The organism is Rhodanobacter sp. UC4451_H18 (genome assembly GCF_052978225.1).
This window is the reverse complement of record NZ_CM129663.1, coordinates 1924401-2037233: the sequence shown is the minus strand read 5'-3', so window position 1 is coordinate 2037233 and position 112833 is coordinate 1924401. Positions and strand designations below refer to the sequence as shown.

Here is a 112833-nt window from a genome sequence, read left to right as displayed (position 1 = left end):
CGAGAGCAGGCGCCGGCCGCCACTGTTCAGCCACGGGCCGTCGGCGTGCTCGATCACGTGCAGGCGGCGGCGCAGATTGGCGCGTTCGCGTTCGGCCGTCTGGACGGCCAGTCGCTGGAGGAGGTCGGGGCGGGGCATGGCTCAGTGCACTGCGCAGGGCGAGGAGCACCCCCTCCCGATCTCGCCCTGCGATGCAGGGGGGGGAGGCAAACGTGTGCCGCACGCCTTGCTCCCTCCCCTGCTTGCCCCAAAGGGACTTCCTGCGGCCGCAGGGGAGGGCCGGGGTGGGGCGCTGCTATGCCGCCGCACTGCAGCCGCAGCCGTGCCCGCAGCTGGCGTTCTCGCCGATGTCCGCATGCACGGTCCCCGCATTCTCGACCACCTCCATCGGATGCAGGTCGAGCCGGCGGAACAGCGCGCGGTCGGCCTCCACGTCGGGGTTGCCGGTGGTCAGCAGTTTCTCGCCGTAGAAGATCGAGCCGGCGCCGGCGAAGAAGCACAGTGCCTGCACCGCATCGTCCATCTGCTGGCGGCCGGCGGACAGGCGCACGATCGACAGCGGCATCAGGATGCGCGCCACCGCGATCGTGCGCACGAACTCGAACGGGTCCAGCGGTTCGGCGTTGGCCAGCGGCGTGCCCGGCACCGGCACCAGCTGGTTGATCGGCACCGAGTGCGGGTGCTCGGGCAGGTTGGCCAGTGCCTGCAGCAGGCCGGCGCGCTGCTCGCGCGTCTCGCCCATGCCGACGATGCCGCCGCAGCAGGTTTTCAGGCCGGCGTCGCGTACCTGTTCCAGCGTGGTGAGGCGATCCTGGTATTCGCGGGTGTGGATGATCTCGCCGTAGAACTCCGGCGCGGTGTCGATGTTGTGGTTGTAGTAGTCCAGGCCGGCGTCCTTGAGCTGCTGCGCGTGGCCGTCGCCGAGCAGGCCCAGGGTGGCGCAGGTTTCCAGGCCCAGGTCCTTCACCGCGCGCACGATCGCGGCGACCTTGGGGATGTCGCGGTCCTTCGGCCCGCGCCACGCCGCGCCCATGCAGAAGCGGCTGGCGCCGGCGTCGCGGGCGGCCCTGGCGCGCGCCAGCACCTCGTCGACCTCAAGCAGTTTTTGCGGCAGCACGCCGGTGTCGTAACGCTGCGCCTGCGGGCAGTACGCGCAGTCCTCGGGACAACCGCCGGTCTTGATCGACAGCAGGGTCGACACCTGCACCGCGTTCGGATCGTGGTGTTCGCGATGCACGCCATGCGCGCGATGCAGCAGGTCGTTGAACGGCAGCGCGAACAGCGCGGCGACCTCGTCGCGGCTCCAGTCGTGGCGGATGGCAGCGGGCATGGCGGGCTCCTGGGTCAGAGGCCGCGCAGTGTGGGCGGCGTACGCCGCTTCGTCAACCTGGGTACCTGTGTTTCAGGTTGACGAAGCGGCGGGTGCCCGCGTTGCTACTTGCTGCCGTCGCGCACGGCCTTTACCTGCTCCGCGGTCACCGGCTTGGCCTGGTTGCCCCAGGAGGTGCGCTCGTGGTTGGCGATGTCGGCGATGTCCGCGTCGTTGAGGGTGGCGGCGAACGGCGGCATCGCGCTGGGGTAGCTGACGCCGTCGATGGCCACGCCCTGCAGGCCGTGCAGCATCACGTCCAGATGCTTGGTGGGGTCGGCATCCAGCACCGCCGGGTTGCCCTTGAGCGGCGGGAACGCACCGGGCAGGCCCAGCCCCGTGGGCTGGTGGCAGGCGGCGCAGTAGGTCGCGTAGAGCTGCGCGCCGTGCGCGGGATCGAACGTGTACGGGCCGGTGGCGGCCGGTGGCGGCGCGGCGTTCGCATCCACCGGTGCCTTGGTGATCTGCGGCTTGGCCAGCGCCTCGCCTGGCGTGGCGATCTCCAGGATGCCCTGCGCGCCGAGCACGGCGTGCGCCATCGAGTGATCCACGAACGGATAGTGGCCCGCCTCGTCCAGGGTGAGGTCGAACACTGCGCCCTCGCCCGGCCCCACCGAGTAGGTGGAGACACCGTCGATGGCCTGCGCCGGATTGCCGCCGGGATAGACCTTGTCGAAGATCGCGCCGATCACGTGGAACGCGCTCCACAGGTTCGGACCGGCGTTCACCACATACAGGCGAACCAGGTCGCCCGGTTTGGCGGTCAGTGGATGCTGTGCGTACTGGAACGCGGCGCCGTTGAACACGACTTCATCCGGGCGGATCTGCTGCATCTTCTCGTAGCTGCCCGCCATCAGCGTGCCGGAGACCTGCTGGGTGTACCACTCGCCCTGCACCAGCACGTAGCTCTCGGCCGCCGGCGGCAGCGGCTCGGCCGGGTCGACGATGATCGCGCCGTACATGCCGTTGCCGATGTGCAGCAGCACCGGCGGCGTGCCGCAGTGATAGAGGAAGGCGCCGGGCACCTTGGCCACGAACGAGAACTTGATCGACTCGCCCGGCATGATGTCCACGTAGTGCAGACTCGGTGGCGTGATCGCCGAGTGGAAGTCGATCGAGTGCTGCATGGTGCCCCGGTTGGTGAGGGTGACGTTCACCGTCTGCCCCTGGCGCACGTGGATCACCGGGCCGGGCACGGTCTTGCCGAAGGTCCAGGCCTGGTACTGCACGCCGCTGGCGATCTCCACCGTGTCGTCGCTGGAGGTGATGTTCACCTCCACGCTGTCGCCCGGTTGCAGCGGCGGCAGGCGCGCGTCGCGGGCCTGCTTGATCGGCTGGTTGGAGGCCAGCGACAGCGGCGTCACCGCGGCGGCGGCGGCGGCGGGGCTGGCGCTGCGCACGTTCAATGCGCTGTGCAGGCCGGCCAGCAGCAGCGCTACCAGCAGCAGCACGCCGGCCAGAGCCGGTCCCTGCACGCGCCACGACACCGGCCGCACCTGTTCCAGCGGAACCCGCGTGTTCCATTCGGAGAACCGCCGCCAGCGCGGCCAGCGGCTCTCGATCAGGTAGTCCAGGCTGTACGGGCTGGGGCCGGCGCGCAGGTTGATCACGATCAACGCGGCAAAGATCAGCACGAAGCTGATCGCCGCGCCGATGTTGTTGGCGCCCACCGAATACGGCCCGCCGAAACCCTCGGCCGTGCTCCAGATCAGCAGGCTGAACAGGATGCCGACGACGTAGGTGATCTTGCGCGCGAAACCCAGCAGCAGGGCCAGCGCCAGCAGCGTCTCGGCGATCCGCGTGGCCCACACGAACAAGCCCGCGTGCGGCGTGACCACCGCGATCCACATGTCGAACCACCACGCCGACCACGCCGGCTGGCCGGTGGCGGCATTGTGCAAGTAGCCGACGTAGTGGTCGGCGAAGCCGTCGGTCCAGGTCAGCGCGGCGCTCACCGCCCAGATCACGCCGAAGGCCACCCGCAGCGCGGTGCCGGCGATCGCGGGCCAGGTCGATGGAGCAGGGTGGTCGTCGTGGATCGAGCTCATGCGAATCTCCAGGTCTTCGATGGGCGAAGTGCAGGCGTGGCAGGGCGCGCCACGGTTGGTGATCGAGTGTAGACCGCAGGTGCACTGCGCGCGACCCGCGGTTGCCGCTACCATCGGTCGAGGCGGGGACGGGGGAGACCATGCACAAGACCAGTCTGCTGCAATCCTGGCCAGCGCTGCAGCGATGGCTGCTGCCGCTGCGCTGTCTGTTGTGCGGCGCGCCGGGCCACGGCGGCATGGACCTGTGCGCGGATTGCGCCGCCGAGATGCCGCGCAACCGCAACTGCTGCGCGCGCTGCGCCTTGCCGCTGGCGACCGCGGCGACGTTGTGCGGCGAATGCCAGCAGCACGCGCCGCCATGGGACGCGGCATGGGCGCCGTTCCGCTACGGCTGGCCGCTGGACCGGCTGGAATCGCGCTTCAAGTTCGGCCGCGACCTCGCCGCCGGCCGCGTGTTGTCCGGCCTGTGGCAGAACGAGCCACGGGTGATCGAGCGGCCTTCGCTGCTGATTACCGTACCGCTGCATCGCAGCCGGCTGCGCCAGCGCGGCTACAACCAGGCGCTGGAGCTGGCCCGGCCGCTGGCGCGTGCGCTGGGGGTGCCGCTGCGCCACGACGTGCTGCAGCGCTCGCGGCGCACCGAGGCGCAAACCGAGCTGGACGCGGTCGACCGTCGCCGCAACGTGCGCGACGCGTTCGTGCTGTGTCCCGGGCTGGCGCCGCCTGCGCACGTGGCGATCCTCGACGACGTGATGACCACCGGCGCCACGCTGGCCGAATGTGCCGGCGTGCTCAAGCGCGTCGGCGTGCCGCGGGTGGATGTCTGGGCGCTGGCGCGCGCGCCCTTGAGGCGGGAGTGAGTGGAGAGGAGTGAGAAGTGAGAGAAAGCATCGTCTCGCCACGCTCACTTCTCACTCCTCTCCACTCACTCCTCGCTATTTCACCGCCAGCGCCAACACGATGCCCACCCACAAGGTCAGGCCCAGCCAGTTGTTGTGGCGAAAGGCGGCCAGGCAGGCGTCGCGCCCGCGCTTGCGGATCAGCCACAGCTGGTAGCCGAACAGGCCGACGACGGCGAGCAGGGCCAGCCAGTACGGCCAGCCCAGGCCGGCACGCTGGCCGACGAACAGCAGGGCCAGCAGCAGGGTACCCATCAGCATGCCGAGGATCGGCACATCGGCATCGCCGAACAGGATCGCGGTGGATTTCACGCCGACCTTGAGGTCGTCGTCGCGGTCGACCATCGCGTACTCGGTGTCGTAGATCACCGACCACAGGATGTTGCCGAGGAACAGCAGCCAGCCCAGCGGCGGCACCGTGTGCGTCACTGCGGCGAACGCCATCGGGATCGACCAGCCGAACGCCGCGCCCAGCACCACCTGCGGCAGGTAGGTCCAGCGCTTGGTGAACGGGTAGATCGCCGCCAGCACGGCACCGGCGAAGGCCAGCTTGATCGTCAGCGCATTGGTGAACAGCACCAGCACGAAGGCGACCGCCAGCAGCACGGCGAACACCACCAGCGCCTCGCGCGGCGTCACCCGCCCGGCGGCGATCGGTCGCCCGGCCGTGCGCGCCACCTGCGGGTCGAGCTTGCGGTCGGCGTAGTCGTTGATCGCGCAGCCGGCCGCGCGCATCGCGAACACGCCCAGGGTGAAGATGATCAGCGGCTTCCACGGCGGGAAATCGCCGGCGGCCAGCCACAGCGCCCACCAGGTCGGCCACAGCAGCAGCAACGCGCCGATCGGCCGATCCATGCGGGTCAGCACCAGGTAGTCGCGTGCCTTTTCGCGGTGGCGTGCCGGCAGTTTCCGCAGCAGCCAGTCGAGCACGCGGGTGGCGCGGGTGGAGCTGTCCGCGGGGCGCGAGACGGCGGGCCTGGCGGCGGTCTTGGTTGCCGCCGGTCGCGCGCGCGGTCGCGCGACCGGCGCGGGTGCGCCGGTCTTGCGGGGCTTGCGTTTGCGCGGAGGCGTGGCCATCGCCCGGAAGTTTAGCGTGCGTCGCGCGGGCGCAGCGCCAAGCCCGTCACTTGGCGGACGGCTCCGGCGCGGGCGAGCGTTCGAAGCTGCCGGCGAAGCCGGGGAACACCACCGGGCTTTCGTAGCCGTCGGCCGAGACGGCCGACACCCCGAAGAACCAGTCGTCGATCACCACGTCGGCCAGCACGGCCTGGTCGACATCGCCGACCGCGCGCACGTACTGCCATTGCGACGCGGTGGTGTCGCGCCAGTGCACGCGGTAACCGGCGGCGCCGGGCACCTTGTGCCAGCTCACCGTGGTGTCGGTGGCCAGCGCGCCCTTGATCTCGACCTGCGTCGGCGGCGCCGGCGCGCGGCTCAGGCTGGCCATGGTGATGGCGTTGAGCGCGGTGACCCGTGCCAGGTAGCGGAAGTCGACGCCGTCGATGCTGTCGCCGTAATCGACGCCGCCTTCCTTGCGCAGGTCCTGGTGCTGGCGGGTGTAGTTCTCGTGCGCCTCGCTGACCCGCACGGCCGGATAGCCGGCCTGCAGGAACGGCACCTGGTCGCCGCCGCGGCCGAAGCGGTCGGTGCGGTAGATCATGCGCACGTCGAAATCGGGCAGGTACTGATCGGCAAGGCGGTCGATGTAGCGCGCCAGGTTGCGGGAGGGCGAATCCACCTCGCCGCCGTGGTAGCGGCGGTAGTCGGCCTGAGCCTGGCTTTCGTTGGTCTTGGTGCCCTCGGAGAACACCCGCACGGTGGTGTTGCCGATCACGCCGTTCTGGCCGTGGCTGTTGCCGACGATGTCGTTGTTGAGCTCGGCCTCCACCTTCCAGTCGTGCGCCACCGCGTAGTCGGCCAGCACCTTGCCGCCGTACAGGCCCTGCTCCTCGCCGGACAGCGCGGCGAACACCAGGGTGGCGCGGTTGTCCTGCCTGGACAGCAGCCGCGCGGCCTCGATCAGCGCCGCCACGCCGGAGGCGTCGTCGTTGGCGCCGGGGGCGTCGCTGGTGGTGTCCATCACGTCGGTGACGCGCGAGTCGAGGTGGCCGGTGATCACGATGACGCGCTGCGGGTCCGTGCTGCCGCGCTTGATCGCCACCACGTCCATCACCTCGGTCGGCGTGGGTGCGCGCTTGCCGGTGAACATCTGCGAGGGCGTGACGACCTCGATGCAGCCGCCGCAGTCCTTCGAGATCGCCTCGAAGCGCGACTTCACCCAGCGTCTCGCGGCACCGATGCCGCGGGTGTCGGACTTGGTGTCGGACAGGGTGTGGCGGGTGCCGAAGCCGACCAGGCGGGTGATCGTCATGCGCAGTTCGACCTGGCTCGGGGCATCGGCCAGCGCGTGCAGCGATGGTTGTTCGCGCGGCACCGCCGGCAGGCTGGTTGCCGCGACAGCGGGTACGCAGGCCATTGCGAACAGGGCACACGGCAGGATCAGGCGGCGCATCGGCGGGTTCCTCGGCGGGGAAAACTCCGACCATACAACCTCTGCGCCGATGCGCGCCGCAAAAAAAAGGCCCGTCCGTTGCCGGGCGGGCCCGAAGCGTCATCCGGTGCTTCCGTTGTGCGCTGCGCGTCCCTGCGCAACGGGTTGCCGTCGACCGCTTACGGCGTGTAGCTGCCGGTCAGCGTGACGCCGCTGTAGCTGCGGTAGGCGCGCACCATGATGTAGTAGGTGCCCGGGGTCGGTGCCGACGCAGTGCAGCTCTCGCTGTTGCCCGAAATGTAGGGGCGGCAGTCGTAGCTGCTGGTAGTCGGCGTGGAACCGAGCTTGACGTACAGGTCGGCGTCGCCGGTGCCGCCGGCGATCTTGATGTTGAGGTTGCTGGCCCCGCTCGGCACGACCATCGTGTAGTACACGGCGTTGCCCGTGCTCGCGCTGAGACCGGATACCGGCACGCCGTTCTGCAGCACGTTGCCGCCACCGCCACCGCCGCTGCTGGTGCTCCAGGTCGCCTTGACGCTGACGCCGGAGAACGCGGTGTAGCCGTTCAGCATGACGTAGTAGGTGCCGGCCTGCGGCGAGGCCACGGTGCAGCTCTCGTTGTTGCCGGTGATGTACGGACGGCAGTCGTAGCTGGACAGGGTCGGGGCGGAGCCGAACTTCGTGTACAGGTCCGCGTCGCCGGTGCCGCCGGACTCGGAGATCACCAGGTTGCTGGCGCCGGCCGGGATCACCACGGTGTAGAACAGCTGGGCACCCTGGGCGCCGGACTGGCCGGTGAGCGCCACGCCGTTCTGCAACTGGTTGCCGCCACCGCCGCTGGAGCTGACCGTCACCGATTGCGTCTTGGTGTTGGTCGCGCCGTCGTTGTCGGTCACCGTCAGCGACACGCTGTAGGTGCCGGCCGCCGCATAGGTGTGGCTGGGATTGGTCGCGGTGGAGGTGGCGCCGTCGCCGAAGTTCCACGAGCGCGAGGCGATCGAGCCGTCGCTGTCGGTGGAGCTGTCGGTGAAGTTCACGGTCAGGCCGCTGATCGAATCGCTGAAGTTGGCGACCGGCGGCACGTTGGCCGGCGGCGAACTGCCGCCGATGTCGCTGGCCGCGCCGCTGATGATCAGTTCGCCGCGACCGGTGGCCAGGTCATAGCCGGCGCTCGCCGTCTCGCCGCCGTTGTTGCCCGAGGTGATGTCGTGGAAGTCCGACGCGGGCAGCTGGTACAGCAGCGGCGCGGCAAAACCGACGCCGGAGCCCTTGATCGCGATGATCCGCGCCCACGCGCCGGCAAACAGCGGTGCCGACAGGCTGGTGCCGCCGTACTGCTGGGTAGCGCCGCTGACGATGATCTTCGCGCCCGAGTTCGGGTCGGCATCGTAGGCGATGTCCGGCAGGCCGCGCGTGCTGCCCGGGGCCACGCCGTTCTGCCAGCTCGGCTGCGGCTCGAAGGTGCTGGAGCTGCCGCCGCCGCTGGTCCACACGGTGGCGCTGTTCCAGGTGGTGGTCGACGCATTCAGCGTGGTGCCGCCCACCGCCACCACGTATTGCGAGGCGGCCGGCCAGCTCGGCGTGACGCCGCCGTCGCCGCACTCGTCGGCGCCGGAGTCGCCGGTGGAGATCGAGAAGGTCTGCCCCTGCGCCACGGCCTGCTGGAAGATCTGGTCCTGCGCCGCGGCCGAGCCGTCGCTCTGCGCGCTGGTTTCGCACTCACCCAGCGAGACGTTGATGATCTTGGTCGCGTTGGCATTGACGATGGTGTTGAAGTCCGCCGTCAGGTTGCTGTTGGACAGCGTGGGGATGTTGTAGAAGATCAGGCTGCCGACATGGCCGCCGGCCATGCCGACGATGTCCTGGCTGTCCAGGCTCCACTCGCCCAGGCCGCTGGTGTCGCTGCTGGTGCCGTTGGTGTTGACCGTCTGCGTGGTCACCGTCGGCAGGCCGTTCTGCGAGGTGAACGTGTTGAGGTCGGTAATCGTCTGGGTGATCTTGCCCTGGGTGACGATGCCCACCGGCACGCCGGCCGCCGTGGTCACGCCGCTGCCGCCGTAGATCGAGGCGAACTCGACCGGGTTGTGGCCGGTCACTGCCTGCGTGGTGTAACCCGATTGCATCGGCTTGGCGAAGGTGTGCGCCTGGTGCACGCTCTGCAGGCCGATCACCGACAGCACCACGTCCTGCAGCGAGGCAGGGATGTGCACGTCGTCGTTGTGCATGTACGCCATGCGGCCATCCTTGGTGCGCACCTGGGCAAACGTGGTCTTGAACGCGGCACCGGCGGTATCGGCGCGGCCATCGGCCGACACCAGCATCCGGTTTGGCGAGATCTGCACGTTGGTGAAGCCGGCTGCGCGCAGCCAGGCCGCCACCCTGTTCGCCTGCGTGGCGGTGGGCGAATAGCTGGTGACGAACTGCGGCGTCGTCATCGAGCGCTGCACCATCGACAGCGGCGAGCTCTTGGCGGTGGCGATGAAGCTGTGCAGCTGGGCCGGGTTGCGCAGTTTCAGCGCCACCTCGATGTGCATCGGCTGTGCGCTGGACAGCGCGCCGCTGACCACGTCGCCCTGACGCAGCACGGTGGCGTGCTGGTTCAGCGCGACGAAAGTGGTGCCGCTGGTGATGCTGGCTGGCGTGGCGCCCAGCGCACCGGCTGCCGCGAAACTGATCGCGGCGGCCAGCAACTTGAGACGATGATGACTTGGCATGGTGACTCCCGAAGTTTTTTGAGGCAAAGCGCTGCCCTGAGACTGCCCGCGCCTCATTGGTTGATTTGCCGCGCGTGCACGGCATCCGTGATTTTTTGAAGCGGACCGACGATCCCGTACCCGCTTCGGTCGGCCCTCCCCTGGTGAGTCCTTGAGGGCCAGCTGCGGGCATGTCGCATGCCATTGACTGCAGGCCATGCGTCATTGCATGGCTGCTTGACAGGATCATTCGCCAAACTCCCCGTTGGCGAACCGCACGACGGTATGGCGCTGCGATTAATCCGGTCAATAGGACTTTTTCCGGCTCGCAGTGATTTTCGTCACAACGGTTCGAGCGTCATCGGGCGGTCCCGGATGGCGTAATTATTTGCGGTATGTTGCGCTGCGTCCGCTTGCTCGGTAGCCCGGCTGAAACGGCGCCATGAAAGGCATGGGCGGTAGCGCTGGTGATGAAGGATTCCATCAGGCAAGGTCTCCCTTCCTGGATTATTCAGCGATTTCACGTGGCCCGCGAACATAATCGCATTGTCGAATGAAATTGCGTTTTCCGCAGCGCCGCGCGGCGAAAGAACTTGCCGAATGGAGTGTTGCCGGGAAGTGCGCCCTGCGCCCCCGAACAGCATGCCGCGGTCAGTTTCGATTCAGACTGCACCGACGCGCCGGCATGCGTCGTTTGGTGACGCGTGCGACCATGGCCGGATGTCTATCCCCGCAACGCCCCGACTCGCCGTCATCGGCGGTGGCCCCGCCGGCCTGATGGCGGCGGAGACCGCGCGCGCCGCGGGCGTCGAGGTGGACCTGTACGACGCGATGGGCTCGGTCGGGCGCAAGTTTCTCCTGGCCGGCAAGGGCGGCCTCAACCTCACCCACGGCGAGGCGCCGGATCGGTTCGTGGCCCGCTATGGCGCGCGCCAGGCGGAGGTCGGCCGCTGGCTGGCCGCGTTCGATGCGCCGGCATTGCGCGCGTGGGCGGCCGAGCTTGGCGTGGCGACCTTCGTCGGCAGTTCCGGTCGCGTGTTTCCGCAGGATCTGAAGGCGGCGCCGCTGCTGCGTCGCTGGGTTCGCCGCGTGCGCGACGCGGGCGTGGGTTTCCACATGCATCATCGCTGGCTCGGCTGGCAGGCGGATGGCGCGCTGCGTTTCGCCACGCCGCAAGGTGAGCGGATGATCCACGCCGGCGCGACGATCCTCGCGCTCGGCGGCGCCAGCTGGCCGCAACTGGGCTCCGACGGCGGCTGGGTGGCGCCGCTGCAACGCGCCGGCATCGACATCGCGCCGCTGCAGAGCGCGAACTGCGGTTTCGAGCTCGACTGGAGCGACCACCTGCGCAGTCGCTTCGCCGGCGCTCCGCTGAAACCGGTGGTGGCGCACTGGGTGGACCGCGACGGCACGGCCCGTTCGCGTCAGGGCGAATTCGTGCTCAGCGAATACGGCATCGAGGGCAGCCTGGTCTACGCGATCGGCGCCGAGCTGCGCGAGCAGATCGCCGCGCGCGGCGAGGCCGGCTTGATGCTGGACCTGGTGCCGGGCTACGCGCAGGCGGTGCTGGCCGAACGCCTCGCCGCACCGCGCGGCAAGCACAGCATCGGCGACTGGTTGCGCCGCCGCGCCGGGCTGGACGCGGCGAAGTGCGCGCTGGTGTTCGAGCTTGCCGACAAGGCCACGCTGGCCGATCCGCTCGCGCTGGCCGCGCAGCTGAAGGCCTTGCCGTTGCGGTTGCGCGGGCCGCGGCCGATCGCCGAGGCGATCAGCACCGCCGGCGGCGTGCGGCTCGAAGCGCTCGATGCCGGCCTGATGCTGCGCGCCCGTCCGGGCACGTTCTGCGCCGGCGAAATGCTGGACTGGGAGGCACCCACCGGCGGCTATCTGCTCACCGCCTGCTTCGCCGGCGGCCTGCTCGCCGGCCGCGCTGCCGCGCGCTGGCTGGGCCGCTGAGATCCCGCCGGCTCAACGCGCGGGCTGTATCACCAGCTCGATCTCGAACAGCTTCGGCCAGTGCTTGCCGGTGACGAACAGGCGCTTGCCGCGTGCGTCCCAGGCGATGCCGTTGAGTACGTCGTTCATCGGCACCGGCAAGCTGTTCACGTCGAACAGGCCGGTCAGGTCGATCCAGCCGACGACATGGCCGCTGGCCGGATCGATGCGCGCGATGCGGTTGGTCAGCCAGATGTTGGCGTAGATCTCGCCGTCCACCCATTCCAGCTCATTGAGGTTGGTCACCGGCGCGCCGTCGGCGGTGACGGTGATGCTGCCCACGCGGGCGAGCGTGGCCGGGTCGAGGATGCGCAGCACCGACGACCCGTCGCTCATGTAGATGCGGCGCTCGTCGCGGGTCAGCGCCCAGCCTTCGCCGGGATAGCTGAAGCTGCGGCGCAGCTTGAAGTCGCCCAGGCCGTAGACGAAACCGGTCCCGGCCTGCCAGGTAAGCTGGATCAGCTCGCCGTTCCACGCGACGATGCCTTCGCCGAAATACTGCGCGGGCAAGTCCAGTCGCTGCAGCACCTTGCCGGTTTCCAGCTGCACCTTGCGCACGCTTGAGGCACCTTTCTCGCCGGTGCTCTCGTACAGAAAGCCGTCCTTGTAGAACAGCCCCTCGGTGTAGGCCGAGGTGTCGTGCGGATAGGCACGCACCACGCGGTAGCCATAGGTCGGGATCGCCGCACCGCAGGCGGTAGTGGCAAGCAGCAGGGCAAGCAGGGTGAGCAGGCGTCGCATGCGGGCCTCCGTGGGGTCAGTTCAGCGCGCGCACGCGGAAGTTGCGGCCCTTGATCTTGCCGGCGCGCAGGCGCTCCAGCGCCTTGTTGGCCAGCGCGCGGCTGATCGCCACGTAGGCGCGGGTGGCGAACACGTCGATCTTGCCGATGTCCCCGGCGATGAGGCCCGCGTCGCCGGTGAGCGCGCCCAGGATGTCGCCGGGGCGCAGCTTGTCCTGGCGGCCGGCGTCGATCACCAGGGTCTTCATCGGCGCCAGGTGCAGGGCCTTGCCGCGTGGCGGCGCGATCTTCAGCGGGCGCCACGGCAGCGGCGTCCCGTTCAGCGCCTCGATGTTCGCCGCCTTCGGCTGCTCGCGCGGCGTGCACAAGGTGATCGCCAGGCCCGATTCGCCCGCGCGGCCGGTGCGACCGATGCGATGGGTATGGGTTTCCGGGTCGTGCGCGACGTTGTAGCTGACCACCAGCGGCAGCGCCACGATGTCCAGCCCGCGCGCGGCCACGTCGGTGGCCACCAGCACGGCGCAGCTGTGGTTGGCGAAGCGCACCAGCACCTCGTCGCGGTCGCGCTGTTCCATGTCGCCGTGCAGGGCCAGCGCGGAGTAGCCGCGGCGGTCGAGTTCCTGCGCCACCGCGTCGACGTCGCGGCGCATGTTGCAGAACACCAGTGCCTGCCCGCCCCGCTCGCCCGCCAGCAACTGCGCCAGCGCATCGGGCTTCTGCGCCGGCTCCACTTCGTGGAAGCGCTGCTCGATCGCGGGCCTCGCGTCGGCTGGCGCATCCACCGTCACTTCAACCGGATCGTTCTGCACGCGCTGGCTCACCGCGCGGATCTCGTCCGGGTACGTGGCCGAAAACAGCAGGGTCTGATGGTGCTTCGCGATGCGCGAGATGATGTCGTCGATCGCCTCGGCAAAACCCATGTCGAGCATGCGGTCGGCCTCGTCCAGCACCAGCACCTTGATGCCGCCGCCGTGCAGGCTCTGCCGCTTCAGGTGTTCCTGCACGCGGCCAGGCGTGCCCACCACGATGTGCGGGTCGTGCGTCAGCGAGGCGAGTTGCGGACCCAGCGGCATGCCGCCGCACAGGGTCAGCAGCTTCACGTTGGGGATGTTCGCGGCCAGCTTGCGGATCGCCTTGCTGACCTGGTCGGCCAGTTCGCGGGTGGGGCAGAGCACCAGCGCCTGCAGCCGGATCGTGTCCACGTCCAGTGCCTGCAGCAGGCTCAAGCCGAATGCCGCCGTCTTGCCGCTGCCGGTCTGCGCCTGCGCGATCACGTCGCGACCTTCGAGCATCGGCGGCAGGCTCTGCGCCTGCACCGGGGTCATGTCGGTGTAGCCAAGCGCGTCGACGCTGGCGAGCAGGGCGGGTTTGAGCGGGAGGGTGCTGAAGGCGGTCATGGGCGCATGATCGCATCTTGGGCGGGGGGTTCGCTGGGCGTGTGCCGTGGGGCACGCCGCCCGGGCTTGCATCCGCAAGCCGCGTACCCGACCCTGTACGGCCCCGCCACAGCAGTCACCGCCATGGATACCGTGTTCATCGAAGACCTGCGCATCGACGCCGTCATCGGCATCTACGACTGGGAGCGCCGCGTGCGGCAGACGCTGTCGTTCGACATCGAGATGGCTTTCGACAACACGGTGCCCGCGGCCAGCGACGACATTGCGCTGACGCTCAACTACAAGGACGTGTCCAAGCGGCTGATCGGTTACGTCGGCGCATCGAGCTTCGGCCTGGTCGAGACGCTGGCCGAGCGCTGCGCGGCGATCATTCGCGAGGAGTTCGGCGTGCGTTGGGTGCGCCTGAAACTGTCCAAGCCCGGTGCGGTGCGCGGCGCGAAGGCGGTGGGTGTGTGCATCGAGCGCGGCACGCGGTCGCCATAGCGCCTGCGTCGAAAGGCCCGCCGGGGTTGTTGCGGTGCCGCCTGGCCGCCATGCTTGTCAGGATTGGCCACGTGCCTTCCGCGGTCCATGCCGCCCCGTCCTGCCCGCTGACCATGGCGCGGGCTCCGAGCCGACAGGAACGAATTGATGCAGACCTTGCAGAACTTTCTCGACCTTCCCTGGATGCGCACCGCGCTGGGCGTCATCGCGCTGCTGGCGCTGGCCTGGCTTGCCGGTCAACTGGCGCAGCGACTGCTGCTGCGCGTGGTGCGCGGCATCGCCCGGCGCACGACATGGAAATGGGATGACGCCCTGTTCCGGCGCCACACCTTCCAGTGGCTGGCGCGGATGGTGCCGGCACTGGCGATCCAGTACGGCATCATGCTGGTGCCGGGCGTATCGCCTCGTATCGAGGTGCTGGTCGGCAACCTGATGACGGCGTTGCTGGTGTTCTTCGTGGTGATGGCGATCAGTGCCGCGCTGTCGGCGCTGGAGGATCTCTACCGGGAGACCCCGCGCGGGCAGCAGCGATCGATCAAGGGCCTGGTGCAACTGGTGAAGCTCGGCCTGTTCGTCGTCGCCGGATTGATCATCATCGCCGCGGTCACCGGCAAGCACATTGGCCTGCTGCTGTCCGGGCTGGGCGCGATGTCGGCGGTGCTGATGCTGATCTTCAAGGACACCATCCTGGGCTTCGTGGCCGGCGTGCAGTTGTCGTCGAACGACATGCTGCGGGTCGGCGACTGGATCGAGATGCCGCAGCTCAATGCCGATGGCGACGTGATCGACATCGCGCTGCACACGGTCAAGGTGCGCAACTGGGACAAGACCATCACCAGCATCCCCAGCTGGCGCCTGATCAGCGACTCGTACAAGAACTGGCGCGGCATGCAGGAGACGGGCGGGCGGCGGATCAAGCGTGCGCTGTATATCGATGCGGCCAGCGTGCGCTTTCTCGACGCGGACACGCTGGGGCGGCTGGCCGAGTTGCGCCTGCTGGCCGACTACCTGCCCTCCAGGCAGCAGGAAGTGGCGCGGTGGAACGCAGCACTCGGCGAGGCCGGCGAAGTGGCCGGCAATCGTCGCCGGCTCACCAATCTGGGCACCTTCCGCGCCTATGCGCAGGCCTACCTCGACACTCATCCGGAAATCCACCACGGGCTGTTCTGCCTGGTGCGCCAGCTCGCCAGCGGCCCGCAGGGCATTCCGCTGGAGCTGTATTGCTTCACCGCCAGCGTGGCCTGGGCGGACTACGAGAACACCCAGAGCGATATCTTCGACCACCTGTTTGCGCTCCTGCCCGAGTTCGGTCTGGCGCTGTACCAGCAGCCGTCGGGGCAGGACGTGCGCGCCGCGCTGGCGTACCGGCAAGAACAGTCGCTACGCCTGGCGGCGGGTGGTTGAGACGATGGCGCGTGTCTACCTGAGTCTGGGGTCCAACCTCGAACCGCGGAAACATCTCGTCGCGGCCATCGACGCCTTGCGCGAACGCTTCGGCGAAATCACGGTGTCGCCGGCGTACCGCAGCGCGTCGGTGGGTTTCGATGGTGCCGAGTTCGTGAACCTCGCGGTGGCGCTGGATACCGACCTGACCCCGCAGGCGCTGAACGACTGGCTGCACGCGCTGGAAGATCGCCACGGTCGGCGCCGCGACGTGCCGCGTTATTCGGACCGCACGCTGGACATCGACATCGTGTTCTACGACGCGCTGGTCATCGACGGCCCCGGCCATCTGCAGATTCCGCGCAACGAGTTGCGGCACGCCTTCGTGCTGCGTCCGATCGCCGATATCGCACCGGACTTTCGCCACCCGGTCAGCGGCTTGAGCATGGCCGAGTTGTGGGCGGCGTTTCCACGACAGCGCGAACCCTTGCAAGTGGAGTCGCTGGCGGATTGAACAGGTACACTGCAGCGCACGCGGTGTGGGTGCTGGCGGGGCGCATCACCGGCGCAGGGCGGGCACGGCCCGCCGGCTTTTTTCCCGGTGATGGCAAACAGCGGCGGACGGTGCGTGCCCTGCAAGACAAGTCGGATCCAGACACGAAGGGGAAACAATCATGGCCGGAAAATTCGCGCGCAGTTGGGCGTTGATGAAGGCGAGCGCGGCGGTGCTGCGCTCGGACAAGTCGCTGCTGGTATTCCCGCTGCTGTCGGGGTTGTGCACGCTGCTGGTGGCGGCCAGTTTCCTGGTGCCGGTCGCGGTCATGGCGATCGGCGGCGAGCATGCGGGGCAGGAGATCCAGGAGCGCCTGTCGGTGGGTGCCTACCTGCTGATGTTCGCGTTCTACCTGGTGCAGTACTTCGTGATCATCTTCTTCCAGACCGCGCTGACCGGCGTGGCGCTGATGCACCTGCGCGGCGAGCCGACCAGCGTGGGAGCGGGCTTCGCGCTGGCGCGCGCCAGGTTGCCGCAGATCCTCGGCTATGCCTTGATCGCCGCCACCGTCGGCCTGCTCCTGCGCATGGTGCAGGAGCGCCTGGGCCTGATCGGCCGCTTCGTGGTCGGCCTGATCGGCCTGGCCTGGACCGTGGCCACCTTCCTGGTGGTGCCGGTGCTGGCGAGCAGGGACGTCGGCCCGATCGACGCGGTCAAGCACAGCGTGGAACTGCTCAAGCGCAGCTGGGGCGAGAACCTGATCGGCCAAGGCGGCATCGGCGTGGTGTTCGGCCTGCTGATGTTGGTGGCGGTGCTGGTCGGCGCGCTGCTGGTCGGCGGCGCCATCGCCATGCATTCGATCGTGGCGGTGGTGGCGGCAGTGGTGATTGTGGTGCTCGGCTTCATCCTGCTCGGGCTGATCCAGTCCGCGCTGCAGGGCATCTACGCGGCCGCGCTCTATCGCTATGCCGAGGCGGGCGAGGCCAGCGCGGGCTTCGACCAGGCCCTGTTGCAGCAGGCCTTCGCGCCGAAGAAGAAATGACGCTGCCGATTCACTCCGCCGGCACCCCGCAGGAGCCCGCTCGCGGGCGATGCTTTTGATCGGGATTCGGGATTCCAGGGTCGGAAAAGTATCGCCCGCGGTTCCTACACCGACAGCGTGCGCCCGCCGTCCACCCGGATGATCTGGCCGGTGATGAACGGCGCGTCGCGCAGCAGCCACAGCACGGTGCCGGCCACGTCGTCGGGCGTGCCGGCGCGCTGCAGGGGCGTGCGCGCGAGCATCGCCTGCTGGTCGGCGTAGGGCTTGCCGTCGCTGGGCCACATCACCGCGCCGGGGGCCACGCCGTTGACCCGCACCGCGGGCGCGAGGTCGAGCGCCAGCGAGCGGGTCATTGCCGCCAGTGCAGCCTTGGCCATGCAGTACAGCGGGTGGTCGGCGAGCGGGCGTTCGGCATAGATGTCGACCAGGTTGACGATGCTGCCGTGCGCGTCGCGCAGCGCCGGCAGCGCGGCCTGGCTCAGGAAGAACGGCGCCTGCGCATTGGAGACGAACAGCGTGTTCCACTGCGCCGGCGTGACGCTGCCCATCGGCGTCGGAAAGAACGCGGAGGCGTTGTTGACCAGCGCGTCGAGTCGGCCGTAATGCGCCACGACGCTCTCGACGGGTGCCGGAAGCGCGGCCAGGTCGGCGAGGTCGGCCTGCACCAGCAGCACGCTGTCGGCGCGTGATGTCCGCAGCTCGTCGGCCAGCGCGTGTGCCTCGTCCGCCGAATGGCGATAGTGCAGCGCCAGGTCGTAGCCGGCCGTGTGCAGGGTGCGCGCGATCACCGCGCCGACGCGGCGCGCGGCGCCGGTGATCAGCGCGACGGGGCGATCAGGGCGTGGCGTCATCGCGGGCATCCGGCAGCAGGTTGGGGACCAGCTTGCCGCAAAGCGGCGCGGGCGTCATCCGCGCGGCGATTTGCGCGACAGCGTGGCGGCATCGTCGCGCGGGTCTTCATCGTCGCGCGCATCCCCGTCGAGCTGCTCCATCACGATGTCGCTTTCGAACAGCGCGATCGCGGTACCGGCCACCTGCCGGGTGTCGTAGTACGCGTAGGCGCCCACGCCGAGCGCGCCGATCGCCGGCAGCCAGCGCGAGGCGCCCTTGCCCAGCGTGCGCCGGGTCAGCTTGATGCCGATCTGCCGGGCGATGCGCTCGATCACGCCGTGCGACATGCGCCGGAACACCAGCCGATCGCCCATGCGCACCACCAGGTCGCGGAATGCCTGCGCCGCGGTGTGGCGGAACAGGCACCACAGCATCTGTTCGCGCCCCAGCGTGGCGTGGCGACCGTAGGCGGCGGCGATGTCGCTGACCATCTGCGCCTGGATCTTCCAGATCGCGATCAGTTCCGGCAGCAGGGTCAGCCAGCCCAGCGGCCCCGGCGGCAAGGCCAGCGAGCCGGCAGTGACTGCCGCGCGTCGGGCGGCGCGGTCGGCCAGCCGGCGGGCCTCGGTGGCTGGTTGCGGACTGTTGCCGACGGTGCTGTCGGGCACCTCGCTGACGAAATCCAGGATCGCGCCGGTGATCCGGCCGTGGGCGGTCGGCACGACGACGGCGGGTACCTGCTTGCCGGGTTGGGTCATGCGTGGCTCCGATGGCGGACGCCGGACGCGCCCCGCGCCTTCGCAGTCTAGAGGTCGCGCGTGAAGCGCGGGCCAACCGTGCTGTGACCGGCGTGACTTTCGGCCCGGGCGCCTCTTCTGCAGATACAGGAATGTTATAACATTACAAAAACTCCCCATCTCCGGTCTTCGATGAAAGCCTCCCCGATTGCCCTGGCCCTCGCCGCCGCCCTGCTGGCGAGCGGTATCCACGCCGCCGAGCCCACCCCGACCAGCACCGGCGCGCCGGTTACCGACGACGCCACCGTGGCCGCCGAAGGCAGCGGCGGCCAGCCCCCGCTGCCGGTGCGGGAACTGGGTGAAGTGTCGGTTTCCGCCGCGCTGGACCAGGCGCGCAACGCGCTGTCGCCGGATACCGGCTCCAGCCAGTACGTGATCGACCACAAGGCCATCGTGCAACTGCCGCTGGGCGCGTCCACGCCGATGAACCAGGTGCTGCTGCAGGCGCCGGGCGTGGTGCAGGATTCCTACGGCGGCCTGCACGTGCGCGGCGACCATGCGAACCTGCAGTACCGTATCAACGGCGTGATCATCCCCGAGTCGATCGGCGGCTTCGGCCAGAGCCTCGACGCGCACATGATCGACACCGTGACGCTGCTCGATGGCGCGCTGCCGGCGCAGTACGGACTGCGCACTGCGGCGGTGGTCGATATCACCACCCGCAACGGCCACGACCTGGGCAACGGCGGCAGCGTCGGCATCACCGGCGGCAGCAACGCCACGCTGAACCCGAACGCGTCGGTGTGGGGCAGCAAGGATCGCTGGAGCTGGTTCTTCACCGGCAACTACCTGGAGAGCGACGCCGGGATCGAGAACCCCACGTCGAGCAGGAAGCCGATCCACGACCACACCAATCAAGTGAAGGGCTTCGGCGACCTCAGCTATCTGATCGACAACGACACCCGCCTGAGCTTGCTGTTCGGCGTCGCCAACAACCGCTACCAGATTCCGAACAACCCCGGGCAGATACCGGCCTTCGGCTATCTCGACACGGTCGATTTCAATTCCGCCGACCTCGACCAGCGCCAGCGCGAGACCACCCGTTTCGGCGTGCTGGCACTGCAGGGCAAGCTGGGCGCGACCGACTACCAGCTGTCGCTGGGCCAGCGTTACAGCCGCCTCGCCTACACGCCGGACCGGATCGGCGAGCTGATGTTCAACGGCGTCGCCTCCAATGTCACCCGCAGCAACCGCGCCAGCACCTTGCAGGCGGATTTCTCCACGCCGCTGGGTGGGCGCCATACCCTGCGCTACGGCATCTGGGGCAGTTTCGAGCGCGCCGTCAGCGGCAACGACGCGTGGGTGTTCCCGGCCGATGCCGATGGCGAACAGGCCGGCACCACGCCGATCAACATCCTCGATGGCAGCCGCCTCGTCGCGAAAACCTGGTCGGCCTACGTCCAGGACGAATGGAGCCTCGCCGAGAACTGGACGCTGAACGTCGGCCTGCGCGGCGACCGCTACCAACTGGTGCGCAGCGAGAGCCAGCTGAGCCCGCGCCTGGGCCTGGTCTGGCAGGCCAGCGACGGCACCACCGTGCACGCCGGCTACTCGCGCTACTTCACCCCGCCGGCGACCGAGATGATCGCGAGCTTCAACATCGCGAAGTTCGACGGCACCACCAACGCGGTGGCGGACAGCGGCAACAACACACCGCTGGCCGAGCGTTCGGACTATTTCGACGTGGGCGTCCAGCAACGCCTCGGCGATGCCTTGACGCTGGGCGTGGATGCGTATTACCGCAAGGTGCGGCGCCTGCAGGACGAGGGCCAGTTCGGCTCCGCGCTGGTCTACTCCACCTTCAACTACGCCGAAGGACGGGTGAAGGGCGTGGAGTTCACCGCCAACTACGAACAGGGGCCGCTGTCGGCATACTTCAATGCGTCGCTCGGCAAGGCCATCGGCAAACGCATCATCAGCAGCCAGTACAACTTCGCGCCGGACGACCTGGCCTGGGTCAACCAGCATTGGATATTCCTCGACCACGACCAGAAACTCACCTCGTCCGGCGGCGTCAGCTATGCGCTGGATGACGCCACCCGCCTCGGCGCCAACTACTTGTACGGCAGCGGCCTGCGCAAGGACGGCGCGGTGCCGAACGGCGCCTCGTTGCCGGCATACTTCCAGCTCAACCTCAACGTCGCGCATGATTTCGTGATCGACGACTTCGGCCCGTTGCACGTGCAGCTGGCGCTGATCAACGCGCTGGATCGCACCTACGAGCTGCGCGACGGCAGCGGCATCGGTGTCGGCGCACCGCAGTTCGGCCCGCGCCGCGGCGTGTACCTGAGCCTGCAGAAGGATTTCTGAGGGACGGGGAACAGGGAATCGGGAACAGGGAATCGGAACGGCAAAAGCGGAGGCGGGCTGGCGGTTGCAGACCATCCGTTATGCTTGCCGCGTTTTCATCACCGGCAAGACCGATGCCTTCCCGCCTCCCCGAACCCGGCGCCGACGAACGCGCTCATTCCGACCGCCTGATGCAATTGCTGCGCGAGCAGATCGCCTCGCACGGGCCGATGCCGTTCTCGCAGTACATGGAGCGTTGCCTGTATGCGCCGGGGCTGGGCTATTACAGCGCCGGTCGCACCAAGTTCGGCGCGGCGGGAGACTTCGTCACGGCGCCGGAACTGGGCGAGCTGTTCGCACGTTGCGTGGTGAATGCGTTGCAGCCGGTGCTGGCGATGCTGGGCGGGGAGGCCGACTTCCTCGAACTCGGTGGCGGCAGCGGTGCGTTCGCCGAGGCGGCGTTGAAGACGCTGGCAGCGGGCGACACCTTGCCGCGGCGATACCTGATCCTGGAACCCAGCGCCGACCTGCGCGAGCGCCAGCGCGAACGCCTGCAGGCGAACCTGCCGGCTGAACTCAACGCGCGCGTGGCATGGCTGGATCGCCCGCCCGAGCAGGATTGGCGCGGCGTGCTGTTCGCCAACGAGGTGATCGACGCGCTGCCGGCGACCCGTTTCGCGATGCGCGATGGCGAGGTGTTCGAGGAATATGTGGCGCTGGACGGCGAGGGGCGATTGATGCGCGTCGATCGTCCGGCCGATGCGCTGGTCGCCGGCGCGGTGCGGCACGTCGAACGCGACCTCGGCGCCGAGTTCGCCGACGGCTACCGCTCCGAACTGCTGCCGCAGTTGGCGTACTGGATACAGGCCGTGGCCGGGGCGCTGGTCGCCGGCGTGATGCTGTTCGTCGATTACGGCTACGTGCGCCGCGAGTACTACCTGGCCGAGCGCGACGACGGCACCTTGATGGCGCACTACCGCCACCACGCGCACAACGATCCGCTGTACCTGCCCGGCTTGAACGACCTCACCGCATCGGTGGATTTCACCGCGCTGGCCGAGGCCGGCAACAGTGCCGGTTTCGGCGTGGCCGCGTACATGCCGCAGGCGCAATTCCTGATTGGCGCGGGCTTGCAGCAGGTGTTCGAGCAGCTGCAGCCGGCGGACGAACGCGGCCGCCTCCAGCTGGCGCAGCAGGTGAAGAAGCTGATGCTGCCCGAACAGATGGGCGAGCGCTTCCAGGCGATGCTGCTCGCGCGCGGCATGGAGGCGCTGCCGCTGCCGGCCGAGCTGCTGGCCGCCGACCAGGGCGGCCGGCTGTGAGCTAGCCCGCGACGGGTCCGGCGGTCGGCGGCGCAACGGCCGCCGACGTGGCCGGTGCCGGTGCCGATGCAGCTGGCGCGGGAACGGACGCGGCCGGCGCCGGCAAGGGCTCCACCTTCGTCGAATCCTCCGGCCGCCGCCGCATCGCGCCGCTGGCGAACTGCTCGCTGGCCACCTGGTAATACGCCACTGCGTCGTCGATCAGCGATTGCCGCAGTGGCTGCACCGGCGTGGCGTCGCCGGTGGCGTAGTCGGGCTTGAGCTGCTCCAGCCGGCGCCGCGGCTCCAGGATGGTGAGCACGTCGTCTTGCAGGTAGCCGAGCTTTTCGTAGGTGCCGGGGAAGGCGTGTTCGCGTTCCGGCGGCAGCGCGAACAGGTCGTGGCCGAAGAAGCGCGTGCGATAGCTGAAATTGAGCATGCCCAGCAGCGTCGGCGGGATGTCCAGCTGGCCCATCAGCCGGTGCACGCGTTCGGGCTTGAAGTGCGCCGGCGCGTAGATCCACAGCGGGATGTGGTAGCGGTTGATCGGCAGGCTGGTCTTGCCCGCGCTGGAGGCGCAGTGGTCGGCGGTGATCACGAACACGGTGTTGTCGAAGTACGGCTTCGCCCGCGCGCGCCTGATGAAGTCGCCGATCGCCCAGTCGGTGTACGCCACCGCGCCGGCGCGCGATTGGTTGGGAAACTTCACCCGGTTGTCGGGGAAGGTGTACGGCCGGTGGTTGGAGGTGGTCATCACGTGCAGGAAGAACGGCTTGCCCTCGGCGTGGATCTGGTCCATCTGGCCCAGCGCCAGGGTGTACAGATCCTCGTCTGCCACGCCCCACACGTTCTGGCCGTGGATGGTGGCGCCCTTGGGGATGTCGCGCCGGTCCACGTCGCGATAGCCGTTGTGGCCGAAGAAGTAGTTCATGTTGTCGAACTGGCCGTAACCGCCGTAGACGAAGTCCGACTGGTAGCCGCGGTCATTGAAGATGCCCGCCAGCGAGAACAGGTCCTCGTTGTCGTGCTCGCGGATCAGCGAGTCGCCCGGTGTCGGCGGCACCGACAAGGCCAGTGCCTCCAGCCCGCGCACCGTGCGCGTGCCGTTGGCGTAGAGGTTGTCGAAGAACACGCTGTGATCGACCAGCGAATCGAGATACGGGGTGAGCTGCTGCTGGTTGCCGAACGTGGCCAGGTAGTCGCCGGACAGGCTCTCCACGCTGATCAGCACCACGTTGAGATGCTTCTCCGGGCCGACGTGGCGGATTGCGCGGGTGAGGTCGCGCGGGTCGTCGCTGATGAAGGTGGCGTCCGGCGTCTGCAGCAGTTCGCGAAGTCGCGCATAGGCCTGGTCGTCGGGCAGGGTGCGGTAGAACTTGGCGTAGTCCAGGTGCGAGGAGCGGAACGCGGCGAAGAACTGGTAGATGCCGTTGCCGGCCAGCTCGTCGACATAGGTGTTTCCAGTGCGATCCTTCATGCCGCCGTTGACGGCGAACACCGAGACCACCGTCAGCACCAGCCACAGCAGCACCAGCTTGCCGCGCTGCCACAGCCGGCTGCCGCTGTCGCGCGCGCGCAGGCCGCGGCGGCCGATGAAGAAGATCACCAGCGCCAGCACCACCAGCAGCGCCAGCCAGCGCCAGATCGGGTAGGACTCCCGGATGTTGCCGATCACCTCGGTGGTGTAGACCAGATAATCCACCGCGATGAAGTTGAAGCGCACGCTGAATTCGTTCCAGAACACCAGTTCGGATGCAGCGATGAACAACAGGGCGTAGACCAGCAGCAGCCCGAAGCCGTACACCACCCACTGGCCGGCGCGCGAGGTGTAGGTGAACCCCGCCAGCGGCAGCACGAACAGGAACGGCAGGATCGCCGGCCAGGTCACCTTGAGGCTGGCGTGGTAGATCAGGTGCAAGGCGCCGACGCACAGCACGCCGGCCAGCGTCACCCCCACCGCGTACAACAGCCAGCGCAGCAGCGGCGGCGTGCGGCCCGAGCGGGTCGGCACCAGCCACAGCAGCAGCACCATCGGCCAGGCCAGGTAGATGAAGGTCACCAGGTCGTAGCCCAGCCCCACGCCGAACGCGTAAAGCAGGTTCAGCGGGGTATGCGGCACGTTGCTGCCGGACATCACCAGCAGCACCACGCGGGTGACGAAGCTGATCGCCAGGTAGGTGATGCCCAACCACCACAGCGGTCGGAAGCGCTGGCGCAGCGGCGAGGGCGCGGTGAACAGGTCGGACACGGACGACTCCAGCGGGTTGGCCGATCCCCCGATCGGCAATCCGCTCTTTATACCGCGGATCAGCTTTTCGGATGCTTTGTCTTCACCGCGGCGATCGCGTCGATGCGTGCCGCCGCCATCGCCTGGCCGATCGCCGGGCCGGTCAGGCCGGCGGCGACGAAGCCGGCCGCGTCGATCGCCGCGGCGGCATCGCGGCAGGCGCGCAGGTAGTCGGCCTGCGGATACGCGTCCAGCGCATGTCCCGTGCGACCGCGCTTGTCCGCCATGCAGGCAGCCAGGAACTTGTCAAGCCGTGCCGGGCGCCGCAGGGCGTCGAGCGCGGTCAACAACTTCAACACCGTCGCGGGCTTCAGCTCGAACGCCCGGTGGGCATTCAGGTGCTCGCGGCAAACCAGCTCGGCCAGCGCGGCATGTTCGGTGGGTACCTTCAGTCGTGCGGCCAGCGCGCGCAGCGGCTTCACGCCGTGCTGCTCGTGGCCGATGTGGCGCGGCAGTTCGTGCGCCGGGGTCAGCGCCTTGCCGAGGTCATGGGTCAGCGCGCAGAAGGCGACCAGGTCGTCGCCCGGCGCCAGTTGTGCCGACTGGTCCAGCACCAGTTCCAGGTGAACGCCGCTGTCGATCTCCGGGTGGAACTCGGCGCGCTGCGGCACGCCGTACAGCGCGTCGACCTCGGGAAACAGCACCGCCAGCGCGCCGCACTCGCGCAGCACGCGCAGGAACGCCGCGGGCTGCGCCTCGCCCAGTGCCTTGCGCGTCTCCGCCCAGACCCGCTCCGGCACCAGGTGATCGATCTCGCCATCGCGCACCATCTGCTGCATCAGCGTCATCGTCTCCGGCGCCACCGTGAAACCCAGCGGGGCGAAGCGCGCCGCGAAGCGTGCCGTGCGCAACACGCGCACCGGATCTTCGGCGAAGGCCGGCGACACATGCCGCAGCACCCGTACGGCGATGTCGCGCACGCCGCCGAACGGATCGGTCAGCACGCCTTGCGCATCCTCGGCGATCGCGTTGATGGTCAGGTCGCGCCGCGCCAGATCCTGCTCCAGCGTCACGTTCGCGTCGGCCTGGAACACGAAACCGTGATAGCCGCGCCCGCTCTTGCGCTCGGTGCGCGCCAGCGCGTACTCCTCGCCCGTCTCCGGGTGCAGGAACACCGGAAAATCCCTGCCCACCGGTCGATAGCCGCGCGCCAGCAGGTCCTCGGGCAGCGCGCCGACCACCACGTAGTCGCGGTCACCCGCCGCCCGCCCCAGCAACTTGTCGCGCACCGCGCCGCCGACCAGATAGGTTTGCATGCGGGCATGATGCCATGCGGGAAGCGTTACGCCGTGCGTTGACCGTCGCAGACGAGGGGTGGAACATGCGCTCGGCGACATGGTACGGACCGTGAGTCCTTCTTGTCCGCGCTTGACCGCGCCGCCGCCATGAATGGCCGCAACAAGGGGGGCATCATGCTGGGCAGCTTCATTTCCTCCCGTCATTACGCCGAACTGCTCGCCCGAGGTCGTCAAGCCGGGCCGCGCATGCTCGAGCTCGATCCCGCGCAACTGGCACGGCACTACAATCGGCAGCCGTTTGTGTTCGCCCATGCCTTGGCCGGCAACGAATACTTCGCGCTGCCTCGCCTGTTCGACCTGTGCCGGCGCATGGATTCGCGGAAGATCCGCTACCGGATCGGCGAGATTCCCGACGACGCACACTTCGACAGTTCGTTCGATCGGTACAAGGCGGGCCTGAGTCTCGAAGACGCGATCGATCGATTCGAAGAAGAGCGTGCCTACGTCGTCATCTACAACCCCGAGCTGGACCCGGAATACCGGGTGGTCATCGAAGGCGTGCTGGCCGAAATCGCCGCGGACACCGCGTCCCTCGATCCGGAAATGACCTGGTATTCGACCTACATCTTCATTTCCACGCGCGACGCCGTCACGCCCTATCACATGGACCGGGAGATGAACTTCCTGTGCCAGATCCGCGGTACCAAGCGCGTGCAGCTGTGGAATCCCGCCGACGAGGAGGTGATGACCGACGCGCAGAAGGATCTGCTGCTCGCTCACGTCGGCGAGCGGCCACCGTTCCGGGATGCGCTCCAGAGCAAAGCGAGCACGTTCGACCTCGGCCCGGGCATGGGCGTGCATCATCCGTTCATCGCCCCGCACCGCGTGTACACCGGACGGGACCTGTCGGTGTCCTTGGCCGTCACCTACCGCACGCGTCGTTCGGACGTCCGCACGGCTGCCCACGTCTTCAATGCGAAACTGCGTCGACTTGGCTGGCGACCTCTGCCGGTCGGCCGCTCCCGCGCGCTCGACCGCTGCAAGGCAGCGGGCTTGCGTCTGTTCCGGCGTGGACGCGGCCTGATCCGGGGCAGGGGCGACGGACGGGCGTGAACGCCGCGGCGCTCAGTACGCGAACTCGCGGAACACCGGGTCCACGCTGCCGCCCCACGCGCCGTGGAACAGTTCAAGTTTGCGCTCGGCCGGGGTCTGGTTGGTGGCGACGATCTCGAGCAGCGGTTCGAGGAAGATGCTTTCGTCGGCACCGTTCTTGTTGAGGCAGGCGCGGCGCTTGAGCCCGTGGGCGGCGATCTTCAGCGCCTCCTCGGCGAGGTCACGCACCGTGCCGCCACGGAACGGCAGTTTCAGCGCGTGCTTCGGCACGCCGTCGCGCAGGGCGTGGCGCTCGGCGGTGCTGAAATCCTTGACCAGGTCCCAGGCTGCGTCCAGCGCCTGCTGGTCGTACAGCAGGCCGACCCAGAACGCGGGCAGGGCGCACAGCCGGTTCCACGGGCCGCCGTCGGCGCCGCGCATCTCCAGGTACTGCTTCAGGCGCACCTCGGGGAAAGCGGTGGTGAGGTGGTCGGCGAAGTCCTTCATGGTGGCGCGCACGCCCGGCAGCGGGGGCAGTTCGCCGGCCATGAACTTCCTGAAGTCCTGCCCCGCCAGGTCGAGGTACTGGCCGTTCTGCAGGCTGAAGTACATCGGCACGCCGAGGATGTAGTCGACGTAGCGCTCGTAGCCGAAGCCGTCGGCGAAGACGAAGTCGAGCATGCCGGTGCGATCCGCATCGGTATCGGTCCAGATGTGCGAGCGATACGACAGATAGCCGTTTGGACGTCCCTCGGTGAACGGCGAGTCGGCGAACAGCGCGGTGGCGATCGGCTGCAGCGCGAGGCTGGTGCGGAATTTCTTCACCATGTCCGCTTCGGACGAGAAGTCCAGGTTCACCTGCACGGTGCAGGTGCGCGTCATCATGTCCAGGCCGAGCGAGCCGACCTTGGGCATGTACTCGCGCATGATCTTGTAGCGGCCCTTGGGCATCCACGGCATCTCGTCGCGGCGCCACTTCGGCTGGAAGCCCATGCCGAGGAAACCCACGCCCATGCTCTCGGCGACCGAGCGCACGTCCTTCAGGTGCGAGTTCACCTCGGCGCAGGTCTGGTGGATGGTCTCCAGCATGGCGCCGGACAATTCCAGTTGCCCGGCCGGCTCCAGCGTGATGGAGGCACCGTTGCGCGACAGCGCCACCGGGTTCTCGCCTTCGCGGGCGACGTCCCAGCCATAGCGGGAGGCCAGGGTCTCCAGCAACACCTTGATGCCGCGCTCGCCCTCGAAGGTGGGCGGACGCAGGTCGTCGGTGCGGAAGCCGAACTTCTCGTGCTCGGTGCCGATGCGCCACGCCTCGCGTGGCTTTTCGCCGGCCGCCAGGTAATCGGCGAGCTGCTGGCGCCCCGCGATCGGGGTGCTCTTGACGGCGCTGGGTATGGACACGGGGGAAGCCTCGCTGGGAGTGCGCACCATGTTGGGGCTGCGGCGCGGGCACAAAAGGGGGTGACGGAAAATAATTGTACGCGACGGTACAGATGAGCCGGGAATCGGGAATGGGGAATAGGGAATCGGAGGAGCGTCGCCTGGCCGGCATGTTTGTCCGGTGGAAGAATCCGGGGACCGGAAAACAACAGGGCCGGCATGAAGCCGGCCCCGTCGCGACGCTTTTCTATTCCCTATTCCCCATTCCCGATTCCCGGCTCTTTCACCGCTTCATCGAGTTGAAGAACTCGTCGTTGGACTTGGTGTTCTTCATCTTGTCGAGCATGAACTCCATCGCGGCCAGCTCGTCCATCGGGTGCAGCAGCTTGCGCAGGATCCAGATCTTGGCCAGCAGGTCCGGGTCGATCAGCAGGTCCTCGCGGCGGGTGCCGGAGCGGTTGATGTCGATGGCCGGGTAGACGCGCTTCTCGGAGATGCGCCGGCTCAGGTGCACTTCCATGTTGCCGGTGCCCTTGAACTCCTCGTAGATCACCTCGTCCATCTTGGAGCCGGTTTCGATCAGCGCGGTGGCGATGATGGTCAGCGAGCCGCCTTCCTCGACGTTGCGCGCGGCGCCGAAGAAGCGCTTCGGGCGCTGCAGCGCGTTGGCGTCCACGCCGCCGGTGAGCACCTTGCCGGAGCTGGGCACCACGGTGTTGTAGGCGCGGGCGAGGCGGGTGATCGAGTCGAGCAGGATCACCACATCCTTCTTGTGCTCGACCAGGCGCTTGGCGCGCTCGATCACCATCTCGGCGACCTGCACGTGGCGCACGGCCGGCTCGTCGAAGGTGGAGCTGATGACTTCGGCGCGCACGGTGCGGGCGATCTCGGTGACTTCCTCCGGCCGTTCGTCGACCAGCAGGATCATCACGTGCGCTTCGGGATGGTTGTAGGTGATCGCCTGGGCGACGTTCTGCAACATCATCGTCTTGCCGGACTTGGGCTGCGACACGATCAGGCCGCGCTGGCCCTTGCCGATCGGCGCGATCAGGTCGAGGATGCGGCCGGTGATGTCCTCGCTCGACCCGTTGCCGCGCTCCAGCTTGAACGCCTTGCGCGGGAACAGCGGGGTGAGGTTCTCGAACAGCATCTTGTTCTTCGATGCTTCCGGCGGGTCGCCGTTGATCGTCTCCACCCGCAGCATGGCGAAGTAGCGCTCGCCTTCCTTCGGATGCCGCACGCGGCCGGTGATGTAGTCGCCGGTGCGCAGGTTGAAGCGGCGGATCTGGCTGGGCGAGACGTAGATGTCGTCGGGGCCGGCCAGGTAGGACTCGTCGGCGGAACGCATGAAGCCGAAGCCGTCCTGCAGGATTTCCAGCACGCCTTCGGCCCAGATGCCGCCGCCGGAGCGGGCGTGCGCCTTGAGCACGTTGAAGATCACGTCCTGCTTGCGCGCGCGGGCAATGCCTTCGTGCAGGCCCAGCGATTCGGCGAACTCCAGCAGCTGCGGCGCCTTCATGCGCTTGAGCTCGGTGAGGTTGATCAGGCGGGTGTCGCTGCCCGGATCGGCGTTGTCGTCGTCCATCGGCAGGCCGTTCGGGTTCGGGCGCGGGTGGCGCTCGCCCTGCGGTCGCTGCTGGTTGTTGCGCTCGCCGCGCTCGTTGCGGCGGCGCCGGCCGCGACCGTCGCGACCTTCACGGGGGCCGTTCTGGCCCTGGTTGGAACCCTGGCCCTGGTTCTGGTTCTGGCCCTGGTTCTGGTTAGCATGGGGGTTGGCCGCGGCGGATTCCGTGTTCGCCGGGGCGTTGTTGCCCGTTGCGGTCCCGGCTTCCGTGGCGGCCGGGGCGGGTGCCGGAGTTGGAGCCGGTGCGGCGGGCGCGGGCTGTTCGCTGGCTGGCGCCTTGTCGGCTGCGCCTGCCTTGGCGCTGGTGCCGCCGTCGTCGGTGGTCGCGGCGGATTTCGCGGCGACCCGGCGCGGCGCGCGGGCGCGGGGCTCGGGCTTGCCTTCGGTCACGGTGCTGGCATCGGCGCCCCGGGTTTCGGGCGGAGTCTGGTTATCGGTATCGGACACGGGCAATCCTCGCGGGGCGCCGTTGAGTTGCAGGAGGGAGGGTGTGCGTCGCGCGGAGGCGCAAGGGGACAGGACTGTCCCGACGGACGCAGATCAATCTAGCACCCGTCGTGGGGCGGCGTAAAGCGGCGCAGGCCTGTCGGACCATGCCGGACAGGCTGCGACGGACGGGTGGCTTGCGGGAAAGTCAGATGGCCTTGTCGATCATCTGGGTCAGCTGGCCCTTGCTGACGGCGCCGATCTGGGTCGCCTCGACCTTGCCGTTCTTGAACACCATCAGGGTCGGGATGCCGCGCACGCCATAGGCTCGCGGGGTCTGCTGGTTCTGGTCGATGTTGACCTTGACCACGCGCAGCTTGCCTTCGTACTGCTGGGCCAGCTCGTCCAGCATCGGCGCGATGGCCTTGCACGGGCCGCACCATTCGGCCCAGAAATCCAGCAGCACGGGGGTTTCGGATTTGAGCACCTGCTGTTCGAAGGCGTCGTCGTTCACATGGGTAATCAGGTCGCTCACCGGGGATCTCCGTGGCTTGGGGTACGCAAAAACTGCAGGCAGGGAACAATGGGGTGGCCAGCGCCACAATACAAGGAGTGGCGTCATCGGCTACACTCGGGCGCCCATGAAGCATGGGTTGAGCTGAGAGGGAGGCGGGCCGGCACGGCCAGCGTCCATTCCAGCGCAACCCCGGGCACGATTCAAGAGCGGCCCTTGCAGGCCGCTTTCGGGCCGCCGTCAAAACCGGCGTCGCACGCCGCGGCGCGACCTTGCCGACCCCCGGGATTGCACGCTTCACTGCGCCACGCGCACCCGTCCTGCACCGTTTCGCGCCGGTTTTCGGCCGCCAAAGCGGGTGCAGCGCATTACGCCGCCCCAAGGCAAGGTTCCCAGTTACCCATATGTCACAAACCGTACTCACCGATACCTTTTTCACCAACTTCGATCTTCATCCGCTGCTGCAGCAGGGCCTGGACGACAGCGGTTTCACCCGCTGCACGCCGATCCAGGAAATGACCCTGGCGCCGGCGCTGGCCGGCCGCGATGTCGCCGGCCAGGCCCAGACCGGCACCGGCAAGACCTGCGCCTTCCTGGTCGCGCTGATGAATCGCCTGCTCACCACCCCCGCCGTGGCCGACCGCAAGGATTCGGACCCGCGTGCCCTGATCATCGCGCCGACCCGCGAGCTGGCGATCCAGATCGACAAGGACGCCCAGGCGATCGGCCGCCACACCGGGCTGAAGACCGCGTTGATCTACGGCGGCGTCGATTACGACAAGCAGCGCCAGCAGCTCAAGGACGGTTGCGACATCATCATCGCCACCCCGGGGCGCATGCTCGACTATCACAAGCAGGGCGTGTTCAGCCTCAACAGCGTCGAGGTGATGGTGATCGACGAGGCCGACCGCATGTTCGACCTCGGCTTCATCAAGGACGTGCGCTTCATCTTCCGCCGGTTGCCGCCACGCGAGCAGCGCCAGGTGCTGTTGTTCTCCGCCACGCTGAGCCACCGCGTGCTGGAGCTGGCCTACGAGCACATGCACGAGGCCGAGAAGCTGGTGGTGGAGAGTGACCACGTCACCGCCGACAAGGTGCGCCAGGTGGTCTACTTCCCGGCCAAGGAAGAGAAGATGCCGCTGCTGCTCAACCTGATCGACCAGCACAAGCCCACGCGCAGCATCATCTTCGTCAACACCAAGGCCGCCGCCGAGCGCGTCACCGAGCGCGTGAAACGCCATGGCTGCCGCGTCGGCGCGATCTCCGGCGACGTGCCGCAGCTGAAGCGGCAGAAGCTGCTGCAGCGCTTTCAGGAAGGCCAGCTCGACATCCTGGTGGCCACCGACGTGGCCGCGCGCGGCCTGCACATCCCGCATGTCAGCCACGTGTTCAACTATGACCTGCCGCACGAGGCCGAGGATTACGTGCACCGCATCGGGCGCACCGCGCGGCTGGGCGCCGAGGGCGACGCGATCAGCTTCGCCTGCGACCTGTACGCGATGTCGCTGCCGGACATCGAGGCCTATATCGGCCAGAGCATCCCGGTGGCGTCGATCGACCCTGCCTGGCTGGTGATGCCCAAGCCGCATGCCGTGGACGCGGAGTTCGCCGCGAACGCGGCGGCCGACAGCGCGGCGTTCGGCGACGTGGTCGCGCCGCGGCCCGGCGAGAAGCCGCGGCATGCCGGCGGCAGCCGCCATGGTGGCCGCGACGGCGAGCGCGGCACATCGAGGCCGCGGCGCGAACACAAGCCGGCCGTGGCGGAAGCGCCGGCCGTGGCAGCGGTCGCCGCGGCAGCACCTGCCGCCGACACCGCAGCGGCCAGCAGCAACGCCGAGGGCACACGCAAGCCGCGCCGTCGTCGCGGTGGACGCAACCGCCGCCGCGATGGCGCGCCGGTTGCCGGTGCCGAGGCGACCACCCCGACGCAGGCAGCGCCTTCGGGTCACCACGGCGGCCGCGGCGAACGCCGCCCGCCGCGCGAGCGCACCGCGGGCGAAGCGTCCACCGCCGTCCACCACGCCCGCCCGTCGCGTCAGGTGGCGGTGACCTCCGGCAAGGCGATCGAGCACGCGCGTCCGGCCAAGCCCGGCCTGTTCCGCCGTCTGACCCGGCTGTTCACCGGCAAGTAGCCGCGCAGGCTCCGCGTCGACGCCGCCGACCCTCGCGCGGCGTCGACGACACGCATTCGGCGATGCCGGCAGCCGCACCTGGTTGCTTCGCTTCCCTTATCCTTGGGGTCGGCATGACCACATCCAGGTGCGGGGAGCGGCGGTGATCCAGTTCGATCAAGTCAGCAAACGCTACGAAGGCGGCCACGAGGCGCTGTCGCAGCTGTCCTTCGAGGTGCCCGACGGCGAGATGGCGTTCGTCACCGGCCACTCCGGCGCCGGCAAGAGCACCTTGCTCAAGCTGCTCGGGTTGATCGAACGCCCGTCGCACGGTTCGATCAGCATGGACGGCAAGAAGCTGTCGAAGATCCGCGCCAGCGGCGTGCCGAAGTGGCGCCGGCGGGTCGGCATGGTGTTCCAGGACCATCGGTTGCTGATGGATCGCACGGTGTTCGCCAACGTGGAGTTGCCGCTGGTGATCGGTGCGGTGGCGCGCGCCGAGCGCGCCCGCCGCGTTCGCGCGGCGCTGGAGAAGGTCGGCCTGCTCGCCTACGAACGGCAACTGCCGGCCACGCTGTCTGCCGGCGAGCAGCAGCGCGTGGGCATCGCCCGCGCGATCGTGGCCCGACCGGCGCTGCTGATCGCCGACGAGCCCACCGGCAATCTCGACCCGCAGCTGGCGCTGGAGATCATGGCGCTGTTTGCCGAGTTCCAGCAGGTCGGCACCACCGTGCTGGTGGCCAGCCACGACCTGCCGCTGATCAAGCGCATGAAGAAACGCGTGATCGTGCTCGATCACGGTCGGCTGGTGGCCGACCTCGCCGCGCAGGAGGTCTTGTGAACAAGGCACCCGAGCAGCGCGCCGCGCCCGCCGACGCACCGGCGCGCAACGAACACAGCCGCGGCCGGCGCTTCGCCAGCTGGCGCGAGCACCACGGCTGGAGTGCCGCGGCGAGCCTGCGCCGTCTCGCCGCGCGCCCGCTGGGCAGCGTGCTGACGATCGCCGTGATGGGCCTGGCGCTGGCCTTGCCGCTGGCGTTCTACCTGCTGCTGGGCAACGTGCAGCGGCTGGGCGATGCGCTGGGCCAGAACCCGGCGATCAGCGTGTTCATGAAGTCCGACCAGGGCGCGCAGCAGGCGCAACTGCTGGCCAGTGACCTGGGCGCCCGTGCCGAAGTGGCGTCGGTGGCGATCAAGACGCCGCAGCAGGGCATGGACGAGCTGGCGAAGATGCAGGGTTTCTCCGGTGCGCTGCAGACGCTCGGCGACAACCCGCTGCCCTACGTGCTGCAACTGCAGCCGCGCGACGGTGCCAGCGCCGCGGCGCTGGAACAGCTGGTGGCCGACGTGCGCGCGATGCGCAGCGTCGAGCTGGTGCAGGACAGCGGCCACTGGCGCCAGCGACTGGAGGCGTTGCTGGGCGTGGGCAATCGCATCGTGCTGATCGTCGCCTCGCTGCTCGCGCTGGCGGCGCTGCTGGTGGTGGGCAACACGGTGCGGGTGGATATCGCCAGTCGCAGCGAGGAGATCGGCGTGCTGCTGCTGGTCGGCGCCGGCAAGGCGTTCGTGCGCCGGCCTTATCTGTATGCGGGGATCTGGTACGGCCTGTTCAGCGGCATCCTCGCCGCCGCGCTGGCGGTGGCGATCGAGCTGGCGCTGGCGCGGCCGGTCGCACGACTGAGCGCGGCGTACGATGGCCAGTTGCAGGTGGGCGGGTTGCCGCCCTGGCTGCTGCTGGCCGTGCCCGTGGCGGCCGCGTTGCTGGGCTGGCTCGGCGCACGCCTGGTCAGCGCCTGGCAACTGCGCACGGTGGCGTGATGGCGCGGCGCGGCGGTGACGTGAATCGCAGCCTGCGACGCCCTGCTTCGGGCATCATCGACGGATCGGGGTGCGCTCTTCGGCACGGATCGCGGATCAGTCGGGTGAGTGAGGCATGAGTACAAACATCAGCGGTCGTCTGCTGACCGAGGCACCGCGCGTGCTGGTGGTCGACGGGTCGCGCGTGGTGCGCAAGTTGATCGGGCGCGTGCTGAACGAGGAGCTGCCGGGCGTGGAGGTGGTCGGTTGCGACACCGGCGCCGAGGCGCAGCAGGTGCTAGGCGAGGGCGCCTTCGACTTCGTCACCATCGCGCTGCGCCTGCCGGACATGGACGGGCTGGAACTGGCGAAGTTCGTGCGCGAATCCGGCGCGCAGGCCTACGTGCCGATCGTGGTGGTGTCCGGCGACGTGGACGCGCGCCTGCACCGCCGCTCGCTGGGCGAGCACGTCACCGACTATTTCGACAAGGCGCTGGGTTTCCAGGCACTGGCCGAATTCATCCGCGGCTACGTCAGCCCGCAGGTCAGCGCCGAGGGCAGCGTGTTGTACGTGGAAGACAGCCGGGTGGTGGCGCTGGCCACCCGCCGCATGCTGGAGAAGATCGGCCTGACCGTGCGCCACGTGGTCAGCGTGGAGGATGCGATCGCCCTGCTGGAAACCGACCGCGCGCTGGGCTGGATCGGCGCCGACGTGGTGCTGACCGATGTCAGCCTGAAGGGCGAGCTGACCGGCGGCGACTTGCTCGAACACATCCGCACCGTGTTCGGCTACGGCAAGGGCCGCCTGCCGGTGCTGGTGATGACCGGCGACGAGAACCCGGCCAACCAGACCGCGCTGATCCGCGCCGGCGCCAACGACCTGGTCGAGAAACCGGTCGAGGAAAAATTGCTGATCACCAAGTTGCTGTTCCAGCTGCGCGTGGCGCGCCACCTGCGAGAGCGCGAGCGGGCCGACAAGGACGCATGAGCGGGCATCCGGTCAGGCTGGAGCCGTCCTGGAAGGCGCGCATCGGCGATTACCTGCAGCGGCCGGACATGCAGGCGCTGGCTGCCTTCCTGCGCGAGGAGAAAGAGGCCGGCAAGCGCATCTATCCGCCCGGGCCGGAGATCTTCGCCGCGTTCGCGCATACCCCGTTCGACGCCGTGCGCGTGGTGATCCTGGGCCAGGACCCGTACCACGGCCCCGGCCAGGCGCACGGCTTGTGTTTCTCGGTGCGCCCCGGCGTGCGGGTGCCGCCGTCGCTGGAAAACATCTTCAAGGAAATCCAGCGCGATCTCGGCATCGCGCGCCCTGACCACGGCTGCCTCACGCCGTGGGCCGACCGCGGCGTGTTGCTGCTCAACAGCGTGCTGACGGTGGAAGAGGGCCGCGCCGGCGCGCACGCCAATCGCGGCTGGGAAGGCTTCACCGATGCGGCAATCGACGCCTTGAACCGCGAGCGCGAAGGGATCGTGTTCCTGCTGTGGGGCAGCTACGCCCAGCGCAAGGGGCAGCTGATCGACGCCCGCAGGCATTGCGTGCTGAAGAGCGTGCATCCGTCGCCGCTGTCGGCGCATCGTGGCTTCCTCGGCTGCGGCCATTTCTCCGCGGCCAACCGCTATCTGGAAAGCCGCGGTCAAGCACCCATCGACTGGTCGCTGCCGCCGCGGGCCTCGTTTCCCGCCGGTTGAGATGAAGACGGTCGGTGCTGGCGACCGACCAGCACGGCTCGCACGTGGGCTTTCGCGCGACAGGCGGCGTCACCCAATGGATAACCCCGGGCGACGTTGGCCGCGATGCCGGCCGCGAGCATGCAACCGGTGCCGTGCAGGCGGCGGGTAGCCACCCACGGCGCGGCGAAGCGCTGCGTGCCTTCGCCGGTAACCAGCAGATCGACCGCTTCCGGCAGCGCGGCATGGCCGCCCTTCATCAGCACCGCGTGCGGCCCGAGGGCGAGCAGGGCGCGGCCCTGCGCCGCCATGTCCGGCTCGCTGCCGGCGCAGGACGTGCCCAGCAGCGTGGCGGCTTCGGCCAGATTCGGCGTGAGGCAGTCGACCTGCGGAAGCAGGCGCGCGCGCAGCAGCTCCAGCGCTTCGGCATCGAGCAGCCGGGTGCCCGAACTGGCGTGCAGCACCGGATCGAGCACCACGAACGACGAGCGCCGGCATTGCAGGTGCTCGGCCGCGACCGCGACGATCTCCGCGTTCGCCAGCATGCCGAGCTTGACGGCACGGATATCCATCGCCTCGAACACGGACTCCAGTTGCGCCCGCACCATCGCGGCGGACATCACCTGGATGGCGCGGATGCCGTTGGCGTTCTGTGCGGTGACTGCGGTCACCACGGTGGCGCCGTCGACGCCGAAGGCCGCGAACGTCTTCAGGTCGGCCTGGATGCCGGCGCCGCCGCAGGAGTCGGAGCCGGCGATCGAGAGCACGCTGACCGGCGGCGGCATGCGTCTGCGCGTCATGATGGCAGGCCGGCGAGAGTCACCAGTGCCAGCTGACGGTAGCCGCGGGATTGCAGCTGCCGCGCGGCACGCCATGCGCGCAGACCGCTCTGGCAGCACAGCACCACCCGGCGGTCGGTGGGCGGGTGTTCGGCAGTGAACGCGGCGAGGCGTTCCGGAGTGAAGCGCAAGGCGTTCGCCAACGGCGAGGTCGGCGCTTCGTCAAGACCGCGCAGATCGATCACGACGTCGCGGGGCGTGACCTCGTCGACGTCGATGAAGCGCAGCACCTCGCCTGCGGTTTCGCCGGCGTGGTGGAAGTCGAAGCCGCCGAACGCCAGTCGGCTGGCGTCGAAACTCGTCAGTCGACCCAGCGGCGACGGCTTGATGCCCAGCAGCCACTGCAGCACGAATTGCGCCTGCAGGCTGCCAAGCAGGCCGACGACGCTGCCGAGCACGCCGGCGCTGCTGCAGCTGGCGGCGCGTGCGGGCATCTCGGGAAATACCGCGCGGTAGCTGGGCGCGCCGGCACAGAAGCCGCCGACGTAGCCGGCCAGGCCGACCGCCGACGCGCTGACCAGCGGCGTGTGCTGCTGCAGGCAGGCGTCGCTCAAGACGTAGGTGGCGGCGAGGCTGTCCGCGGCATCGACGACGATGTCGGCGGCGCCGACCAGCGCCACCGCGTTGCCCGGCGTCAGCCGCTGCGCCAGCGCCTCCACCGCGATGTCCGGGTTCAGGCGCAGCAGCGCAGCGCGCGCCGCTTCCACCTTGCGAGCGCCGATGTCGGTCATCGTGTAGAGCGGTTGCCGGTGCAGGTTGCTCTCTTCGACGCGGTCAGGGTCGACGACGATCAGCCGGCCGATGCCGGCGGCGGCCAGGTAGTGCAACACGGGACAGCCGAGACCGCCGGCGCCGATCACCAGCACCCGCGCGGCCGCGAGTCGGGCCTGGCCGGTCGGGCCGACGTCGGGCAGGGCGATCTGGCGCGCGTAGCGATCGGTCATGCGCGCGCACCGGCGAAATCGACCCAGTCCGTGACGCGGAGAGTCGGGTCCGGATGCCGGGTCACGTCGCTGACCATGGCGACGCTGTCCGCGCCGGCATCGAAACAGCCGGCGGCGCGTTCCAGCGTGATGCCGCCGATCGCCACCAGTGGCCGCGCGCCGATCCGCCGCTTCCACTCGCCAATGCGCGGCAAACCCTGCGGCGCCCACGGCATCGCCTTGAGCGTGGTCGGATAGATCGGGCCCAGCGCGACGTAGTCCGGGGCGAGCGCCAGCGCCCGCTCCAGCTCGGCGTGATCGTGCGTGCTGATGCCGAGCTTCACGCCGCGCGCGCGGATCGCCGGCAGGTCCGCCGCGAGCAGATCCTGCTGGCCGAGGTGGATGAAGTCGGCGCCCTCGTCCAGCGCGATCTGCCAATGGTCGTTGACCACCAGCTGCACGTGTCGCGCGCGGCAGATCGCCAGCGCCGCGCGCACTTCACGACGGATCAGCTCCGGCGGCTGTTCCTTGATGCGCAACTGCAGCAGCCGGACGCCGAGCGGGGCGAGTCGACCCACCCAGTCGGCGCTGTCCACGATCGGGTAGAACGCGGGGAACGCGTTCATGCCAGCCACGCCGTGCCCGCCACCGGCGTCGAGGGCACGGCGAGATCGCGCGGCTCCATCGGCTGCGCCTCGAAGCCGGCGCGACCCGCCTCGACCGCCCGGGCGAACGCCCCGGCCATCGCCACCGGATCGCCGGCCATCGCCACCGCGGTGTTGAGCAGCACGCCGTCGACGCCCAGTTCCATCGCCTGCACCGCATGGGACGGGCGGCCGATGCCGGCGTCCACGATCAGCGGCACGTCCGGGAAATGCGCGCGCAATGCACGCAGGCCGAACCCATTGTTGAGGCCGCGGCCGCTGCCGATCGGCGCACCCCACGGCATCAGCACGCGGCAGCCGGCCTGCAGCAGGCGATCAGCCACCACCAGGTCTTCGGTGGTGTACGGAAACACCTCGAAGCCGTCGGCGGCCAGTTCGACCGCGGCCTCGACCAGGCCGAACACGTCGGGCTGCAGCGTGTCGGCATCGCCGATCACTTCCAGCTTGATCCATGCGGTGTGGAAGATGTCGCGCGCCATCTTCGCGGTGGTCACCGCCTCCTTCGCCGAGTGGCAGCCGGCGGTGTTCGGCAGCACGCGCACGCCGAGGCCGTGGATCAGCGACCAGAAGCCCTGGCCGCTGCGCTGCGTGCCGGCTTCGCGACGCAGCGAGACGGTGACCACCTCGGTACCCGAGGCGCGCACCGCGTCGGCGAGGATCGCCGGCGAGGGGTAGCGTGCGCTGCCCAGCAACAGGCGCGATGCCAGTTCGACGTCGTAGAGCTTCATCGCTCAGCCGCCCTGCATCGGGGCGAGGATTTCCAGCGCATCGCCATCGGCAAGAAGCAACGTTTCGCGTGCGTCTGCCGGCACGAACACGCCGTTCACGGCGGTGGCGACGGCGGCCTGCCGATAGCCGAGCACTTCGAGCGCCTGTGCCAGGCGGGCCACCTGCAGGTCGTGGCTGACGCCATTCACGCGGATATGCATGCGGGAGTTTCCGTGGTGTGGGGGAAAATCAGCCGTGCGGCCTGTTGCGCCATGGCGGGCGCCAGCAGGAAGCCATGGCGGTAGAGTCCGTTGAGGTACACGGTGCGGCCGCGCCTGAGCACGCGCGGCAGGTTGTCGGGGAAGGCCGGGCGCACGCCCACGCCCAGTTCCAGGATCTCGGCCTCGGCGAACGCCGGGTGCAGCGCATAGGCGGTGTTGAGCACGTCCATCGCCGAACGCACCGTCATCGGATCATGGCTGCTGCTTTCCAGCAGCGTGCCGCCAAGCATGAATACGCCGTCGCCGCGCGGCACCACATACAACCCGAAACGCGGATGCAACAGGCGCACCGGGCGCGACAACTGGATGTCAGGCGAGCGCACGACGATCATTTCGCCGCGCACGCCGCGCAGATCTTCCAGCGTGTCGCGCGCCGCAAGGCCGCGGCAATCGACTATCCGGTCCGCATCGATGCGCGCGGCATCGGCGTCCACGCCGTAGCGGATCGTCACGCCCGCGGCGGTCAGTTGCGCGGCCAGTGCGGGCAGCGCACGACGCGGATCGAGGTGGGCTTCGTCGGGGAAGAACAGACCCTGGCGGAAACGCCCGGCCAACTCCGGTTCCAGCGCGCCGATGCGCTCGGCATCGATCGGTTCGAAGCGTTCGGTACGCCGGCCGAACAAGGCCAGCTCGCCGGCGTCGCGGGTGGCCGCGACGACCAACGTGCCGCGCTGCACGGTCCCGTCGAAATGGCGCTGCCACCACGCGACGGCGGGCGCGCCCAGCACCGCCACCTGCGGTTCGGCGCTGGCCTGCTCGCACCACGGCGCCAGCATGCCGCCGGCGACCCACGCGCAAGCCCGTGCGTGGTCTGGCGCGCGCTCGATGATCTCCACCCGGGCGCCACGCCCGGCCAGCTCCACCGCCGTGACCAGGCCGGCGACGCCCGCACCGAGAATGCCGATGCGCATGGCCCCTACTCCCCGGTCGGCACGTAGAGCGTGGCGCCGCGTTCGACGAACTCGCGCGACTTGCCGTCCATGCCTGCGCGCAGCGCGGTCTCCTCCATCGCGCGCACCTCGCGGCGCAGGTCCTGGGTGATCTGCATCGAGCAGAATTTCGGCCCGCACATCGAGCAGAAATGCGCGGTCTTGTGTGCCTCCTTCGGCAGGGTGGCGTCGTGGTAGGCGCGCGCCGTGTCGGGATCGAGCGACAGGTTGAACTGGTCTTCCCAGCGGAATTCGAAGCGCGCGCGCGACAGCGCGTCGTCGCGGCGCTGCGCGGCCGGGTGGCCCTTGGCGAGGTCGGCGGCGTGCGCCGCGATCTTGTAGGTGATGACGCCGGTCTTGACGTCGTCGCGATTCGGCAGGCCGAGATGTTCCTTCGGCGTGACGTAGCAGAGCATGGCGGTGCCGAACCAGCCGATCATCGCCGCGCCGATGCCCGAGGTGATGTGGTCGTAGCCCGGTGCGATGTCGGTGGTCAGCGGGCCCAGCGTGTAGAACGGCGCCTCGGCGCAGTGCTCCAGCTGCTTGTCGATGTTGAGCTTGATCTTGTGCATCGGCACATGGCCGGGCCCTTCGATCATCACCTGGCAGCCGTGCGCCCACGCGATCTTCGTCAGCTCGCCCAGGGTTTCGAGTTCGGCGAACTGGGCCGCGTCGTTGGCGTCGGCAATCGAGCCGGGGCGCAGGCCGTCGCCCAGCGAGAAGGCGACGTCGTAGCGGCGCATGATCTGGCAGATCTCGGCGAAGTGCTCGTACAGGAAACTCTCGCGGTGGTGGCTGAGGCACCAGCGCGCCATGATCGAGCCGCCGCGCGAGACGATGCCGGTGACCCGCCGCGCGGTCAGCGGCACGTGGTGCAGGCGCACGCCGGCGTGGATGGTGAAATAGTCCACGCCCTGCTCGGCCTGCTCGATCAGGGTGTCGCGGAAGACCTCCCAGTTCAGCCGGGCCGGATCGCCGCCGACTTTTTCCAGCGCCTGGTAGATCGGCACGGTGCCGATCGGCACCGGCGAGTTGCGGATGATCCACGAGCGGATGTTGTGGATGTTGCGGCCGGTGGACAGATCCATGAGGGTGTCCGCGCCCCAGCGGATCGCCCACACCAGTTTCTCGACCTCCTCGGCCACGCCGGAGGACACCGCGGAGTTGCCGATGTTCGCGTTGACCTTCACCAGGAAGTTGCGCCCGATCACCATCGGCTCCAGCTCGCCGTGGTTGATGTTGGCCGGGATGATGGCGCGCCCCGACGCGATCTCGCTGCGCACGAATTCGGGCGTGACAAAGGCGGGCAGGGCTGCGCCGAACGCCTCGCCATCGGCCAGCCGGGCGGCGGCATCTTCATGCATCTGCGCGCGCCCCAGGTTCTCGCGCTGGGCGGCGTAGATCATTTCCTCGGTGATGATGCCGGCGCGGGCGAATTCCAGCTGGGTCACCGGCTGGCCGGCTTCGCCCATGCGCAGCGTACGTTGCGCGGGACACGGCGCCACCAGCCGTTCCGCGCCGACCCCGCCGTTGTCCTCCGGGCGGGTGGCGCGTCCTTCGATGGCCGGAAAGCCGCGCGCCTCGATCCACGCGTCGCGCACCGGCGGCAGGCCCGCGGCGAGATCGATCCGTGCGTCGTCGTCGGTGTAGGGTCCGGACGGATCGTAGACGTGCAGCGCCGGCGTCAGCGGGTCCTTCAGCGCGATCTCGCGCATCGGCACGCGCAGCGACGGATGCCCGGGCGGGCTGACGTAGACCTTGCGCGAGCCGCGGATCGGGCCGGCGGTAACCGTCGAGGGTGCGGTGGCAGCGGCGGGATGGTTCATGGATCTCCTCCTTGGATGGAGATCCGGGGCGTGACGCTGCAACGGCGCACGGACGCGCCGATTGGGGCCGCCCGTGGTGATTCCCGTTCCTACGCCGGCATGACCCGGATCAGGTTCAAGGGTCAGCTCGCGCTATCTCAGCCCCTTGCGGGGCACCCCTCGGAATGCGGCGGAGGATGGCGGCGCGGGTTGGTGGCTGTCAAGCCGGCACGGCCGGATCGCGGACACGGCGCGGAGGGTTTGTGCGGCGGCTGACACGGTGCCATGACACGTTTTGAACGGCGTGCCGGGCAAGCTGGTCTTTACTCCCGGGACGGCTGGACAGTCGTTGCAAATATATGTACCATGCAGTTCATTAAAAGCCCGGAACCAAAGACCGGGCTTAGCACTCCAATCACCCGAGTGCTAAACTTCGACGTCTTGCAGGAGGTTCCACCCATGTCCCAAGCCCTGGTGACCGCCAGCTTCCCCTTGCCCAGCGTGGTTGGCAGCCTGGATGCCTACATTTCCGCAGTGCATCGCATCCCGGTGCTCAGCGTGGAAGAGGAACAGGCGCTGTCGCGCGATTATCTGCAGCAGGACAACCTGGACGCGGCCAAGAAGCTGGTGATGTCGCACCTGCGTTTCGTGGTGCACGTGGCGCGCGGCTACTCCGGCTACGGCCTGCAGCTTGCCGACCTGATCCAGGAAGGCAACATCGGCCTGATGAAGGCGGTCAAGCGTTTCGACCCGGACATGGGCGTGCGCCTGGTCAGCTTCGCGGTGCACTGGATTCGCGCCGAGATGCACGAGTTCATCCTGAAGAACTGGCGCATCGTGAAGGTCGCCACCACCAAGGCGCAGCGCAAGCTGTTCTTCAACCTGCGCAAGAGCAAGAAGCGCCTGGGCTGGATGAACGCGGCCGAAGTGAGCACGGTGGCGAAGGATCTCGGCGTGCCGGAAGCGACCGTACGCGAGATGGAATCGCGCCTGTCCGGCCGCGACGTGGGCTTCGAGGCGCCGGTGGATGCCGACGACGATGCCAAGCCGGCGCCCGCCGCGTTCCTGATCGACCACGGCGCCGATCCGTACGAGAACGTGGCCGACGAGGATCATGCCGACAACCAGCTGCAGACGCTGACCGATGCCTTGCAGCACCTCGACGCCCGCTCGCGCGACATCATCCAGCGCCGCTGGCTGGACGACGAGAACAAGGCCACCTTGCAGGATCTGGCCGACGAGTACGGTGTCTCCGCCGAGCGCATCCGCCAGGTCGAGGCCAACGCGATGAAGAAGATGCGCGCGTTGTTTGCGATGTAACTCGTGCGTTCGTCCGTGAACGCGAAGATCAAGAAGCGGCCATCCATGGCCGCACTTCTCAATAAAAACCCGTGATCAACAACGGCCCGCGCGAGCGGGCCGTCTGCTTTTTGCGAGAGTGGGCTAGGGGTCACGCCAATTCGGATCCTCGCGCTGATCCTCGCTCACGATGCGGGCCTGGCGCTGGTGCGTCCAGTAGGCCCAGGCCCAGTCCAGCATCACCGCCAGGCGATTGCGGAAGCCGATCAGAAAATAGATGTGCACCAGCAGCCAGACGATCCACGCCGGCAGCCCGGACATCTGCAGCTTGCCGAACTGCGCCACCGCCGCCATGCGGCCGATGGTGGCCAGCGAGCCGGCGTCGCGGTAGCGGAATGGCGGCCGCGGGCGGTCATCGCCGCGCAGTCGCCGCGCGATCGTGGCGGCCACGTACTCGCCCATCTGCTTCGCCGCCGGTGCCACGCCGGGTACCGGCGAGCCATCCGGCCGGGCCACGCTGGCGAGATCGCCGATGACGAAAACGCCGGCGTGTCCGGGCACGCCGAGATCCCCGTCGACCCGCACGCGCCCGGCCTTGTCCAGCGGCACCCCGAGCATGGCACCCACCGCCGAGGCGGCCACGCCCGCGGCCCACAGCACGGTGCGTGCAGGCAACCGACGGTCGCCGAGGTTCACGCCCGCGGCATCGATCGCCGTCACCGACGCGCCGGTGTGCACCTGCACGCCAAGGCGTTCGAGCTGGCGGCGCGCCTTGTCCGAAAGCACCGGGTCGTAGCCGGCCAGCACTCGCGGCCCGGCCTCGACCAGCCGCACGCTGGCGCTGCGCGGATCGAAATGGCGGAATTCCCCGCGCAGCGTGTGCCGTGCCAGTTCACTCAGCGTGCCGGCCAGTTCCACGCCGGTGGAACCGCCACCGACCACGACGAAATTCAGCCACGCCTGGCGGCGCTCCGGGTCGTCTTCGCGCTCGGCCTGCTCGAATGCCAGCAGCACCCGCCGGCGGATGGACTGCGCGTCGTCGAGCGTCTTCAGCGCCGGCGCGAACGGCGCCCATTCGTCGTGACCGAAGTAGGCGTGGGTGGCACCGGTGGCGATCACCAGCCAGTCGTAATCGAGCCAGCGAGAGCCGCAGCCCACCCGTCGGGCAGCCAGGTCGACCGCGGTCACCTCCTCCATCAGCACGGTGAGGTTGCGTTGCCGCCGCAGGATGTGCCGCAGCGGCGCGGCGATCGAGGTGGCGGACAGGCTGGCGGTGGCCACCTGGTAAAGCAGCGGCTGGAACAGGTGGTGGTTGCGGCGATCGACCAGGGTGATCTGCGCGTCCGCGCCAGCCAGCCGCCGCGCGGCGGTCAGCCCGCCGAAGCCTCCGCCGAGAATCAGGACACGGGGCGTGCCTGCACCGGCATCACGTGGGTCGCTCATCGTTGCAGCATGCACGCCATGCCGTGCACGCCGCGTCGACCGCGCAGGCGCCGGCTCACGGCTGCCGCGTCGCCGGCATGCGCAGCGCCATGCCCTTGAGCACGTTCAGCGCCTGTGCCAGCGCGTAATCGCTGGTGGCCAGCGTGGCATCGGCGGCGCTGCCGTCGTCGTCGATGTCGGTCGCCGTGGCTGCCTTCTCGTTGGCGAGGTGGTTGGGCAGATCCGCCTCGGAGCTGATCAGCACCGGCGGGTGGTCGGCCTGGCTCACCGCGAGGTCGGCCAGCGCGATGTCCGGCTTGATTCCCTCGGCCTGGATGGAGGTGCCGTTGGGCGTGTAGTAGCGCGCCGTGGTGATCTTCACCGCATGGTCGGCATCCAGCGGCAGCACGGTCTGCACCACGCCCTTGCCGAAGCTGCGCTGGCCCATGGTCAGCGCGCGGTGATTGTCTTTCAGCGCGCCGGAGACGATCTCGGCGGCCGAGGCGGTGCCGTGGTTGGTCAGCACGATCATCGGCGCGCCGTCCAGCAGGTCGCCGGGGTGGGCGCTGAAGCTCATGTTGGCGTCGGGCAGCCGCCCGCGCGTGGTCACGATGACGCCGCTGTCGAGGAAGTCGTCGCCGACGGCCACGGCCGCGGTGAGTAGGCCGCCGGGGTTGTTGCGCAGGTCCAGCACGGCGCCCTTCTGCGGGCCGTTCCTGGTGACCAGCTCGCCCAGTTTCTTCTGCAGGTCGGCGGCGGTGTCATCCTGGAACTGGCTGATGCGGATGTAGGCGTAGCCGGGTTCCAGTTCGCGCACCTTGACGCTGCTGACCGAGATCAGTTCGCGCACCAGCGGCATGTCGACCAGCTTGTCGCTGCCCTCGTGCATGATGGTGAGGGTGATCTTGCTGCCCGGCTTGCCGCGCAGCCGCTGGAACATCTCGTTGACGTTCTGCGGGTCCACCAGCTTGCCGTCGATCTTGACGATGTTGTCGCCCGGCTTGATGCCGGCGCGCGCGGCGGGCGTGTCGTCGATCGGCGAGACGATCCTGAGCCCGCCATCCACCTGCAACACCTCGATGCCCAGGCCGCTGTACTGGCCGGAGGTGTCCTCGCTGAGCTGCTGCAGGCCCTCCTTGTCGAGGTACTCGCTGTGCGGGTCGAGCCCGGCCAGCATGCCGGTGATGGCCGCCTTCATCAAGGTCTTGTTGTCGACCTTCTCGACGTAGGCCTGGCGCACCATCTGGTAGACGCGACTGAAATTGCGGATGTCCTGCAGGTCCACCGGGTCGGCCGCGGCGGTGCTGCCGGCGCGGGCCGGTTCGCCCGCGCTGGCCGCGCTGGCGGGGGTGGTCTGCGCCTGACCGGCGCCGACGGCCAGCAGCGACAGGAAGGCCATGCAGGCGGCCGCTCTACGGTGGGAACAAGGCATGCAGTTGACTCCGCTCGACGGAAAGACGGCGCGCCGCAGCGCCGCCGAAGTATGGCAGGAGGTGGGACCGCCGGATCGCGCAACAATTCACCACGCCGTGCGGCGGTGCCTCAGCCGTGCTTGCGCAGCCAGCTGGCCGGGTCCACCGGCTGGCCATTCTTGCGCAGCTCGAAATACACGCCGGTGTTGACGCCGGTGACCGCGCTGGCGGTGCCGATCGCCTCGCCGGCCTCGACCTCGTCGCCAACGCCGTGCAGCAGGCTTTCGTTGTTGCCGTACATGCTCATCCAGCCGTTGCCGTGGTTGAGGATGAGCAGCATGCCGTAACCGCGCAGGAAGCCGGCGTAGATCACCCGCCCGCGCGCCACCGCGTGCACCTCGCTGCCGGCGGCGGCCTTGATCAGCACGCCGTTGCCGAACGGGTTGACCGCACCGCTGGCCGGCCACGGCAGCTTGCCGCGGATGTCGGCCGAGCGCGACGGCGGCGGCTGGCCGCGTTGCGGCGCGGCGGCCTCGTCGATGGCTTTCTGCAATTTGTCGAGCAGCTGGTTGAGCGATTGCGCGTTCTGTTTCATCGCGGCCAGGCGCTGCGCCTGGTCCTTGTACTTCGCGTCGGTTTCCGCGGCCAGCTTCTGCCGCGCCGCGCGTTGCCGCGCCAGCTGCTGCGCCTGCTGTTGGCGCTGGGCCTTCGTCGCCTGCAGCGTCTGCTGCTGGGCCGCGATCGAGCTTTCCAGTTCCTGCAGGCGGGCCAGGTCGCCCATCAGTTTCTCCACGCGCTGCACGCGATCGCGCTGGAAGTACTGCGAGTAGACCAGCGCGCGGGCGATCCGGGCCACGTCCTCGTCGCCGAGCAGCAGGCGCAGGTCCGAGCCGTGGCCCAGGGTGTAGGTGGCGCGCAGCAGGTCGGCGATCGCGGCGCGCTGGTGCTGCAGTTCGCCTTGCAGCGTGTCGCGCTGCTGTTGCAGCTCGTCGAGCTGCTTTTGTCCCGCCGCCAGCGCGGCATCGGTCTCGCGCACGGCCCTGGCCGCGGCGGCCAGCGCATTGGCCTGCTTCGCCAATTCCGCGTTCATGCTGTCGCGCCTGGCCGCGGTGTCGGCCTGCTCGGCGGCCAGCGCCTCCATCTTGCGGCGCAGGTCGGCCAGCTTCTGCCTGGCGGCGGCCTGTTCGGCGCGGCTCCCGTGCTGGCCGGCCGGCGCGGCGGGTGCGGCGTACGTCACGCCGAGGCAGGCAACGATGAGCAGCGCGCCGAGCACGCGGCGGATCGAACGGGATGGATTGCGCATCGGTCGATTATCACCGAGCCCGCGGCGCGGGGCGAGCGTGCCGGCGACGGTGCTATGTTGGCGCGACATCTGCGGCGCCACGGTGCGGCGCCGACGAAACGTCGAGAGAGGGTGTGGGTGCATGTGCGTGATCGCGTTTGCCTGGCAAGTCCATCCACGCTGGCGCCTGTTGCTGGCCGGCAACCGCGACGAGTTCCATGCGCGGCCCAGCGCCGCGCTGGCGCGCTGGGACGACGCGCCGATCCTCGCCGGGCGCGATCTGCAGGCCGGCGGCAGCTGGCTCGGCGTATCCGATGCGGGGCGTTGCGCGGTGGTGACCAACGTGCGTGATCCGCGCGACCCGCAGCTCGGCGCCTCGCGCGGCCTGCTGATCCGCGACTACCTGACGGGCGCCGAGGATGCCACCGCGCATGCGGAGCACCTGCTGCGCGTGGCTGCGGACTATCGCCCGTTCAACCTGCTCACCTTCGATGCGCAGGCGGCGTTCTATCTCGGCAACCGGCCGCAGCCGGAGGCGCAGGCGGTCACGCCCGGCGTGCACGGCCTGTCCAACGCCGACTTCAATACGCCGTGGCCGAAGACGCGCGCGCTGATGCAACGCCTGCAGCGCTGGATCGACGATGGCGACGACACCGACTTCGCCGCGCTGTTCGCCGCGCTGGCCGACGAGCAGTTGGCGCCGGACGAGCATTTGCCGGACACCGGCGTTGGCCTCGAGCAGGAGCGCCGGCTCTCCAGTGCCTTCATCCGCGGCGCCGATTACGGCACCCGTGCCAGTACCGTGGTGGCGATCGACCATGACGGCGCCGGCGTGATCGCGGAGCGTCGCTTCGGTCCGCACGCGCGCTACCTCGGCGAAACCTTGCTGCGTTTCGGTGGCCGATTGCCGGCCTGAGCGGACAGCGTTCACCTACGCAGCCCGGCGGCGCAGCCGGCTGGGTGGGCCGCCGGGCGGCGGGCAGGCTGGTTCCCTGGTCCGGGTCGAGGGGATGGGCATGCGCAAGGGATGGCTTCTGCTGGCGGCGATCGTGCCGCTCGCCCACGGCGTGCACGCGGGTTGCCCGGACTGGCCGCCCGCGCGGGCGCAACACGAGTTGCTGGCGCTGCACGATCGCCTCGACGGCTGGAACCACGCCTATCGCGTCGAGGGCGCCGCGCCGGTGGACGATGCGGTGTACGACCAGGCCTTGCAGCGGTTCGAGCAATGGCGCCGCTGCTTCCCCGGGCAGGCGCCGGCGGCGCTGAACCACCTGGGTGATGCCGGTGGCCGGGTCACTTCGCCGGTGGCGCAGACCGGCCTGGCCAAGCTGCCCGATGCCGCCGCCCTGGCGCAGTGGATGCGCGCGCGCGGCGACCAGGATCTGTGGGTGCAACCGAAGGCGGACGGCGTCGCGGTCACGCTGCTCTACGTCGATGGACGCCTGCGCCAGGCCAGCAGTCGCGGCGACGGTTTGCACGGCTCGGACTGGACCGGACAGGCGCGGCGGATCGCCGCGATCCCCAGGTACCTGCCGCATGCGCCGGCGCGTGTGGTGCTGCAGGGCGAGCTGGTCTGGCGCCTGCCCGGCCACGTGCAGGCCACGGACGGCGGCCTCAACGCGCGTTCGGCGGTGGCCGCGGCGATGGCGCGCGATGAGCTCGGCGATGCGGCCGCGCACATCGGCCTGTTCGTGTGGGATTGGCCCAGCGGCCCGCCCGACATGCCGGCGCGGCTGGCAGGATTGCAGGCGATGGGGCTGGCCGACAGCGTGCGCTACACGCAACCGGTCGCCTCGCTGGCCGAGGTGGAGCGCTGGCGTGAGCAGTGGTATCACCACGCGATGCCGTTCGCGGCCGATGGCACCGTCGTGCGCCAGGGCCGGCGGCCAGCCGCCGCGAGCTGGCGTGCCGCGCCGCCGGAGTGGGCGGTGGCATGGAAGTATCCGGCCGCCTCCACGTTGGCCGAGGTGCGCGCGGTGGAATTCACCGTCGGTCGCAGCGGCCGCATCACGCCGGTGCTGCAGCTTGAACCGGTGCAACTGGACGACCATCGGGTGCAGCGCGTCAGCGTGGGCTCGCTCAAGCGCTGGCGCGAGCTCGACATCCGTCCCGGCGACCAGGTCGAGGTGGTGCTCGCGGGCTTGACCATTCCGCGCCTGCAGTCGGTCGCCTGGCGCGCGCTGCAGCGCGCGCCGGTGACGTCGCCGGACCCGCGCATGCACGGGCCGCTGACCTGCTGGCAGGCCACGCCGGGTTGCGAGCAGCAGTTTCTCGCCCGGCTGGCATGGCTCGGCGGCCACCACGGACTGCAGCTGGAAGGGTTGGGCGAGGGCACCTGGCGGGCGCTGGTCGACGCGGGCCTGGTACGTCATCTGCTGGACTGGATGAGTCTCACGCCGTCGCAGCTGGCCGCCGTGCCCGGCCTCGGCGCGAACCGCGCGGCCGCGTTGGCGCGGGTCTTCGCCAGTGCGCGCGAGCGTCCGTTCGCGCGCTGGCTGCAGGCGCTGGGCGTGCCGGCCGGACAGGCGCGCGGAGCGGCCGACTGGCCGACGCTGGAGGCGCGCGGAGCAGACGATTGGCAGGCGCAGGAGGGCGTCGGTGCCGGCCGCGCGAACCAGCTGGTGGCGTTCTTCGATTGCGCCGAAGTTCGCGAGCAGGCCGCGCGCCTGCATACAGCCGGCGTGCCCGGCTTCTGAAGCTCAGCTCTTCAGTTCGCCGTCGTGGTAATACCAGCGGCCGTCTTCGCGCACGAAATGGCTGGTCTCGTGCTGCCGCTGCGCGCGACCGCCGCCGAGGCGATAGCGGGCGACGAATTCCACCGTGGCGTGGTCGGCATCGATCATCTGCTGGCGCCGCACCTCCAGCCCCAGCCAGGTCGGCGCAGGTTGCTGCGCGGCCAGCCGCAGCGAGGCGGGCCGGGTGTCGGCGTGCCAGCTGGCCAGCAGGTAATCCTCGCGCTTGAGCACGTAGGCGCTGTAGCGCGAGCGCATCAGCTGCTCGGCGCTGGCAGCGGGGGCGCCGTCGTGCAGCGGGCCGCAACAGGCGGTGTAGCCGGCGGGGTTGCCGCAGGGGCAGGGGGTCAGCGTGTCGATCGACTTCATGCGGCCTTTGTACCTGCTTCGGCCCCGACTTGCAGGTTCAGCCGTGCATGCGCTGCCATACGCGGCAGCGGTTGTGCGCCGGCATCGCGACGTCGAGCAGCAGGTGGAAGCCCGCGGCCTCGGCCAGCGCGTCCACCGCCTCGGCGTTGCGGATCGCCATGTGCGCGCCGCGCGTGCGCAGCCAGGCGTCGAACGCGGCGTTGCTGGCGCTGGTGTAGCGGCCATGCTGGTTGAACGGCCCGTAGATCGCCAGCACCGCATCGGCGGTGGTGACCGCGGGCAGCCGGGCGAACAGCCGCTGCACTTCCGCCCAGCTCATGATGTGCAGCGTGTTGGCACTGAACACCGCATCGAAGGGGCCGGCCGGCCAGTCGCCATTGACGTCCAGCTCCAGTGGCGGCGGCGTATTCGGCAATGCCGCCTCATCCAGCCAGGCGCAGATGCCCGGGAGATTCTCGGCGCGGTCGGAGCATTGCCAGTTCAGCCAGGGCATCGCCGCGGCGAAGTGCACCGCGTGCTGGCCGGTGCCGCTGCCGATCTCCAGCAGGTGCCGGCATCCGGCGACGTGCCGGCGCAGCACGCCGAGGATGGATTCGCGGTTGCGTTCGCACGCAGGCGAGTGGGGTTTGTCCACGCCCGCGCCACGCTCAGGCGGGGCGACCGCGCAGCACGCGCGCCGGCAGCATCAGCAACGCGCCGAGGAAGGCGAACACCGCGCTCACGGTGATGCCGACCAGCCGCAGCGGCAGCAACAGCAGCCACACGATCGGGTACAGCACCAGGGCGAGCAGGGCGATCGGCCAGCAGAACACCAGCAGCAACAGCCAGAGCAGGAAACCGACCATGCGTTGATCCTCCGCAGGGGTGGGGACGCCGGCACTGTAGCGCAGCGCGCGGCGCGCGCGCAGATGACTCCCGACACCCCCCCCGCCGCGATTTCAGGCCATCGGGCTCACGCCGATCAGCCACAGGTGCAGCCACAGCACGAAGGCGAGCCAGAGCGCGCCGCCGATCACCACGGTGAGCACGTCGCCCTGCACCGTGCCGGCAGCGTAGACGGCGGCTTCGCGGCGATCGCGCCGGCGCGAGACGGCGAACAGCACGACCGCCCACAGCAGGAACGCGCCGAACAGCACCATGTCGTGCAGCATGCCGGTGGCCAGCAGGTGGCCGAATGCCCACACCTTCACCGCCAGCACCTGCGGGTGATGCAGCTTCGCCTTGAAATGGTTGCGCGGCACCCGCGCCGCGATGAACAACACGAAGGCCACCAGGGTGAACAGCGCATTGAGATGGCGCAGCCACAGCGGCGGCACATACAGCAACACCGGTTGCTGGCGCGCCAGTCCGAAGCCCCAGCAGAGCAGCACGAAACCGGCGATCGCCACCGCGGCATACAGCACCTTCCAGCGCATCAGGCCCATCCGCGCGATCTGCCGCCCCCGCCAGTCGTCGGCGAAGATGCGCAGCGAGTGGATGCCGAGGAACAGCACGAGGCCGAGAATCAACACGAGCATGGCGGGGTGACTCCGATGGCGGCGACGAAGGTCGAGGATAGGCCAGCGCGGCGCCGCGGCCCAGTGACATCCGTCAGGCGACGGGTTCGACGTGCACGACCAGCGCCACCGCATTTGGGTGCAAGGTCATCGATGCCGCGCCCGACGAAGGTCGCCAGGCATCGCCTGCTTGCAGCGTACCGTCGACGCAGTCGATGGCGCCGCGGGCGCAGTACACCAGCACGGTGGCGGCGCCCGTCGCGTGCGCTCCGGTATCCCGCCACACTTCGATGCCGCCGCGCGCGCGGCCGCGGCGCAGCATCAGGTTGAAGTCGCGGGTGGGGCCGCCGGCCAGTGCCACCTCGACCTTCGCCTCGCCGGGAAACGCGAACGGCACAAACGGAGCGGTCAGCGCGTGGCTGCGGCCGTCATCCAGCGTCATGGTGAAGCCGGCCCCGTCGAGAAGCGCGATCTGCCGGTCGATGCCGGGAAACGCGGAGAACGGCGCGGCGCTGTCGACCTCGGCGAGGCTGACGCGCCACAGGAAATCGTCCATGCCGGCGGCGGATGGCTGGACGGCTATTTCGCGGGTGCGGCCCAGGCCGTTCTTCCACGGCCGCAGCGGGCAGTCGGACAGGCGGACGATCATGCGGTTCTCTCGATGACGCGCTCGAACGGCGGCAATGCGCGCAGCATGCCGCTGCCGTAGCGCTTGGTGACCACGCGGCGGTCCAGCAACACGATGCGGCCGTGGTCGGTTTCGCTGCGGATCAGGCGGCCGCAGTACTGGGTGAGCAGGCGGGTAGCCTCGGGCACGCTGACCTCGATGAACGGGTTGCGGCCGCGCGATTCCAGCCACTCGGCGTAGGTCGCGCCGACCGGGTCGGTGGGCACGGCGAACGGCAACTGGGTGATCACCACCGTCTCGCACAGCTTGCCGGGCAGATCGAGGCCTTCGCCGAACGAGGCGAGGCCGAACAGCGTGCTGCCCTTGCCGGCCTCGATGTCGGCGCAGTGCTCGGCGACCAGTTGCGACTTGCCCAGCGACCCTTGCGCGCGGACCTTGCGCACGTGCGCGATCGGCAATTTCTGCAGCACGCGGTCGAGTTTCGCGCGCGAGGTGAACAGCACCAGGTTGCCGGCGTCCCAGTCGAGGTGGTCAGCCAGCCAGGCGCTGATTTCCTCGGCGTGCGCCTCGCGCGCGTCGGGAAGCGTGTGCATCGCGGGCACTTCCAGGCGTGCCTGCGCGGCGAGGTCGAACGGCGAGGGCAGGCTCAGCGTCACCGCATCGTCGGGCAGGCCCACGGCATCGGCGAAGCCGCGGAAGTTGCCGCCGGCACTGAGCGTGGCCGAGGTCATCACCACGCCGCTGGCGTTGTTCCACAGCACGTTGCGCAGCAGGCCCGCGGCGGAGACGGCCGAGGCATGGCAGACCAGTTGCTGGTCCGCGCCCAGGGTGACCCAGCGCGCCAGCGGCGGGGCGTTGTCCGGATCGTCGCTGGACCACGCGCGCCAGCAGGCGGCCTGCCGGCCGATGCGCTCCAGCGCGATGCCGAGCTCGCGCGACAAGGCCTCCTGGGTCGGTCCGCCGTCGGTCATCTCCACCACGGCGCGCCGCACCGCGGTGAGCCAGCGCTGCACCTCGCCGGTGAGCAGGTCGAGCGCGCGCGCATGCTCCACCCACGGCTCCGGCAGCTGGCCCAGCGAGCCGCGGTACATCGGTTCGGTCTCGGCCGGGTCGGGCAGCCAGGCGAGGCGGATTTCCTTCTCCAGCTCCTCCAGCGTGTTGCTCAGCTCCTGCAGCTTCTCGTCGCCCTGGTCCAGCGCGAGCTTGCCCAGGCGTTCCTTGTCGGTCAGCGAATAGGCCGCATGCACCTGCCGGCCGAGCCGGCTCAACTGGCGCACGGTGGCGGTCATGAAGACTTCGGCCGCGCCGCGTTCGATCGCCTTGCCGGGCACGTGGTGGCCTTCGTCGAAGATGTACAGCGTCTCGTCCGGGCGCGGCAGGATCACGCCGCCCCAGCTGTCGTCCTCGCCCGGCATGGTGAGATCGGCCAGCACCAGATCCTGGTTGGCCACGATGATGTCGGCGTCGTCGACCGCGCGGCGCGCGGCGAAGAACGGGCAGTTCATGAACTGCCCGCACTTGCGCCCGGTGCAGCCGCCGGCGCTGGTGGTGATCATCGGCCGCAGCAGGTCGCTGACCGGCTCCGGCGCGCTGTCCATGTCGCCGTTCCATTCGCCGCGGTCGAACGCGTCGCGCAGCTTGGCCAGCGACTGCTTGTCGCGCGGTTGCGGCGGCTTGTTCCACAGCAGCAGGTCGGCCTCGAAACCGGCCAGGCCAAGCTGCGCGTCGTGGATGCTGTTGGCCGCCATCAGCAGGTTGCGCGGGCACAGGTAGCGGCCGCGGCCCTTGGCCAGCGCCACCTTCGCTTCGATGTCGTTGAGTTTCAGGTACAGCGGAATGTCGCGCTGCACGAGCTGTTCCTGCAGCGCCACGGTGGCGGTGGCGATCAGCAGCTTCTTCTTCTGGAAGCGCGCCACTTCATGGCCGGCGACCAGGTAGGCCATCGACTTGCCGGTGCCGGTGGGCGCCTCGATCACCGCCACGCCGCCGGCGCTGGCCAGCGCCTTGGCGACCTCGGCGATCATGCGCCCCTGCGAGGCGCGCGCGCGAAACCCCGGCAGGCCCTCCTTGATGCGGGCGTAGGCGGCACGAATGGCGTCCTTGGTGGAGTCGGCGAGCATGCGGGGTGACAGGTCCGTGACACGGTGCGGGGCCGGGGCGCGCCGCGCGTGTGCGCTGCCCTGCCGGCGGGCTGCCCAGTCTATCGGACATGTCAACGCGGCCGCGGCTTGCCGATGCCCCGCGGAATGTCGCACAGTGGCAGGCGCGTATGCTGGGTCGGGCCGCGGCTCGAACCTGATCCGGCGACATCCCGGCGACATCCCGGCGACAGAAAAGGGGGCACGATGGAGTCGATGTCCATCGACGACTCGCTGCAATTGAATTGGCTGACCCATTTGGTCGGCGCCCGCTCGCCAGCGGAAGTGGCTGCGGCAATCGCCGCGCTGGCGCGAGACCGGCCCGGCTGCGAAGCCGCCAGCGTGTTGTGGCGGCTGCACGATCGGGCCGGCGTCTGCAGCATGCCGCCCATGCCGGTCGACGATGCCGATTGGCCGTGGATCGAACTGGCTGCCGGCACCGCCGGGGCACAGTGGCATGCGGACGGTCAACGCGTGGCACTGCGCCTGTGCGAGCTGCCGCAGCCGGCCGTGCTGGTCCTGCGCCTGCAGCCTGCATCGGCGGGTCCCCGCTTTCTCGACGAGATGGCTGCGCTGCTGCGGCCGGCCCGCCTGCATCTGCAACGTGCGCTGGAATGGCTCGAACTGCAGCACTCGCACGAGCAACTGGAGCGCTCGGAGAACCTGCAGCGCGCCTTGTTCGCGATCTCCGACCTCGCCGGTTCCGAGCGCGACATGCCCACCGTGCTGCGCGGCATCCATGCCATCGTCAGCGGGCTGATGTACGCGGACAACTTCTTCATCGTGCTGCACGACGCCGCGCGCGACACGGTCCGTTTCCTGTACTACGTCGACGTGGAAGACCCCGTGGCGCCAGGCGGCGGTCTCGACATGCCGATCAGCGCGATCGAGCACACGTTGACCTGGTATGTGCTGCGCGACGGCAAGGCGCGCATGGGCGACGCCGAGGAGCTGCGCATCCAGGCGCAGGGCCCGGTGAAGGTGATCGGCACCGACAGCCGCGACTGGCTCGGCGTGCCGATGATGCGCGACGGCCGCCCCGGCGGGGCGCTGGTGGTGCAGAGCTACCGGCCCGAGATCGGCTACACCCCGGGCGACCTGGCGCTGCTGGAGTTCGTCGCCAGCCACATCCTGATCGCGCTGGAGCGCAAGCAGGGCAAGGAGGATCTGGAACAGCGCGTGCAGTTGCGTACCGCGCAACTGGCCGAAGCCAATCGCGGCCTGCAGCAGGAGATCGTCGAGCGGCAGCGCGCCGAGCACCTGCAGACCGCGCTGTTCCGCATCGCCGAACTGGCCACCGCGCACATCGACCATGGCGAGTTCTACCGCCGCGTGCACGGCGTGGTGGGCGAATTGCTCAACGCGCAGAACTTCTACATCGCGCTGCTCTCCGACGACCGCCAGCAGTTGCTGTTCCCCTACGCAGTCGACGCCAAGCTGCGTCCGCCGCCGAGCCGCCCGCTCGGCCGCGGGCTGAGCGAATACGTGCTGCGCCGGGGCACCGCATTGCGCGCCGACAACGCCGACATCGAGGAGCTGGAACGCAGCGGCGAGATCGTGGCCGGCCGTTCCGGCTCGCCTTCCACCTGCTGGCTCGGCGTGCCGTTGATCGTCGGCGACGAGGTCATCGGGCTGGTGACGGTGCAGAGCTACGACGCCGACGTCTCCTACGGTCCGTCCGAGCAGGAATTGCTGAGTTTCGTGGCCACCCAGGTCGCCAACAGCCTCACCCGCCGCCGTGCCGCCGAGGCCCTGCATCGCGCCTACGAGCAGCTGGAACACCGGGTGGAAGAGCGCACGCTGGCGCTGCGCAAGGAGATCATCGAGCGCGAACGCGTGCAGGATCAGCTCAAGCACCAGGTGATGCACGATCCGCTGACCGGCCTGCCCAATCGCAGCTATCTGCGCGACCGCATCGACCGCGTGCTGTCGACGCCGGCGTCAGGCACACGCCCGCGCTGCGCGCTGCTGTACATGGACGTGGACCGCTTCAAGATCATCAACGACAGCCTCGGCCACCTGGCCGGCGACGAGGTGCTGAGAGAGGTCGCCACGCGGTTGTCCGGCTGCGTGCGTCATCCGGACCTGGTGGCGCGGCTGTCGGGCGACGAGTTCGCCATCCTGCTGGAATCGGTGGAGCAGCCGGCCGACGCCAACGTCGTGGCGCAAAGGGTGATGGATGCGCTGGCCGAACCGATGCCCGCCGGCGGCAAGGAGTTGCAAGTGGCGGTCAGCGTCGGCATCGCCATCGGCGACGGCCGCTACCTGACCGCCGACGAGGTGCTGCGCGATGCCGACATCGCGCTGTATCGCGCCAAGGAACTCGGCCGCAAGCGCTACCAGCTGTTCGACGAGACGCTGGCGCGCAGCGTGGTCGACGTGCTGACGCTGGAAGGCGAGCTGCGCCAGGCACTGAAGCACGGCCAGTTCGAGCCGCATTTCCAGGCCATTTGCCGCCTGGAGGATCGCGCGGTGGTCGGCTACGAGGCGCTGATCCGCTGGAACCATCCGCAACGCGGCCTGCTGCTGCCGGGCGATTTCCTCAAGATCGCCGAGGACAGCGGGCTGATCGAGGCGATCGACTGGCACATGTTCGAGATCAGCTGCCAGCGCCTGCGCCGGCAGGAGCGCACCGACACCTTCATGACGCTCAACGTGTCGGCGATGCACCTGCGCCACGACAATTTCGACTCACGCCTGATCGAGCTGCTCGAACGCACCGGCCTGCCGCCCACGCGGGTGGTGGTGGAAGTCACCGAGGGCGCCCTGCTCGACGATCCGGAGCGCGTGCGCACCACGCTGGAGCGCCTGCGCGCCGCCGGCGTCGGCGCGGCACTGGACGATTTCGGTACCGGCTATTCGTCGCTGAGCTATCTGCACTCGCTGCCGCTGCGCATCCTGAAGATCGACCGCGCGTTCGTGAACGAGCTGGACAAGGGCGCCAACACCAGCAGTACCACCGTGGTCGCAGCGGTGCTTGCGCTGGCCCGCGCGCTGGACATCGACGTGGTCGCCGAAGGCATCGAGACCGAGATCCAGTACGCCGCGCTGCACGCGATGGGCTGCGCCATGGGGCAGGGCTACTGGATCGGGCGGCCCGCGCCGTTCGAGTCCTGAATCGCGCGCCCTATCGCGCGGCGGCGATCTGCCGCAACGCCTCCTCGAACGCCTCCGGCGGCTGACCGCCGGAGATCAGGTGCTGGCCGTTGACGATGGTGGCCGGCACCGAGTGGATGCCGCGCGACATGAAAAACTGCTCCTGCGCGCGCACCTCGTCGGCAAATTCGTCGCTTTCGAGCAACTGCCGCGCCCGTTCGCCATCCAGCCCCGCTTCGACAGCCAGCCGCGCCAGCGTGTCGTGCGAACTCACGTCCTCTCCGTCGGTGAAATACGCGCGCAGCAGGATCTGCTTCAGCACCAGCTGCCGCCCTTCCAGCTCGGCCCAGTGCAGCAGCCGGTGCGCGTCGAAGGTGTTGTAGACGCGGCTGCGCCGGTCCATGTTGAAGGTGAAACCGAGTGCCGCGCCGCGCGCACGGATCGCCTCGCGATTGGCGTCGATCTGCTCGGCCGAACTGCCGTACTTGCGCCGCAGGTGCTCGGTGGAATCCTCGCCTTCCGCCGCCATCTGCGGATTCAGCTCGAACGGCTGGAAGTGGATTTCCGCGGACACCTCGCCATCGAGCTTCGCCAGCGCATGCTGCAATGACGCCAGGCCCACGGCGCACCAGGGACAGGACACGTCGGAGACGAAATCGATGCGCAGCGGAACGGGAATCGCTGACGTGGACATGGGATACCTCGCAAATCCGGGGGGAGGCAGCGGCGCTGCGGACCGGACCCAAGATGCGGCCGGGGCGCGGCACAATCAATCGTCTGCGCGAACCCGGCTTTTCGCCATGTCCAGTGCCAGCGCCTCGGCCACCTTGATGCCGTCCACAGCGGCGGAAAGGATGCCGCCGGCGTAGCCGGCGCCTTCGCCGGCGGGATACAGGCCGCGGACGTTGAGGCTCTGCAGGCTGTCGTCGCGCGTGATGCGGACGGGCGAGGAGGTGCGCGTTTCCACGCCGGTGAGGATCGCGTCGTGCATCGCGTAGCCGCGGATCTGGCGCTCGAACGCGGGCAGCGCTTCGCGGATCGCGGCGATGGCGTAGTCGGGCAGCGCGCTGTCGAGGCTGCCCAGGGTGACGCCGGGCTTGTAGGAGGGCTGCACGTCGCCCCATTCGCGTGATGCGCGACCGGCGAGGAAGTCGCCGACCAGCTGCGCGGGCGCGTTGTAGTTCTCGCCGCCGAGGGTGAAGGCGTGGCTTTCCAGTGCACGCTGCAGCGCGATGCCGGCGAGCGGGCCTTCACCGTACGGCGCGAAGTCGGACGGCTCGATGCCGACCACCACCGCCGCGTTCGCGTTGCGCTCGTTGCGCGAGTACTGGCTCATGCCGTTGGTGACCACGCGGCCCGGCTCGCTGGTGGCGGCCACCACGGTGCCGCCGGGGCACATGCAGAAGCTGTACACCGAGCGGCCGCGTCCACCCTGATTTCCCTTGCCGTGATGCACCAGCTTGTAGTCGGCCGCGCCCAGGATCGGATGGCCGGCCTGCGGCCCGAAGCGGGCGCGGTCGATCACCGACTGCGGGTGCTCGATGCGGAAGCCGATCGAAAACGGCTTGGCCTCGAGATACACGCCGCGCGCATGCAGCATCTCGAACGTATCGCGCGCGCTGTGGCCGAGTGCCAGCACCACGTGATCGGATCGCAACTGCTCGCCGCTGGCCAGGGTGACGCCGCGAATCTGCTGTTGGCCGTCCGCGCGCGGTTCGAGCAGCAGATCGTCCACGCGCTGGCTGAAACGGATCTCGCCGCCCAGCGACTCGATCGTGGCGCGCATGTGCTCCACCATCGTCACCAGCCGGAACGTGCCGATGTGCGGCTTGCTGACGTAGAGGATCTCCTCCGGCGCGCCGGCCTTGACGAACTCGGTGAGCACCTTGCGGCCGTGGTGTTGCGGGTCGCGGATCTGGCTGTACAGCTTGCCGTCGGAAAAGGTGCCGGCGCCGCCCTCGCCGAACTGCACGTTCGACTCCGGATGCAGGTTGCGCTTGCGCCACAGGTCCCAGGTGTCCTTCGTGCGCTCGCGCACTTCCTTGCCGCGGTCGAGGATGATCGGGCGGAAACCCATCTGCGCCAGGATCAGGCCGGCGAACAGGCCGCAGGGGCCGAAGCCGATCACCAGCGGGCGGTGTTCGAACCGCGGCGGTGCCTCGGCCACGAAGTGGTAGCGGGTGTCCGGCGTGGGCTGCACGTGCGCGTCGTCGGCGAAGCGTTGCAGCAGTTCGGCTTCGCGCGGGGTGTCGATGTCCAGCGCGTAGATCAGCGTGATCGCGCCACGCTTGCGCGCGTCGTAGCCGCGGCGGGCGATGGTGTAGCCGGTCAGCTCGCCGGGTTCGAGCTCAAGCCGCCTGGCGATGGCAGCGGCAAGCGCGGCCTCGCCGTGGTCGAGCGGCAGCTTGAGGTCGGTGAGTCGCAGCATGCGTGGGGTCCGGTGCGCCGATGGCGCGCGCGATTCCCGGCGCCTTCGATGGGCCGGCCATTGTCGACGCCTTGCGTGCGGCCGACAAGGCGGCCGACAAGGCGGCCGGCGAGCGGAAACTGACGCTGCGGGTCACTCAGGCCGCCAGCAGGGTCAGGAACTGCTCACCGGTTGCCCGCGGGTGCAGCAGGATGAAGCGCGTGTGCGCCGGGTCCGTGTGCTTGCGTGCCGCGGCGACGCAAACCTCGCCATCCTCCGCGATGATGGCGGGGGGCGTGGCACGCTGCTCATCCCAGGGCGCGCGGCACAGTTGGCCGTGTTGCGGGCCGCCGGCGATGATGCATTCAAAAATCCTGTTCATGGAAAGTCACTCGAAGGGGAAGAACCGTGGGGACGAGTGACAGCAAGCAGGGGACGCGCCAGCAGCGGGCAGGCAAAGGTGGTGTGCGTCACAGTTTGGGACATGCGCCGCCAGTCGCGGCTGATCGCCGTGGTTTCAACGAGTGGAGCGGCTGGGGCGACTGCTTGCGGTGGCGAGTCCGGCCTCCGCCCGGACTCGCTCCCGCAGGACGGAGTTCGCCCGCTCAGGCTTCGCCGATGAAGTCTTTCTTGCCGATGTCGGTGCCCGCTTCGCGCAGGATGTTGTAGGCGGTGGTGCAGTGGAAGAACAGGTTGGGGATGGTGAAGCCGAACAGGTACGCCTGACCCTCGAGCGTGACTTCGCCGGCGCGTGTCTTCATCACGATGGTGCGGGTCTCGCTGCCGTCGATCTGTTCGGCGCTGAAGCTCTTGACGTAATCGATCGCCCGCGCGATGCGGTCGTAGGCCTGGGGCAGGGTGGTCTCGTTGTCCTCGAAGGACTTCGGTTCGACGCCGGCGAGGCGCGCCGCGCCGCGCGTGGCCATGTCGCAGGCGATCTGGATCTGCTTGATCAGCGGCAGCATGTCCGGGATCAGGCGCACCTGCAGTAGCACTTCGCCGCTGACGTTCTTCGAAATCGCATGTTGCTCGCCCTTCTGCAGCACATGGGCGAGGTTGCCCAGCGCGCGGACGAAGACGGGGACGGAGGCCTGGTACATGGAAAGTGTCATGGTTTTTCTTCCTGTGGGTGGACCGCCTGCGGCGGATGGGTGGGTGTTGCCGGATGGATGGCGGACAGTGCCGGCGCGTCGCCGGGCAGCGATTCGGCCGTGACGTGGGCGGCGGGTTGCGGCAGGCGCCGGGTGGCCCGCGCGGCGATCACCAGGCCCGCCAGCATCAGGCCCGCCGACAGCACGAAGGCGGCGCCGGGCAGGTGCAGCGGCGAGCCCGGCGCGATCGACAGCGCAAACACCTGGGCGAACAGGTACGGCCCGAAGATGCCCGCGAAACTGCCCAGGCTGCCGATCGCGCCCTGCAGTCGACCCTGCTCGGAGGGATCGACCTGCTGCGTCATCAGGGACTGGATCGGCGGCATCGCCAGGCCCCACAGGGCCAGCAGGGGGATGCCGAACAGGAAGGCCCAGCCGACATCGGCCACGCCCATCACCAGGAACGCGCCCACGCCGAACAGCATGCCGGCCAGCAGCACGCGGCGTTCGCCGAAGCGCGGCGCCAGCTTGCCGGTGAGCACCGCCTGCACGAAGCCGTCGCAGGCGCCGACCAGCATCAGCACGTAGCCCACCGCCTGCGGGCCCCAGTGGTAGCGGTAATCCGCGTACAGCACGAACACCGTCTGCAGCACGTAGTGGGCGAGGTAGACCAGGAACAGCACGATGGCCAGGTGGAACACCTGCCGCTGGCGGCGCAGCAGCTTCAGCGAGCCGAACGGATGCGCGCTGTGCAGCTCGATGCGCGCGGTGCGGCGTTCGGCCGGCAGCGACTCGGGCAGGATGAAGCAGCCGTACAGGAAGTTGCACAGCGCCAGCCCGGCCGCCACCCAGAACGGCAGCCGCAGCGCGATGCCGCCCAGGAAACCGCCCAGCCCCGGGCCGATGATGAAGCCCAGTCCGAACGCGCTGCCGAGGATGCCGAACGCGGCGGCGCGCTTCTCCTTCGGCACGATGTCCGCGATGTACGCGTTGGCGGTGCTGAAGCTGGCCGCCGTCATGCCCAGCAGCACGCGCGCGGCGAACAGCAGCCACAGCGTGGGCGCCAGCGCCAGGATCACGAAATCCACGGCCAGGCCGAGGTTGGAAACCAGGATCACCGGTCGCCGCCCGAAACGGTCCGACAGCGCGCCCTGCACCGGCGAGAACACGAACTGCACGATCGCGAACACCGTGCTGAAGATGCCCACCCACCACGCTGCCCGGGCGATGCCGCCGCCGGCCAGCTGCTCGATCAGGTGCGGCAGCACCGGGATGATGATGCCGAACGCCAGCATGTCGAGCAGCACGGTGACGTAGATGAAGGCCAGCGCGGCGCGATGGCGCGGAGCGACAGGCATCGACGGCTGGTCCATGGACGTGGCGAAGCGAGGGGAAGGCGACGATAACCCACGCCTGCCGCGGCCGCATGTGCAACCGGTCAGGTATCCCCGTGCCGCCGGAGCGATACCATGCAACATTCTCTCGCCAGGACACGATCATGCTGCGACGCCTGCTTCCCGCCTGCCTGCTGCTCGCGCTGTCCGCCTGCTCCTCCCATCCCGACGCCGCGCAGCCGGTGTCGAAGGAAGAGCTGGCGCCCGCGCCGACGACCTCCGTGGTCGCGCCCGCTGCCATCGAGACGGCGGCACAGGTGCAGCGGCATCTGTCCGACTACGCCACGGTGAAACTCACGGCGGACCTGTCGGCGTTCGATGCCGGGCAGAAGCAGATGATCGCCCTGCTGGTGGAGGCCGCCGACAGCATGAACGCGCTGTACTGGAAGCAGAGCTGGGGCGACCGTGACGCGCTGCTGGCGAAGATCGGCGACCCGGCGGTGCGCGAATTCGCCGAGATCAACTACGGCCCGTGGGACCGGCTGGACAACGACAAGCCCTTCGTCGACGGCATCGGCCCGCGCCCGGCCGGCGCGCAGTTCTACCCGGCCGACATGACGAAGGAGCAGTTCGAGCAGTCGCCGCTCAAGGACAAGACCGCGCTGTACACCCTGCTGCGCCGCGACGCGCAGGGCCAGCTGGTCACCGTGCCCTACCACGAGGCGTACAAGGCCGAACTGGAAAAGACTGCCGGCCTGCTGCGCGAAGCCGCGAAACTGGCAAAGGACGCCGGCTTCCGGAAGTACCTGACGATGCGCGCCGACGCGCTGCTGAGCGACGACTACCAGCCCAGCGACTTCGCCTGGATGGACATGAAGAGCAACCCGGTCGACATCGTGATCGGTCCGATCGAGACCTACGAGGACCAGCTCTACGGCTACAAGGCCAGCTACGAATCCTACGTGCTGATCAAGGACCAGGCGTGGAGCGCGAAGCTCGCGCGCTTCGCCAAATACCTGCCCGAACTGCAGCGCGGCTTGCCGGTGGCCGACAAGTACAAGGCCGAGAAGCCCGGCTCCGACGCCGACCTCAACGCCTACTTCGCGGTCTACTACGGCGGCGACGCCAACGTCGGCGCCAAGACCATCGCGATCAACCTGCCCAACGACGAGCAGGTGCAGTTGAAGAAAGGCACGCGCCGGCTGCAGCTGGAAAACGTGATGCAGGCGAAGTTCGACAAGATCATGCTGCCGATCGCCCATGAGCTGATCGCCGAAGACCAGCAGAAGAACCTCACCTTCGACGCGTTCTTCCAGAACACCATGTTTCATGAAGTGGCGCACGGCCTGGGCATCAAGAACACGCTGGACGGCAAAGGCACCGTGCGCAAGGCGCTGAAGGACCAGGCCTCCAGCTTCGAGGAAGGCAAGGCCGACATCCTCGGCCTGTACATGGTCAGCAAGCTGGCCGACAAGGGCGAGCTGGACAAGTCGAAGCTGATGGACAACTACGTCACCTTCCTCGCCGGCATCCTGCGCTCGGTGCGCTTCGGCGCCAGCGACGCGCATGCCAAGGCGAACATGGTGCGCTTCAACTTCTTCAAGCAGCAGGGCGCGTTCAGCCGTGACGAGAACACTGGCCGCTACCGCGTCGACTTCGACAAGATGACCGCGGCGATGAACGCGCTGTCGGCCAAGCTGCTGACCATCCAGGGCGACGGCGACTACGAAGCGGCCAAGCGGCTCACCGACCAGATGGGCGCCGTCGACGCCGAGCTGGTCGGCGACCTGAAGCGGCTCGACCAGGCGCATATCCCGGTCGACATCCGCTTCGAGCAGGGCCTGGACGTGCTGGGCCTGAAGAAGCTCTGACGAGTCTCGGACGCGGTAGGGCGGGCACTGCCCGCCGGCTTCTGCTCCTGCCTTGTGTCGTCATGCAGTGCGGCGGGCATTGCCCGCCCTACGGCAGCGGTGACGAGTTTTTGATCCAGTCGGTGACGGCTTGCGGGTGTTCGAGGTGCAGGTGGTGGCCGCCGTCCATGTGACTGACTGCGATGTGCGCCACGCAAGCGGCGCGGGTCTGCATCATCGCGTCGGGCAGGTAAGGCGTCGTCGGCTGCGCCAGCAACAGCGCGGTGGGTGCGGTGATGCCGCGCAGCAGCGCGTGCACTTGCGCCTCAGCCATCCGCACGGCGCTGGAACGGGTCAAGCGCGGGTCGCTGCGCCAGCACCAGCCGCCGTCGGTTTCGAGCAGGCCGCGCTCGACGATCGACCGTGCCTGTTCGGCGGGCAGGCCACTGGCGATGCTGCGTGCGCTGATCGCCTGGGCGACGTCGCGGAACACCCGCAGCGGCTTGCCGTTGCTCTCGCGTGGCGCCAGCGCGTCACGGAAGCGCTGCAGCGTGTGCGAACCGTCGTCGCCGAGCGGGCCGAGGCCTTCGATCAGCAGCAGGCGCTCGATCCGCTCGGGCCGCGCCGCAGCGACCAGGCTGGCGATGCCGGCACCCAGCGAGTGGCCGAGCAACGCGTAGCGATCCAGCTGCAGCGCGTCGACGGCTGACAGCACCGCCTGCACGTGGTCGACGTAGTGGTAGCTGGCGCCGGCGGGGAGATGGCCGGAATGGCCATGGCCCGGCAGGTCCAGCGCGATCACCTGCCAGCGCGCGGCCAATCGCGGCGCCAGGCGCGCGAAGCTTCCGGCGTTGTCGAGCCAGCCGTGCAGGGCCAGCAGCGGTGGCAACGTGGCCTCGCCCCAGACTTGCGCTGCCAGCGTCGACGCGGGCAGCGCGATGCGCCGCTCGACCGGTTCGGTCATGCGCCGCCTTCCGGCCAGCCACCGAGGTGTCGGTGTATCAGCGCGGCGAGGCCGGCCACCTGTTCGGCGCTGTCGTTCAGTGCGGGGATGTAGCGCAGCGTCTCGCCGCCGGCTTCGGTGAAGAAGTCGCGGTTCTGCATCGCGATCTCCTCCAGCGTCTCCAGGCAGTCCACCGCGAAGCCGGGGCAGGCCACGTCGAGCCTGCGCACGCCGTCGGCAGCGAGCCGGCGCACGGTGGTGTCGGTGTACGGCTGCAGCCAGCGCTCGCGCCCCACTCGCGACTGGAAACTGACGACCATGTCCGCTTCGCCCAGCTGCAACCGTTCGCGCAGCAGTTGCGCGGTGCGCCGGCATTGTTCCGCGTAGGGATCGCCGAGCCGCACGTAGCGCTCGGGAATGCCGTGGAACGACAGCAGCAGTTTCTCGCCGCGGCCGTTGGCCGCCCACCAGCGTTCGATGCTGGTGGCCAGCGCTTCGATGTGGCCGTCGTCGTCGTGGTAATCGTTGACCAGGCGCAGCTCCGGCGGCCAGCGCAGCGTCTTGAGCGCGTCGGCGACGGCGTCGATGACGGAACCGGTGGAGGTCGCCGAGTATTGCGGGTACAGCGGCAGCACCAGCAGCCGGCGCACGCCCTCGCGCTGCAGCTGTTCGACGGCGCGTATCACCGACGGCTCGCCATAGCGCATCGCCAGTGCCACCCGCAGCGTGCCGGGTTGCCGGCGATCGAACTCGGCCTGCAGCGCCGCGGCCAGCGCCTCGCTGAGGTAGCGCAAGGGTGAGCCGCGTTCGTCCCAGATCCGCGCATAGGCGTGCGCGGAACGTTTCGGCCGCACGCGCAGGATCACCCCGTGCAGGATCGGCCACCACCGCCAGCGCGGGTAATCGATCACCCGGCGGTCACCGAGGAACTCGGCCAGGTAGGGGCGCACGGCGGCGGCGGTCGGCGCGGTCGGCGTGCCCAGGTTGACCAGCAGCACGCCAGCCTGAACGGTGGCCGGTGCGGCCTCGTGGGAATGGCCGGCAACGCCGGTATAGTGATCGGGCAAGGGCATCGTGACAGTCGTGAAGCGGCGCGGTCGTACCGGCCACAAACCGCAGTCTGCCACAAGCACGCCGGCAGCCGACGCCCGACGAAATCATCTCAAGCCTATGGAGCTCCCATGTCCAAGACCATGCTGCCCCACGTGTTGCTGATCGGCCTTGCCCTGCTGCTGCCGCTGACCGCGGCGCACGCTGAGGACCCGCCGCTGGTGCGCGCGACCAATGCGGTGACGGTGCTCAACGAAATCATGCAGGCGCCCGACAAGGCGATTCCGCGCGACCTGCTGCGCGACGCCAGGGCGATCGCGGTGATTCCCGGCATGCTCAAGGTCGGTTTCGTCTTCGGCGGCCGCCGCGGCGAAGGCCTGGTCTCGGTCAAGGCCGCGGACGGCACCTGGTCCAACCCCAGCTTCATCACCATGACCGGCGGCAGCGTGGGTTTCCAGGCCGGCGTGTCGTCCACCGACGTGGTGCTGGTGTTCCGCACCCAGAAGGGCGTCGATTCGATCGTGAACGGCAAGTTCACCCTGGGCGCCGATGCCGCTGCCGCCGCCGGCCCGGTCGGGCGCACCGCGCATGCCTCGACCGATGCGCAACTGAAGGCGGAGATCTACTCCTACTCGCGCAGCCGCGGCCTGTTCGCCGGTGTCGCACTGGATGGCGCGGCGCTGCGCATCGACTATGATGCGAATGCCGCCGTGTATGGCGCGGGCATCACGCCGCGCCGCATTTTCGAAGGCGGCGTCAGCAACGTCCCTGCGCCGGTCGTGAAGTTCCGCGACCAGCTCGAGGAGTACACTTCACAGTAACTGACGGCGCGATTGGCGCCAGCTTTGTTCGGCTGGAATCGGCCTCGAGGTTGACCATGGGTTTTGACAGCGTCTGGCATTGGCTCATTTTCCTGGTGATCGTGCTGCTGCTCTTCGGCACCAAGAAAATCCGCAACTTGGGTCCGGACCTGGGCGAGGCCATCCGCGGCTTCAAGAAGGGCCTCAGCGGCGACGACGAGGCGAAGAAGAAGGACGACGAGGACGCCCGCCGCAAGGAGGCCGAGCAGTTGCGCGCCGATCCCAAGCCGGCCGATCCCGCCGCGACGCAGAGTCAGCGCGACTCCAGCGAAACCCGCTAGGCCGGCGGCGGCTGGTGCGCGACGATGATCGAGTTCAGCCTCGGCAAACTGGTCCTGCTCGCGTTGATCGCCCTGATCGTGCTCGGCCCGGAGAAGTTGCCCGGTGCGGCGCGCACCGCCGGCGCGCTGATGCGCCGCGTGCGCCGCGGCTGGGACGACGTGCGCGCCGAGGTGGAGCGCGAATTGCAGGTCGAGGAGATCCGCCGCGCCGCGCGCGAGGCGGCGGCGCAGGCCGAAGCCGCGCAGCAGCAGGTCAAGGACGGCGTGGGCCAGGTGCGCGAACCGCTGGCGCAGATCGTCGGTGAAGTCACCGCAGCCGGCGAATCGCTGAACGAGCCGGTCGCCGCTCCCGCGGAGGAGCCCGCCGAACCCGGCCCGCAGGCCGAATTGCCACTGGGCGAGCCGACCACCGACCGACCCGCGGCCCCGACCCGCCAGGTGACCCATGGCGACCGCTGACACGCCCGAATCCGGGCCTGAGGGCGACCTGCAGCAGGGGCTGTTCTCCCATCTGCTCGAACTGCGCACGCGCCTGCTCAAGTCGCTGGCCGCGCTGGTGCTGGTGCTGCTGGCGCTGGTGCCGTTCGCCAACCGGCTCTATTCGCAACTGGCTGCGCCGCTGGTGGCGCGCCTGCCCGAAGGCGCGCACCTGATCGCCACCGGCGTCACCAGCCCGTTCATCACGCCGTTGAAGCTGGCCTTCTACCTGGCGCTGTTCATCAGCATGCCGGTGATCCTGTACCAGTTGTGGGCGTTCGTCAGCCCCGGCCTGTACAAGCACGAGAAACGCCTGGCGCGGCCGCTGCTGGTGGCGGCGATGGCGCTGTTCTATCTCGGCTGCGCGTTTGCCTATTTCCTGGTGCTGCCGGCGGCGTTCCGCTTCCTGGTGGCGGTCACGCCCAATGGCGTGGAGATGATGACCGACATCAGCCAGTACCTGGATTTCGTGATGCTGATGTTCTTCGCCTTCGGCCTGTGTTTCGAGGTGCCGGTGGCGGTGGTGGTGCTGGCGGCGATCGGCGTGGTGGATCTGGACAAGCTGCGCAGCGGCCGCCGCTACGCGATCGTGGGCGCCTTCGGCGTGGCCGCGGTGATCACGCCGCCGGACATCACCTCGATGCTGATGCTGGGCATCCCGATGTGCCTGCTGTACGAGGTGGGCGTGCTGGCGGTGCGCTGGCTGATCCCGCCGCGTTCGCCGGCACCGGACGCCGACTGAAGTCCGTCAGTACAGGTCGATCGGGTCGACGTCCAGCGACCAGCGCACCTTGCGTGCGGTCGGCAGTGCGCCCAGCGCCAGTTGCCACGGCCGCAACACGTTGCGCAAGCCCGCGCGGCTGGCCGATTCGATCAGCAACTGGCCGCGCTGGCGCCCGGCGCGCAGCGCCATCGGCGCCGGCATCGGGCCCGCGATCTGCAGCGCCGCGCCGGCGGGCAGCGCGGCATGGGCGGCGGCAAGGAACGCATCGACCGCCTCGCGCGCGGTCGCCTCGGCACGCAGCAGCACCTGGTGGCTGAAGGGTGGCAGCCCGGTCAGCCGGCGCTCGGCCAGCAGCTCGCGCGCCGTGGCCGCGTAGCCGTGGGCGAGCAGGTTGCGCAGCAGCGGGTGGTCGGGCTGGTGCGTCTGCAGCAGCACCTGCCCGGGCTTGCGCGCGCGGCCGGCGCGGCCGGCGACCTGCACCACCAGTTGCGCCAGCCGTTCCTCGGCGCGGAAATCCACGCTGTGCAGGCCCTCGTCCACGCCGACGATCGCGACCAGGGTGAGGTTGGGCAGGTCGTGGCCCTTGGCCAGCATCTGGGTGCCGACCAGGATCGCCGGCTGGGCGTCGTCCAGCGTCGCCAGCATCGTCTCGAGGGCATCCTTGCGCCGGGTGGTTTCGCGATCCACGCGCAGCACCGGCACTCCGGGGAAGTGCGCCAGCAGCGCTTCTTCCAGTCGTTCGGTGCCGTGGCCCTGGGCGGTCAGTTCAACGGCGCCGCAGGCCGGGCACGCCGTGGGCATGCGCTGGCGGCGGTCGCAGTGATGGCAAATCAGCTGGCGCCGCCCCGCGTGCAGGGTCAGCGGGCGCTGGCAGCTCGGGCATTCGGCGTGCCAGCCGCAGGCGTGGCACAGCAGCACCGGCGCATAGCCGCGGCGGTTGCGGAATACCAGCGCCTGCTCGCCGCGCGCGATCGTCTCGGCCACCGCACTCAGCAGCGCCGGCGACAAGCCGTGCTGCAGCCGCTGGGCGCGGATGTCGATGATCTGCACCTGCGGCGCCCGCACCGCGCCGGGTCGCGCGCGCAGGTGCAGCTGGCGGTAGCGGCCGGCCTCGGCGTTGGCCAACGACTCCAGTGACGGCGTGCCCGAGCCCAGCAGCACCGGGACGCCCAGCGCGCGGGCGCGCACCACGGCCAGGTCGCGGGCGTGGTAGCGAAAGCCTTCCTGCTGCTTGTAGGAGGCGTCGTGCTCCTCGTCGACGATGATCAGGCCGGCCTGCGGCAGCGGCGTGAATATCGCCGAACGCGTGCCCAGGATCACCCGCGCGGTGCCGGCACGGGCACGCAGCCAGGCGCGCGCGCGGTCGCCTTCGGCGAGATTGGAGTGCAGCACCTCCACCGCCACGCCCAGCCGCTCGCGCAGGCGGCGCACGGTCTGCGGCGCCAGGCCGATCTCCGGCACTAGCAGCAGCGCCTGGCGGCCTTGCGCCAGCACCTGCTCGATCAGCGCCAGGTAGACCTCGGTCTTGCCGCTGCCGGTGACGCCATCGAGCAGGAACGGCTGGTACTGGCCGAGGCTGGCCCCGACGGCGGCCACCGCTTGCTGCTGCTCGTCGCTGAGGACGGGAGCCGTCGATGGGGGGGCACGCGGTTCGGTTGGCGGTCGGTCGCGGCGCTCGACCAGGTTGGTAGCGGCGAGGCGCCGGGCGGCCTCGCGCCAGCCGCTCTGGCGCTCGTTGAGCTCCTGCGCGCCGAGCGCGCCGTCAGCCAGCAGAGCCAGCAGGGCGCGGCTGCCGCCACGGCGACTGCCGGCCGCGAGCGCTTCGCGGCCGGTCGCGGTGAGCGCCCAGTATTCCTCGCCGATTGCCGGCAGCGGCCGGGCTTCGCGCAGCGCCAGCGGCAGCGCATTGGTGCAGACCTCGCCCGGCGCGCCCAGCCAGTAGTCGGTGGCCCAGGCCAGCGTCTGCAGCAGTTCGGCGTCGAGCAGGGGGTCGTCGTCCAGCGCCCGCAGCACCGGTTTGAGCCGGGGGCCGTCCAGCGTCGATTCGACACCGCTCTCCACCACCACGCCGACCAGCTTGTCGCGGCCGAACGGCACCAGCACCCGGCTGCCCGGGCGCGGCACATCCCCGGCGGGCGGCAGGTAGTCGAACAGGGTGGGCAGCGGCAGCGGCAGGGCGACGCGAAGAACGGTCGGCATGGGGACCTCGATGGCGTCCGCCAGTGTAACCGAGGGTGCTTTTCGGCCCGCCCCGCCGGCACCCGCAGCGACCCGTCGAGTTGCGTGCACTTGCTGGCCGAAGGTCGAGAAGTTCCGGGTAAGTCGCTATGGCTACGGTGTTTTCATGCTTATCCACAATCGCTGTGGATAACTCTGTGGATGCGGCGGGGAGCGCAGCCCGCGAAGCCCGTCGTGGCGCCTTCCGTGACGGCTTGGCGAGCTTTTCGTCATGAATAAAACCGGATTTTATTCAACGACTTGCAAAACGGGTTCGGTCACCGTTCACAGAATCGACAAATGCCCGTCACATCCTTGCCGGGCGTTGCGGTGCTGTGCAAAACCTCCCCGGGCGCTCATTCCGCCAAGCCCATCGCGGCGGCGCCGAGGATGGCAAACGCCAACAGCCAGCAGTAGCACCAGCCGACCACCAGATACTTCAACACCGTCATCGGCCAGCCCTGGCGGTAGACGCGCTTCTGCATCACCAGCAGGTAGATCGGCGCCCAGATCCAGAGTGCGTTGATCAGCCAGCCCAGCGGCGTGGAAAGCCAGGGCGCGTGTGGCTCCAGCGCCACCGCCAGCAACTGGAACAGCACCCCCAGCAGCAGGCACAGGAACAGGAAGGCGTGGCTGTGCAGGGCCACGATGAGATGCTCGACGTACAGGCGGCGGCGGAACAGGTACATCACCTTCAGCAGCAGGGCGAACGCCGGCAGCATGAAGAACATCGTCCCCGGCAGGGCGGCGAGCACCTGGCCCAGCAGGCGTGCCTTGACCGCCGAATGATCGCCCGGACCGCGCATGGCGGCGAGGTTGTCGTGCATGCGCTGCAACGACCGGTTCATCCGCGTGTTGAGGAAATCGGGCAGCCAGCTCACGTGGACCGGGTATTTCTGCGCGTCCCAGGCCATGTCCAGCGGATTGTGCCGGGCCGCTTCGGAGGGCGCGCGCGGGGCCGGCAGCGCGGGCAGGTCGGCAACCGTCTGCGGCACCACCGCGGTGGTGTCGCCCAGCTCGATGCGCCGCTGCATCGCCTCGCGGGTCAGTTGCAGGCGCGCCTTGTCCAGTTGCTGCGCGGCCAGCGAACCGACCACCGGGATCTGCTCGGTCGGCGCGAACTGCTTGAGCTGCTTCTTCAGCAGGCGATCCACCTCGGCCGGGGTTTTCGCATCCTGGAAGCTCGCGCCGGCCACGGTCACCTTCATCGGCGTGTCCGCGGCGCCGCCGGTGTCCAGCGCCATCGGCAGCAGGAAGAATGCGGCCAGGCACAACAGGAACATGGTGCGGAACGGCGCCAGGTAGCGCACGCGGCGGCCGGCGAAGTACTCCAGGGTGAGGAAGCCCGGCCGCAGCAGGAGCGGCGGCAAGGTGTGCACCACGCGGCCGTCCCAGTTGGCCACCAGGTCGAGTGTGTCCTCCAGCATGCCGTGCACCGGCCGCAGCACGCTGCGTACCGATTGTCCGCAGGCGTGGCAGAACTCGCCCTGCAGCACGGCGCCGCAATTGGCGCAGTGGCTTTCGGTGGGCAAGGTGAGGGCTTGCGGCATCGGGGTCCCCGGGCAACGGCGCCGCCGATCTTCGCACAGGCGGGCCGCGTCGTACCCATGACCGATGGCTCGGGTAAAATGCGCGGCCCTGGAGTCAGATCGTGTCATGAATCCGTTTCGTCCCGAGCGTGCGCGCCTGCGGCATGAGGTGCGCGCCACCGTGCGCCTGGCGCTGCCGCTGATCGCCGCGCAGCTGGCGGCGGTCGGCAGCAACGTGATCGACGCGGTGCTGGCCGGCCACGTCAGCGCGCACGTGCTGGGCGCGGTGGCGGTGGGCGCCAGCATCTGGTCGCTGGCGATCGTCTGCGGCATCGGCATGATGATGGCGGTGCCGCCGTCGGTGGCGCAGCTGGACGGTGCCGGTCGGCGCCATGAGGTCGGCGCGGTGTTCCACCAGGCGCTGTGGCTGGCGCTGGGCATGGGCGCGCTGCTGTGGTTCGCGGTGCGCCATGCGGAGCCGCTGATCGAGCTGATCGGGGTGACGGCGAGCCTGCGCCACGACGTGCAGCGCTTCCTGCTGGCGATCAGCTGGGGCGCGCCGGCGCTGACTTGCTATTTCGCCTTGCGCGGCCTGTCCGAAGGCCTGTCGATGACGCGGCCGTCGATGTACTTCAGCCTCGGCGGGCTGGTGCTGCTGGTGCCGCTGGGCTATGTATTGATGTTTGGCAAGCTGGGCATCCCGCCGCAGGGCGCGCACGGCTGCGGCGTGGCCACCGCGATCGTGTTGTGGCTGGAGTTGCTGGCGTTCGGCATCTACGTGATCTTCCGGCGCAACTACCGCGGGCTGGGCCTGTTCGAGCGCTTCGAGTGGCCGGACCTGCACCGGATCGGCCAACTGGTGCATATCGGGGCACCGATGGCGGTGACGCTGCTGGCTGAGGCCGGATTGTTCGTGGCCACCGCGCTGATCATCGCCACCCTGGGCGAGGACGTGATCGCCAGCCACCAGGTGGCCATCAACATTGCCTCGCTGTTCTTCATGATCCCGCTGGGCCTGGCGATGGCAATCACCGTGCGGGTGGGCAACGCGGTGGGTCGCGGCGACGAGCAGGGGGTGCGCTACGCCGGCTTCTGCGGCATCGGCCTGACGCTCGGGACGCAACTGCTGTCGGCGGCGCTGATGCTGAGCCTGCCGCACTTCATCGCGTCGCTGTATACGCACGACAACCGGGTGATCGCGCTGGCCGCGCAGCTGATCATGCTGGCCGGACTGTTCCAGTTCTCCGATGGCGTCCAGGTCGCCGCCAACGGCGCGCTGCGCGGGTTGAAGGACACCCGCGTGCCGATGGCGATCACCTTGTTCTCGTACTGGGTGGTAGGCATGCCGGTGGGCTGGTGGCTGGCCTTCCACCACGGCATGGGCGCGCGCGGCATGTGGGTCGGCCTGATCGCGGGCCTGTCGGTGGCGGCGGTGATGCTGTTCGTGCGGTTCTGGCGCAGCGCGTGGAAGCAGCGCTGGCGGGCGGCTGCCATGACCGCCGTGGCCCGACCGGTTACGCTTGACGCCTGATCCCCGGGACCCTTTCCATGACTCCACCCCTGCCGCCCCCGTCCCGCCGCCGCAGCGCGCTGCAGCAACTGGGGCACGGTCTCAACGTGGTGCGGCTGATCATCATCAACGTGGTGTTCTTCGCGTTCCTGGCGATCGTGCTCATTCTGGTGGTGGCCGTCACCGCCGCCGACGAGCATGGCGTACTGCCGGGCAGCGTGCTGGTGCTCAAGCCGCAGGGGCAACTGGTCGAGCAATACAGCGCCGCGCCGCTGCAGCGGGCGATGTCGCGGCTCTCCGGCGAAGACGTCAGTCAGGTGCAACTGCGCGATCTGGTCGGCGCGATCGACGCCGCGGCGAAGGATGCGCGGATCAGCCGCATCCTGCTCTTGCCAGGCGATCTGGACAGCAGCGGCTTCGCGGCCCTGCGCGAGGTGGGCGCGGCGCTGGACCGGTTCCGCGCCGCCGGCAAGCCGGTGATCGCGTGGGGGGTCAACCTGGACCAGGGCCAATACTACCTGGCTGCCCACGCCGACCGGGTGCTGCTCGATCCGCAAGGCGGCGTGATGCTCACCGGCCTGGCCAACTACCGCCTGTTCTACAAGGACCTGCTCGACAAGCTCGGCGTCGACGTGCACCTGTTCCGCGTGGGCGAGTTCAAGAGCGCGGCCGAACCGTACATCCTCGACCACGCCTCGGCCGAGGCGAAGCAGGCCGACAGCTTCTGGATGGGCGGGCTGTGGAACGGCTATCTCGATGAAGTGGCCGGCTTGCGCAAGATCGACCCGGCCACGCTGCGCGACGACGTCGACAACCTGCCGCAGTACATCGCCAGCACCCAGGGCGATCTGGCCAAGCTGGCACTGGACCAGCACCTGATCGACGGCACCGCCACCCGCGCCGAGCTGATCGCGATGCTGCGCGGGCAGGGCGTGCCGGCCGGCGAGAAGCAGCAGGGCTTCCGCCAGGTCGATCTGGCGCGTTACGTCGCCAACCTGCCGGGCGAAGACAAACTGCTGGCGTCCGGCGTGACGATCGTGGTGGCCGAGGGCGAGATCGTCGGCGGCAAGCGCGGGCCGGGTGCGATCGGCGGCGAATCCACCGCGGCGCTGATCCGCGCCGCGCGCGTGGACCACCGCACCAAGGCGCTGGTGCTGCGCGTGAACTCGCCCGGTGGCGAGGTCTACGCGGCCGAGGAGATCCGCCGCGAGGTGGCGCAGACCCGTGCGGCTGGCATCCCGGTGGTGGTGTCGATGGGCAACGTGGCGGCCAGCGGCGGTTACTGGATTTCGATGAATGCCAACCGGATCCTGGCCGAGCCGAACACCATCACCGGCTCGATCGGCATCTTCGGCATGTATTACACGGTGCCCGGCACCCTGGCCAAGCTCGGCATCCGCAGCGACGGCGTCGCCACCGGCCCGATGGCCGGTGCCTTCGACATCACCCGCCCGCTGGATCCAAAGGTCGGCACGGTGATCCAGGCCGTCATCGACAAGGGCTACCGCGACTTCGTCGGCAAGGTCGCCGCGGCCCGCGGCAAGACGTACCAGGCCATCGATGCGATCGCCCAGGGTCGCGTGTGGACCGGCCGCCAGGCCCTCGAGCGCGGCCTGGTCGATCGGCTCGGCGGCCTCGACGACGCGGTGGCCGAGGCCGCGACACTGGCCAGGTTGGGCAAGGACTACCCGGTGCGCTACGAGGAGGCTCCGCTGGGCAGCTTCGAGCGGTTCCTGGTCAACCTCAACCGCGACGCCAGCACGCGCGTGCTGCAGGCGTGGGGCGTGCGCCTGCCGCGCTGGTTCGCGCAATTGCCCGAGCTGGCGCCGGAGCTTGAGCTGCTGCGCCACGCCAAGGCCGGCACGCCGAACATCTACGCCGACTGCCTGTGCAGTCCGCGCTGAGGCGCGGCGTTATTGCTGTTGCGCCTCGATCTGCTTGCGCTGCTCCTCGGCGTGCTTGTCGACCAGTTTCTGCACGTCCTTCGCCCGCTGCTCGTCCGCCTTCAGCGCATCGAAGGGCGTGCTGGCGGCGGCAGCCGGTTTGGCCTGGGGTTCGGGCGGCTTGCTCGAACAGGCGGCCAGGGCCAGCACGCAAAACAGGGGAGGCAGCGGCTTCATGAGGGAGTTCCCGGCGAGACGACCCGGCGAGTGTCCCGCCGCGCGGCGCATCAGGCAAGCTGCCGGGGATCGCGCGCGCCGTGGGCACGTTGCTAAGCTGGCGCCATGAACAGTCTCCCGTACAACCGCGCGGACGCGTGGCAACTGCGCGGACATACCGCCCTGGTGACCGGCGCGAGCAAGGGCATCGGCCTGGCCGTGGCGCGCGAACTGGCCGGCCTCGGCGCCGACCTGCTGCTGGTGGCCCGCGACGAGGACTACCTGGAACAGGTGCGCGGCGAACTGGCCGAGGACTTCCCCGCGGTGCAGGTGCTGGCCTGCGGCGCCGACCTGGCCGAGGCGGAGGAACGCCTGGCGGTGTTCGACTGGATCGCCGACCTGGGCGTGCCGCTGTCGCTGCTGGTCAACAACGCCGGCGGCAACCAGCCCGCCGCCACCCTCGATTACACCGAAGAGGCCTGCCGCGCCATCTTCGAGCAGAACCTGTTCTCCGCCTTCGCGATGTGCCGCCTGGCCCATCCGCACCTGGTCCAGCACGCCAATGCGGCGATCGTCAACGTCGGCTCGGTCTCGGCGGTCACCCACGTACGTACCGGCTCGCCGTATGGGATGAGCAAGGCGGCGCTGCACCAGCTCACCCGCAACCTGGCGGCGGAGTGGGCGGTGGACGGCATCCGCGTCAACGCGGTGGCGCCGTGGTACATCCGCACCCAGCGCTCGGAGCCCGCGCTGGCCGACCCGGATTACCTGGACGAGGTACTCGACCGTACCCCGTTGCGGCGGATCGGCGAACCCGAGGAGGTCGCCGCCGCGATCGCCTTCCTGTGCCTGCCAGCCGCCGGTTACGTCACCGGCCAGGTGCTGGCAGTGGATGGCGGATTCCTCTCGTACGGGTTCTGAGCCGCGCAGCGCGGCGGCCTCAGAACTCCGGTTCGTGCTCCTCGGCCACCAGGCCCAGGGTCACGGCGCCTTCGCCGACATTCACCATGCCGGTGATGCTCATCGGAGCTTCCATCAGTTCGACGCCGCTTTCTTCGCACGCCGCGCGCAGCTCGGCGTACCCGGGGAACTGGTCCAGCACGGCCAGGTCCCCGCCGTAGCTGACGCAGACCAACGGCACCAGCAGGCCGGCCCTGACCCGCTTGGCGGCGTAGCCGAACAGGGCTTCGGCGCCCTGCTCGAAGCCGCGCACCTTGCCCACCGGGCCGGTCTCGCCGCGGAAGCAGCGCAGGATCGGCTTGATGTCCAGTGCCGAACCCAGCATCGCGGTGAACAGGCTGACGCTGCGATCGTTCTTCTTCTTGGCACGCGCACGAATGTAATAAAGGTCGCGCGGCAGCATGTAGCCGTAGGTGTGGTTGGCGAGATCCAGCAACCGCTCGCGGATCGCCGCGGGTGCGGCGCCGGCGGCGATCATGCGGGTGGCCGCGTACACCACCGGCGCGGCGCCGGCGAAGATATTGCGGGTGTCGATCACGCGCATCATGAACGGTCCGGCAACCCCGGCCTGCTCGCGGACCTGGCGGTAGTTTTTCAGGATGGCGAAGCTCGCCTTGTTGACGTTGTCGTTGATCGGGCTGCGCGTGGCGGTGATGGTCAGGCAGAACACGCAGTCCTGTTCCAGCACCAGCTTGCCCAGGAACAACTGCTGCACGTCCTCCACCGGGCAGGGCTCGGTCTCTGCCGAATGGCTGCGGCTGCCCAGCCGGCGAGCGATGAATCGCTGCAATTCGCCGGGCTTGCGATCGTCCATGAACGTTTCGCCGTCGATCTTCACCGTGATCGGCATGACGGCGATGTTGTTCCGTTCCAGGAAGGGCTGCGACAGGTCGCAGGCCGCGTCGATTGCCAAGCCCATTCGCATCATGTCGCCCCCGCCATGAGTGACCATCAGAACATAGCACGTAGCCTGCCACACCAAGGCCGTCAGCGGAGCACGTGCGACCTTTTTGCGGTACGGCTGGCCGGGCGGTGGCGCGTCCTGCCCCTGCTTCTCGCGGCGGCCCGATGCTGTATTGCAGCATCGGGCCGCCGCGCCGCTTTTCACGGCCGAAATGCCGAAGCGGCCGCGCCAGACGGTTCAACAAAGGCTGAATGACGACGCTTCGCCAAGTGTATGATGTCGGTTCACATAGCGTTATTTGCCTGTTAGTATCGGCGCGGATCGGGAGCTCATGGGTCCGAAATCCATCGGTCTGAGAACAGGTCGGGTTGTACTTCTGGGCTGAGCGGTGCAGGCCCATGACAAAAATCAATTCGGAGGGTGTCGTAATGAAACTTGGGGTCAAGAAACTTTCTTCGGCAGTTCGCCTGGCGCTTTCGCTGGGTGCTGTCATTGCGGTCGGTGCTTCCGGCACGGCCTTCGCCCAGGACACGGGCAACCAGGATGCGGCCAACCAGCCCAGCACCCAGAAGGCACAGACGCTGCAGACGGTGGTGGTCACCGGTTCCAACATTCGCCGTGTCGACCTGGAAACCTCCAACCCGGTGGTTGTCATGGACGCGCAGGAGATCAAGGCCACTGGCGCGCTGACCGTGGGCGACCTGGTGCAGGAACTGCCCTCCGTCACCGGCGGCGTGGTCAACCCGCAGGTCAACAACGCCGGCGGCACCGGCGGCTCCTCGATCGGCCTGCGCGGCCTGGGTTCGCAGCGCACCTTGATCCTGGTTGATGGTCGCCGCGTGGTGAACACCGATCCGAACACGATCCCGGTCGACATGATCGAGCGCGTTGAAGTGCTGACCAGCGGCGCGTCCGCCGTCTACGGCTCCGACGCGATCGCGGGCGTGGTCAACTTCGTGCTCAAGAAGGACTACCAGGGCGCGCAGTTCTCGGCGACCTACGGCGAGTCCGATCGCAACGACGGCAAGTCCACCGGCTACTCCTTCACGTTCGGTCAGACCGGCGACAAGGGCAGCATCATGGGTGGCATCGACTACAACAAGACCGATGGCGTGGAGGCTTCGAACCGCGACTTCTCGAAGAACTCGGTCTCGATCACCGGCAGCCCGAACAGCGCGATCTACTCGTACATCGGCGGTTCCAGCTTCCCGGCCTACGGCAACATCCAGTTGCCGGCCGCGCTGCAGGCCCAGTACGGCTGCAAGAACGTGGCGCTGAATCCGGGTGCCAGCGGCCAGAACGTCAACACCGACTACCACTGCTTCGGCAACAGCGACAAGTACAACTACGCCACGGTCAACCTGATCCAGACCCCGCAGGAGCGCACCAGCGGCTTCATCAAGGGCACCTACAACCTGACGGATCATGTCGAGGCCTACCTGACCGCGTACCACAACAAGACGACCTCCGGCTTCCAGCTGGCCCCGTCGCTGTTCGGCGTCATCTACGGCGGTTACATCTCCAAGGACAGCTACTACAACCCGTTCGGCGTGGACTTCAACCCGGATGGCAATGACTTCCGCCTGCGCCTGGTGTCCGCCGGCAACCGTTCGGCCAACTTCGGTCTGACCACCGACCAGGTGGCGACGGGTCTGAAGGGCGACTTCGACATCTTCGACAAGAACTGGACCTGGGATGCCGGCTACAACTACGGCCATCTTTCCACGAACACCATCACCCGCGGCCTGCCCAACGTCGACCTGATGAACAAGGATCTCGGTCCGTCGTTCATGGACACCGACGGCGTCGTGAAGTGCGGCACCCCGGGCAACATCATTGCCGGCTGCACCCCGTTCAACCCGTTCAACCAGTTCGATCCGAACTCGGTCGCCGTGCTGCAGAAGATCGCCTCGCCGGCCATCAACAACCAGATCGACATCCAGAAGACCTACTCCGCCAACCTCACCGGCGGTCTGTTCGACCTGCCGGCCGGCACGGTGCAGCTCGCCCTGGGTGCGGAGTACCGCAAGGAGTACACCCACAGCACGATCGATCCGGTGCTGCTGCTCGACCCGGAAACCGGCAACTGCACCCTGGGCAGCCAGTGCAGCTCGCCCATCCAGGGTGGCTATAGCGTGAAGGAAGGCCACGCCGAGTTGTTCATCCCGGTCCTCAGCAATCTGCCGGGCATCCAGGCGCTGAACGTCACCATCGGTGACCGCTACTCCAAGTACAGCACCTTCGGCAGCACCAACAACTTCAAGTTTGCGCTGGAATACAAGCCGATCCAGGACCTGCTGCTGCGTGGCACGGTGGCCGACGTCTTCCGCGCACCGACCACGTCCGACGTGTTCGGCGCGCCGATCAGCGACGCACCGAAGCTCAGCAACGACCCCTGCGACGGCACCACCACCGCCGGCAACCCGGCCTGCGTGGGCGTGCCGACCGACGGCACCTTCGTCGACCGCGACGTGGCCCTGGGCCAGCAGAGCAAGGGCATCGCTGCCGGCTCGCAGTACTTCAACTTCCCGCTCGGTCCGGAGCAGGGTCGCTCGTTCGACTTCGGCGCGGTCTACTCGCCGAGCTGGGCTCCGGGCCTGTCGATGAGCGCGGACTACTGGCGCCTGTACCTGACCGACACGATCACCTCGATCGGTGCCCAGACGGTGCTTGACCAGTGCTATGCCGGCAACACCAAGTTCTGCCCGCTGATCACGCGCAAGCCGCTCAGCTCCAACGACCCGGGCCAGATCATCCAGATCGGCGAGCCGACCGGTAACCTGGGCCGTACCGACGCCAGCGGCGTGGACTTCTCGGTGCGCTACAAGCTGCCGCAGTTCAGCTTCGGCAACTTCGTGGTGGGCGTGGACGGCACCTACCTGACCCGTTACGACCAGCAGACGGCGCCGGGTTCGGACGCCAACGTCACCTATCATGACGCCGGTTACTTCGGCTTCTACGGTTCGCCGGAATCGGCTTCCTGCCCGAGCGGTGGCGGCGTCTGCCTGTTCCCGCGCTGGCGCGGCAAGGGCTTCGTGAACTGGAACCTGGGCAACTGGGATGCGTCCTGGCGCATGCGTTACATCGGTGGGTTCCAGATGGGCCGCGCAGTCCCGGGCTACGCCGCTTCGCCGATCCCGAGCTACCCCAACTACGTGATGAAGTTCGGTTCGACGATCTACAGCGACGTGTCGATCGGCTACAACATCGAGCCGCTCAACACCCGCGTGTCGTTCGGCGTGAACAACGTCGCCGACAAGCAGCCGCCGTTCCTGTATGCGAACAACACGCTCAACGCCAACACCGACCCCAGCGACTTCGACCTGCAGGGTCGCTACTTCTGGGGCCGCGTGGAAGTGAAGTTCTGATCGTTCGCGTCGGCTTCGGCTGACAACGTTGCAACGAGCCGCGCAGGGTTCCTGCGCGGCTCTTTTTTTGGTGCCATCGTGACCAACCAAGACATCATCGCTGCTCTGCAAACCGGCCGTCCGGACGTCGCCGAAGCGTTGTGCCGCCAGGCGCTGGCGCAAGGCGGAGACGACCCCGACACCTTGTTCCTGATGGCTCTCGCGCTATCGCATCAGAACAGGCGGGCCGACGCCCTGCCGGTCTACGCCCGGCTGGTTGAACTCTGCCCCGGGGACGCGGTCCACTGGGGCAACTACGCCACCGTGCTGCGCCAGGACGGACAGCTGGCCGAGGCGGCGCGTGCCGTCGACATGGCGCTGCGGCTGGCGCCGGACAATGCGGAGCAATGGATCAACCGCGGTCTGCTGCAGTTCCACGACCGGGACTTCCTGGCGGCGCGGGACTCCCTGCTCAAGGCCACGGTGCTGGCGCCGGACTCGGTCGCGGCACGCATCCATGCCGCGCGCGCCTGCGCGGTCTGCCGCGATTACCGGGCCGACCAGCTCACCGAGCACTGGCGCGAGTGGATGCCCCTGGACGACGAGCTGCAGGCCCAACTGGCGGATCTCAAACTGGTCATGGGCGATGCCAACGCGTCGCGGGTGCTGCTGGAAGACCTTTGCGCCCGCTCCACGCCCTCACTGGGCGCGCGGTTGCTGCTGGCGGCGGTCTACGAGCGGGTCAACCAGCTCGACCGCTCGCGCGCCGTGATGCAGGAGATCAGCGCTCAGGCCGGGAAGCTCGACGACGCCCAGCGACGCGACCTTGCCCATCTGTCCGCCGCACTGGAGGCGCGCAGCGGCAATCATGCCGGCGCGCGCGAGCTGCTGGAGCAGACCGGTCCGCGCCACGACTACGATTTCGCGCACTATTTCGCGCTCGCCGAGGCTTGCGACAAGCTCGGTGACGTCGAGGCCACCCTGGCTGCGCTGGCCGAGGCGCATGCCCTTCAGGTAGAGGAGCTGAAGCAGGCGGTGCCGGCGCGATTCGAACCCGGCGCACCGCTTCTGCCGGCTGCCGTCGCCCGCGTGACGCGGGAGGATTACCAGCGCTGGCCACACCTGTCCGCCCCGGAGTCGAAGGACTCGCCCGTATTCATCGTCGGCTTCCCGCGCTCCGGCACCACCCTGCTCGAGCAGATGCTGGATGCCCATCCGACCTTGCAGTCGATGGACGAGCGGCCGTTCTTCAACCTGCTCGCCGACCAACTCGCGGACCATGGCCTGCACATGCCCGCCGATATCGCCCGGCTCGACCAGCATGCCTGCGACGAACTGCGCAAGGGCTACGTCTCCATGGTGTGCTCGAAGATCGCCCGGCGCTGGGACAGTCGCCTGGTCGACAAGAACCCGTTGAACATGCTGTGGCTGCCGATGATCCACCGCCTGTTCCCGCAAGCACGGTTCATCCTCGCCCTGCGCCATCCCTGCGACGTGCTGATCAGCAACTACATGCAGAACTATCGTGCCAGCGTGCTGGCGGCGGCCGGTGCCTCACTTGAGCGCCTGGCACAGGCCTACGTCGAGGCGATGCAGTCGTGGCTCCACCACGTCGAGGTTTTCCAGCCTTCGGTGCTGGTCTCGCGCTACGAGGACCTGGTGACCGATCCGGCGGCGCAGACGCAACGCATCGGTGATTTCCTTGGCCTGGACGATGCCTCGCCGCTGCTCGATTTCGACAGGCACGCGCGGCAGAAGGGCTACATCGCCACGCCCAGCTATACGCAGGTGATCCAGCCGGTCAACCGCAAGGGCCTGGGCCGCTGGCTGCGCTACGGCGAGGCGCTGGCGCCGGCCCTGGCGATCCTGCAGCCCATGCTCGACCACTGGGGCTACACGACGGAAGGCGGTCACTGAGCCGCATCCGCGGTCCGCGAAAAGAAGCACGCCCGCGGCTTTCGATCGCAGGTCCGGCGCGTGCACGCTCCTGCCCGCCCGAATCAGGCGCGCTGGCCTCGCGGCGGATGCCGGGCCGTTTCGGTGCAGGCTCAGTCCTCGGCGATCTGCATGAGCTCGGGCAGGAACGGCGCGTAACAGCGCCACCGATCGACCGAGTGCGTGTGGACCGGCTGGCGTGCCTGCCACAGGCTGGCGGTGCTGATCGCATGATCGCCGTCGGTGCGTGCGACCCGGGATAGCGGCAAGCCGAGCCATTGCGTCAGCCCGGCCAGGCACGTCGTCGGGTCCGCCGTCAGCTCCTCGTAGCGGATCGTTCGCACGGCGTGCGGGTAGCGTGCCTGCCAGCCGGCCATCAATTGACGCGCGCCGCGGATATAGGCCGCGATGTCGGCGAAGTCACAGGAGAAATCCAGGCTGCGGTCGTGGAACGACTGCATCCACAGCGACAGCGCGATGTCGCGCGCGCGACGTTGGCACTGGATGATCCTCGCGTTCGGGAACAAGGACAGGATCAGGTCGACATGCAGGAAGTTGCGCGGCTGCTTGTCGATGAACCAGCGCGCCGCGGGCGCATCGTCCTGGCGCAGCTGTGCGGCGTATGTCGCTGCGGCGTCAGCCAGTCGTTGCCGATAATCCCCGCCCTCCGTGCCGTCGATCCGTTCGGCCAGCGCGGGCAGCCACGGCGATTCGCCGCGATGGCAGACCAGCGCATGCTCCGCCAGCTGTCGCGCCACCAGGGTCGTACCCGAACGCGGTACTCCGACGATGAACACGGGCGTCCAGCCCGGCTCGGGCTCAAGGGTGACCGCGGGCAGCCGACGCTTGCGCCGAACCTCGATGCTCCGCGCCCATCGCTTGCGCGACCAGTGCGCCTTGGCCGCGGCGCGGGAATTGGCGTCGCGCAGGAAGTGCGCTGCCTGGGCGTACTCGCCGATGTCGTCATGGGCCTTGCCCAGCGCAAACAGCAGCGACGTGCGGGCGTCGTCGTTCAACGGCGCGGCCAGGTAGCGGCGAAACAGGGCAAAGTCAGGATGACCGGCATCGGCATAGCGTTGCAGCCCCGCCAGCCCCTGCGGCACGTGCCAGTCGGGAGCCTGCGGGCTGTTGGCCGCCACGAAGGCATAGCGCTCGCGCGCCACGTCGAAGCGGCCCAGTTGCGCCTGCAGCATGCCGGCGTAGGCATGCAGCCGCGGATCGGCATTACCGGCCGCGATCTCCACCTCGGCAAGGTCCGCCGCATCGTGCTTGCGCCCGCAGTCGTCCAGCAACTCGATGGCCTGGATGCGCTGTTCGAGGTCGCCCCCGGACGCAGGGAACGCACCGCGCATCACGTCGGCGACCGCGCGCATGCGGCCCTGGCCCTTCAGCAGCCGCGCCAGCGCGAAACTGCTGGGCAACTGCGCCGAGGGTTCCGCCAGCAGCGCCTGCAGCAGCTCTTCGGCGGCGCGGGCGTCGCCACGCTGGAGCAGCAGGCCCGCCTGCGCCTGACGCAATGCAGTGGAGCGGGGATGGGCCTGCAGTGCATGCTGCAGCATGTTCCACGTGCAGCGGTCGCGTTCCAGCATCAGGCGCTGGATCAGCGCCAGCCACTCGGCGTCGGTGGCGTCAGTCCAGGCCTGGAGCAGCAGCTTGCCGTCGTCCGGCGTCGACGCGGCCCGCCGCAGATGTTCGGTCAAGGCCTGTTCGCGCCGGGCGGCGACTGAACCGGGCTTGTCGGTCGCGCTCATCCCGGCTCAGTGGACCGCGGACTTCCACGGCGCCAACCCGAGCGCCCGGCGCAGCGGATCGAGCAGCTCGGCGTAAGCCGCGGTGTGCGCGGTGTCGCGCCGCAGCGGCTGACGCACCTGGCTGGCGCTGGGCGAGCGCACCTCGCGGCTGCTTTCGTGGAAGCGTTCGCAAGCCTCCTCGTAGGGCAGGTCGCAGAAATCCAGCAGCGCGCGGATATGCTGCGGCGGATCGGCCTGCAGATCCTCGTGGCGGAACTCCAGCACGTGCTGCGGATGCAGCCGCTGCCAATGCGTGAGGCTGCGATCGAAATCGCCCCAGAAGCTGGCCAGATCGTCGAAGTCGCGGGTGTACTCGTTGTTCTCCAGGCGTTGCCGGTAGCACGAGAAGCAGGTCTCGAGCGGATCGCGCCGACAGCCGATGATGCGTGCCTGCGGCAGCATGGCGCGGATCGCGCCGGCATAGATCCAGTTGCTGGGGAGCTTGTCGGTGAACATCGGACGATGGCGCCGCCAGTGTGCGGTCCGCTCGAGGTAACGCTGGCCCAGTCGCTGCCAGTCGGCCGGCTGCATGGCTTTCACCCACTGCGGGAAAGGTTGTCCGCGCCGACGCGATTCCTCGGCCAGCACCTGCGGGAGGTCGGACAGCTCGCCGGCGCCCTCCACCCGGGAATGCGAGGCGAGGATCTGCTCGACCAGGGTGGAGCCGGAGCGCGGCAGGCCGACGATGAAGATGACCTCCCTTCCCAGCTCGCCGGGCGCGCCTTCGGGGGGCGGGTCGAACGCCTGGTTGAGCGCCGTCACGCTGGCGGAGAACGCGCCGCGATCCCAGTGCCGGCGGCGTCGCGCCAGGTTGTTGGCCTGCTCGATGGCCCGCAGGGCGGCTGCCGGGTGACCATGATCGTGCAGCGCGGCGGCCAGCGCGAAGCCGGTCGCGATCAGGTCGTCGTCGCTGTTGCGCCGGTCCTGCAGCGTCGCCTGCATGCTGGCGATGTCTTCCTCGCTGAACTGGCCGCTGCGCAGGTCGGCCAGGCCCCACCATGCCATGCCCGCGCCGGGGTTCTCGGCCAGCACGCGCCGATACTCGGCCGCGGCCTCGTCAGCACGACCCTGCATGCGCAGGATGTCGGCAAGCAGCGCACGTGCCTGCATGTGGCGCGGTTCCAGCTCTACGGCGCGTTGCAGCGCCGCGGTGGCCTCGTCGTTGCGCACCGAGCGCGTCAGCATCACGCCCAGGTTGTACCAGGCCATGCCCAGCGTCGGCTGCAGCTCGCAGCTGCGCCGCAGCGATTCGATTGCCGCGTTGTAATCGCCCGCCTGGCCTTGCAGGCTGCCCAGCGTGTTGTGGTAGACCGGGTCGTCGGGCCGCATGGCCATGGCGTCGCGCATGACGGCGATGGCGTCGCGGTGCTGACCGCGCATGCCGAGGATGCCGGCGTGCATGCGCAGGATTTCCGGATGGTGCGCCTCGTTGCGCTCGATGCCCGCCAATTGCCGCATCGCCTCCTCCACGCGTCCCGCGTCGAGCGACTCGCCCGCCGCGACGACGCGACGGGCGGTGGTCGGGGTAAGTCCATCCAGCCGCGTTGCCATGCTTTCTCCACGATCCGGTTTGGGTGAGCCGTGGCCGAAGGCGCGTCCAGCGCAGTCCGGCTGCCACCATCGAGCGGCAATGAACGCGTATTATGCCCGTTTGGCTCCCGCCCCGTGCTGGCGCACGGCAGCACTCCAAGGCACTGTTCCATGGACATGACCCACCCGCTGACTCCCGAAGCCTGCCGCCGCGCCGCCCACGAGCGGTTGCAACGGCGTGACCCGGAAACGGCCGAGCAGTTCTTCCGTCACCTGCTGGAACTGCTGCCGCACGATGTCGAGGCGCTGAGTTTCCTGGCCAGCCGCCATTACGCGCGCGGCGAGCTGGTTCCGGCGAGGGATCTGTCATTGCACGCTGTCGCGCGGGAACCGGAGCGGGTCGACCTGTTGCAACTGCTGGGGGCAGTGCAACTGGCCAATGGCGATTTCGGCGACGCCGCCGGCACGCTGCAGCGCAGCCTGCAACTGGCGCCGCAGGCATTTGTCGCGCGGCTGCAGCTGGGCGTGGCCCAGGAACAGCTCGGGCGCGCGCACGATGCGCTGGTGACCTGGTACACCGCCATCCGCACGGCGCAGAACCAGGGCCGCTGGACGAACGACCAGACCACCGCACCGGCCGTGCGCGAGCTGGTGAAGTACGCCATCAACTACGTGAACCGCGAACGTCGCCGCTTGTTCAGCGAGGTGCTGGAGCCGCTGCGCGATCGTTACGGCGCGTCGGAGCTGACCCGCGTCGAGCAAAGCCTTTCGATCTATCTTGGCGAGCAGCCGGCGAACATCCCCGACGCCCGCCAGCAGCCGAAATTCCTCTACTTCGCCGGCGTGCCGAGCCAGCCCTACTACGAGCGCTCGCGTTTCCCGTGGCTGGAAGCGCTCGAGCAGGCAACCGGCGATATTCGGGGCGAACTGGAAGAGCAGCTGGGCGCAGCGCGCGATCTCGAACCCTTCCTGGGCACGTCCGCCGGCCCGGCGACCGGCGAGATGCTGAAGTCGTGGGGCAAGGACGATGCGGCGTGGGACGCGTACTTCTTCTACCGCCACGGCAAGCGCTACGACGACCATTGCGCGGCTTGCCCGATCACCGTCGGCATCCTCGACAGTTTGCCGCTGGTGCGCATCCGCGACCACGCGCCGGAGACGCTGTTCTCGGTGCTGCGCCCGGGCACGCACATCCTGCCGCATCGCGGGGTCACCAACACCCGGCTGGTCACCCATCTGCCGCTGATCGTGCCGGAGCATTGCGCCATCAACGTCGGTGGCCAGGAGCATGCCTGGCAGCCCGGCAAGTGCGTGACGTTCGACGACACCTTCCTGCACGAGGCATGGAACCGCAGCGGTGAAACCCGCGTGGTACTGATCCTGGACAGCTGGAACCCCGACCTGAGCGAGGCCGAGCGGGCCGCGGTGACCGACCTGGTCGAGGCGATCAGCGATTTCAACGACGCCAGCGCCCCGCCTGCACAAGCCTGATGGCGTCCGGCCGCCCGGGCCGGCGGAGAGCCGGCCGGGTGGGCGAAGGCGTGCTTACTTCGCGCCGGGGAAGGTCAGGCTGAGTCCCTCGCCCTGCACGGTGGAAACCCAGTCGATCACGATGCCGCGCGCGCGCTGGGCGCTGGCGGGGTCGAAATGCACTTCCAGTCCGTTGGACTGCGTCACCACGTCGTGTTCGCCGGCCGGCGCCAGCTGGAAGCCGGCGCCGTGATCCGGACCGATCTCCAGGTGCAGGACCATGCCTTGCGCATTGGCCGTGCCCTGGCGGATCGCCTCGGCGGCGGCGTCGGTGATGGTGATTTCCGGCGGGGTGCGATCCGGTGCCGGCATGCCGAACACCGCATGCAGCTCGCCGCTGCGGTACATCTGGCTGATGATGTCGGCGCCGCCGATCAGCTCGCCGCCGACGTACAGCTGCGGGATCGTGGGCCACTCGCCGTAGAGCTTGATGCCCTCGCGGATCTCCGGGTCGTCCAGCACGTTGACCGTGTGGTACTCCGGCAGCAGCTCGTTGAGCGTGTTGGTCGCGGCGGCGGAGAAACCGCACATCGGCTGGTGGCGGTCGCCTTTCATGAACAGCACCACGCGGTGCTCCTTGAGCAGGCCTTCGATGCGTTCGCGGGTGGTGTTGTCCAGTGACATGCAGGGCTCCGGGGAAAGGGGCAAATGATACGCCGTGGAGATGACGGCGGGCAGCGAAGCTTTCAAGGTTGCCGCGACAACGCCGCACGCGCGGCTGGCGCGATCGCTTCTGCCCACAGCGCATATTGCTCCGCCGACGGATGCAGGCCGTCCGCGGCGACCAGCTCGGGATGCCGGCGCGAGATCGGGGTGATGTCGACGAAGCGGACGCCGCGGCTTGCCGCCAGGCCGCGGGCACACGCGTTGAAATCGTCCAGTTCGCGGGCGGTCCGCGCCGCATCGCGGCCTTGTTCGCGGGCAAAGGGGGTGACGCCCCAATCGGGGATGGAGACCACCAGCACCCGCGCGACGCGCCCGCCGGCCAGCGCGATGGCGCGTTCGAGCAAGGCGGCGAACTGCGTCGCGTATTCATCGAGGCTGCGGCCGCGATACTGGTTGTTGACGCCGATCTGCAGGGTGACCAGATCGTAGGGCGGCGCCAGCGCGGCCTGGTCCATGCCTCGTGCCAGCTCGTCGGTGGTCCAGCCGGTGACGGCCACGAGGCATGGCTCGTCGACCGCCACGCCGCCGCGGCGCAGCTGCTGCGCCAGCACCGCGGGCCAGCACGCGTTCGCGGCCACGGCTTCGCCGACGGTGTAGGAATCGCCGAGCGCGAGGTGACGCAGCGGCGAGCGGGATGCGGGCATCGGCAAGCCTCAGGCCGCGATGACGGCGTTGTCCGCCTGTTCGCGCGCCATCCGCTGCAGCACCTGCTCGATCCGCACGAACACCTCGTGCAGCTGCGCGGGCGGCGGCAGCAGGGTCAGCCGGAAGTGGCGGCTGCGCGACACGTTGAAGCTGCTGCCGGGCACCACCAGCACCGACTCCTCTTCGAGCAGGCGCAGGGCGAAGGATTCGTCGTCGAACTGCGGGATGCGTTCGGCGCGCACCGCGGGAAACGCATACAACGCGCCGGCCGGCGCCACCAGGTCGAGGTGTTCGCTGGCGGCGACTCCCTGCAGCACCGCCGCGCGCGCCTCGTGCAGGCGCCCGCCCGGCGCGGTCAGGGCGCCGATCGTCGGCGCGTCCTGCAAGGCGGGCGGCACCGCCCACTGCGCGGTCACGTTGGCGCACAGACGCAATGCGGCCAGCAGTTGCAGCGCGTCGCGATACACCGACGTTCCCGCGGGCGCGCCGGACAGGCTCATCCAGCCGACCCGATAGCCGCAGGCGCGATGCACCTTGCTGAGCCCGCCGAAGCTCAGGCAGGGCAATTCACCGGCGACTTCCGCCAGTGGCTGGAAGTGCGCGCCGTCGTAGAGGATCTCGTCGTAGATTTCATCGGCGAGCAGCAACAGGCCGTGCCGCGCTGCGACTTCGGCCAGCCGCTGCAGCAGCTCGCGCGGATAGACCGCGCCGGTCGGGTTGTTGGGGTTGATGAGTACCAGCGCGCGGGTGCGCGGGGTGACCAGCGCCTCCACCTCGTCCGGGTCGGGCAGGTGGCCGCGGCTGGCCGGGCAGCGGTAGTACTGCGGCCGTCCGCCGTTGAGGATGGTGGCCGCGCTCCACAGCGGGTAGTCCGGGCTCGGCAGCAGCACCTCGTCGCCGGGCTGCAGCAGAGCCCGCAAAGCCAGGTCGATCAGTTCGCTGACCCCATTGCCGATGAAGATGCGCTCGGGCTGCACGTGCCGCGCTCCGCGGCTGCGTTGCTGCGCGGCGATCGCCTCGCGCGCCGCTTCCAGTCCCTGCTCGTGGCCGTAGGCGTCGCTCTCGTGCAGGTGGCTGGCGATCGCCTCGCGCAGGTGCGCCGGCGCCTCGAAGCCGTAGCGGCCGGGGTTGCCGATATTCAGCTTGATGATGTCGCGTCCGGCGGATTCCAGCTCGCGGGCACGGCGGGTCAGCGCACCGCGGATCTCGTAGCGCACGTCTGCCAGGTGCGCACTGGGGATGATCGGAGCCAACGCCTGGGTTCCTTTGCGGGTGGGAAACGGCGCGAACGCCGGCGACGTGGATGCTAGCAGCGTGATGCAGTGCAGCGCGAGCCGATCGGCGGGCGCGACGCTGGCCATCGTCGGGCCGTGGCCGGGCAGGGCATAATCGCCCCACCATGCCAGGCAAGCCTCGCCATGAGTGATGTCGAAACGATCGAGCGGCTGCGGCATATCGGCTGGCGCGGCGACCGCCTGCCGGCCGGCGGCCTGCGCCTGGCGCGGGTGGTGGCGCAGCATCGCGCCGGTTATGAACTGCACGATGGCCACGCACTGTTCGGCGCGCAGCCGGACGGCCGCTTCCTCAAGCGCGGCATCGACCCCGCCGAGCGACCGGTGGTGGGCGATTTCGTGGAGGTGGCCGACGGCACGCCGCCGCACATCGTCAGCGTGGGAGCGCGCCGCAGCATGTTGTCGCGCGCCGCCGCGGGCGAGCGCTACGAGCGCCAGCTGATCGCCACCAATGTCGACTACGTGCTGGTGCTGACCGGGCTGGACGGCGACTTCAACCCCGCCCGCATCGAGCGCTACCTGTCGCTGACCGAAGGCTCCGGCGCGCAGCCGGTGGTGCTGCTGAGCAAGCTGGACAAGCACGAGGATGCGGCGGCGAAGGTCGCCGCGCTGCGCGCGCGCCTGCCGCAGGACACGCCGATCCATGCGCTCAACTGCAAGGACCCCGCCAGCGCGCAGGAGCTGGCGCGCTACCTGCAGCCGGGTGACAGCGCGGTGCTGGTGGGCTCCTCCGGCGCCGGCAAATCGACGTTGACGAATACCTTGTTCGGCACCGCGACCATGGCCACCGCCGCCGTGCGCAGCCACGACAGCCGCGGTCGCCACACCACCACCCACCGCGCGCTGCTGCAGTTGCCTTCGGGCGGTTGCCTGATCGACACCCCCGGCATGCGCGAGCTGAAACTGACCGGCGAGGAGCAGCTCGACCTGTTCGCCGACATCGAGGCGCTCGCCGAGCAGTGCCGCTTCGCCGATTGCGGCCACGGCAGCGAGCCCGGTTGCGCGGTGCAGGTGGCGCTGGACACCGGCGAGCTGAGCGCCGAGCGCTGGCGCAGTTATCTCAAGCTGCACGACGAGCGCGAGGAACAAGCCGCCACCCTCGAAGCGCGATTGCGCCGTCAGCGCGGCGGCCGCCCGCTGGAGCCGCCGCGCGGCCACCGCGTCAAGCGCGAGCGGGAGTAGTTCGATGGCGCGCGGGGGCGGCCCGGGAAGAATTCGCGCCGACGGTGCGCGGCGTGCCGGGGTCTCGCGATGAACGCGGCCATTGCACCGGAGCTGCAACGCTACGCGGCGCTGGACCAGCGCTTGCTGGCGGCGGTGCGCGGCATCCACATATTGCCCACGGTGGCGTGGCCCGCGTCGCTGGAAAACCGCATGATCGAGGCCTACGGCCAGGGCCGCTTCAGCCTGCCGGCGGTGTCCTACCAGGTGCCCGGACTGGCGGCGGCGCGCACCGAACTGGCGGCGATCGAGACGGCGGCGGTGGAGGTCGGCGCGGGCGATCCGCTGGGCGAGTACCTGCGCCGCACCGCCGAGTCCTGGCAGGTCGCCGCGCAGATGCTCGAAGCGGTGGGTACGGCCGGCGTGACCGCGCCGTCGATCGCGCTGTACGGCAAGCCGGACGACCGCATCCCCGGCAGCCAGCGCAGCAACCTGGATGCCGCGCGCTATTTCGTCGAGCTGTCCGACGAACTGGGCGCCGACCTGCTCGCCGACGACGGCGGCGACATCGACGCGGAGGTGCTGCGCGCGGCGCTGGCCGAGACGCTGGATGTCTTCTTCGGCGACGGCACGATCCGCGTCGAGGTCGATCCCGAGCTCACCGCCAAGGCCGCCGCCGGCGCCACCCGCATCCGCCTGCGCGGCGGCGCCAGCTTCAGCCAGTACGACCACCACCAGTTGCTGGCGCACGAGGCCTTCGTGCATTCGCTGACCGCGCTGAACGGCCGGCGCCAGCCGTTGCTGGCGTCGCTGGGGCGCACCTCGCCGCGGGTCACCGCCACCCAGGAAGGGCTGGCGGTATTCGCCGAGCTGATGTCGGGGGCGATCGACATCGCCCGGCTGAAACGCATCAGCCTGCGCATCGTGGCGATCGACATGGCACTGGGCGGCGCCGATTTCGTCGAGGTCTATCGCTACTTCCATGCGCGCGGGCAGAGCGTGGCCGACAGCTTCCACTCGGCGCAGCGGGTGTTCCGTGGCGTGCCGCCGGGCGGCGGCGCGGTGTTCGCCAAGGACAACGTCTACCTGTCCGGCCTGCTCACCGTGCACACGTTCTTCCGCTGGGCCCTGCGCCAGCGCCGGCTGGATCTGCTGCGCTATCTGTTCGCCGGCAAGCTGGCGCTGCACGACGTGATCAGCCTGCAGCCGCATTTCGCCTCCGGCGCGATCGTGCCGCCGCGCTGGCTGCCGCCATGGATGCAGCACGTGCACGGGCTGGCCGGAAAGCTGGCGTTCTCGGTGTTCATCAACGGCATCCACATGGATCGGGTGCGCGAGGACGACCTGCTGCCGGGCGCGTGAGGGCGCCGGGCGTGGGCCAGCGACGCAGGCCCAGGTGCTAACATTCTCGCCAGCCATCCGCGCTCGCGCGATGGCGCCCACTCACTGGAAAAAAGCCCCTCCCATGGCCCTCCCCGAAGAACTGCGCCTCGCCGCGCTGGAGTATCACCGTCATCCGCGGCCGGGCAAGATCAAGATCACCCCGACCACCGCCCTGCTGACCCAGCGCGACCTGTCGCTGGCGTATTCGCCGGGCGTGGCGGCGGCGTGCGACGCGATCGTCGAGGACCCCGCGACGGCGGCGGAGTACACCGTACGCTCCAACCTGGTGGCGGTGATCACCAACGGCACCGCGGTGCTTGGTCTGGGCGACATCGGGCCGCTGGCGGCCAAGCCGGTGATGGAAGGCAAGGGCATCCTGTTCCAGAAGTTCGCCGGCATCGACGTGTTCGACATCGAGATCGACGAGAACGACCCGGACAAGCTGGTCGAGATCATCGCCAGCCTGGAGCCCACCTTCGGCGGCATCAACCTGGAGGACATCAAGGCGCCGGAGTGCTTCATCGTCGAGCGCAAGCTGCGCGAGCGGATGAAGATCCCGGTGTTCCACGACGACCAGCACGGCACCGCGATCATCGTCGGCGCCGCCCTGGTCAATGCGCTGGAGGTGGTCGGCAAGAACATCGCGGACATCAAGCTCGCCACCACCGGCGCCGGTGCAGCCGGCATCGCCTGCCTCGACATGCTGGTGGCGCTGGGCGTGCGGCCGGAGAACATCCTCGCGTTCGACCGCGAGGGCGTGATCCACACCGGCCGCAGCAACCTCGACCCGGACAAGGCGCGCTACGCGCGCGACACGCCCAAGCGCAGCCTGGCCGAGATCGTGGCGGGGGCGGACGTGTTCCTGGGCCTGTCCGCCGGCGGCATCCTCAAGCCGGAGATGGTCGCCACGATGGCCGAGCGCCCGGTGATCCTGGCGCTGGCCAACCCGAACCCCGAGATCACCCCGGAAGACGCCAAGGCGGTGCGGCCGGACTGCATCATCGCCACCGGCCGTTCGGATTATCCGAACCAGGTCAACAACGCGCTGTGCTTCCCCTACATCTTCCGCGGTGCGCTGGACGTGGGCGCCACCGTGATCAACGAGGCGATGAAGACCGCCTGCGTGCGCGCGATCGCCGCGCTGGCACGCATGGAGGCCTCCGACCTGGGCAGTGCCTACGGCGGCGAGATCCCCTGTTTCGGCCCGGAATACCTGATCCCGCGCCCGTTCGACCGGCGCCTGCTGGTGATGCTGGCGCCCGCGGTGGCGCAGGCCGCGATGGATTCGGGCGTGGCCACCCGGCCGATCGTGGACATGGACGCCTACAAGGAGAAACTCGGCCAGTTCATCTACCGCACCGGCCTGCTGATGAAGCCGGTGTACGAGCGCGCCCGCGCCGATCCCAAGCGGGTGGTGTACGCCGAGGGCGAGGAGGAGATCGTGCTGCGCGCGGTGCAGACGGTGATCGACGAGCGCATCGCGCGGCCGATCCTGATCGGCCGCCCGGACGTGATCGACACGCGCATCCAGCGGCTGGGCCTGCGCATGCGCGCCGGCGTGGATTTCGAGCTGACCAACATCCACGACGACCCGCGCTTCAACGACTACTGGCAGCAGTACCACGCCATGACCGAGCGGCGCGGGGTCAGCCCGGCGGCGGCGAAGAACCTGCTGCGCTCGCGGCCGACCCTGATCGCCGCGATGATGGTCGAACGCGGCGAGGCGGACGCCATGATCTGCGGCATCGTGGGTCGCTACCACAAGAAACTCGGCTACCTGCGCAGCGTGTTCGGGCTCGACCCGGGCGTGTCGTGCACCTCGGCGATGAGCGGCGTGATCAACGACAAGGGCGCGTGGTTCTTCCTCGACACCCACGTGCAGGTCGATCCCACCGCCGAGCAGATCGCCGAGGCGACGCTGCAGGCCTGCTACCGGCTGAAGAACTTCGGCATCGAGCCCAAGGTGGCACTGCTCTCGCACTCCAACTACGGCAGCCACGACAACCCCAGCGCGGCGAAGATGCGCAAGGCCTGGCAGATCCTCAAGGCGCGCGCGCCCAAGCTGGACATGGACGGCGAGATGCAGGCCGACACCGCCTGGGACGAGGCGCTGCGCCAGCGCATGTTCCCGCACACCACGCTCAGCGGTCGCGCCAACCTGTTCGTGATGCCGAACCTGGACGCGGCCAACATCGCCTACAACATCGTGCGGGTGATGACCGACGGCGTCTCGATCGGGCCGATCCTGATGGGCGTCAACCGCTCCGCGCACATCCTCACGCCAGCCTCCACCGTGCGCCGCATCGTCAACATGACCGCGGTGGCCGCGGTCGATGCGCAGATCCGCGCCGCGCAGGGCAGCCGGCGCGGTTGATGCGCTAACCATGTGGCGGTGATGTGCCGACTCTTCGCGCCGGGCGACGGCAGCCGCGCCGTCCCAATCATGTGGCCATGATGCAATGACACCTGTTCGCACGTTCACGTGGCAGGTTTCGACAGGAAACACGATGGCAAAATTTCACTTCGTTGAAGACTACGAACGTCTGGTCAGGCGATTGCGTTGGAAATATTCGCTGGACGAGGCGATGAGCCGTGCCGTAGGAGGTGGGGGTTACGAACAAATCGGCCAGATAGAGGCGGACATTGTCGGCCATGCCGGTCTGCGCGATGGTCACTCTCTGGTGGACCTGGGCTGCGGCAGTGGCCGCCTTGCCGCGGCGCTTGGGCGAAAAATGTCCATCGAGTATTGCGGCATCGACGTCGTCAAAGCGTTGCTGAGATATGCAAAGAAGAAATCGCCGAAGAATTACCGTTTCATCCTGAACCGTTCACTTGCGGTACCTCTGCCGGACGCATCTTGCGACATGGCAACGGCATTCAGCGTGTTTACTCATCTGTTGCATCACGAAAGCTACATCTACCTGGAGGAACTGCGCCGCGTGGTTCGCCCGGATGGAGTGGTGATGTTTTCGTTCCTGGAGTTTTCCGAGCCGGATCACTGGGCGCAGTTCAAGGCCACGGTCGATGTGCAACGCTCGGCAACGCTGCCGCACCTCAACCAGTTTCTGGAACGTTCGCAGATCGAGTTGTGGGCGGACAAACTCGGTTATCACGGCCTGAGGTTTGTCGGCAGCACCGAGGCACCTTGGAGAACCTCCTCGGCGCTGGGTCAGAGCATAGCGATCCTGCAGAGATAGCCGGATGTTCGGCTTTCGTGGCTTGTGCCGGCGTTCATACGCTGACGCATGGACCATTATTTGGCTGGCACCCGCCCAGACCGCTAAACTAAGCCGTTGTCGCGCCGCGGCCCCGGCGGCGCGAACCTTTTGCAGGCACACCCCACGGTGCCGTGGAGAACCCCGATGGACCAGCTCGACGAAATCCTGGACCAGGATCTTGACCCCACCGAAACCCGCGAGTGGATCGATTCGCTCGATGCGGTGATCCAGCACGACGGTACCGAGCGCGCGCATTACCTGCTGGAGAAGATGGTCGACACCACCCGTCGCTCGGGTGGCTACCTGCCGTTCAACCCGACCACCGAATACGTCAACACGATCCCGCCCGGGATGGAGGCCAAGAGCCCCGGCGATGCGGCGATGGAGTGGCGCATCCGCTGCCTGATCCGCTGGAACGCGATGGCGATGGTGGTGCGCGCCAACCGCCGGCCCGGTTCGCTGGGCGGCCACATCGCCAGCTTTGCCTCCTCGGCCACGCTGTACGACGTGGGCTTCAACCATTTCTGGCGCGCCCCCAGCGCCGACCACCCCGGCGACCTGATCGGCTACCAGGGCCACATCAGCCCCGGCATCTATGCGCGCTCCTTCCTCGAAGGCCGCATCAGCGAGGAGCGGCTCGACCTGTTCCGCGCCGACGTGGTCGGCGGCGAGCAGTCGCTCACTTCCTATCCGCACCCGTGGCTGATGCCGGACTACTGGCAGGTGCCCACCGTGTCGATGGGGCTGGGTCCGATCCAGGCGATCTACCAGGCGCAGTTCTTCCGCTACCTGGAGAACCGCGGCCTGATACCCAAGACCGACCGCAAGATATGGTGCTTCCTCGGCGACGGCGAAGTGGACGAGCCGGAATCGCTGGGCGCGATCTCGCTGGCCGGCCGCGAAGGCCTGGACAACCTGATCTTCGTGATCAACTGCAACCTGCAGCGGCTGGACGGCCCGGTGCGCGGCAACGGCAAGATCATCCAGGAGCTGGAGGGCGTGTTCCGCGGCGCCGGCTGGAACGCCATCAAGGTGATCTGGGGCAGCTACTGGGATGCGCTGCTGGCGCGCGACAAGGACGGCACGCTGCGCAAGCTGATGATGGAAACCGTGGACGGCGAATACCAGGCCTGCAAGGCCTTCGGCGGCGCCTACACGCGCGAGCATTTCTTCGGCAAGTACCCGCAGACCCGCGAGATGGTGGCCAACTTCAGCGATGACGACGTCTGGCGCCTGAATCGCGGCGGCCACGATCCGCACAAGGTCTACGCCGCCTACCACGCGGCGGTGAACACCAAGGGCATGCCCACGGTGATCCTGGCCAAGACGGTGAAGGGTTACGGCATGGGCATCGGCTCGGGCGAGGCGGAGAACCCCACCCATCAGCAGAAGAAGATGACCGGCGATGCCGTGCGCACGTTCCGCGATCGTTTCCAGATTCCGGTGCCCGACGACAAGCTGGACAGCGTGCCGTACTACCACCCCGGCCCGAACTCGCCGGAGGTGGAATACATGCTGGAACGCCGTCGCGCGCTGGGCGGCTTCCTGCCGCAGCGCCGCCGCCGCACCGACGTGCCGTGCAAGGCGCCGGAGTTGTCCGCGTTCGAGCAGATCACCAAGGGCAGCGGCGAGCGCGAGATCTCCAACACCATGGCGCTGGTGCGCGGCATGAACCTGTTGCTGCGCGACAAGCAGCTCGGCCCGCGCGTGGTGCCGATCGTGGCCGACGAGGCGCGCACCTTCGGCATGGAGGGCATGTTCCGGCAGATCGGCATCTACGCGCCGTTCGGCCAGAAGTATCGTCCGCAGGATGCCGACCAGCTGCTGTACTACCGCGAGGCGCAGGACGGCCAGGTGCTGCAGGAAGGCATCTCCGAGGCTGGCGGCGTGTCGGCGTGGATCGCGGCGGGCACCAGCTATTCGCTGTCCAACCAGCCGATGCTGCCGTTCTTCATCTACTACTCGTTCTTCGGCTTCCGGCGCATCGGCGACCTGATCTGGGCCGCTGGCGACCAGCGCGCGCGCGGCTTCCTGGTCGGCGCCACCGCCGGCGCCAGTTTCCCCGGCGAAGGCCTGCAGCATTCGGACTGTGCCTCGCACCTGATGGCCGGCACCTTCCCCAACTGCCGCGCCTACGACCCGACCTGGTCGTACGAGGTGGCGGTGTTGCTGCACCACGGCGTCAAGGAGATGTACGAAGAGCAGCAGGACGTCTTCTATTACATCACCACCACCAACGAGAACTATGTCCACCCGGACATGCCCGAGGGCTGCTACGACGGCATCGTCAAGGGCATGTATCTGTTCCGGGACTCGGGATTGGGGAATCGGGATTCAGGCAAGGGCAAGAGCAAGGGCAAGAACGGCGCGCCGTGCGTGCAGCTGATGGCGGCGGGCGGTTCGCTGATCGAGGCGATTGCGGCGGCCGAGCTGCTGGATGCCGACTTCGGCGTGAAGGCCGACATCTGGTCCTGCCCCAGCTTCAGCGAACTGTCGCGCGACGGCTTCGACTGCGAGCGCTGGAACCGCCTGCATCCGGAAGCGAAGCAGCGCGTGCCGCACGTCACCGCCAACCTGGCCGGGCGCGACGGCCCGGTGATCGCCGCCAGCGAATACGTGCGCGGCGTGGTCGACCAGGTGCGCGCTTTCGTGCCCGAGGGTCGCTCGTTCACCGCCCTGGGCGCCGACGGCTATGGTCGCTCCGATACCCGCGAGCACCTGCGCGAGTTCTTTGAGATCAGCCGCTACTGGATCGCCCACGCCGCGCTGGCCGCGCTGGCAAAGGAAGGCAAGGTCAACGCCAAGGACGTCAGCCGCGCGATCAAGGAGTACAAGCTCGATCCGGACAAGCCCAATCCGCTGACCGTGTGATCGCCCGCGATACGGGCCGGGGAAGCCGCCTTTCGGGGCGGCTTTTTCTTGCGCGCTATTTCGCCAGCGCCTGCTGGATCGCTTCCAGTGCGTGGCCGCGGGTCTCGATGCCGCGCCGGGCGAGCATCGCCGCGGCGACCGCCATCGGCAGCGCGATCAGCAGCGCCGACAGCGCGAAATGCTCGAACAACCCGGCCACGCCGACCACCGCGCCGAGGATGCCGCCGAACTTCGAGCCGCCGGCGATCAGCCCGGCACCGCTGCTGCGCAGGTGCGCGGGATAGATCTCCGCCGCGTACGGGATCAGCGTGGCGATCACCCCGCTGATACTCAGCAGCAACAGCACCGTGGCGGTGGTGGTCAGCGCCGGCGAGCGCAACTGCATGGCCCCAATCATGCAAAACAGCAGCAGCGCCGCGGCGGTCAGCGCGATGAACAGCACCAGCGTGCGGATGCTGCTCCAGCGCTGGTAGCCCCACACCACCAGGCCGATGCCGGGCAGGGCGAGGATCGCCGAGCGCGCCAGCAGCGCCGCGCTGGCCTGGGCGTCGACGCCCAGCGTGACCAGGTTCGCCGGCAGCCACAGCAGGAAGCCGAAGTTGGCCAGGCCCCAGGCGACGGCGCAGGTCAGCAGGCCCCAGGTGATCGCCGCGTGGCGGCCACGCAGCAACTGGCGCATGCCGACGCGCGCCGCGATCGTCGGCGCGACGACCACGCCGGCACTCAAGGCGTCGGTCGATGCCGCCTGGCCCGAGAAGCGGCGCAGCACCGCGCGCGCCTGGTCCTCCAGGCCACTCAGCGCGAGAAAGCGCGGCGACTCGGGAATGTAGCGGTTGAGCAGCACGATCAGCGCACCGGTGGGCAGGTTCAGCAGCCACAGCGAGCGCCAGCTGTAGGTCGGCTCGAACAGCGTCGCCGCGCCGGAAGCGAGCAGGTAGCCGGCCGAGGTGCCGACGCCGCCGAGCGCCACCAGCAACCAGCCGCGATGGCGGGTGGGGATGGTCTCGGCCATCAGGGTGAAGGTGATCGGCAACATGCCGCCGGCGGCGGCGCCCATCATGAAGCACATCACCAGGTTGCCGCCGAACGCCGGCATCGCGCCGCAGATGGCCGTGCCCATGAACATCAGCGCCGACAGCAGGATCGCCGCGCGGCGGCCGAACAGATCGCCCAGCCGGCCCCACACCACCGAGCCGACCACGGTGCCGGTCAGCGCCGACAAGGCCAGGAAGCCCGCGGTGGAACCGCTGATGCCGTACTCGGCCGCCATGCCCGGCATCGCGAAGCCGATCGTGGCCGGCTTCATCACGTCCACCGCCAGCGCGACGGTGAGCACGCCGACCAGCTTCCAGTGCTCGCGGTTGAGCGGCACGTTGTCGGCGACGTGGAACGACACCGCGCCGCGATCCGGATGGGCGGTGCGGCGCATCTGCTCCATCCGCGGCATCAGCCCGTAGGCCGCCAGCAGCACGCCCAGCGGCACCAGCGCCATGCCGGCGAGCATCAGGCCGTCCATCGGCATGCCGGCGAGCCGGTAGTGCATCGGCGCGGCCATCGCCAGCATCGGCAGATGCGCCAGCACGCCGGCGATCACCGCGGCACAGCCAAGCCAGAATGCGACCGGGTGATGGAAAGTGAGATCGGTGCGAGCCATGCGACGACCGCCGGAAGGGCAAGTCGCAGCTTAGCAGCGACTCGGCGGCATGCCGCCACGACGCCGGCCATTACCGGTGCCGGGGCGGCTTGCGCGTGGTTCAGTGGTTCATTCGTCGTCGCTGCGGAATGCGCGACGCAACAGCAGGAACGCGCCGATGGTGCCGGCGATGATCGCGACCGTGGCCACCGGATGCCGCTGCACCTGGCGGCGTGCGCGGCGATAGCGGTAGTTCGCCTCGTCGGCGAGATCGCCGGCGACGCGCGTCAATTGCCGCCGGTAGTCGCTGCCGCGGTCGGAGAAGCGGTCGCGGATGCGCTGGCCGTGCCGGAACAGGCCACGCATCGCGCTGCCGGCGCCGTCGGCGTATTCGTGCGCACGGTCGCCGGCACGCTCGGCGGCGACCTCCGCGGCATCGCGAAGATGCTGCTCGATTTCCCGGTGATGCATGGCGGTCTCCTTCAGGTACAGCGGGAACGCCAATCTGCCTGTGGCGCCGTGACCACCGCGTAAAACCAGGTCGCCGTGACCATCGCGCCGTTCAGCCGCCGAGCCGATACTCGCCGCCGCGCTGCAGCGCGCGCTGGTAGGCGGGCCGCGCATGGATGCGCTGCAGGAAGGCGGACAGCCGCGGATGACGTGCATCCAGTCCGCCGCGCGCAGCGAAGGCTTCCAGCGGAAAACTCAGCTGGATGTCCGCCACGCTGAAGCGGTCGCCGACGAACCAGTCGCGCTGGCCCAGCTCGCCTTCCATGTAGTCGAGATGGAGTTTCAGTTGCGGATCGACGAAACCGCGCTGCGCCGTACGCGCGATGCGCTTCGCCACCGGCCTGGCGTAGAACGGCATCGGCGCCGCCTCGACGCGCCGGAACACCAGCTTGAGCAGCAGCGGCGGCATCGCCGACCCTTCGGCGTAATGCAGCCAGTAGTTGCAGCGCAGCCGTTCGGGCGTGCCGTGCGCGGGAATCAGCGTGCCGGCGCCGTGGCGATCGGCCAGGTACTCGACGATCGCGCCGGATTCGGCCAGCGTGAGTTCGCCGTCCGTGATGACGGGCGACTTGCCCAGCGGGTGCACCGCGCGCAGCTCCGCCGGGGCCAGCATGGTCCCGGGATCGCGCAGGTAACGCTTGATCTCGTATGGCAGGCCGAGCTCTTCCAGCAGCCACAGGATGCGCTGCGAGCGCGAGTTGTCGAGATGATGGACGGTGATCACCCGTGCATCAGAACGTACCGCACCGCCAGCTGCAAGCTCGGGGTTCCGGCACCGCGATCCGCGACAGCCCCGACCCCCCGCGTTCGTCGGATGCCTCCACCGTCACCACGTACGTCGCGCCCTTGTTCAGTGCGTGCAATTCCAGCCGCGTCGGCGGGCCCGCGAAGCGCTGATTCGTCTGGTGCTGGCGATCCGCGGAGATCTCCCGGCTCGCGATCAGTAGATCTCGCCCACGCAGCAGCGCAGGCTGCCGCCGGCCTTCTCGATCTCGCCCAGTTCCACTGCGCCGATGGTGAAGCCGTAACCGGCCAGCGCCGCGCGCTGTGCGCCGGTGAGCGAGGCGGCGGCGCGGGCGCTCATCCACACGCGCTCGTCGGAGAGCGTGATGGCGTTGCCGGCGAACGCCTGCTTCTGTGCCGGCGTCAGCCAGATCGCGCGATCGCCATACGCCGTGGCGATCGCCTGTGCCGCGGCCGGATCGCGGAAGCCATCGGCCGCGATGATCGCCGCGCGGCTGGCGAGCAGAGTCAGCAACACGTTGGTGTGGTATTCGGCGTCGGCCAGCTCGAAACAGTAGGTCAGGCGCAAGTCGAAAGCCTTGTGCATGGCTTGCGCGCCAGCCATGTCGCAGCGTTCGCTGAGGCCGCAGTAGCCGACGCCGCGGGCGCGGTCGATGACCAGCGAGCCGGTCAGTTCGGCGACCAGGCCCTCGCAGCCGGACAGGTCGATCTCGTCATAGCCCAGCACCTCGCCGAAGAAGGCGCGGATGTCGTGGCGTTCGGCCTCGCGCTGGCGCACCGGATGGCGCATGCGGCCGACGATCAGCCGCCCCGATGCGGTGGCGAACACATTGTTGGGGAACACCGCGTCAGGCGTTGCCGGATCGCCGGGGAAGGTGAACACCGGCACATCCGCGCGCAGTGCCTGCGCCAGCGCTCCGTGCTGGGCCAGCGCCTTGAGCGGGTCGACCGCCAGGTTCATGTCCATGTAGCGGTTGTCGCGTGCCGATTCCGCCGCCAGGGCGAACTCTGCCGGGGCCACCAGATAGGCGGCGCGCGCCGTGGCGGCGGCGCCGTCCCGTGGCGCGAGTGTGGCGAAGGCGTGCAGGAATTCGCTGGGCGACGTGGTGATCAACGGGACGGCTCCATGGGTTCTCGCGGGCTGGCAGCATATCCGTTCCCGTCCCCGGGCGCGCTTCGTTGACGCGCCCTTGCCGCGGGCGCGGATAGGGTCGGGCTTCCACTGGTCAGTGAGGGCTGTCGCATGGGCCAAAACGCACCCAGCGTCCTCGTCCGCGAGGACGACATCGATCGACTGGAGGCACTGGTGCACCAGCTGCCTGCCAATGGCCACGTGGTGCTGTTGCTGAGCGATGGCAGCAGTTGCGACGGCGTGGTCAGCATGCGGCCCAGCGTGCAGGTGTTTCGCGACCCGCAGGGCCGCGAAGGCATCAACGCCGAGGTGCAGCTGGAGCGCCCGGATGTTCCGACGTGGCACCAGCGGGTATGGCTGGATCGGATCAGGCGGGTGGAGCACGTCGATTCGATCATGGCCAGCGAGAGCTGAAAGCATCCCGCGCGGTTGCACCGCGACCGCGGATCGTTCCAAGCTAGCCGCTGCCCTTCGCCTGGTATGCCGTCGATGAATCGCGTCCTGCTCCGTTGTGCCCCGCTGGCTTTCTGCGCCGTGCTGCTCGCCGGCTGTTCGCAAGGCCCGGGCACGCCCGAGCTCACCGCGCAACAGCAGAAAGCCGCGGCCGATGCCGCCACCGCGGCGCGCAACCTCGACACCTATCGCCAGTTGCTGAAACTGCACAACGACGAGATGGTGGTGACGATGGGCAAGGACATCGTGCAACGCTTCCCGCACAGCGATGCGGCGAAGGAAGTGATGCAGACGTTGCCCGCGATCGAGAAGCGCTACAAGGAAAACAGCGAAAAGAACCGGCTGGCCGCGCTGTGGACCTACCAGGTCGCGCCGATGGCCGGCGGCACGCAATCGACCGCCAGCATCTACAGCCAGGGCGACGACGGCGAGCCGGTGCGGCTGGTGCTGCGCCGGCATACCAGCTGGGGCCAGAGTGCCTTCCTCTATGGCAGCAAGCCCGGCTTCGTGTGCCGCGGCAACTGCACCATCACCGGCCAGGCCGACGGCAAGCCGGTGCGGATCAAGGCATTCGCCCCCGACGGCGGCGAACCGGCGCTGATGATCCGCGACGACAAGGCCTTCATCGCGCTGCTGGAGAAGACCCGCAAGCTGCAGCTGGACGTCACCCAGGTGGAGGGCACCAGGGATCGTCACCTGGTCTACGAAGTCGGCGGTTTCGACCCTGCCAGGTGGCAGCCGGTGCGCAAGGCGGGCAAGCGCTGAGCGTCGCGCGGTACACGTCACTGCGGGTTGGCGCGTTGTCCGTGATGTCTTTCCGTGGAGGATTCGCCATGTCCACTGTTCGTTCCTGCCTCGTTTTCGCGCTGGTTGCCGTGCTGGCCGCCTGCTCCAGCGTGCCCCTGGCGCAGCGCGAACGGCAGCGCGAGGCGGCATACGCCAGCGCGGCCGGTGCGCCGGTGCGCAGTTTCCATTTCTTCACCCTGTGGTCGTGGGAGCCGCTCGGCGACCACCAGGTGGTGGTCTACACCCGGCCGAGTCAGGCCTGGCTGCTCGACCTCGACGGCCCCTGCCAGAACCTGCCGTTCACGCAGGCGATCGGCCTTACCTCCAGTTCCGGCACCGTGTTCAGCCGCTTCGACAAGGTGCTGACCGGCGGGCCGTACGCGCCCTGCGTGATCTCGCAGATCCGGCCGATCGACGTCAGGCAACTGCACATCGCGCAGGAGACGCAGCGCAAGATCGACGCCAAACCGCGCGAGACGCCGGCGGCCGACCACTGAGAAAACCGCTGCCGTCAGCGCACGATCGTCACCGGTACGTGCGCGCGCGCCAGCACGTTGCCCGAAACCGAGCCCAGCAGCCAGCGCGCCAGTGCACCGCGTTCGGTGTGGCCGATCACGATGTGATCCACGCCGTGCTCGTCGACCTGGCTGAGCAGCACGTCGCCGGGGCTGCCGTGGGTCAGCTCGATGTCCACCAGCTGGGCCGAGTCCGGCACGATCGTGGCCAGTTCGGCCAGCAGTTCCTGCGCACGCTGGGTGCCGGAGTCGGCCATCATCAGCGCGCAGGCGTCGGCGCCGCCTTCGCTGACCTGCAGCACCCACACCACGCGCACGCGGCCGCCGGTGCAGCGGGCCAGCTCGACCGCGAACCGGAATGCCCGTTGCGACGCATCCGAGCCGTCGTAACCCACCAGGGAATACTTGATCATCTCGATCTCCTTGCGCTGCGAGGCCCACCCTACGGCGAGCGCACGCCGCGAGGCAACCGTCACGCCGCGGTGCGCCTGCAGATGAACGATGGTTCATGAGCCTGCACGCGATTGTCACGCCGCGATGCACACGATTCGCACGTCGTTGCCGCAGCGCAACGAGCGGGCGGCCGCCGTGGCCAGAGTTCGGTGCCGCCTTCCATCCCTGCATTACAAGGAGCAAAGTCCATGATCAAGTCCACCTTTGGAATGGCCGCCCTGGTGCTGGCCTGCGCCGGCGCGATGACCGTGCTGCCGGCCGGCAACGCCCATGCCGCCGACGCCAGCGTGAAATGCGACATGGTCTACAACCTGTCCGGCTGGTCGTTGCTGTACAAGCACGCCGAAGGCACCGGCAGCGTCACCTGTGACAACGGCCAGCACGCCAACGTCAAGATCACCGTGGTCGGCGGCGGTCTCACCGCGGGCAAGTACCGCATCAACAACGGCAAGGGCGAGATCAGCAACGTGCATGGCATCGCCGATGTCTTTGGCGACTACGCCCAGGCCGGCGCCGAGGCCGGCGTGGTGAAGAGCTCGCAGGCGCAGGTGCTGACCAAGGGCACCGTCTCGCTGGCGCTGGCCGGTACCGGCGAGGGCGTCAACCTGGGCGTCTCGGTGGGCAAGTTCACCATCAGTCGTCCCTGATCGTTTCCGCCAGGAAAGCCGCGAGGGCGCCCGTCGGGCGCCTTCGTCTTTTCAGCGGCGCTACACTGCGCAGGTCGCCCCGTTTTTCGTCGTGGAGAAACCGCCATGCGCCGCCTCGCCCGCCTCGTCATCCTGTCGCTGTTGTGCGCATTCGCGGCTCCGGTGTTTGCCGCCGGCCCGCAGGTCGGCCAGGCCGCCCCGGCGTTTCGCCTGCAGGACCAGGCCGGCCATTGGCGCAGCCCGGCCGACTACCACGGCCACTGGCTGGTGCTGTACTTCTATCCCAAGGATTTCACCCCCGGCTGCACCACCGAGGTATGCACTTTCCGCGACGACATCGCCAGGCTGCGCCAGGCCGGTGCCGACGTGGTCGGCGTGAGCCTGGATGACGTCAAGTCCCACGCCGAGTTCGCCGAGAAATACCACGTGCCATTCCCGCTGCTGTCCGACGCCGAGCGCACGGTCGCCACCGCCTACGGCGTGCTTACCTCGCGCATGGGCATGCACTACGCCAGGCGCACCACCTTCCTGATCGATCCGCAGGGCCACATCGCCAAGGTCTACACCGACGTCGACCCGGAGAAGAACTCCGCCCAGGTGCTGGCCGACCTGGCCACGCTGAAGGCGGCATCCTGATGCCGGTGGCGATGCGCGCGGAGCCGCTGTCGCGCGGTCGCCGGTTCATGCTGTGGCGTGTGCTGGTGTGGCTGTTGCTGCTGCTGGCGGCGTTCGGTTGCGTGCAGTATCTCAGCCACGCGCAACTGCTGTGGAGCCAGCGCCACGCCTACGCCGCCGACAGCGCCGCCCTGCGCACGCTGCACCGGCTGCTGGCCTGGGATATCGCCTACCTGCTGGCCGCTTTCACGCTGATCGTGCTGTGCGCCGGCTGCATCCTGCGCCAGGCCTGGGCGCGCCCGGCGATGCGCGTGGCCGCCGCGGTGCTGGCGCTGTGGATGCTGGCCAGCGGCGGCGCCATGCTGGCGCAATGGCCGCAGCTGCTGCAGGCCAGCCGCGATGCCCTGGGCCAACTGCACGACCAGGCCGCCCTGCAACAAGCCGTGCTGCACGCGCGCCGCAGCTACCTGCTGGCGCTGGTGCTGAAAGGCCTCGCCGTGCCGGTGCTGCTGTGGCTGAGCTGGCGGCTAGGCACGCCGGCGGTGCGCATGCAGTTTCACGCGCGGCGCTGAGAAGTCCCGCTGCGCAAAAGCCACGGAAGCATCTTCGGGCGAAACAGGCTGCCCGACAGCCAGGGGGAGAAACAATGAAGCGCTGGATGCTTGTCTTGTGCTGCATGATGTTGGCTGGCGTGGCCTTTGCGAACGGGCGCGACGACCTGCGCGACCGCGTGCAGGCGAGCATGCTGGTCACCGGCACGATCGAAGTCGCGCCGGACGGCAGTGTCGTGACATACACGGTCGATCACCCGGACAAGCTGCCACCGGTGGTGAAGGACTTGCTTGCCAGGGCCGTCCCGGCGTGGAGGTTCGAACCGGTGACGCGTGACGGCAAGGCGGTCGGAGCCAAGGCACCGATGGGGCTGCGCGTCGTGGCGAAGCCGGTGGGTCATGGCGGCTACGCCCTTGCCGTGGCCAGCAGCTGGTTCGGGCATTTGAACGACGAAGGCAGGCACGAGGCCGCGGCGGACGACTTCACGTACAAGCATCGGTTGTCGGTCGCGTACCCTTCCGATGCGGCGAGCGCCGGCGTATCCGGCACGGTGTATGCGCTGCTGAAAGTGGGCCGCGACGGCAAGGTCATCGACGCGGCGGCGGAGCAGGTGAATCTCCGCATTCGTGCCAGCGAGAGGGACATGGCGACATGGCGGAAAAAGCTGGCGGATGCTGCCTTGCGTGCCCTGCGACGCTACACATTCCATGTCCCCACGACGGGCCCGGATGCCGCCGAACCTTATTGGCTGGCCCGCGTCCCCGTGGATTTCGCCCTCCATGGATTCCATGCGCCGAAAGTTGCGCGGAAAGCGGATTACGGCCAATGGCAGCCCTACGTCCCGGGCCCGCTGCAGGAGCCGGACTGGGCCGACAAGCGCCGTCTCGCGGGGAGCCCGGATGCCACGCCCGAGGATGGGTCGCTGCTCGCCGACATGTCATTGCACCTGCTTGCACCGCTCGGTGGCAGCTGACCCGTTGCGCGGCGTGCGAGGCGTGCTGGCGAAGGCGCCTGAGCGGCGCGGTATTCCGTTCAGCACGGGTTGGCGGGTGGCTCGGTATCCATGCAGGTTGTCGTTTAAGGAAGATTGCCGATGCGCGTCCTGTTTTCAGCAGTGATCGCTGCCGCCGTGCTGGCGGCGATGCCCGTGCAGGCGCAGGACCTGGCGGCGACCTGCCACGCCAGCAGCAGCTATGACGTGACCCTGCAGCCGCAAGGCGTGCTGTTCGATCGCTCCACGCCGGCGCCGACGCGGGTGGAGCTGCACGACGGCAGCCTGCGCACGGACGGTGTGGCGGTGGTGTTGACGCCGCCGCAGCAGGATCGGCTGAGCGTGTTCCAGCGCGACCTGCAGGCGCTGGCGCCGCGGGTCCGCCAGGTGGCGCAGAGCGGCGTGGACATGGCGGCGCAGGCGTTGCGCGAGGAAGTGGCCGGGCTGGGCTTGGCGGCGGCGACCCGGGTCGAGTTCGACCGCCGGCTGGCCGCGCACGCGAGCGAACTGAAGCAGCGCATCGCGCGCAGCCAGAGCACGCACGACTGGCAAGGCGACCTGATCCAGCAGTATGCCAACCAGGTCAGCGCCGACCTGATGCCGCTGGTCGCCGGCGACCTCGGCCAGCAGGCGATCGACGCGGCGCTGGCCGGCGACCTGCAGAGTGCGGCAGACCTGCGCGATCGCGCCGGTTCATTGGTCACCACCTTGCAGCCGCGCCTGCAGCAACGCATGCAGGCGCTGCGTCCGCAGATCGAGGCGCTGTGTCCGTCGATCCAGCGCCTGGCGCGGTTGCAGCAAGGCTTGCACGACGCGCACGGCCAGCCGTTGAACCTGCTGCATGTGGACGCGACCTCCGGCGCATCGGCGGCGGCGCCGGCGGATTGAATCGCCGCGCCGGCTTGCCCGTCGCGTGTCGCCACGTGAAGATGGACGTCCTTCATCGCAGGCTTCGGGCGAGGTGCGCATGGCCGTGCAACCGCGGGACGTTCTTGATTTCTGGTTCGACCTGGCGCATGCCGCGCACTGGTTTGCGAAGGATGCCGCGTTCGACGAGCAGATCCGTCGACGCTTTGCCGTAGCGGCCGACGACGCCGCGCAGGGGCGCCTCGATGCGTGGGCCAGCAACCCCGCTGACTGGCTGGCGCTGCTGATCCTGCTCGACCAGTTTCCGCGCAATCTCCATCGCGGCGATGCGCGGGCCTGGGCGGCCGACGTCAAGGCGCAGCGCATTGCCTTGTCGGGCCTGGCCGGCGGTTTCGATCAGGCACTGCCGCCGCTGCAGCGGGTGTTCGCCTACCTGCCACTGGAGCACGCCGAGGACATGGGCTTGCAGCAGCGCGCGGTGACCTTGTTCGAGGCGCTGCACGCGCAGGCGCCCGTTGCGGAGCGTGCCCGCTTTGCCGAATTCCTGGACTATGCTCGGCGCCATCGCGAGGTGATCGCGCGCTTCGGCCGCTTTCCGCATCGCAATGCCGTGCTGGGCCGCGACAGCACGGCCGCGGAACGGGAGTATCTGGCGCAACCGGGCGCAGGCTTCTGACCGATCTGCGCGAGCACAACCTCCATCACCGACCAGGGAGCAGGTCATGCGCAAGATTCTCATCGTTGTCCTCGGGTTCGCCCTCGGCACGGCCGCGCAGGCGTCCAGCACCTTGCGCGTCGGCAGCCAGGTGCTGGTGGCTGGCGACAGCCAGGAGCGGGTGGTCGAGCTGCTGGGCAAGCCCTCCTCGAAAGTGCATCCGCATCGCGCGCGACACTCGCGCCGGCGCGTGCAAGTGCTGGAGCGCACCGACGGCGGCGAGCGCTGGCGCTATCGGCGCGAGGGTCACATCACCGTGGTCACGATCGTGGATGGCCGCGTGGTCGACATCGACGACCGCAAACTCTGACGCGACGAGTCGCAAGCGTTTCCCTGATGGCCGATTTGCTAGGCTGTCGCGGCCTTGTCGCAACGAGTCGATGTCATGCACGATTTTCTGGAGCAACTGCTGGGCAGCACGCTTTCCGAGGGCGTCATCCAGGCCGGGCTGAACCTGCTGGTGGCACTGGTGATCCTGCTGGTCGGGATCTGGCTGGCGGCGCGGCTGGCCAATTTCAGCCAGCGCGCGCTGCAGCGCGCCGCGGTCGACGTCACGCTGGCCGGTTTCCTGCGCAACCTGATCTACGGCGTGCTGGTGGCGGTGCTGATCGTGATGGCGCTGACCAAGGCCGGCGTGCCCTCGGCACCGCTGGTGGCGGCGCTCGGCGCCGGCGGGCTGGCGATCGGCCTGGCCCTGCAGGGCTCGCTGAGCAACCTCGCGTGGGGCGTGCTGCTGGTGGTGTTCCGGCCGTTCCGCGTCGGTGACTACGTCAGTGCCGGTGGCACCGAAGGCACGGTGCAGAGCATCAACCTGATGCATACCCTTGTTCTGTTGCCGGACAACCGCGAGGCCACCTTGCCGAACGCGAAGATCGGCAGCGACGTCATCGTCAATTTCAACCGGCGCGGCACGCGGCGTTTCGAACTCAAGCTCGGCATCGGCCATCGCGACGATACCGACCAGGTGATGGCAGGGATCGTGCGCCTGCTCGAAGCGGACGCGCGCGTCCTGAAGGACCCCGCGCCGGGCGTGTGGATCGACAGCCTGGCCGGCCAGACGGTGAACCTGGTGGTGCGCGGCTGGACCTCGAGCGCCGACGGCTGGAACACGCAAACCGACCTGCTGCGTGCGATCAAGCGGCAGATCGACGCCGGCCAGATCAGCATCCCGACCGCGCCGCTGGATGTCCGGCTGATGGGCGATGCGGCGGCGTCCGCGCGGGACTGAGCGCGGACGCTACTGCAGCGTCACCGCACGCCGGTTGTCACTGGAGACCTTGTCGATCAGCTTGTTGTACGGGTCGATGCCGGCCACCGCGGGCTTGCCGTCGACGGTGACGGTGACGGTGCTGTCGCCGTCACCGACCATCCGTTTCTCCAGGTACAGCGGCTTGCCTTCGATGCCGGCGCCTGCGGGCGCGGCGAACACGCCGACCTCGATCGGGAAGTCGATCTTCCCGCGGGTTTCCTTGCCCTTGCCGTCGACGTGGATCTTGCCGGCGTGCAGCTTCATGGTCACCTCGTACTTGCCGTCGGGCAGTTTCTTCGCGGTGGCGTCGGTCATGCGGTTGTCGAACAGGGTGATCTTCCAGAAGAAGTCGCCCAGCATCGGCTGCCACGTCGGGCCGAGGTACTTGCCCAGCGCGTCGACGAAGATCTTCGAGGTCACGTAGGGCGGCTGCTGGAAGCCGTAGTCGACGAGGAACTGCTTGAGGAAGGCGTCGAGCCTGTCCTCACCCACGTAGTCCTGCAGCGCGTAGAAGATCAGCGAGCCCTTGCGGTAGTGGATGTAGGGCTGGTTCTCCACCTTGGCCAGCGGCTCCTCGGCCACCTTCTCCGTGGCGCGTCCGGTGAGGTACATGTCCAGCTCGTACTTGAGGAACTTGCGCATGTGGTCGGCGCCGTACTTGTGCTTGAGCACCATCAGCGAGCTGTACTGCGACAGCGATTCGCTGAGCATGGTCGAGCCCTGCATGTCGGCGCCGATCACCCGGTGCGCCCACCACTGGTGCGCGATCTCGTGCGCGGTGACGTCATAGACGTAGTCGATGCGGCTCTTGTCGCGCAGGTCGGCGATGAATCCGATGGATTCGGAGAACGGAATGGTGTTGGCGAAACTCTGCGCGAACGCCATGTAGCCCGGGAACTCCAGGATGCGCAGCTGCTTGAACTGGTACGGCGTGTAGTGGCTGTCGTAGTAG

The 112833-nt window shown here is 68.9% G+C and carries 97 protein-coding genes, 1 pseudogene and 1 riboswitch (2 of these 99 running past the window's edge); of the genes and pseudogenes, 45 read left to right on the top strand and 53 right to left on the bottom strand.

What is annotated here, in order from left to right; all coding sequences use genetic code 11:
• The 3 genes from bioF to ACVCMG_RS09315 all read right to left on the bottom strand — a co-directional run.
• On the bottom strand, positions 1-138 hold the beginning of the coding sequence (gene bioF, locus ACVCMG_RS09325; RefSeq protein ID WP_447113943.1) for an 8-amino-7-oxononanoate synthase. Its footprint begins 1056 nt before the window's first position; only the first 138 of its 1194 coding nucleotides appear in the window; the start codon lies at positions 136-138; its stop codon lies off the left edge, out of view.
• 157 nt (positions 139-295) lie between these two features.
• The gene (bioB, locus tag ACVCMG_RS09320) at positions 296-1330 is read right to left on the bottom strand and encodes a biotin synthase BioB (RefSeq protein ID WP_447113942.1); all 1035 of its coding nucleotides are present in this window, start codon (positions 1328-1330) and stop codon (positions 296-298) included.
• Between the two features lie 104 nt (positions 1331-1434).
• Positions 1435-3417 carry a multicopper oxidase domain-containing protein gene (locus tag ACVCMG_RS09315; RefSeq protein ID WP_447097509.1) on the bottom strand — a complete coding sequence of 661 codons (1983 nt, stop codon included), beginning with the start codon at positions 3415-3417 and terminating at the stop codon, positions 1435-1437.
• A 140-nt stretch (positions 3418-3557) separates the two neighbouring features.
• Between ACVCMG_RS09315 and ACVCMG_RS09310 the strand changes: the two genes are divergently transcribed.
• The gene (locus ACVCMG_RS09310; protein ID WP_447101143.1) at positions 3558-4277 is read left to right on the top strand and encodes a ComF family protein; all 720 of its coding nucleotides are present in this window, start codon (positions 3558-3560) and stop codon (positions 4275-4277) included.
• Positions 4278-4352: 75 nt separating this feature from the next.
• Here ACVCMG_RS09310 and ubiA read toward each other — a convergent pair whose 3' ends face one another.
• From ubiA to ACVCMG_RS09295, 3 genes are all read right to left on the bottom strand, one after another.
• Complete coding sequence (gene ubiA, locus ACVCMG_RS09305; RefSeq protein ID WP_447101517.1) at positions 4353-5246, bottom strand: 4-hydroxybenzoate octaprenyltransferase; 894 nt, start codon at positions 5244-5246, stop codon at positions 4353-4355.
• 193 nt (positions 5247-5439) lie between these two features.
• A complete protein-coding gene (locus tag ACVCMG_RS09300; RefSeq protein WP_447113941.1) occupies positions 5440-6828 on the bottom strand; it encodes a M28 family metallopeptidase in 1389 nt (462 codons plus the stop codon).
• A 158-nt stretch (positions 6829-6986) separates the two neighbouring features.
• Positions 6987-9521, bottom strand: a complete 2535-nt coding sequence (locus ACVCMG_RS09295; protein WP_447113940.1) for a pre-peptidase C-terminal domain-containing protein — start codon at positions 9519-9521, stop codon at positions 6987-6989.
• A 756-nt stretch (positions 9522-10277) separates the two neighbouring features.
• Here ACVCMG_RS09295 and ACVCMG_RS09290 point away from each other — a divergent pair.
• Positions 10278-11456: a TIGR03862 family flavoprotein gene (locus tag ACVCMG_RS09290; protein ID WP_447115402.1), complete on the top strand. Its 1179-nt coding sequence runs from the start codon at positions 10278-10280 to the stop codon at positions 11454-11456.
• A gap of 12 nt (positions 11457-11468) precedes the next feature.
• Here the strand turns inward: ACVCMG_RS09290 and ACVCMG_RS09285 are convergent, their stop codons facing one another.
• Positions 11469-12236: a glutaminyl-peptide cyclotransferase gene (locus tag ACVCMG_RS09285; RefSeq protein ID WP_447113939.1), complete on the bottom strand. Its 768-nt coding sequence runs from the start codon at positions 12234-12236 to the stop codon at positions 11469-11471.
• Between the two features lie 16 nt (positions 12237-12252).
• Positions 12253-13632, bottom strand: a complete 1380-nt coding sequence (gene dbpA, locus ACVCMG_RS09280; RefSeq protein WP_447113938.1) for an ATP-dependent RNA helicase DbpA — start codon at positions 13630-13632, stop codon at positions 12253-12255.
• A gap of 123 nt (positions 13633-13755) precedes the next feature.
• On the opposite strand from dbpA, the gene folB reads away from it, so the two are divergent.
• The 4 genes from folB (at position 13756) to ACVCMG_RS09260 (ending at position 17033) form a co-directional block, all read left to right on the top strand.
• Positions 13756-14115, top strand: a complete 360-nt coding sequence (folB, locus tag ACVCMG_RS09275) for a dihydroneopterin aldolase (RefSeq protein ID WP_395121318.1) — start codon at positions 13756-13758, stop codon at positions 14113-14115.
• Between the two features lie 147 nt (positions 14116-14262).
• Positions 14263-15519 (top strand): mechanosensitive ion channel family protein, encoded by a 1257-nt coding sequence (locus ACVCMG_RS09270; protein ID WP_447099587.1) that lies wholly within the window; start codon positions 14263-14265, stop codon positions 15517-15519.
• A gap of 4 nt (positions 15520-15523) precedes the next feature.
• The gene (gene folK, locus ACVCMG_RS09265) at positions 15524-16012 is read left to right on the top strand and encodes a 2-amino-4-hydroxy-6-hydroxymethyldihydropteridine diphosphokinase (RefSeq protein ID WP_447101137.1); all 489 of its coding nucleotides are present in this window, start codon (positions 15524-15526) and stop codon (positions 16010-16012) included.
• Between the two features lie 160 nt (positions 16013-16172).
• Entirely contained in the window at positions 16173-17033 is an 861-nt protein-coding gene (locus ACVCMG_RS09260) for a DUF6159 family protein (protein ID WP_447105376.1), read from the top strand.
• Between the two features lie 104 nt (positions 17034-17137).
• Here ACVCMG_RS09260 and ACVCMG_RS09255 read toward each other — a convergent pair whose 3' ends face one another.
• Both ACVCMG_RS09255 and ACVCMG_RS09250 read right to left on the bottom strand, forming a co-directional pair.
• Entirely contained in the window at positions 17138-17884 is a 747-nt protein-coding gene (locus ACVCMG_RS09255) for a pteridine reductase (RefSeq protein ID WP_447113937.1), read from the bottom strand.
• A gap of 54 nt (positions 17885-17938) precedes the next feature.
• Entirely contained in the window at positions 17939-18622 is a 684-nt protein-coding gene (locus tag ACVCMG_RS09250) for a hypothetical protein (RefSeq protein WP_447113936.1), read from the bottom strand.
• Between the two features lie 171 nt (positions 18623-18793).
• On the opposite strand from ACVCMG_RS09250, the gene ACVCMG_RS09245 reads away from it, so the two are divergent.
• Both ACVCMG_RS09245 and ACVCMG_RS09240 read left to right on the top strand, forming a co-directional pair.
• Positions 18794-20971 carry a TonB-dependent receptor gene (locus ACVCMG_RS09245; protein WP_447113935.1) on the top strand — a complete coding sequence of 726 codons (2178 nt, stop codon included), beginning with the start codon at positions 18794-18796 and terminating at the stop codon, positions 20969-20971.
• A gap of 113 nt (positions 20972-21084) precedes the next feature.
• Positions 21085-22272 carry a class I SAM-dependent methyltransferase gene (locus tag ACVCMG_RS09240; protein ID WP_447113934.1) on the top strand — a complete coding sequence of 396 codons (1188 nt, stop codon included), beginning with the start codon at positions 21085-21087 and terminating at the stop codon, positions 22270-22272.
• Position 22273: 1 nt separating this feature from the next.
• Here the strand turns inward: ACVCMG_RS09240 and ACVCMG_RS09235 are convergent, their stop codons facing one another.
• Positions 22274-24499: an LTA synthase family protein gene (locus tag ACVCMG_RS09235; RefSeq protein WP_447113933.1), complete on the bottom strand. Its 2226-nt coding sequence runs from the start codon at positions 24497-24499 to the stop codon at positions 22274-22276.
• A 59-nt stretch (positions 24500-24558) separates the two neighbouring features.
• The gene (locus ACVCMG_RS09230) at positions 24559-25794 is read right to left on the bottom strand and encodes a multifunctional CCA addition/repair protein (RefSeq protein ID WP_447113932.1); all 1236 of its coding nucleotides are present in this window, start codon (positions 25792-25794) and stop codon (positions 24559-24561) included.
• A gap of 102 nt (positions 25795-25896) precedes the next feature.
• Here ACVCMG_RS09230 and ACVCMG_RS09225 point away from each other — a divergent pair, with 102 nt between their 5' ends.
• Positions 25897-26889: a cupin-like domain-containing protein gene (locus ACVCMG_RS09225; protein WP_447113931.1), complete on the top strand. Its 993-nt coding sequence runs from the start codon at positions 25897-25899 to the stop codon at positions 26887-26889.
• Between the two features lie 12 nt (positions 26890-26901).
• On the opposite strand, the gene ACVCMG_RS09220 is transcribed toward ACVCMG_RS09225, so the two are convergent.
• From ACVCMG_RS09220 to trxA, 3 genes are all read right to left on the bottom strand, one after another.
• The gene (locus ACVCMG_RS09220) at positions 26902-28269 is read right to left on the bottom strand and encodes a glutamate--cysteine ligase (protein ID WP_447113930.1); all 1368 of its coding nucleotides are present in this window, start codon (positions 28267-28269) and stop codon (positions 26902-26904) included.
• 262 nt (positions 28270-28531) lie between these two features.
• Positions 28532-30262 (bottom strand): transcription termination factor Rho, encoded by a 1731-nt coding sequence (rho, locus tag ACVCMG_RS09215; protein ID WP_447115401.1) that lies wholly within the window; start codon positions 30260-30262, stop codon positions 28532-28534.
• A 244-nt stretch (positions 30263-30506) separates the two neighbouring features.
• Entirely contained in the window at positions 30507-30833 is a 327-nt protein-coding gene (gene trxA / locus ACVCMG_RS09210; RefSeq protein ID WP_008438536.1) for a thioredoxin TrxA, read from the bottom strand.
• A gap of 383 nt (positions 30834-31216) precedes the next feature.
• On the opposite strand from trxA, the gene ACVCMG_RS09205 reads away from it, so the two are divergent.
• The 5 genes from ACVCMG_RS09205 to ung all read left to right on the top strand — a co-directional run bounded on the left by ACVCMG_RS09205 (position 31217) and on the right by ung (position 36412).
• Complete coding sequence (locus ACVCMG_RS09205; protein ID WP_447113929.1) at positions 31217-32944, top strand: DEAD/DEAH box helicase; 1728 nt, start codon at positions 31217-31219, stop codon at positions 32942-32944.
• Between the two features lie 142 nt (positions 32945-33086).
• Complete coding sequence (ftsE, locus tag ACVCMG_RS09200) at positions 33087-33764, top strand: cell division ATP-binding protein FtsE (RefSeq protein WP_136258070.1); 678 nt, start codon at positions 33087-33089, stop codon at positions 33762-33764.
• Positions 33761-34741: a permease-like cell division protein FtsX gene (ftsX, locus tag ACVCMG_RS09195; RefSeq protein WP_447105384.1), complete on the top strand. Its 981-nt coding sequence runs from the start codon at positions 33761-33763 to the stop codon at positions 34739-34741. The genes ftsE and ftsX overlap by 4 nt, the downstream gene beginning before the upstream one ends.
• A 115-nt stretch (positions 34742-34856) precedes the next feature.
• Positions 34857-35708: a response regulator gene (locus tag ACVCMG_RS09190; RefSeq protein ID WP_395121039.1), complete on the top strand. Its 852-nt coding sequence runs from the start codon at positions 34857-34859 to the stop codon at positions 35706-35708.
• Positions 35705-36412 (top strand): uracil-DNA glycosylase, encoded by a 708-nt coding sequence (ung, locus tag ACVCMG_RS09185; protein ID WP_395121040.1) that lies wholly within the window; start codon positions 35705-35707, stop codon positions 36410-36412. Before ACVCMG_RS09190 ends, ung begins: the two co-directional genes overlap by 4 nt.
• Here ung and thiD read toward each other — a convergent pair.
• Genes thiD through thiC form a run of 7 tightly spaced genes read right to left on the bottom strand, consistent with a single transcriptional unit; the run spans position 36358 to position 42562 of the window.
• Entirely contained in the window at positions 36358-37191 is an 834-nt protein-coding gene (gene thiD / locus ACVCMG_RS09180; protein ID WP_447113928.1) for a bifunctional hydroxymethylpyrimidine kinase/phosphomethylpyrimidine kinase, read from the bottom strand. The genes ung and thiD overlap by 55 nt on opposite strands.
• Complete coding sequence (locus ACVCMG_RS09175) at positions 37188-38174, bottom strand: ThiF family adenylyltransferase (protein WP_447113927.1); 987 nt, start codon at positions 38172-38174, stop codon at positions 37188-37190. The genes thiD and ACVCMG_RS09175 overlap by 4 nt, the downstream gene beginning before the upstream one ends.
• A complete protein-coding gene (locus ACVCMG_RS09170; protein ID WP_395121043.1) occupies positions 38171-38779 on the bottom strand; it encodes a thiamine phosphate synthase in 609 nt (202 codons plus the stop codon). The genes ACVCMG_RS09175 and ACVCMG_RS09170 overlap by 4 nt, the downstream gene beginning before the upstream one ends.
• Positions 38776-39546 carry a thiazole synthase gene (locus ACVCMG_RS09165; protein WP_447113926.1) on the bottom strand — a complete coding sequence of 257 codons (771 nt, stop codon included), beginning with the start codon at positions 39544-39546 and terminating at the stop codon, positions 38776-38778. Before ACVCMG_RS09165 ends, ACVCMG_RS09170 begins: the two co-directional genes overlap by 4 nt.
• A gap of 3 nt (positions 39547-39549) precedes the next feature.
• A complete protein-coding gene (gene thiS, locus ACVCMG_RS09160) occupies positions 39550-39747 on the bottom strand; it encodes a sulfur carrier protein ThiS (RefSeq protein ID WP_447113925.1) in 198 nt (65 codons plus the stop codon).
• Positions 39732-40718: an FAD-dependent oxidoreductase gene (locus tag ACVCMG_RS09155; RefSeq protein WP_447113924.1), complete on the bottom strand. Its 987-nt coding sequence runs from the start codon at positions 40716-40718 to the stop codon at positions 39732-39734. Before ACVCMG_RS09155 ends, thiS begins: the two co-directional genes overlap by 16 nt.
• Positions 40719-40723: 5 nt before the next feature.
• Entirely contained in the window at positions 40724-42562 is a 1839-nt protein-coding gene (gene thiC, locus ACVCMG_RS09150; RefSeq protein WP_447113923.1) for a phosphomethylpyrimidine synthase ThiC, read from the bottom strand.
• A 69-nt stretch (positions 42563-42631) separates the two neighbouring features.
• Positions 42632-42732: riboswitch (TPP riboswitch) on the bottom strand.
• A 268-nt stretch (positions 42733-43000) separates the two neighbouring features.
• Here thiC and rpoH point away from each other — a divergent pair.
• A complete protein-coding gene (gene rpoH, locus ACVCMG_RS09145) occupies positions 43001-43861 on the top strand; it encodes an RNA polymerase sigma factor RpoH (protein ID WP_447113922.1) in 861 nt (286 codons plus the stop codon).
• Positions 43862-43984: 123 nt separating this feature from the next.
• On the opposite strand, the gene ACVCMG_RS09140 is transcribed toward rpoH, so the two are convergent.
• The 3 genes from ACVCMG_RS09140 to ACVCMG_RS09130 all read right to left on the bottom strand — a co-directional run bounded on the left by ACVCMG_RS09140 (position 43985) and on the right by ACVCMG_RS09130 (position 47977).
• Positions 43985-45283 (bottom strand): NAD(P)/FAD-dependent oxidoreductase, encoded by a 1299-nt coding sequence (locus ACVCMG_RS09140; protein WP_447113921.1) that lies wholly within the window; start codon positions 45281-45283, stop codon positions 43985-43987.
• Between the two features lie 55 nt (positions 45284-45338).
• Positions 45339-46694 (bottom strand): S41 family peptidase, encoded by a 1356-nt coding sequence (locus ACVCMG_RS09135; protein ID WP_447113920.1) that lies wholly within the window; start codon positions 46692-46694, stop codon positions 45339-45341.
• Between the two features lie 110 nt (positions 46695-46804).
• Complete coding sequence (locus ACVCMG_RS09130) at positions 46805-47977, bottom strand: murein hydrolase activator EnvC family protein (RefSeq protein ID WP_447097484.1); 1173 nt, start codon at positions 47975-47977, stop codon at positions 46805-46807.
• 121 nt (positions 47978-48098) lie between these two features.
• Between ACVCMG_RS09130 and ACVCMG_RS09125 the strand changes: the two genes are divergently transcribed.
• The gene (locus tag ACVCMG_RS09125; protein WP_447101123.1) at positions 48099-48872 is read left to right on the top strand and encodes an NRDE family protein; all 774 of its coding nucleotides are present in this window, start codon (positions 48099-48101) and stop codon (positions 48870-48872) included.
• Positions 48873-48972: 100 nt separating this feature from the next.
• Complete coding sequence (gene ligB, locus ACVCMG_RS09120; RefSeq protein ID WP_447113919.1) at positions 48973-50652, top strand: NAD-dependent DNA ligase LigB; 1680 nt, start codon at positions 48973-48975, stop codon at positions 50650-50652.
• A 3-nt stretch (positions 50653-50655) separates the two neighbouring features.
• Here the strand turns inward: ligB and ACVCMG_RS09115 are convergent, their stop codons facing one another.
• The 6 genes from ACVCMG_RS09115 to dinG all read right to left on the bottom strand — a co-directional run bounded on the left by ACVCMG_RS09115 (position 50656) and on the right by dinG (position 55301).
• A complete protein-coding gene (locus tag ACVCMG_RS09115) occupies positions 50656-51057 on the bottom strand; it encodes a YchJ family protein (protein WP_395121054.1) in 402 nt (133 codons plus the stop codon).
• Between the two features lie 37 nt (positions 51058-51094).
• A complete protein-coding gene (locus tag ACVCMG_RS09110; RefSeq protein ID WP_447101120.1) occupies positions 51095-51691 on the bottom strand; it encodes a DUF938 domain-containing protein in 597 nt (198 codons plus the stop codon).
• 13 nt (positions 51692-51704) lie between these two features.
• Complete coding sequence (locus tag ACVCMG_RS09105; protein WP_447113918.1) at positions 51705-51902, bottom strand: hypothetical protein; 198 nt, start codon at positions 51900-51902, stop codon at positions 51705-51707.
• Between the two features lie 93 nt (positions 51903-51995).
• Entirely contained in the window at positions 51996-52574 is a 579-nt protein-coding gene (locus tag ACVCMG_RS09100) for an NnrU family protein (protein ID WP_447113917.1), read from the bottom strand.
• 73 nt (positions 52575-52647) lie between these two features.
• On the bottom strand, positions 52648-53202 hold the full coding sequence (locus tag ACVCMG_RS09095) for a HutD/Ves family protein (protein ID WP_447097480.1): 555 nt from the start codon (positions 53200-53202) through the stop codon (positions 52648-52650).
• Positions 53199-55301, bottom strand: coding sequence for an ATP-dependent DNA helicase DinG (dinG, locus tag ACVCMG_RS09090; RefSeq protein ID WP_447113916.1), 2103 nt, complete (start codon positions 55299-55301; stop codon positions 53199-53201). Before dinG ends, ACVCMG_RS09095 begins: the two co-directional genes overlap by 4 nt.
• Before the next feature lie 234 nt (positions 55302-55535).
• Here dinG and ACVCMG_RS09085 point away from each other — a divergent pair, with 234 nt between their 5' ends.
• Positions 55536-58436, top strand: coding sequence for a bifunctional diguanylate cyclase/phosphodiesterase (locus ACVCMG_RS09085; RefSeq protein WP_447097478.1), 2901 nt, complete (start codon positions 55536-55538; stop codon positions 58434-58436).
• A 10-nt stretch (positions 58437-58446) separates the two neighbouring features.
• Here the strand turns inward: ACVCMG_RS09085 and ACVCMG_RS09080 are convergent, their stop codons facing one another.
• The 5 genes from ACVCMG_RS09080 to ACVCMG_RS09060 form a co-directional block, all read right to left on the bottom strand.
• Positions 58447-59109, bottom strand: coding sequence for a DsbA family oxidoreductase (locus ACVCMG_RS09080; protein ID WP_447113915.1), 663 nt, complete (start codon positions 59107-59109; stop codon positions 58447-58449).
• 75 nt (positions 59110-59184) lie between these two features.
• Complete coding sequence (locus tag ACVCMG_RS09075; RefSeq protein ID WP_447113914.1) at positions 59185-60843, bottom strand: NAD(P)/FAD-dependent oxidoreductase; 1659 nt, start codon at positions 60841-60843, stop codon at positions 59185-59187.
• 136 nt (positions 60844-60979) lie between these two features.
• Positions 60980-61204 (bottom strand): hypothetical protein, encoded by a 225-nt coding sequence (locus ACVCMG_RS09070; protein WP_395121063.1) that lies wholly within the window; start codon positions 61202-61204, stop codon positions 60980-60982.
• A 223-nt stretch (positions 61205-61427) separates the two neighbouring features.
• Positions 61428-61934, bottom strand: a complete 507-nt coding sequence (locus ACVCMG_RS09065) for a DUF1993 domain-containing protein (RefSeq protein WP_447113913.1) — start codon at positions 61932-61934, stop codon at positions 61428-61430.
• A complete protein-coding gene (locus tag ACVCMG_RS09060) occupies positions 61931-63286 on the bottom strand; it encodes a TCR/Tet family MFS transporter (RefSeq protein WP_447105402.1) in 1356 nt (451 codons plus the stop codon). Before ACVCMG_RS09060 ends, ACVCMG_RS09065 begins: the two co-directional genes overlap by 4 nt.
• A 125-nt stretch (positions 63287-63411) precedes the next feature.
• On the opposite strand from ACVCMG_RS09060, the gene ACVCMG_RS09055 reads away from it, so the two are divergent.
• Positions 63412-65118 (top strand): dipeptidyl-peptidase 3 family protein, encoded by a 1707-nt coding sequence (locus tag ACVCMG_RS09055; RefSeq protein ID WP_447113912.1) that lies wholly within the window; start codon positions 63412-63414, stop codon positions 65116-65118.
• Between the two features lie 88 nt (positions 65119-65206).
• Here ACVCMG_RS09055 and ACVCMG_RS09050 read toward each other — a convergent pair whose 3' ends face one another.
• A complete protein-coding gene (locus ACVCMG_RS09050; RefSeq protein ID WP_447101112.1) occupies positions 65207-66061 on the bottom strand; it encodes an alpha/beta fold hydrolase in 855 nt (284 codons plus the stop codon).
• Positions 66058-67113 (bottom strand): ferrochelatase, encoded by a 1056-nt coding sequence (hemH, locus tag ACVCMG_RS09045; RefSeq protein WP_447113911.1) that lies wholly within the window; start codon positions 67111-67113, stop codon positions 66058-66060. The genes ACVCMG_RS09050 and hemH overlap by 4 nt, the downstream gene beginning before the upstream one ends.
• Before the next feature lie 108 nt (positions 67114-67221).
• On the opposite strand from hemH, the gene ACVCMG_RS09040 reads away from it, so the two are divergent.
• Genes ACVCMG_RS09040 through tatC form a run of 4 tightly spaced genes read left to right on the top strand, consistent with a single transcriptional unit; the run spans position 67222 to position 69450 of the window.
• Entirely contained in the window at positions 67222-67911 is a 690-nt protein-coding gene (locus tag ACVCMG_RS09040) for a lipid-binding SYLF domain-containing protein (protein ID WP_395121069.1), read from the top strand.
• 56 nt (positions 67912-67967) lie between these two features.
• Positions 67968-68231 carry a Sec-independent protein translocase subunit TatA gene (gene tatA / locus ACVCMG_RS09035; protein ID WP_395121070.1) on the top strand — a complete coding sequence of 88 codons (264 nt, stop codon included), beginning with the start codon at positions 67968-67970 and terminating at the stop codon, positions 68229-68231.
• 24 nt (positions 68232-68255) lie between these two features.
• Positions 68256-68690: a Sec-independent protein translocase protein TatB gene (tatB, locus tag ACVCMG_RS09030; protein WP_447101110.1), complete on the top strand. Its 435-nt coding sequence runs from the start codon at positions 68256-68258 to the stop codon at positions 68688-68690.
• Entirely contained in the window at positions 68677-69450 is a 774-nt protein-coding gene (tatC, locus tag ACVCMG_RS09025; RefSeq protein WP_395121072.1) for a twin-arginine translocase subunit TatC, read from the top strand. Before tatB ends, tatC begins: the two co-directional genes overlap by 14 nt.
• Before the next feature lie 6 nt (positions 69451-69456).
• On the opposite strand, the gene ACVCMG_RS09020 is transcribed toward tatC, so the two are convergent.
• Together ACVCMG_RS09020 and ACVCMG_RS09015 are read right to left on the bottom strand one after the other, a co-directional pair.
• A complete protein-coding gene (locus tag ACVCMG_RS09020; RefSeq protein WP_447113910.1) occupies positions 69457-71631 on the bottom strand; it encodes a primosomal protein N' in 2175 nt (724 codons plus the stop codon).
• 374 nt (positions 71632-72005) lie between these two features.
• Complete coding sequence (locus ACVCMG_RS09015) at positions 72006-73199, bottom strand: DUF3667 domain-containing protein (protein WP_447097466.1); 1194 nt, start codon at positions 73197-73199, stop codon at positions 72006-72008.
• Between the two features lie 106 nt (positions 73200-73305).
• Between ACVCMG_RS09015 and ACVCMG_RS09010 the strand changes: the two genes are divergently transcribed.
• Together ACVCMG_RS09010 and sppA are read left to right on the top strand one after the other, a co-directional pair.
• Positions 73306-74709, top strand: coding sequence for an MATE family efflux transporter (locus ACVCMG_RS09010; RefSeq protein ID WP_395121075.1), 1404 nt, complete (start codon positions 73306-73308; stop codon positions 74707-74709).
• 17 nt (positions 74710-74726) lie between these two features.
• The gene (gene sppA, locus ACVCMG_RS09005; protein WP_447113909.1) at positions 74727-76592 is read left to right on the top strand and encodes a signal peptide peptidase SppA; all 1866 of its coding nucleotides are present in this window, start codon (positions 74727-74729) and stop codon (positions 76590-76592) included.
• Between the two features lie 9 nt (positions 76593-76601).
• Here sppA and ACVCMG_RS09000 read toward each other — a convergent pair whose 3' ends face one another.
• Positions 76602-76808, bottom strand: a complete 207-nt coding sequence (locus ACVCMG_RS09000; protein WP_447113908.1) for a hypothetical protein — start codon at positions 76806-76808, stop codon at positions 76602-76604.
• A 105-nt stretch (positions 76809-76913) separates the two neighbouring features.
• On the opposite strand from ACVCMG_RS09000, the gene ACVCMG_RS08995 reads away from it, so the two are divergent.
• Positions 76914-77708 carry an SDR family oxidoreductase gene (locus ACVCMG_RS08995; protein WP_447113907.1) on the top strand — a complete coding sequence of 265 codons (795 nt, stop codon included), beginning with the start codon at positions 76914-76916 and terminating at the stop codon, positions 77706-77708.
• A 19-nt stretch (positions 77709-77727) separates the two neighbouring features.
• On the opposite strand, the gene ACVCMG_RS08990 is transcribed toward ACVCMG_RS08995, so the two are convergent.
• Positions 77728-78672, bottom strand: coding sequence for a DegV family protein (locus tag ACVCMG_RS08990; RefSeq protein WP_447107178.1), 945 nt, complete (start codon positions 78670-78672; stop codon positions 77728-77730).
• Positions 78673-79079: 407 nt separating this feature from the next.
• Here ACVCMG_RS08990 and ACVCMG_RS08985 point away from each other — a divergent pair, with 407 nt between their 5' ends.
• Together ACVCMG_RS08985 and ACVCMG_RS08980 are read left to right on the top strand one after the other, a co-directional pair.
• Positions 79080-82019, top strand: coding sequence for a TonB-dependent receptor plug domain-containing protein (locus ACVCMG_RS08985; protein WP_447105409.1), 2940 nt, complete (start codon positions 79080-79082; stop codon positions 82017-82019).
• A 78-nt stretch (positions 82020-82097) separates the two neighbouring features.
• A complete protein-coding gene (locus tag ACVCMG_RS08980; RefSeq protein ID WP_447113906.1) occupies positions 82098-83915 on the top strand; it encodes a sulfotransferase in 1818 nt (605 codons plus the stop codon).
• Positions 83916-84046: 131 nt separating this feature from the next.
• Here ACVCMG_RS08980 and ACVCMG_RS08975 read toward each other — a convergent pair whose 3' ends face one another.
• Both ACVCMG_RS08975 and ACVCMG_RS08970 read right to left on the bottom strand, forming a co-directional pair.
• Positions 84047-85684, bottom strand: a complete 1638-nt coding sequence (locus ACVCMG_RS08975; protein ID WP_447113905.1) for a tetratricopeptide repeat-containing sulfotransferase family protein — start codon at positions 85682-85684, stop codon at positions 84047-84049.
• Between the two features lie 6 nt (positions 85685-85690).
• Positions 85691-87274: a tetratricopeptide repeat-containing sulfotransferase family protein gene (locus ACVCMG_RS08970; protein WP_447113904.1), complete on the bottom strand. Its 1584-nt coding sequence runs from the start codon at positions 87272-87274 to the stop codon at positions 85691-85693.
• A gap of 150 nt (positions 87275-87424) precedes the next feature.
• On the opposite strand from ACVCMG_RS08970, the gene ACVCMG_RS08965 reads away from it, so the two are divergent.
• Positions 87425-88744, top strand: coding sequence for an aspartyl/asparaginyl beta-hydroxylase domain-containing protein (locus tag ACVCMG_RS08965; RefSeq protein ID WP_395121082.1), 1320 nt, complete (start codon positions 87425-87427; stop codon positions 88742-88744).
• A 60-nt stretch (positions 88745-88804) separates the two neighbouring features.
• On the opposite strand, the pseudogene grxD reads toward ACVCMG_RS08965, so the two are convergent.
• The 3 genes and pseudogenes from grxD to ACVCMG_RS08950 form a co-directional block, all read right to left on the bottom strand.
• Positions 88805-89407 (bottom strand): annotated as a pseudogene (grxD, locus tag ACVCMG_RS08960) (Grx4 family monothiol glutaredoxin); the annotation flags it as partial.
• A 62-nt stretch (positions 89408-89469) separates the two neighbouring features.
• Positions 89470-90093 carry an SGNH/GDSL hydrolase family protein gene (locus tag ACVCMG_RS08955; protein ID WP_447113903.1) on the bottom strand — a complete coding sequence of 208 codons (624 nt, stop codon included), beginning with the start codon at positions 90091-90093 and terminating at the stop codon, positions 89470-89472.
• A 9-nt stretch (positions 90094-90102) separates the two neighbouring features.
• The gene (locus ACVCMG_RS08950; protein ID WP_395121084.1) at positions 90103-91347 is read right to left on the bottom strand and encodes an aminotransferase class I/II-fold pyridoxal phosphate-dependent enzyme; all 1245 of its coding nucleotides are present in this window, start codon (positions 91345-91347) and stop codon (positions 90103-90105) included.
• Positions 91348-91512: 165 nt separating this feature from the next.
• Between ACVCMG_RS08950 and rsgA the strand changes: the two genes are divergently transcribed.
• The 5 genes from rsgA (at position 91513) to aceE (ending at position 100019) form a co-directional block, all read left to right on the top strand.
• On the top strand, positions 91513-92568 hold the full coding sequence (gene rsgA / locus ACVCMG_RS08945) for a ribosome small subunit-dependent GTPase A (protein ID WP_447097456.1): 1056 nt from the start codon (positions 91513-91515) through the stop codon (positions 92566-92568).
• A gap of 69 nt (positions 92569-92637) precedes the next feature.
• Positions 92638-93909: a flavohemoglobin expression-modulating QEGLA motif protein gene (locus tag ACVCMG_RS08940; RefSeq protein ID WP_447097455.1), complete on the top strand. Its 1272-nt coding sequence runs from the start codon at positions 92638-92640 to the stop codon at positions 93907-93909.
• A gap of 103 nt (positions 93910-94012) precedes the next feature.
• A complete protein-coding gene (locus ACVCMG_RS08935; protein ID WP_395121087.1) occupies positions 94013-96304 on the top strand; it encodes an NADP-dependent malic enzyme in 2292 nt (763 codons plus the stop codon).
• Between the two features lie 133 nt (positions 96305-96437).
• Positions 96438-97127 carry a class I SAM-dependent methyltransferase gene (locus tag ACVCMG_RS08930; protein ID WP_447113902.1) on the top strand — a complete coding sequence of 230 codons (690 nt, stop codon included), beginning with the start codon at positions 96438-96440 and terminating at the stop codon, positions 97125-97127.
• A 165-nt stretch (positions 97128-97292) separates the two neighbouring features.
• Positions 97293-100019, top strand: a complete 2727-nt coding sequence (gene aceE, locus ACVCMG_RS08925) for a pyruvate dehydrogenase (acetyl-transferring), homodimeric type (RefSeq protein WP_447101098.1) — start codon at positions 97293-97295, stop codon at positions 100017-100019.
• Between the two features lie 55 nt (positions 100020-100074).
• Here the strand turns inward: aceE and ACVCMG_RS08920 are convergent, their stop codons facing one another.
• The 4 genes from ACVCMG_RS08920 to ACVCMG_RS08905 form a co-directional block, all read right to left on the bottom strand.
• On the bottom strand, positions 100075-101673 hold the full coding sequence (locus ACVCMG_RS08920; RefSeq protein ID WP_447113901.1) for an MFS transporter: 1599 nt from the start codon (positions 101671-101673) through the stop codon (positions 100075-100077).
• A 108-nt stretch (positions 101674-101781) separates the two neighbouring features.
• Entirely contained in the window at positions 101782-102123 is a 342-nt protein-coding gene (locus ACVCMG_RS08915; RefSeq protein ID WP_395121091.1) for a hypothetical protein, read from the bottom strand.
• A gap of 91 nt (positions 102124-102214) precedes the next feature.
• Positions 102215-102886 (bottom strand): glutathione S-transferase family protein, encoded by a 672-nt coding sequence (locus ACVCMG_RS08910; RefSeq protein WP_447097450.1) that lies wholly within the window; start codon positions 102884-102886, stop codon positions 102215-102217.
• 216 nt (positions 102887-103102) lie between these two features.
• Positions 103103-104020, bottom strand: a complete 918-nt coding sequence (locus ACVCMG_RS08905) for an arginine deiminase-related protein (RefSeq protein ID WP_447113900.1) — start codon at positions 104018-104020, stop codon at positions 103103-103105.
• A 129-nt stretch (positions 104021-104149) separates the two neighbouring features.
• Here ACVCMG_RS08905 and ACVCMG_RS08900 point away from each other — a divergent pair, with 129 nt between their 5' ends.
• The 3 genes from ACVCMG_RS08900 (at position 104150) to ACVCMG_RS08890 (ending at position 105774) form a co-directional block, all read left to right on the top strand.
• A complete protein-coding gene (locus tag ACVCMG_RS08900) occupies positions 104150-104452 on the top strand; it encodes a DUF3247 family protein (RefSeq protein ID WP_395121096.1) in 303 nt (100 codons plus the stop codon).
• A gap of 75 nt (positions 104453-104527) precedes the next feature.
• Positions 104528-105256 carry a hypothetical protein gene (locus tag ACVCMG_RS08895; RefSeq protein ID WP_447097448.1) on the top strand — a complete coding sequence of 243 codons (729 nt, stop codon included), beginning with the start codon at positions 104528-104530 and terminating at the stop codon, positions 105254-105256.
• 68 nt (positions 105257-105324) lie between these two features.
• Positions 105325-105774, top strand: coding sequence for a DUF6491 family protein (locus ACVCMG_RS08890; RefSeq protein ID WP_447105420.1), 450 nt, complete (start codon positions 105325-105327; stop codon positions 105772-105774).
• 14 nt (positions 105775-105788) lie between these two features.
• Here the strand turns inward: ACVCMG_RS08890 and ACVCMG_RS08885 are convergent, their stop codons facing one another.
• Positions 105789-106205 (bottom strand): universal stress protein, encoded by a 417-nt coding sequence (locus ACVCMG_RS08885; protein ID WP_395121100.1) that lies wholly within the window; start codon positions 106203-106205, stop codon positions 105789-105791.
• Positions 106206-106433: 228 nt separating this feature from the next.
• Here ACVCMG_RS08885 and ACVCMG_RS08880 point away from each other — a divergent pair, with 228 nt between their 5' ends.
• The 8 genes from ACVCMG_RS08880 to ACVCMG_RS08845 all read left to right on the top strand — a co-directional run bounded on the left by ACVCMG_RS08880 (position 106434) and on the right by ACVCMG_RS08845 (position 111860).
• On the top strand, positions 106434-106892 hold the full coding sequence (locus tag ACVCMG_RS08880) for a hypothetical protein (protein ID WP_395121102.1): 459 nt from the start codon (positions 106434-106436) through the stop codon (positions 106890-106892).
• Between the two features lie 105 nt (positions 106893-106997).
• Positions 106998-107528, top strand: coding sequence for a peroxiredoxin (locus ACVCMG_RS08875; protein WP_447113899.1), 531 nt, complete (start codon positions 106998-107000; stop codon positions 107526-107528).
• Positions 107528-108079, top strand: coding sequence for a hypothetical protein (locus tag ACVCMG_RS08870; RefSeq protein ID WP_395121105.1), 552 nt, complete (start codon positions 107528-107530; stop codon positions 108077-108079). Before ACVCMG_RS08875 ends, ACVCMG_RS08870 begins: the two co-directional genes overlap by 1 nt.
• Before the next feature lie 74 nt (positions 108080-108153).
• The gene (locus ACVCMG_RS08865) at positions 108154-109032 is read left to right on the top strand and encodes an energy transducer TonB (protein WP_447113898.1); all 879 of its coding nucleotides are present in this window, start codon (positions 108154-108156) and stop codon (positions 109030-109032) included.
• Positions 109033-109152: 120 nt separating this feature from the next.
• Positions 109153-109938: a DUF2884 family protein gene (locus tag ACVCMG_RS08860; RefSeq protein WP_447105423.1), complete on the top strand. Its 786-nt coding sequence runs from the start codon at positions 109153-109155 to the stop codon at positions 109936-109938.
• Between the two features lie 79 nt (positions 109939-110017).
• Entirely contained in the window at positions 110018-110593 is a 576-nt protein-coding gene (locus ACVCMG_RS08855; RefSeq protein ID WP_447113897.1) for a DUF924 family protein, read from the top strand.
• Positions 110594-110639: 46 nt separating this feature from the next.
• Positions 110640-110942, top strand: a complete 303-nt coding sequence (locus ACVCMG_RS08850) for a hypothetical protein (protein ID WP_395121112.1) — start codon at positions 110640-110642, stop codon at positions 110940-110942.
• A gap of 75 nt (positions 110943-111017) precedes the next feature.
• A complete protein-coding gene (locus tag ACVCMG_RS08845; RefSeq protein WP_395121114.1) occupies positions 111018-111860 on the top strand; it encodes a mechanosensitive ion channel family protein in 843 nt (280 codons plus the stop codon).
• A 9-nt stretch (positions 111861-111869) separates the two neighbouring features.
• On the opposite strand, the gene ACVCMG_RS08840 is transcribed toward ACVCMG_RS08845, so the two are convergent.
• Positions 111870-112833, bottom strand: partial view of an ABC transporter permease/M1 family aminopeptidase gene (locus ACVCMG_RS08840; protein ID WP_447113896.1) — the 3' end only. 2621 nt of this gene lie beyond the right edge of the window; only the last 964 of its 3585 coding nucleotides appear in the window; its start codon lies beyond the right edge, outside the window — the gene reads right to left on this strand; its stop codon occupies positions 111870-111872.

What these genes read in the sequence shown, in the direction of transcription:
- ACVCMG_RS09140 (WP_447113921.1), bottom strand. Translation starts at nt 45,283, where the DNA reads ATGAGCGACCCACGTGATGCCGGTGCAGGCACGCCCCGTGTCCTGATT.
- ACVCMG_RS09205 (WP_447113929.1), top strand. Translation starts at nt 31,217, where the DNA reads ATGTCACAAACCGTACTCACCGATACCTTTTTCACCAACTTCGATCTT.
- ACVCMG_RS08935 (WP_395121087.1), top strand. Translation starts at nt 94,013, where the DNA reads ATGGCCCTCCCCGAAGAACTGCGCCTCGCCGCGCTGGAGTATCACCGT.
- ACVCMG_RS08970 (WP_447113904.1), bottom strand. Translation starts at nt 87,274, where the DNA reads ATGGCAACGCGGCTGGATGGACTTACCCCGACCACCGCCCGTCGCGTC.
- ACVCMG_RS09040 (WP_395121069.1), top strand. Translation starts at nt 67,222, where the DNA reads ATGTCCAAGACCATGCTGCCCCACGTGTTGCTGATCGGCCTTGCCCTG.
- ACVCMG_RS08995 (WP_447113907.1), top strand. Translation starts at nt 76,914, where the DNA reads ATGAACAGTCTCCCGTACAACCGCGCGGACGCGTGGCAACTGCGCGGA.
- ACVCMG_RS08890 (WP_447105420.1), top strand. Translation starts at nt 105,325, where the DNA reads ATGTCCACTGTTCGTTCCTGCCTCGTTTTCGCGCTGGTTGCCGTGCTG.
- bioB (WP_447113942.1), bottom strand. Translation starts at nt 1,330, where the DNA reads ATGCCCGCTGCCATCCGCCACGACTGGAGCCGCGACGAGGTCGCCGCG.
- ACVCMG_RS09230 (WP_447113932.1), bottom strand. Translation starts at nt 25,794, where the DNA reads ATGCAAACCTATCTGGTCGGCGGCGCGGTGCGCGACAAGTTGCTGGGG.
- folK (WP_447101137.1), top strand. Translation starts at nt 15,524, where the DNA reads ATGGCGCGTGTCTACCTGAGTCTGGGGTCCAACCTCGAACCGCGGAAA.
- ACVCMG_RS09295 (WP_447113940.1), bottom strand. Translation starts at nt 9,521, where the DNA reads ATGCCAAGTCATCATCGTCTCAAGTTGCTGGCCGCCGCGATCAGTTTC.
- ACVCMG_RS08855 (WP_447113897.1), top strand. Translation starts at nt 110,018, where the DNA reads ATGGCCGTGCAACCGCGGGACGTTCTTGATTTCTGGTTCGACCTGGCG.
- ACVCMG_RS09065 (WP_447113913.1), bottom strand. Translation starts at nt 61,934, where the DNA reads ATGACACTTTCCATGTACCAGGCCTCCGTCCCCGTCTTCGTCCGCGCG.
- ACVCMG_RS09190 (WP_395121039.1), top strand. Translation starts at nt 34,857, where the DNA reads ATGAGTACAAACATCAGCGGTCGTCTGCTGACCGAGGCACCGCGCGTG.
- ACVCMG_RS09050 (WP_447101112.1), bottom strand. Translation starts at nt 66,061, where the DNA reads ATGACCGAACCGGTCGAGCGGCGCATCGCGCTGCCCGCGTCGACGCTG.
- ACVCMG_RS09170 (WP_395121043.1), bottom strand. Translation starts at nt 38,779, where the DNA reads ATGAACGCGTTCCCCGCGTTCTACCCGATCGTGGACAGCGCCGACTGG.
- ACVCMG_RS08850 (WP_395121112.1), top strand. Translation starts at nt 110,640, where the DNA reads ATGCGCAAGATTCTCATCGTTGTCCTCGGGTTCGCCCTCGGCACGGCC.
- thiC (WP_447113923.1), bottom strand. Translation starts at nt 42,562, where the DNA reads ATGAACCATCCCGCCGCTGCCACCGCACCCTCGACGGTTACCGCCGGC.
- ACVCMG_RS09270 (WP_447099587.1), top strand. Translation starts at nt 14,263, where the DNA reads ATGCAGACCTTGCAGAACTTTCTCGACCTTCCCTGGATGCGCACCGCG.
- ACVCMG_RS09115 (WP_395121054.1), bottom strand. Translation starts at nt 51,057, where the DNA reads ATGAAGTCGATCGACACGCTGACCCCCTGCCCCTGCGGCAACCCCGCC.
- ACVCMG_RS09000 (WP_447113908.1), bottom strand. Translation starts at nt 76,808, where the DNA reads ATGAAGCCGCTGCCTCCCCTGTTTTGCGTGCTGGCCCTGGCCGCCTGT.
- ACVCMG_RS09300 (WP_447113941.1), bottom strand. Translation starts at nt 6,828, where the DNA reads ATGCGCCGCCTGATCCTGCCGTGTGCCCTGTTCGCAATGGCCTGCGTA.
- rpoH (WP_447113922.1), top strand. Translation starts at nt 43,001, where the DNA reads ATGTCCCAAGCCCTGGTGACCGCCAGCTTCCCCTTGCCCAGCGTGGTT.
- ACVCMG_RS09105 (WP_447113918.1), bottom strand. Translation starts at nt 51,902, where the DNA reads ATGGTCGGTTTCCTGCTCTGGCTGTTGCTGCTGGTGTTCTGCTGGCCG.
- ACVCMG_RS08975 (WP_447113905.1), bottom strand. Translation starts at nt 85,684, where the DNA reads ATGAGCGCGACCGACAAGCCCGGTTCAGTCGCCGCCCGGCGCGAACAG.
- ACVCMG_RS08880 (WP_395121102.1), top strand. Translation starts at nt 106,434, where the DNA reads ATGATCAAGTCCACCTTTGGAATGGCCGCCCTGGTGCTGGCCTGCGCC.
- ACVCMG_RS09175 (WP_447113927.1), bottom strand. Translation starts at nt 38,174, where the DNA reads ATGACCGATCGCTACGCGCGCCAGATCGCCCTGCCCGACGTCGGCCCG.
- ACVCMG_RS09055 (WP_447113912.1), top strand. Translation starts at nt 63,412, where the DNA reads ATGCTGCGACGCCTGCTTCCCGCCTGCCTGCTGCTCGCGCTGTCCGCC.
- ACVCMG_RS09255 (WP_447113937.1), bottom strand. Translation starts at nt 17,884, where the DNA reads ATGACGCCACGCCCTGATCGCCCCGTCGCGCTGATCACCGGCGCCGCG.
- ACVCMG_RS08845 (WP_395121114.1), top strand. Translation starts at nt 111,018, where the DNA reads ATGCACGATTTTCTGGAGCAACTGCTGGGCAGCACGCTTTCCGAGGGC.
- ACVCMG_RS08860 (WP_447105423.1), top strand. Translation starts at nt 109,153, where the DNA reads ATGCGCGTCCTGTTTTCAGCAGTGATCGCTGCCGCCGTGCTGGCGGCG.
- ACVCMG_RS08965 (WP_395121082.1), top strand. Translation starts at nt 87,425, where the DNA reads ATGGACATGACCCACCCGCTGACTCCCGAAGCCTGCCGCCGCGCCGCC.
- ACVCMG_RS09240 (WP_447113934.1), top strand. Translation starts at nt 21,085, where the DNA reads ATGCCTTCCCGCCTCCCCGAACCCGGCGCCGACGAACGCGCTCATTCC.
- ACVCMG_RS09310 (WP_447101143.1), top strand. Translation starts at nt 3,558, where the DNA reads ATGCACAAGACCAGTCTGCTGCAATCCTGGCCAGCGCTGCAGCGATGG.
- thiS (WP_447113925.1), bottom strand. Translation starts at nt 39,747, where the DNA reads ATGCATATCCGCGTGAATGGCGTCAGCCACGACCTGCAGGTGGCCCGC.
- ACVCMG_RS08940 (WP_447097455.1), top strand. Translation starts at nt 92,638, where the DNA reads ATGAACGCGGCCATTGCACCGGAGCTGCAACGCTACGCGGCGCTGGAC.
- hemH (WP_447113911.1), bottom strand. Translation starts at nt 67,113, where the DNA reads ATGCCCTTGCCCGATCACTATACCGGCGTTGCCGGCCATTCCCACGAG.
- ACVCMG_RS08920 (WP_447113901.1), bottom strand. Translation starts at nt 101,673, where the DNA reads ATGGCTCGCACCGATCTCACTTTCCATCACCCGGTCGCATTCTGGCTT.
- ACVCMG_RS09100 (WP_447113917.1), bottom strand. Translation starts at nt 52,574, where the DNA reads ATGCTCGTGTTGATTCTCGGCCTCGTGCTGTTCCTCGGCATCCACTCG.
- ACVCMG_RS09290 (WP_447115402.1), top strand. Translation starts at nt 10,278, where the DNA reads ATGGCGGCGGAGACCGCGCGCGCCGCGGGCGTCGAGGTGGACCTGTAC.
- ACVCMG_RS08895 (WP_447097448.1), top strand. Translation starts at nt 104,528, where the DNA reads ATGAATCGCGTCCTGCTCCGTTGTGCCCCGCTGGCTTTCTGCGCCGTG.
- ung (WP_395121040.1), top strand. Translation starts at nt 35,705, where the DNA reads ATGAGCGGGCATCCGGTCAGGCTGGAGCCGTCCTGGAAGGCGCGCATC.
- ACVCMG_RS09315 (WP_447097509.1), bottom strand. Translation starts at nt 3,417, where the DNA reads ATGAGCTCGATCCACGACGACCACCCTGCTCCATCGACCTGGCCCGCG.
- aceE (WP_447101098.1), top strand. Translation starts at nt 97,293, where the DNA reads ATGGACCAGCTCGACGAAATCCTGGACCAGGATCTTGACCCCACCGAA.
- ACVCMG_RS09080 (WP_447113915.1), bottom strand. Translation starts at nt 59,109, where the DNA reads ATGTCCACGTCAGCGATTCCCGTTCCGCTGCGCATCGATTTCGTCTCC.
- ACVCMG_RS09060 (WP_447105402.1), bottom strand. Translation starts at nt 63,286, where the DNA reads ATGGACCAGCCGTCGATGCCTGTCGCTCCGCGCCATCGCGCCGCGCTG.
- ACVCMG_RS09165 (WP_447113926.1), bottom strand. Translation starts at nt 39,546, where the DNA reads ATGAAGCTCTACGACGTCGAACTGGCATCGCGCCTGTTGCTGGGCAGC.
- ACVCMG_RS09095 (WP_447097480.1), bottom strand. Translation starts at nt 53,202, where the DNA reads ATGATCGTCCGCCTGTCCGACTGCCCGCTGCGGCCGTGGAAGAACGGC.
- ACVCMG_RS09155 (WP_447113924.1), bottom strand. Translation starts at nt 40,718, where the DNA reads ATGCGCATCGGCATTCTCGGTGCGGGCGTCGCCGGCCTGGTCACGGCG.
- ACVCMG_RS09125 (WP_447101123.1), top strand. Translation starts at nt 48,099, where the DNA reads ATGTGCGTGATCGCGTTTGCCTGGCAAGTCCATCCACGCTGGCGCCTG.
- thiD (WP_447113928.1), bottom strand. Translation starts at nt 37,191, where the DNA reads ATGACGCGCAGACGCATGCCGCCGCCGGTCAGCGTGCTCTCGATCGCC.
- rsgA (WP_447097456.1), top strand. Translation starts at nt 91,513, where the DNA reads ATGAGTGATGTCGAAACGATCGAGCGGCTGCGGCATATCGGCTGGCGC.
- ACVCMG_RS08900 (WP_395121096.1), top strand. Translation starts at nt 104,150, where the DNA reads ATGGGCCAAAACGCACCCAGCGTCCTCGTCCGCGAGGACGACATCGAT.
- ACVCMG_RS08885 (WP_395121100.1), bottom strand. Translation starts at nt 106,205, where the DNA reads ATGATCAAGTATTCCCTGGTGGGTTACGACGGCTCGGATGCGTCGCAA.
- ACVCMG_RS08930 (WP_447113902.1), top strand. Translation starts at nt 96,438, where the DNA reads ATGGCAAAATTTCACTTCGTTGAAGACTACGAACGTCTGGTCAGGCGA.
- ACVCMG_RS09135 (WP_447113920.1), bottom strand. Translation starts at nt 46,694, where the DNA reads ATGCCTTGTTCCCACCGTAGAGCGGCCGCCTGCATGGCCTTCCTGTCG.
- ACVCMG_RS08865 (WP_447113898.1), top strand. Translation starts at nt 108,154, where the DNA reads ATGAAGCGCTGGATGCTTGTCTTGTGCTGCATGATGTTGGCTGGCGTG.
- ACVCMG_RS09285 (WP_447113939.1), bottom strand. Translation starts at nt 12,236, where the DNA reads ATGCGACGCCTGCTCACCCTGCTTGCCCTGCTGCTTGCCACTACCGCC.
- ACVCMG_RS08915 (WP_395121091.1), bottom strand. Translation starts at nt 102,123, where the DNA reads ATGCATCACCGGGAAATCGAGCAGCATCTTCGCGATGCCGCGGAGGTC.
- ACVCMG_RS08985 (WP_447105409.1), top strand. Translation starts at nt 79,080, where the DNA reads ATGAAACTTGGGGTCAAGAAACTTTCTTCGGCAGTTCGCCTGGCGCTT.
- ACVCMG_RS09130 (WP_447097484.1), bottom strand. Translation starts at nt 47,977, where the DNA reads ATGCGCAATCCATCCCGTTCGATCCGCCGCGTGCTCGGCGCGCTGCTC.
- sppA (WP_447113909.1), top strand. Translation starts at nt 74,727, where the DNA reads ATGACTCCACCCCTGCCGCCCCCGTCCCGCCGCCGCAGCGCGCTGCAG.
- ACVCMG_RS08875 (WP_447113899.1), top strand. Translation starts at nt 106,998, where the DNA reads ATGCGCCGCCTCGCCCGCCTCGTCATCCTGTCGCTGTTGTGCGCATTC.
- dinG (WP_447113916.1), bottom strand. Translation starts at nt 55,301, where the DNA reads ATGCTCGCCGACTCCACCAAGGACGCCATTCGTGCCGCCTACGCCCGC.
- ACVCMG_RS08990 (WP_447107178.1), bottom strand. Translation starts at nt 78,672, where the DNA reads ATGCGAATGGGCTTGGCAATCGACGCGGCCTGCGACCTGTCGCAGCCC.
- ACVCMG_RS09085 (WP_447097478.1), top strand. Translation starts at nt 55,536, where the DNA reads ATGTCCATCGACGACTCGCTGCAATTGAATTGGCTGACCCATTTGGTC.
- ACVCMG_RS09245 (WP_447113935.1), top strand. Translation starts at nt 18,794, where the DNA reads ATGAAAGCCTCCCCGATTGCCCTGGCCCTCGCCGCCGCCCTGCTGGCG.
- ACVCMG_RS08955 (WP_447113903.1), bottom strand. Translation starts at nt 90,093, where the DNA reads ATGCCCGCATCCCGCTCGCCGCTGCGTCACCTCGCGCTCGGCGATTCC.
- folB (WP_395121318.1), top strand. Translation starts at nt 13,756, where the DNA reads ATGGATACCGTGTTCATCGAAGACCTGCGCATCGACGCCGTCATCGGC.
- ACVCMG_RS09015 (WP_447097466.1), bottom strand. Translation starts at nt 73,199, where the DNA reads ATGCCGCAAGCCCTCACCTTGCCCACCGAAAGCCACTGCGCCAATTGC.
- ACVCMG_RS09070 (WP_395121063.1), bottom strand. Translation starts at nt 61,204, where the DNA reads ATGAACAGGATTTTTGAATGCATCATCGCCGGCGGCCCGCAACACGGC.
- ACVCMG_RS09020 (WP_447113910.1), bottom strand. Translation starts at nt 71,631, where the DNA reads ATGCCGACCGTTCTTCGCGTCGCCCTGCCGCTGCCGCTGCCCACCCTG.
- tatC (WP_395121072.1), top strand. Translation starts at nt 68,677, where the DNA reads ATGGCGACCGCTGACACGCCCGAATCCGGGCCTGAGGGCGACCTGCAG.
- ACVCMG_RS09010 (WP_395121075.1), top strand. Translation starts at nt 73,306, where the DNA reads ATGAATCCGTTTCGTCCCGAGCGTGCGCGCCTGCGGCATGAGGTGCGC.
- ACVCMG_RS09260 (WP_447105376.1), top strand. Translation starts at nt 16,173, where the DNA reads ATGGCCGGAAAATTCGCGCGCAGTTGGGCGTTGATGAAGGCGAGCGCG.
- ACVCMG_RS08870 (WP_395121105.1), top strand. Translation starts at nt 107,528, where the DNA reads ATGCCGGTGGCGATGCGCGCGGAGCCGCTGTCGCGCGGTCGCCGGTTC.
- dbpA (WP_447113938.1), bottom strand. Translation starts at nt 13,632, where the DNA reads ATGACCGCCTTCAGCACCCTCCCGCTCAAACCCGCCCTGCTCGCCAGC.
- ACVCMG_RS09250 (WP_447113936.1), bottom strand. Translation starts at nt 18,622, where the DNA reads ATGACCCAACCCGGCAAGCAGGTACCCGCCGTCGTCGTGCCGACCGCC.
- ACVCMG_RS09075 (WP_447113914.1), bottom strand. Translation starts at nt 60,843, where the DNA reads ATGCTGCGACTCACCGACCTCAAGCTGCCGCTCGACCACGGCGAGGCC.
- ligB (WP_447113919.1), top strand. Translation starts at nt 48,973, where the DNA reads ATGCGCAAGGGATGGCTTCTGCTGGCGGCGATCGTGCCGCTCGCCCAC.
- tatA (WP_395121070.1), top strand. Translation starts at nt 67,968, where the DNA reads ATGGGTTTTGACAGCGTCTGGCATTGGCTCATTTTCCTGGTGATCGTG.
- tatB (WP_447101110.1), top strand. Translation starts at nt 68,256, where the DNA reads ATGATCGAGTTCAGCCTCGGCAAACTGGTCCTGCTCGCGTTGATCGCC.